This window comes from Sphingobacterium sp. N143 (assembly GCF_030325625.1).
GTDB lineage: Bacteria > Bacteroidota > Bacteroidia > Sphingobacteriales > Sphingobacteriaceae > Sphingobacterium.
On the sequence record NZ_JACAIS010000007.1, the window covers coordinates 57,672 to 173,014 of the forward strand.

The window sequence follows — 115,343 nt, forward strand, 5'->3', positions numbered from 1 at the left end:
AATGAAAAGATATCTCATATTTTATGGTTTACCATTTTTCTTCATGTTGCTAGGTGGATGTAAGAAAATGCTAGATATTGATTCTTCCCGTACAGTGAAAGAGGAGAATATGTGGAATGCCCTAGAGGATACCCGTGCTGGACTGATGGGAATATATGGTCTTACCAAAGCTGCACTGGATGACAATAATGCGTATTGGCTATATGGAGAAGTGCGGTCTGGTGATTTTGAAAGCCCCAATCGGCAAGACTTAAAGGCTATCATTAAAAATGATCTGAAAGCAAATTATGAGTCGCTGGGAGCGCTTTCCAACTGGCGGCGCTGGTATGCCGTCGTGAATGCGGCCAATATATTTATGGAACGCGCACCAGAGGTCAGAACGAAAGACCTGCGCTACACAGAAAATAACCTTATTGTGGATGTGGCCCAAGTCCGTTTCTTGAGGGCGTATGCGTACTTTAATATGGTCCGTATTTGGGGAGATGTGCCTTTGATCTTAAATTCCCATGACGGGAACTTTGAAAATAAGGGCAAGGAAGATCGATTAAAACTGTATGCCTGGATAGAAAAAGAAATGTTCGATGCCGCCCAATTGCTGCCATATTCCTATAGTACAGGAGATGAACAACAAATCGGCAATTATTATAATGAAGCCTCCTCTCGATGGAATGGAGCCTTGGTCAGGAAGCTTTCAGCCTATGCAATTTTAGCGCATCTGGCAGCTTGGCAAGCCAATTACGCTGATGCGGCTGCCTATTCTCAATTTGTCATGGATAATTATAGTAAGGGTGGTGCATATTATTTGTCGACATCTTTCTTGACAGATGCGAATGGATTTTTCTTTGAAAAAAGATCTGAACAGATGTTTTCATTTCCCTATATCTGGGCGCATGTGGAAGCATCATTTACAGGGCATATTGAAGAAATTACCCTTGCAGCCCCTGTGGTCAATAAATCTGTGCCGGATATATACATGCCTAAAGAGTCAATTTTGAAAACCTTCAATGAAAAAAAGGACCAACGGTTTAGCATCGACACACTTGGTAATCCGAATACGGAAGTGTATTTCCGAAACTTCAATGGCAAGTATCCCATTTTTAGTAAGATAAAATGTATCATGGGTGGTTCCGCAGATCCCACATTTCGCATATTTACGAGTGCGACCATCCTGACCCGATTGGAGGATATTGCCTTATTACGTGCTGAAGCACTTGCTGTATTGGGTGAAAAATCAACGGCAATTGAACTACTGAATGAGATCAGGGAAAGAAGAGGGCTTAAGGCATACAGTGAAACTGCCAATGGTGATTTGATAGATGCCATTTTTCTAGAACGGCAAAGAGAGCTGATGGGAGAAGGGCATCGTTGGTATGATATGATCCGTCGTGAGAAGATCAAACATGATAATCCAAAGCTTGCACAGCTGATTGCCAATGATGGAATTTATTGGCCCATTGCCCGGGAGATTCTTGCCCAAAATAAGTTGATCGAACAAAATCCGTATTGGAAGTAAAGGAACAGTAATTATGAGAAAGAACCAATTTGTACGTTGTATATATACAATTTTAACCTTGGTGCTGTTATACGCCTGCGCTAAAGATAAAGGCTATTATTCACCGATATCCCAAGAACCCGTTTATAAGGGAAACCTATACAGTTATCTCAAAAGCAAACCCGGCGTATACGATTCTTTGGTCAAGGTGATTGATAGGATCGGGCTGCAAAAGAAACTGGAGGATAGCACCGTCACACTTTTTGCATTGACCAATGCCAATTTCCAGCTGGCGATCCAAAACCTGAATAATACCTTGAGTGTTTCGGACAAACCAGCACAATACTTGAATTCGGTGAAATATGAAATACTGGATTCACTCATGTGCCAATATATCATTCAGGGCTGGATCGGAAGTGACTCCCTATTGAATCAGGACGGGCAAGATGTGCTGGGGATCCGGTATGGTTATCCGATGCACATCGGACTGAATAGACAGGCTTCTTCAGGATACCTCAATGGGGGACCGACCATTGTCGATTTTTCAGATACAAGAAGATCGGTGTTCAATCGCAATTGGGTGACGACGGAAACGAGTTCATTAAATATCCAGACAGATAATGCTATTGTTCATGTTTTAAATCCTGACCATGTATTTGGGTTTAACAAATTTGTCAGCCAGATCATCTATATACCACCGCCTGAAAATTTATTTAAAACAATGAAGGGGGTGGGCACTGCATCATTGGAGACTCCTGGCGGGCCAGATGGGGTGGAGGCTTCTAAGTATGTATTTGATGGTAATCCAGAGACTAAATTCTTTCTGTCCAATCCAGGACGGTTCTACCTGCAATGGGAGTTTCCTGTTGCGGTTGCAGCCAATAGTTATACGCTGAGGTCGGCAAATGATATTCAGGAACGTGACCCAACGGACTGGACCTTGCAGGGCTGGAATGAGGAAAAAAACGACTGGGATCTGCTGGATACCAAAAAAGATGAAGCTTTTGACGAACGGTTCCAATTGAGGGTGTTCTTTTTCAAGAATACCAAGCCATATAAAATCTATCGCTTTAATATTGCCCGGATGTATGGTGGCAATGATTTCCAATTGGCTGATTGGACAATGAACCGAGACCAATAAATTACTTTAAGAATGTAAAGACATGAAAATTGCTAAAGGATACAGCACATCAACTCGGCGGAACGGCTTTTTTACCTGGCTGGTCTTGCTATGTATGTGCTTAAACAGCTGTAAGAAATTGTATAATCTACCGGATGAAAAAGAGTTTCTGAGCGTGAACTTGACCTATGATAGTAAATCTTTTTATCCGATTTTAGGGCGTACGACACTGATGGGAACGATCAATACGGACCATTCCACCACACCGCTTCATTTTGAAATCATTAATCCACGCTACGGTGATGGCCGACCTTATGATGACCTCTTTCAGGTAAAACCTGTTTATCAGTGGATATCTCGCTATGATGGTACCGAGAAGAGTTTGGCAGAGATAGAAGCGAAGCGAAAGCTGGTGAACCGTCCTCTTTTTGAAGTCGATTCAACGGGCACCTTTATTTTATGGAACTCTTCGACCAATGAGCTGATCGAGCCTCGTTCGAAAGATAGCGTGGATCTGGTGCAAAATATCCGGTATTTTGATCTTAAAGTGTCGAATTCTGGAGGAAGTACCATTATCAAAGATTTTATGGTTCTGCCCTGGAGGGTACAGGATTACGAACCTTTTTCGGATAAAAATCCCTATGATGGTGAAGTTGCACCTGATCCCGCAGATCCCAATAATCCGAAAAAAAAGAGTTACATCTGGCCATCTCATATGAATGATGTGTACGGAGAATCATCCAATCAATTGCTGCAGACAAATGATGAGTTTAAAGATTTGGTCATTTATATCCGTCCTTTTAAGGGCGGGAATGGGCATAATTTGCGTTTCGTGTTTTTAGATAAAGATGGGAATACAATGAATCCCGACAACTTTAATGAAACAAACTGGAATGAGCTTGTACATGGTTTTAATATGAAGAAGACGGTGAGCTATGTGCAATATGATGTGGCCTATCCGATTCCATTGACAAACTATCTGACTAAATATACAAATGGCAGCAGTGCACAGGTAGACTTTGCATATTCCAGAAAAGGATTTGGGGGTGGCCTGATCACAGCACATTTCGGGTTGGACTTTAAAATCTTTACGAAGGGAGATTGGGAAGTTGTCTTCCATTTCCAAAGAGAAAATCCACGATTTGATAATGAATAAGAGCGAAAAGTTATGCAATTAAAGATATTTTATAATAGGTATATTCTCCTCGTATTGTGCGTGGTTTTAGCTGTGGAAGCTTTTGCGCAGACTGTTACCATGTCGGGGAAAGTAACCGATAGCAAGGGAAAACCGCTGGCGGGCGTAACCATACGGTACGGAAAAACGGCACGTGAAGTCACGTCCACAAGTTCGTCAGGTGCATTTAATGTGACAGCGGCAACCAGCGCTACTATCGTATTTAGATTGATAGGTTATGATGGTGTTACGATGGCCGCCCGTGCAGATCGCAATATCACTGTCCGGATGAAGGAACTGGATAATCAAATGGATGAGGTCGTGGTTCGGGGGTATGTCAATCGGCCAAGGGAGACCACCACAGGAGCGTCGACGAAGATCGGAGGACGGGAGATTCAGGATATCCCTGCTGCCAACGTCGAAAATTTACTTCAAGGGAAAGTCGCCGGTCTGAATGTTCAGGTAAATACCGGAGCTCCTGGATTTAGGGGATCGACACAGATCCGGGGACTTTCTACCATTAGTGTCACGGGTAGTGGGGATCAATCTTTTCTGACGCCAACATCACCATTATATGTGATTGATGGGGTTCCCATGGATGCGGATCGAGCCAATGAATTGGGATTGAGCCAACAGGGACCAGGCATTAGCCCCTTGTCCTTAATCCCGCCTGAAGATATTGAAAGTATAGAAGTGTTGAAAGATGCACAGGCAACTTCCTTATATGGCTCCTTGGCCGCATACGGTGTTATCATCATTAACACCAAAAGAGGAAACTCTGAGGTACCCCGCGTACGTTACACTGGAAATTTCTTTGTCAAGACACCCCCAAAATTGCGGGAAACCTTGGGTGGAAATCTTGAACGACGTCTTAAATTACTACAGATCTATGGCAATGCTTTGTCACAGGAGGATCTGGACCGGATTTCGCAAACTCCCATGTTGTCCGATAGCTTAAATGCTTATTATAATAACTCGACCAACTGGCAGGATTTATTTTATGCAACAACGTATAACCAGACCCATAACTTGGCAATCGATGGGGGAAATCAAAAATTAAATTATAAGGCGAATCTGAATTATTACAATGAAAATGGTATTATCAAAAATACGGGCTTTGACCGTTATATGGCCAATATGAGATTTGAATATTATCCAAATGAAAAATTCAAATTCACTGCCCAGGTCAATGCTTCTCTTGGATCGAAGAGCAAGGGAAATGGTCTGGGGATATTGCAGTCTGGGGTAGCCACCAATGGTACATTTTCATCGTTATTGCCTGGCCCCTCCTTCTATCTGGCTTCATCGGGGTACAGTTCGGCTTTACAGACCAAAAATGATAATTCATCCAAATCGATCAAACCGTTTATTGAAGCATCGTATGAATTTCTGCCGGGGTTGAGGGCGACGACGACTGTCAGTTATGAATCGACCTCCGATAATGAAAATACCTTTACACCTGCGGCGGCAAATGGTCAATTTGCCCAGGTGTATGCTTATTATGGTCGCTACAATTCTTTATATAACCGAAACTCCGTTAACTACAGTCATACGTTTAATGAAAAACATACTGTATTTTTCAATTTATTCAATGAAATCCGAACATTGGATAGACAGGCCAATGCAACATTGCAGGCGCGTACACCTAATGACCAATTTGAAGGACCATTGGGGTTTGACGGTTATTTCTCGAAAGGCGGCGGCTTATTGCGGCGTGGCTTTGGGAAAGAACGCGGTTTATCTTTTGCAGTCGCAGGGACTTACGATTATATGAAGAAATATGTGATCGATCTTTCCTATCGTATGGATGGCTCCTCACAAAATGGATTTGGGAACCTTTATACCAAGAATCCAGCAGTGGGTTTTCGGTGGAATGCCTACCATGAAGATTTCTTACGGGAGGTTGACTGGATCAACTTGCTTTCTATTCGAACCAGTTGGGGGGTAAACGTTATGCCAAATAGTACATTGGAGCGTGTTTATGGAAAATATGATATTGCGGGTGGATATAATGACAAGATCGGTATTGGTATTAATTATGAGCAGATCCCCAATCCTGATTTAAAACCTACGACAACAAGTCAATATAATCTGGGGCTGGATCTGGCTTTCTTTCAGAACCGCTTTGAGTTAACATATGATACGTACTATAAAAAAGTGGATAATATTCTCTTTGAAGAGAAGCTGTCTTCTTCTTTGGGTTTTGACAAGGTGAATAGTAATTCTGCTGCAATAGCTAATTATGGGCATGAACTGTCTGTGATGCTTAGGCCTTGGACAGAAGGGCGTTTTACGATGTCGGTTGGGATGAATGGAGCGTATAACCGGGATGTATTGCTCAAATTGCCTGAGCATTATGGTGGGCAGTTTGTGCGTTGGGAAAATAATGATAAATATAAGCAGCATGTTGTTTTTAGGGTGGGTACATCGACCATGTCCAACTATATGTTATTGAACCGTGGCGTATACAGTACGGATGCGGATGTTCCCGTGGATCCAGCCACCGGACGTCGGTATCGTATGGCCAATGGTACAGAATTTCAGGCTGGTGACCCCATTTTTGCGGACCTTGATGGTAATTATGTCCTGGATGAAAATGATTATGCAAGAACAGGTAATTCCCAGCCCTTGGTGACGGGGGGGATGCAGCTGAATTTCAATTACAAACATGAGACCCTGGGCACATTTGGTTTGAATTTATATGCTTCCTATACGGCAAAACGTACGATCTTAAATAACGCCCTTGCAGAGCGACTCCAATTGATGAGTGATCCCTACGGTGATAAAGCTGTGGTGCCCCTGGATGATATCAATATGTGGTTGAAGCCCGGTGATATCGCGAAATACCCTTATGCATATGATTTTAAACGTTACCCGAGTATTAATCCATTTCGAATGGATCAGGATCTCTGGGCGGAAGATGGATCTTACTTTAAGCTGAATAGCGTAACGCTCTCTTATATGTTTACCAAAGAAGCCATAAAAAGATATGGACTGGACCGGTTAAGGGTGTTTGTCTCAGCTGAGAATATTGCTACGTTTTCAAAATATAGCGGACCTAATCCAGAAAATGTAAGTAGCATGGGCAGGGATGCTTCTGGGGGATACCCTGTGCCCAGACAATATAATGTAGGTATTAATATTGATTTCTAATAGACTGCTGCCATGAAAATAAAAAGAAATTTTGGAAAAATCATCCTTGTATTGTGTCTATGTGTTTTAGTTACAGCTGGATGTAAGAAATTTTTGACGGTAGAACCGATTGATCGGCTCACCGGAAATAACTTTTACCAATCAAAGGAGGATGTCGAATCAAATATCGCCCGTATCTACAGTCAGTTTTTTGAAAAACTCAATGAATCGTGGGTAATAGGGGCTATTGGGGAAGCCCGGTCCGGTGAAATATTTCCGTCGCCCACCGCTTCGACAAACCGGATGATCCTAAGAGATTTAGGAACCAATAATATGAATGCGGTGTATAGAAACACGCTTCCGGGCGGACGTTCGGATGGTTATGCCATGTATCAGGTTTCTATCTGGGATACGTATTATAAAGTGATCCAAAGCTGTAATATCTTGATTGCTAAATTAGAGGAAGGTATCCCCGGATTGTCTGAATCAGACAAAAATCGCTACCAGGCTGAAGCTACTTTTATGCGCTGCTTAAGTTATTTTTGGATGGTACGTCTCTATGGTGATGTTGTATATTACACTGAAGCTTATTTCGCAAAACAATTGCCGCGAGAGGACATGGTTTCGGTCGTCAGTAAATGTATTACGGATCTGGAGTCAGTCAAAGATCTGATGCCCTGGACCTTTGCTGATGCCTCTCAGCGCGGTGCCCGAGCCAGCAGAGGGAGTATCATTGCCTTACTGATGCATATGAAGATGTGGAACGCTAATTTTGATCCAGGGAATTCGACGAAATATTATGAAAGTGTTGCTAACCTGGGAAAGGAGCTTCGAGCAAGCGGTGCTCATCGTCTTTATACCTTAACACCTGAAAATTGGGCTAAAGTTTCTAAAGGACGTACCGAGGAATCCTTGTTTGAATTTTATCGTACCATCAATTATGGAGATCAGAACAATGCTTATGCCCCCTTGTGGGATCATTTTCTTCGTTGGCCGTATAAATTTCCACGGTATAATCAGCAGTTCAGTATTGCCTATTATTCGTCAGTTTTTATGTCCCGTATCTATCCTCAGAATGGACCTGCCGATAAGCGGAAGGAATTGTGGTATGAGGACATGTATGCTGATGATGGCCGATTTGTGCTGAAGAAATTTGCAGCGAATGTGTTTGCTTCGGGTAATGAAGATTCCAATCCGGACAACACATTTATGATATTCCGATATGCTGATGCCCTCCTGTTGGAAGCGGAAGCTCTCGCCAATCTTGGGGGGGCACGGGAAGCAGAGGCGGTCGCCGTGCTCAATATCGTTCGGGATAGGGCTGAGGCCACACGCTATACTGGGGGCGGGGCTGAACTCAAAAACTTCATCTTTGAGGAACGCTGTCGGGAACTGATAGGCGAAGGGGTACGGTATTTTGATCTGATACGAACACGACGCATATTAAATCCACAATGGACAATGGCGCCAATGACCATCGACCAGTATAATCGTCGTGCATGGACCTGGCCACTGGATCCCTCAGCCAAAAATTTTAACGCAAAGATTGTATTGAATGATTACTGGACAAGTGGAAACTAATATAGGTGAATTATGAAAAGACTTAAAGATATAGGCTATGTTATTGCAGTTGTTGTGCTGCTGTATGGCATGGGATCATGTAAGAAAGATGAATATTACAAAGATGGCGGACTGGCACAGGCCAAATTTGATGGCTCAATCATGGATTACTTGGATTCAAAGCCAAGAGAATTTGACTCTATAGCACAAATCATCCGTTTAGCAGGGTTGGAAGGAGATTTTAAGACGAAAGAATTTACCTTTTTTGCCCCTAGGGATGAGAATGTCAAGAGCCTGATCGGTCTGGCAAGGGGGAATGCCCAACATGCAGCTTCAGGGGTCAATGCCGAGTTATATGTTTTGGGCCGGGATACGATTAAGACCTTGGCGGATGTCGATAGTATTATCTGGCGAAAATATTTATTACGCTACATGTTCAATGGCAAACGCAAGCTGATGGACTACCCGCAGATCGACTTTGATCTCCTGAATGTATACAAGGGGCAGAATTATACTTCCCTGGGAAATACGGTGTCCAATATTGGGGTTGTGTATAATGATGCCATCAATGATGCTGATAAAAACAATGTGACCCGGTTGAAATATATGGGGTATCGACAGCTTTATATTTCCTATATATTGGATATCAGCCGACCAACAGAATGGATATCCTGTCCTGTTGCCTCCTCTGATATACAGCCGGATAATGGTGTTGTCCATGTGATCGATTATACCAAGGCACAATTTGGCTATAGTCTATTTGAGATTGAGAATGACATTTTGGAAAGTAAACGTTAACAACCATTTGTAGATTAAATTATGAAAGTTATGTACAGCATGATGTGGAGGTATTTCGTTTTGTTGTTTGTTAGTGCTCTCCTGTTCGGATGCAATAAGGACAATAAAACTTTTTCGGCACCTTACGAGGACGGTGTGCCTCCATTGGATATAGAAATCAATCCAACCGATAAGATGCAACCAGAATCGGGGAAGACCGGAACAGAGACAATGATGCGGATAAAGGGATTGGACAAGTATAAGGACAAAGCAATCATTCGGTTTAACGGGGAGAAGGCGGAAGTTCTGGAGCTGACATCGGACCATGTAAAACTGAAAGTCCCACCGTACGCAAGTACTGGTGTGCTGTCCGTTACGATTGATGATGTCGTATTCTTTGGTCCTCAGTTTACCGTTTTGGGGAATGTATCGATCGATGCAACTTTCCAGGTGGGGGTAGGGACCAATGGTTTTGTCTCCGATGTGTTAACCTTGGAAGATGGTAAAAAGATCTTTGTCGGCGGATTTACGAATTATAATAACAAAGGATCGATACGTCCCATCAACCGTTTGGTAAGAACTTTTGCAGATGGAACCTATGATGCAAGTTTTCGTATCGGGGCCGGCGCAAATAATTCTTTGAGCAGTATTCTGCAATTGGGCAACCATTATTACCTGGCGGGCTCATTCTCGGGCTATGGTCAACGAAATGCTGACATTAGCAATTTGACACGTATCCATACAACAGGCGCTATTGACACCATGGGGATTAAACCTTTCCGTAGGCCTGGTCAGCCGGATACACTAAAGTATTACCCTACATTTAATGGTGGCTTTGATGGAAACGTTGGAAATATTTATGAATCCGATGGCAAGCTACTAGCGACAGGAAATTTTAGGTATTATATCCATCGTATTTATGGTAAACCCAATAAGCTGGAAACAAGAGATACGGTCATCTTAGATAGCACCGAAATCAGACATGTTGCCCGCTTGAACCTCGATGGCTCATTGGATAAATCTTTCCGGTTCGGGGCAAATGGCAAACCATTTACAGGAGGAAATGGTAGTGTAGGGACGGTGTATCACGATAGCGGGCCGCTTAAGGGAAAAATACTCGTATATGGTACTTTCAATCGATTTGATGGTCAAGCCAAAGGGTACATTACAAGACTAAATGCAGATGGAACGCTGGATCCTACGTTCAATGCTGGGGGAGCAGGAGCTGATTATACCGTTGCCGCGGTATCTTATAACCGCGTCACGAATAAATATGTCATTGTCGGTGCTTTCAGTAAGTATAATGGTGCACCGGCAGTCAAAATAGCTTTATTAAATGCGAATGGAACATTAGATCCTACTTTTCAGGCAAAAACATTTGACGGCGGAGAGCCTTACTCGGCCATGCAGTTGGACGATGGTCTAGTTGTTGTTGCCGGGGATTTTGTGCACTACAATAATATCGCCCGAAATGGTTTCATGATCTTACATGCATCTGGGGAACTGCATAGTGCGTATAATACGTCCGGCTACTTCTTTGGCTATATCAATAAGGCTGTACAAACGAAGACCGAGGATGGGAAACGTGCTTTATTGCTGATGGGCTCCTTTAGTCGATTTAACAATGAAGAAGTGCACAACCTGATTCGGATTAAATTGGAACAATAACCTAAATTTTAAACAGATGAAATTTCAAGATAATGTGCGAAATATAAATAGATGGTTGCTGTCGTTGCTATTCTGCTCGGCCATGATTTCCTGTCAGGATGAATTTGGTCGATTGCTACCAGAAAATACAGGCGAACAGGATACCGTAGATCTAGTGTATGGTAAACCGAAGGTATTACTGCTGATTGCCGATGGTGCCCGGGGAGAGTCGGTGCGAACAGCAAATATCAAGACCATGAATGGATTGTTGGACCATGCTATTTACTCATGGGTCTCGTTGAGTGAGGAGCATGATGATGCAGGAGCCACCGGTGCAGATTTAGCAAGTCTTATTACGGGTGTTGCTCAGCAAAAGCATTTGGTGGTCGGAGATAATTTTAGCAACAATAATTTTCAGACCTTTCCAATGGTGTATACCCGGATTGCGGCTGATATGAAAAACCCAGTATTTAAAATATATAGCAGTTCCAAAATGTTTGTTGACCATCTGGCACCTGCGGCTGCAGCCAAATTGGAAGCCTCGGATGAGGACGTGGTGCTCCGTGTCAAAGAAGGGCTAAAGCAGCCCGAGTTAACCATGCTGACTGCACATTTTACGGCGATTGATCAAGCCGGTAAGGCATCGAAATATGATAATAGCAGTGCTATGTACAAGGCGGCGATAGAGCATTTTGATAAACAGGTAGGGGAAATTAAAACAGCACTCGAGCAGCGGCCTACCTACAAAAAAGAAAATTGGTTGGTCATTATCACCTCGAGTAAGGGGGGACCTTTTGAGATTCCGCCCGCACAGAATGACAATACAATTTTTAGTAACCCTGCGGTCAATACCTTTACAATCTTCTATTCACCAAAATATAATTCCAGGTATATTAATAAACCATACCTGGGAAGTCGTTTCTCTGGTGATTTTTTACGGTTTAAGGGTGGGATCTTTGCCGAAATGACGGAAGGTGATTCTATTTTTGATCTAGGGGACAAGGATAAGGAATTTACCATTGAATTAAAGGTGAAAAAGAACAAGGGGCCTAATAATACATATAAATTTCCCAACTATCCGTCTTTTATTGGTAAGCGTGAAAAATGGGAATCTGGAGCACCTACAAACGGTTGGATTATGGCCTTTAAAGAAGATTATTGGATGTTCAATGGGCGCGGCCCGAATGGAAGCGGAGAGGTCAATGGACCAAAATTGAATAATGCGACATGGAATAATGTTACTGTGGTAGGCTCTGTTACCAGTGATGGCAAGCGGATTATTAAGACTTATACAAATGGTCTTCCTGGAAACGAAATTGATGTCAGCTCTTGGGGCCCAATCAGTAGTCCGGCTAAATTCAGGCTCGGGTTGGTCAATGGTGGCAGTAACTGGAATGAAGGTGATTATTATCTGGCCGACGTGCGATTTTGGAAAATTGCATTACCTGAGTCTGTCATCACCCAATATAACTGCCAGGTTGGAATTAATGAAGACCATCCCTATTATGAGAATATGGCTGCCAATTGGCCTGTTGTAGGGACGATCACCGACGGAATGCTGTATGATGAGGGGGCTTTGGGCAATACCTTGAAACTTGGTGATCCGGGATATGAAATCTCAAAACTCAATGATTTCCTCTGTGCCCCTTCTGTTGAGACGATCAGCACACTGGTTCCTAAAAATACAGATATCACGGCACAAATATTTAGCTGGCTGCAGATTGCAAGGCAGGAGGGCTGGCAACTGGATGGTCGGGTTTGGGTCGATAAATAATCTTAAATAAGACATCATGAAAAGACTTTTTTATTTTCTAACAATGATTTTGACCTATAGCCAATTTATGGCTTGTTCAAAAGATAATCTTGAAGAGTTTAACCTACAGGGAAACACAGCCGTCCAAGTGATAGCTGCCGGAGGTGGAAAGGATTTAGTCAAAACAAATGACTATGTCCAGATTCCCATGAAAGTAAAATTGAGCAGCCCTGCAACCAAAACTTTTGATGTGGAGCTGCAGTTGAATACTGACACCGTAACAAAGTTAATTGAATCTGGGGCATTAAAGGATGTTGTTGCCCTGCCCAATCAAGCTTTTTCTTTCCCAAATGTTGTTAAGTTTCAATATGGCGCTGATACAGCATCGTTTGTATTAACGATTTCCCGGACTGCGATTGAACGGGTGTATGGTGAAAAATTTGCGCTTTCCTATAAATTATCAAATCCTGGCAAGGGCAATCAATTGGGAAATCCAAATAGTGTAATCGTTACATTGGATTCCAAGGATCTCCTGTCGGAAGCTGATATTCATTATCTCTCCATAACGAATTCACCGGGGAGTATTATCTTGGCCAGCAATCACAACAACTACAATACGACCCCATCAGGAATTGAAATACCGCTGGGGGTTTCGTTAGCATCATTCCCCAGTAAATGGTTTTATGTTGAAGTGCGGGGCACGACCGATTCAATAGCGGGTTGGATCAATGAAAAAATATTACCTGAGCATACGGTAGGATTAAATGAACAGGAGTTTTCTCTTCCCTCACGGGTGCAGGTCCAAGGAAATAAATCCGCTGCTGATTTCAGTATCTCGATCCCATGGGATATTATTGCAAAAAATAAAGACCGGTTCCTTGCGATCACCGTGTATTTAAAAGATCCGACTTTACATGTGATTAATCTGCAGAAGAATTATACCACCATACTCATTGACTGTGCCAATGTTGTTGAATTTGATGTGACCGGGGAGGCAACATTGACCGTGAACAGAGATAATGATGGTGGTCCTGACGCCGGTGAAGGAAGTCTCAAGTTAGTGGATAACCAGACAAGTACCAAGTTTTTACAGGGTGGATTTACCGGGGATCTGCAATGTACATTGACCTTTACCAGAACACTTAAGATCGGGGCCTATACCCTGACTTCTGGAAATGATGAAATCGCACGTGATCCGAAAAGCTGGTTTCTTGAAGGCTCTTTGGACGGCACGAATTGGGTCATCATCGACAGTAGGACAGACGAAAGCTTTCCCAATCGTATTGAGACTAGAAGATTTAATGTACAAAAACCGGGAAGTTATAAGTTCTATCGGCTGAATATTACCGAGAATGTCGGAAACAGATTGTTTCAATGTTCGGAGTGGCGGATGATTGAGTTTTTGTAGGGCTGTGATTATGTTTTATTAACGATGAAATTTATCATGATGAAAATAGAAAAATGCATATATAGTTTCTTTGTACTAATTTTTGTACTGAGTTGTCATAAAGAGAAGGAAGTTATTGTTGAAAAGCCTCAGCTTCCCAATCCCAAATCAGCTTTTTCGGTCAAACAAGTGGCTAAAAACGACCCATTTACCTTTGCTTTCACGAATCAGTCCAAAGACTATAAGGAGGCGCGGTGGAGTTTTGGTGACGACAGCACGTCAACGGTGGTATCTCCTCAGCATACATTTTTAAATACAGGGAATTTCACTGTACAGCTGAAGGTGCTCAATGAAAATGGTGACTGGGCACAACGTGAGGAGGTCATTCCAATTGACGCTGAGAAATTGCTTCAATTCAACGCAACAAAAAATGGGACAGGAAAATTGATCTTAAGCTATGAGAGTGATGTTGCGATACAGGGGGCTATCTGGTCTGTGTTGAAAAAAGACACTTATGAACAGGTTTCGGATCAGGAAAAAGCCGATATATCGATCGGAGTGGGAAGCTTTGAAACGTATAAACTTGAAGTCTGGACACCCAAAGGATCCCAAATCACCGTCACCAAGCTCCTCACAGATTTGGGCATTGTAAAGGACTGGACAAATATGGATAACACATTTCGGATTTCACAGGATAACTCAAGCGGACCAGATGCAGGAGAAGGGTCAAAAAAACTTGTGGATAATGATTTGACAACTAAATTGTTCATTGGCGGGTATCAGCCGGGCCTTTCCTGGCAATTTGCCTTCTATCAACCACAGGTGATCAATGCCTATACGATTACGACAGGAAATGATGCTCCTGAAAGGGATCCCAAAGAATGGGAAATACAAGCCTCTGATGATGGAATATCTTGGGTAACCTTGAACAGCGTAAAGGATTACAGCTTTGGCAGTGCACCTGAGGACAGGAGAAAATCGATCACGTTTCGGTTTTCCAATTCAAAACCGTATGGCTATTATCGATATGTGGTTAAATCAGTCGCTTCGGGATCGAATTTTCAGATGAGTGAATTTAGACTATTGGAGTTACCTCGATAGCTAAGTATTGTGCTCTTGGAATTTCCACTTGTCGGAAGTCCGGGTGATTTTTTATGAAACAGCTCCGGTTGGCTTGGATCCCAAGCCAACCAGAGCTGTTTTTAATACAACGATCTGACTGCCGCTGTGAATGATTCATCAATGAGCTGCTTCCTTTGTAACCATCTTGTGAAAAACCAATCCATTCGCTAGTCGGATCAATTTTATTTTCTAAATTTACTAATACGTTTTAGCTTTTAAGCGTTTATAACGTTTCAATTATATTCATTATGTTTAATATCAGAAAACTAACAGGTAGTGCCATGTTGCTGTTTGCAGCCTATACCGGTGCAGCACAGCAATCTTCCCCAGTGGATTATGTAAATCCCCTGATCGGTACTGAATCCAAATATGAGCTGTCAAATGGGAATACCTATCCAGCAATTGCCCGACCTTGGGGTATGAATTTTTGGACACCACAGACCGGAAATATGGGTGATGGATGGGTATATACCTATACGGCGGATAAAATCAAGGGATTTAAACAGACGCATCAACCCAGTCCATGGAATAATGATTACGGCCAATTTTCACTGATGCCAATCACGGGTACGCCTCAGTTTGATCAGGAGAAACGCGCCAGCTGGTTTTCACACAAGGCGGAAATTGCAAAACCGTATTATTACAGTGTCTATCTGGCAGACCATGATGTGACCACAGAGCTTACTCCTTCCCAGCGAGCAGCAGTATTTCAGTTTACCTTTCCCAAAACGGACAGTGCCTATGTGATTATTGATGCCTTTGACAAGGGGTCATATATTAAAATACTCCCTGATGAACATAAAATTATTGGCTATTCAACAAAAAATAGTGGTGGGGTACCGGATAATTTTAAGAATTATTTTGTGATTACTTTTGATCATGCTTTCTCTTATAAAGCTGGTGTGAAAAATGGTCTTATAAAGAATGATGCGCTAGAAATTCAGGATAACCATGCCGGAGCCATCATTGGCTTTCCATCTTTGCAAAAGGGGGAGAAGGTGGTTGCGAAAATTGCATCTTCCTTTGTGAGTTTTGAACAGGCAGAACTGAACCTGAACGAGGTAAAATCGAAAAGTTTTGAGCAGGTGGTTCAGGAAGGTAAACAACAATGGAATGATGTATTGGGCCGTGTTCAGGTAGAAGATAACCATATCGACAAATTGCGTACGTTTTATTCCTGTCTTTACCGATCTGTATTGTTCCCGAGAGATTTTTCGGAGATCGACAGCCATGGAAACCGGATTCATTATAGTCCTTATAATGGGAAGGTCCTACCCGGAGAGATGTTTACAGATACTGGATTTTGGGATACTTTCCGGAGCTTGTTCCCGCTTTTGAACCTTTTGTACCCATCGATGAATGATCGCATGCAGGAAGGGTTGGTCAATGCGTATAAAGAAAGTGGATATTTACCGGAATGGGCATCGCCGGGGCATCGGGCTTCAATGATCGGTAATAATTCGGCATCCATCGTTGCAGATGCCTTAATTACAGGGCGCAAAGGGTATAATACGGATTTGCTTTGGGAGGCATTAAAACATGGTGCAAATAATGCCTATCCAAAACATTCATCCACAGGTCGCTTTGGTTATGAATATTATAACAAACTGGGGTATATTCCTGCAGACGTTAAGGTGGATCAGAATGTTGCCCGTTCATTGGAATATGCTTATAATGACTGGTGCATCTATGAGTTTGGTAAGGCATTGGGCAAACCCGCATCGGAAACAGCTATTTATGCACAACGAGCAATGAACTATAAAAATCTGTTTGATTCAAGCACCAGGTTGATGCGTGGCAAAAAGCAGAATGGTTCTTTTGTGCCCAATTTTGATCCCAGTGCCTGGTCCAGAGAATATACAGAAGGAAATGCCTGGCATTGGAGTTTCTGTGTATTTCATGATCCACAGGGATTGATTGATCTGATGGGCGGCAATACATCTTTTGTGTCAATGTTGGATACCGTGTTTGTTATACCAAGCTATGAAGGAATGAAGAGCCGTGGCATGATCCATGAGATGCGCGAGATGCAAGTCATGAACATGGGGCAGTATGCGCATGGTAATCAACCTATCCAACATATGCCTTATTTGTATAATTATGCGGCCGAACCCTGGAAGACTCAATATTGGGTCCGTAAGATTATGGATAAACTGTATCTCCCGACACCTGATGGTTATTGTGGAGACGAGGATAATGGGCAGACATCAGCCTGGTATGTGTTTTCGTCGCTGGGATTTTATCCGGTTTCGCCCGGATCAGGTGAATATGTGCTGGGCTCCCCTCAGTTTGATAAGGTAACCTTAAGGCTTGAAAATGGAAAAAATGTGCGTATTGATGCGCTTAACCAGGGCGCCGGACAGGTTTATGTGAATCAGTTGCTTTTGGACGGAAAATCTTATGATAAAAACTATATCCGGTACACTGATTTATTCAAAGGAGCTAATTTGCAATTTAAGATGAGCAACGAACCGAATAAGCAACGGGGAACAAAAAAAGAGGATGCCCCCTATTCGTTCAGCAATGAACGCCTCAAATAGGCTCTAGACCCGGTTAGCTGTCGTGAGACGGGAATTCTTTTTTTTGTATGCAAATTTTACGCGAACTAAGACCATGGCAACTAATTCTCTGCTGTCATGGTTTTTTTACATAATTCGAATCATCTTGGAAATTTAAAATTATATCTTTGTGATTCGGAATTTCAACATGTTAGGTAAAATATTTCATCTTTTAACACTCTGTGCATACCTCAATCTGTGGACCTATGACTCTTTTTCATCGGCTACGGGGCAAGTTATACATACAGGAGAGACTATTGTGGAATATTTTTTGGATGATGTGCTGGATTTAGACCCGATTCATCCTTCTCAAGAAGAGAAAGTGCTATTGCAAGATGATTATCGTATATTTTCTGTCAATAGTCAGGTTCTTTCTGTCTTTATTTTTATTTTTGGGATTGTATTTACTGCATGGTGCTTTTCCAAAGGAAAGACCCATCCTTTTTATCGATCCAAGACGCTCTGTCTTTTAGGGTATTATCGATATCTCGCCCGGTTTCGACCCTTCTAAGTACTTTAACTTTACTTTTCTACCTAAGAAGCCTGCAAAATAACAAGAAATGTTTTGTGCTTGTTCCTGACGTGTTGGTGGTGATAGCCTCCGCTCTTATTGAATAAGATCATGTGCTTCTATCTTGTATCTAGTTTACATTTTACATTTTTATCGTTTTATGAAGAAATTAATTGCACTGTGCCTCTTGGTGGGTACGGTAGGGACGCTGGCTTCATGCCGTTCTTCGAATGCTAGCGCCGAACACAAAGAAGAGATTAAGAACATTCCTGTTGTTTCATTGATGACGATGGATACAACCGTTTATAAGGATTATATTGCGGATATACAGGCGTTTAAAAATGTTGAGGTTCGTTCAAAATTAAATGGATTTTTAGACAAAATCTACGTCGATGAAGGGGCCTGGGTAAAAAAAGGACAAACGTTGTTCAAGTATAATAATGAAGAATACCGTTCTGAACTTGCCAAAGCCAAAGCGCAGTATGATAATTCCATTGCGGAAGCACAAAAAATCAAGCTGGAGATGGAACGAACCCAAAAACTAGTGGATAAAAACATTGTCAGTCCTTCGGAATATAACCTGCTAAAGATTCAGCTTAAGGCAGCAAACTCGAAGATTGAAGAATCCCGTGCTTTGGTCAACCAGGCACAGACAAGGCTTGATTATACAGTGATCCAAGCGCCATTTGATGGTCGGATAGACCGAATTTTATTAAAAGAGGGATCTTTATTGACAGAAGGAAGCTTAATTACAACGATTTCTGACCTGAGTAAGGTGAATGTATATTTTGATATTTCTGAGCGTGAATATCTGACCATGATGCAGGATAAATTGAATGGTAAAGAGACGCAGAAAACGGTAAAATTAATATTGGCAAATGGTGTGTTATATCCACATGAGGGTGTCGCACATATTGTCGAAAGTGAATTCGAAGCCAATACAGGTTCTATTGCCCTCCGTGCACAGTTTCCCAATACGGAACGTATTCTAAAACATGGTGCCACCGGAAAGATCGGGGTACCAATGGAGACTGGAGAACATCAATTTGTGCATCAAAAATCAGTATTTGAAATCCAGGATAAGACCTATGTCTATACGATGCAGGCAGATAGTACTGTTAAAATGACGCCTTTTGCTGCAGGGCCTCGTGTAGGACACTATTATATTGTAGAAGGTGGATTGGAACCAGATGTAAAGGTGGTTTATGAAGGAGTACAAAGTTTGCGTGATGGAATGAAGATTAACCCAAAAATGAGGAAGCTGTAGCGGAGGAAAGATTATGTTTGAAACATTTATAAAAAGGCCAATATTATCGTTGGTTATTTCAGTGTTCATTACGCTTCTGGGATTATTGGCGTTATTTACATTGCCTATTACACAATTCCCTGATATTGTACCGCCTTCAGTGGTTGTCAATGCCAATTACACCGGTGCAAATGCAGATGTAAGTACCAATGCCGTGGCCATTCCTTTGGAAAAAGCAATCAACGGTGTCCCAGGGATGACTTACATGAATTCGGTATCCACCAATAACGGAAGTACGGTGATTCAGGTTTTCTTTGAAGTGGGTACAGACCCGGATATTGCGGCAGTAAACGTACAGAATAGGGTGACCACTGTACTGGATGAATTGCCGGAAGAGGTCATCAAAGCTGGGGTGACCACTGAAAAAGAGGTAAACTCGATGTTAATGTATCTGAACGTTTATACAGACGATAAAACGGCTGATGAACGATTCATTTATAATTTTGCGGATATCAATATCCTGAAAGAACTCAAACGTATTGAGGGAGTTGGCCGGGCCCAGATCATGGGTATGCGTGACTATGCGATGCGGGTATGGGTAAAACCTGATCGTATGGCTGCTTATAATATTTCAGCTGAGGATGTTGTTGCAGCCCTGCGTAAACAGAATATTGAAGCCGCACCGGGACAGACAGGGATTAGTTCTGATAAAATGCGTAATATGCAGCAATATGTGTTGCGCTATCCGGGTAAGTTCACAGAAGTGGAGGAATATGCCAATGTGCCTATCAGGGCAAATTCCAATGGTTCCATTATCCGTATTAAAGATATCGCTGATGTTGAATTCGGATCTTTAGACTATGAAATGGTATCCAAGACAGATGGTCGTCCTTCGGCCTCCATTATGTTGAAACAATTGCCTGGATCCAATGCACAGGAAGTTATCCAGCGGGTAAAAGACCGGATGGCGGAATTGAAGGAAACATCATTCCCAGCAGGAATGACATATACGATGGGATATGATGTATCACGATTTTTGGATGCTTCTATTTCATCGGTCATTAAAACGTTGTTGGAGGCTTTCCTGTTAGTTTTTATTGTTGTATTTATCTTTTTGCAGGATTTTCGTGCCACAGTTATTCCAATTTTAGCGGTTCCGGTTTGTTTGATTGGAGCCTTGTTCTTTATGCAGATGTTGGGCTTTTCCATTAACTTGTTGACGCTATTTGCTTTGGTGCTGGCGATCGGAATTGTTGTAGATAACGGGATTGTGGTAGTGGAAGCTGTATATGCCAAAATGGAGGAAGAGCATCTGCAACCGATGGAAGCCACCCTTGAAGCCATGAAAGAGGTTGGTGGTGCTGTTGTGGCCATTACCTTGGTGATGTCAGCGGTATTTGTTCCGGTTGCCTTTCTTTCTGGTCCTGTCGGCATCTTCTACAGACAGTTTTCCCTTACACTTGCGGCGGCTATCGTTATTTCGGGTATCAATGCCCTGACATTGACTCCGGCATTATGTGCGCTATTTCTAAGATCACCACATGACCGTAAACCGTCCAATAACTTGCTGGACCGTTTCTTTAGAAAGTTCAACGCGATGTACGATAGAACAGCTTTTGGCTATAAGGGTATACTTGTAAAAACAAGTGCAAGACGTGGATTGACATTGCTGTTACTGGGTGGTTTTTTTGTGGCCACATGGGGGAGCAGCGCTATATTGCCTTCCGGTTTTATCCCTACGGAAGATCAGGGAATGATTTATGTTGCGGTGACGACCCCTCCGGGAGCAACCGTTGACCGTACCGAACGCATATTGGATCAGGTTGACTCTGTATCTCGCAAATTAGATGTCGTCGAAACTGTTTCGACCTTATCTGGATATAGTATTGTTACGGAAGTTTCCGGTGCTTCATACGGAATGGGGATGATCAATCTCAAACCATGGAAAGAGCGTGATCAGACGGTGGATGACGTCATCAAAGAATTACGGGAGAAAACAAAAGATTTTGCCGATGCACAGATTGATTTCTTCCCGCCACCAACAGTTCCTGGATTTGGTAACTCTTCGGGATTTGAATTACGTTTATTGGACCGCAGTGGGAATGAAGATCTCAATAAAACAGCCGAAGTGCTGCAGGGATTTATGGACGATATGGAGAAAAGTGCGGTCCTGCAGGATGTTAGTTCCAGCTTTGACGTAAACTTTCCGCAATACATGTTGAAAGTGGATTATGACATGGCTGCAAAGAAAGGAATATCGGTAGAAAATGCCATGAATACTTTACAGACCTTGATGGGTAGCCTTTATGCGACCAATTTTATCCGGTATGGGCAGATGTATAAGGTAATGGTACAGGCCGGGCCTGAATATCGCCAAAAGCCTGAAGATGTACTGCGGCTGTATGTAAAGAATGATGCTGGCGAAATGGTCCCTTACAATGCCTTTATTTCGATGGAACGTATGTATGGACCAGAACAGATTACCCGCTATAACATGTTTAGTTCGGCGATGATCACGGGACAATCCTCTCCAGGTTTCAGTTCTGGACAGGCCATTGAAGAAGTGGAAAAGATAGCATCCTCTTTACCTCAGGGGTATAGTATAGAATGGTCCGGTATGACCAGGGAACAAAAGATTTCGGGTAATCAGGCACTGTATATATTTGCACTCTGTCTATTGTTTGTTTATTTACTTTTATGTGCACAGTATGAGAGCTTCTTGCTGCCTTTACCTGTACTTCTCTGTCTTCCGGCGGGAATCTTTGGAGCTTTTATTTTCTTAAAAGTATTTGGGCTGGAAAACAATATCTACGCGCAGGTGGCATTAGTCATGCTCATTGGCTTATTGGGTAAGAACGCGATTCTTATCGTAGAATATGCCAATTTGAAATATAAACAAGGAATGGATATTGTCACGGCATCCATCGAGGGAGCTGTGGCCCGTCTTCGTCCTATTTTAATGACTTCTTTTGCTTTTATTGCCGGGCTGATTCCATTAATGATGGCGAGCGGTGCCGGTGCTTTAGGTAATCGGAGTATCGGTACAGCTGCGGTAGGGGGAATGCTCATCGGAACGATATTGGGTGTTATTGTTATTCCAGGGTTGGTCATCTTGTTTTCGAAAAAGGATAATAAAAAGCAAATTGTGAAACAGGCCTCATTGGTCATTGCCGCCCTTATTCTTTTTGGAAGCTGTTCGGTGCCTAAAAAAGCGGTTCAACCTGAAAAGATCGCCGTTCCGGCCGCATTCTCAGCAAGTGCGCTGAAAGATAGCATAAATGTTGGCAATCGGTCCTGGAAGGAGATCTTTAAGGATCCACTCTTGGTCGCCTTGATTGATTCCGCCTTGCAGAACAATATGGACATCCGTCAATCAATTTTACGATTGGAATCTGCTCAAGCTTATTTCAAACAGCGGAAAGCTGCATTGGGTCCCACGCTGGAGGCTGCTGTAGAGGGGGGAATACGTAAATATGGCCACTATACAGAATCTGGTATTGGTAATTACGATTCTAATTTCTCTGAAAACTTAAAAAGCGATGAGAAATTACCAGAACCATTTATTCCGGATTATTTCATTGGATTACGGTCTTCATGGGAAATTGATTTGTGGGGTAAATTAAAAAATCAAAAACAGGCGGCTTATTTTAGCTTATTGGCGGAACAAGAAGGGAAGCGTTTGCTGGAGACTGAGTTGGTATCCAATATTGCCACGGCTTATTACGAGTTAATGGCACTGGATCAGAAGATAAAGGTCTATGACCGGAATATAGAATTGCATAAAAATGCGCTTGAGGTGGTTGAGATAAAGAAAGATGCCGGTTATGCAACCGAACTTTCAGTACAACAATTTAAGGCGTTATTAGCTAACTCGAAATCCGCAAAGGAGCAGCTTATCCAGGAAACAGCGCTATGGGAACATCATATCAATGGCTTATTGGGACGGTTCTACCAACCGATTGAACGGGGTAATTATGTAGAGAATCTTAAGCTATACAATCCGATGAGTTTTGGTAGCCCGGATGACCTGGTTAATCAGCGTCCAGATATCAAAGCGGCTTACCTGAAGATGATATCATCCTCAAACAATCAGGAAGCCTCCCGTTTAGCCTTTTTACCATCGGTAGCCATTAGCCCATTTGTTGGATTGCAAAGCTTTAGTTTTAATAAACTATTCAGTTTGGACAAGTCCGTTACCTACAATTTGTTCGGTGGCATTACACTGCCGATCTTTAACCAACGGCAGCTAAAAACGCAATATGAAGTTGCAAAAGCCGACTATGGGATTGCTTTTATCGACTACGAAAAGTCAGTGGTGAATGCTTATAATGAAGTATCTAATGTCATCATGACACAGGAAGCGATCAGCAAACGTCGCAGCTTTGTCGACGAGAATGTCTTGGCATTGGACCTTTCCATAGAAGCCGCACAAGAATTGTTTATTGCCGGCCGGGTTACCTCCCTGGATGTGGTTACAGCACAGAAAGAATCGTTGGAGGCACAGATTGGCAAGGTAGAATTAGAAAAAGAGAGTACACTAAATCAAATTCTGCTGTACAAAGCCTTGGGTGGAGGCTGGAAATAAATAAGCCCATTAAATACAAGAAAACTATTTTTCATGCGATAAAGAATTAAATTGTTAATTCTTAAGCCCTTATCAGGGTTAGAAAAAGAGGCCGTCGGGAGATGTCCTCTTTTTTTTGTTATTTTTACGTAGTTTAGCCTTGACTGTATTGAACCGATCTTATTATGTGGCAACGCTTTTTCGTTTTTATTTTTTTATTTCATTTTTCTTTTGCGCTATCTGCCCAAAATCATTCGGATAGCACAAGGGTTTTACAACGACTGGAATATTTGATGGACAACCAGAAGATCTATGTCAAAAATCGGGAAGAGAAAATAGAAAAATTAAAACAGGAAGCAAAAATGCTGGAAGGTAAGCCGCTTCAGTTTTTCCAAAAAAATTATGAGATTTTTCAAAACTATAAAAAGTTTGATTCGGATGCTGCGTTGAGCTACATCAAACTGTGTCAGAATTTGGTTCCAGCACATCACGATTCTCTGCAGACCGTTATTCGCCTGGATCTGGCCTGGGTTTATTCGACAATCGGACGTTACATCGAAGCATCAGCGTTATTGGACAAGATTAGTGCGGAAGGGCTGGGAAGAGAGCTTTTAGCAAAATATTATGATACGTATAGTTCCTTCTATAGTCATTATGGGCAAAGTAACAATCGCCCTGAGTATTATCAGGCAAGTGAGCTTTATAGAGATTCACTCTTGACTGTCCTGCCTAAATCATCGCTCGAATATCGTACAGCTATCGCCATAAAAACCTTATTCAGTGGTGATCGTGAGCTGGCCAAAAAACAATTTCTGACATTATGGCAAGAGCACCAAGATGATATCGAGCAAAGAGCTCTTATCGCGTATTTTATGAGCTTGATCTATAAATATGAAAAGAATACCACCAGTCAATTGTATTACTTATCCATATCAGCGAGTGCAGATATTGAGATGGCAAATCGTGATAATGCATCTTTCCATGATTTGGCTATAACTTACTATGATCAACAGGATTTTGACCGGGCCTTTCAGTTCATTGAAAAGGCTATTGATGATGCTATGTTATGTAAAGTACGTTACCGAATCATTGAAGGAACATCATCTTATCCAATTATCAATGCGGCCTATCAACAGAAAATAAATAGTCAAAACAGGCAGCTGGTCTTCTTGGTGATTGTGGTCAGTCTTTTATTGGTTGGGGTATTTATTGGATTGATCGTGATATATAGGCAAGTGCAACATCTGCGTAAGATTAGGTCGGAGCTATCTGCGACAAACCAACAATTAAGGTCGTTGAATAATCAAATTAATCAGACCAATCTTAAGCTATCGGAATCCAACCATATTAAGGAAGAATATATTGCTCAATTTTTTGATATGTGTTCAAGTTATATCGATAAAATGGAAGATATCCGGAAGGCATTATTAAAAAAGGCTACCAATCAACAATGGGACACTCTTCGGGAGCAGCTGAAGTCAACCCAAATGGAGGAAAGAGAAGTTCAACAGTTATATATTAATTTTGATCGAATTTTTTTAAATCTCTATCCTACTTTTGTTGATGAATTTAACGCTCTTCTCCAAGAAGATGAGAAAATTTATCCTAAAAAAACGGAACTGCTAAATACGGAATTGCGCATTTTTGCGCTGATCCGTTTGGGGATTACTGACTCGGTTAAGATTGCCAGTTTCCTGAGGTATTCCCTCCGTACAGTTTATAATTATAGAACCAAAGTCCGGAATAAAGCTGCTGGACATCGAGAGGCTTTTGAGACTGCAGTATGTCAGATTGCGGTTATCGATCGACGCTAACAAGATCACAAAGCATTACTTAGGGCCTGATGACATTTTTCTAGGCCCTTTTTTTAGTACTTTTTACTGCATATTAAATCTAGTAACAATCTTTTTGTCAGTTTGTTATGTTTTTGTTTGAGTACTTTTTGAGTACCGGTGCTTTTTTTCCTGTCTGTACCCTATTAGTTTTGTTTAGCACGATGGAGCAGGGGAAACTCATCGTCATTTTGGAATAACCAAACGATTAAACAATAACCAATTTTTTATTCATATGATTTACTTTACTCGAAAAGTAACCCTCACAATGGGGTTAGCTTTCTTGTGTGCCTTGATGAATTTTGTGTTTGCACAGGATCGGATTCAGATCAGTGGACGGGTATTAGATGTTCATGATCAGCAGCCGCTCACTGGGGTAACCATTACACAGAAAGGAACCAGCAACGCAGTTTCCAGCAATGGGGAAGGCCGCTTTCAGATTGCTGTTGTACGCGGTAGTATCCTGCAATTTAGTTTTGTCGGATACGATAGCAAGGAACTACCGGCCAATAGTACGATGACTGTACAGCTCAGTCCCGCCAGCAATATGCTTGAAGATGTTGTTGTGATAGGCTATGGTGCCGTCAAACGAAAGGATGTCACAACCGCAATTTCATCGGTCTCTACGAAGGATCTGGAGCAGAGGCCAGTCACCAATTTTGGGCAGGCTATCCAAGGTAAAGCTGCAGGGGTGACCGTTATACAGCCAAGTGGTCAGCCAGGTGCTGCCCCGCAAATTCAAGTACGCGGAATAACGTCTTTTAACAGTAATACGACGCCCTTGTATGTTGTGGATGGCGTTCCGGTTGAGGATATTAAGTTTTTGTCGCCGAATGATATTACGGACATTCAGATCTTAAAAGATGCTTCATCTGCCGCTATTTATGGGTCCCGGGGGTCTAATGGTGTTATCCTGGTGACCACAAAGTCAGGAAAGTCCGGAGAAGCAAAGATTACCCTGGGAACGCAATGGACAGCGAATGTGGTAAATAATACGTTGAAGGTGCTAAATACAAGCCAATACAAAGATTTACAAGATGAGATCGGCATTGTGAGTTTGCCTGATGGACTGGCGGATCAGACAGATTGGTTTAAGGAAACGTATAAAACGGGAATCCAACAGAACCATCAGCTATCTATTTCTGATGGGAATGAAAAGCTGCGTTATTATCTTGGTGGGGGATACCTAAACGAAAAAGGAACCTTACAAGGTTCCTTTTTTAGAAGATATAATTTTCGTGCAAATATTGAAAACCAGGTTCGTAAGTGGCTGAAAGTAAATGCTAATATCAATTACAGCGATAACAATGACAATGGTATCACTTCTGGATTAGGTTCCAACAGGGGCGGTGTTGTGACATCTGTTATCACAACACCTACCTATGCACCGGTATGGGATCCTGTCCATCCTGATCGTTTCTATAATAATTTTTATGGTATCAATAATATCACCAGTCCGCTGGAGAACTTAGCCCGGACGAAAAACAATAATAACAGGGAAAACCGGCTTATAGCTACCGGAAGTGCGCTGATATCCTTTATGCCGAACCTCACCTTCAAATCATCTTTTTCGTTAGATCGGCGGTCAGGTGTGATGACCACATTCTTGGACCCCTGGACGACAGCTTGGGGCAGAAACCAATATGGGGAAGCATCTGATATCCGGAATACAAATACTGTATTAACCTGGGATAATGTGCTAACGTATACCAAGAACTTTGAAAAGCATCATATGGAATTGATGGGCGGTTCTTCCTGGACGGACTCTAAGTACTCCAAGAGTTATATCTATGGTTCAAATTATGCAAATGGTATTATCGAAACATTGAATGCAGCTAATAAAATCTCCTGGGATAGGACAGGGTCCATTGCCTCCGATTGGGGGATCATGTCCTATTTTGCACGTGCTATGTATAACTATGATGGAAAATACCTCTTCACAGCCAATATGCGTGCAGATGGTTCTTCAAAGTTGAGTCCAAAGCGCCGTTGGGGGTATTTTCCTTCGGTATCAGTAGGCTGGAGAGTCTCGTCTGAAGATTTTATGAAAGATGTAGATTGGATCAATGATCTGAAGATCCGTGGTGGATGGGGCCAAACGGGTAATCAATATGGTTTAGGTGACTATGCATACTTACAATTGAGTGGCATTCAGCGTCAGCAATGGTTTGTGTCGGGACAAGAGCAAGCGGTTCCGAATATTAATAAGCCAGTTATTTTAAGAGCAACAGATCTCACTTGGGAGACAACCAGTACAACCAGCATTGGATTTGACCTCACTATGTTGAGTAACCGTTTGACATTGACAATGGATTATTATAATAAGAATACAACCGATTTACTGATGAATGCCGCTTTGCCAGATGGTCAGCAGGCCAATCTCATTCAAAGAAATGGTGGAAAGCTAAATAATCACGGGGTTGAGTTTGCGATAAGTTCCAAAAACCTTCGTGGCAATTTTACCTGGAATACGGACTTTAACATGTCCTTTAACAGAAATAAATTGAAACAACTGGATTTGCAACAGGTTTATTATGATGCTAAGACGAATGACTATGTCAATGACTTTGTCGTGAAGAATGAGCCTGGAAGATCTCTTGGTGGATTTTTTGGGTATATTGCTGATGGGGTAGACCCTGAAACGGGCGAGTTGATATATCGTGATCTCAATGATGATGGGAAGATTTCTTCCAGTGATCGTACTTATATTGGCGATCCGCTTCCGAAGTTTGTGTATGGTATGACAAATAGTTTTTCATGGAAAAATTTTGACCTCAGTATATTCATCCAGGGAACTTACGGCAACGATGTCTTTAATGCCAGTCGTATGGAAACAGAAGGAATGTACGACGGTAGAAATCAGGATGCAAGGGTGTTAGATCGTTGGCGAATACCAGGACAAATTACCCACGTGCCTAAAGCCGGATTTGACATGAGAAACTCCACCTATTTTGTGGAAGATGGAAGCTATTTAAGGATGAAAAATATCTCCTTATCATACGCCATCGCTCCTGAGCGATTAAAACGGGTTGGTATACAAAAAATTCAACCTTACTTTTCTGTAAGTAATCTGTTTACGTTAACGAAATATTCCGGTATGGATCCGGAGGTGAATCAATATTCAGGTGGGGCTGATGCAAGAATCCAAGGAATTGACTGGGGGACCTATCCACAGAACCGTTCCTTTGTTTTGGGTTTAAATGTTGAATTTTAATTGGATATATAGCATGAGAAATATAAATATAAACACTGTTCTTCTAGGTATTGGACTACTGTTTTTTGTTTCCTGTTCATTAAATAGGGATCCGCTTTCAGATTACTCTGATGTAAGTCAGGGAAAGACCGAGGGGGGAGCACAGATTGTTTTCAAGAACAAGGCTGAGGTCGATAGTTATTTGGCGGGGATCTACCAACAGATGAAAGATAGACAAGAACATTGGTACCTTGATATGTTATTGATTGGAGATGCGCATGCGGATAATGCTTATGCGGGAACAACTGGTGCAGAGGTGGTACCTTTCGAAAATAATTCAATTGAAGGGTCTAATTCAGTGATTGACAGGGACTGGGGGCGTTATTTAGAAGATGTGGGCCGCGCTAACCGACTTATTATTTATGTGGATAGTGTAGCCGACAAATCTGTCAATGATACTGATATTAGACTGTATAAAGCACAAGCAAAGATATTCCGTGCCTTGGTCATGTTTGATATGGTACGTATTTACGGCTCCATTCCAGTGATTACGACCATCGCACCTGATATTACAGGTGATAACGTTGATGAAGTTTACCCTCAATATTTTCCAAAGCAGGCGACAGAAGAAGAGGTTTACAAACAGATTGAAAAAGACCTCTTGGACGGATTGGCCGACGCTCCTTCCAATAGCAATGCCAATAAAACAGTGTTCACGAAATCAGTTGCGCGGGCCATGCTCGCGAAGATCTATGCTGAAAAACCCCTTCGGGATTATGCTCAAGTCATCCAATATGTTGATGCATTGGCGGGGGATGGTTTTGATTTGAATCCAAACTACGCGGACTTATACGCTATGAATGCTTCAAATACTGATCTAGCACAAAGAAATACAAAAGAATCCATCCTTGAGGCACAATTTACTTCCGGTGGTGGCAATTGGGCAACCTGGATGTTTGGGCGGGATCTGTCAAATTATGACAACAACTTTACCTGGGCAAAATGGGTGACTCCCTCGCGGGATCTGATTCAAACGTATACTAATGAGGGCGACCAGATTCGCTTAGAGCAATCCATTGTCTATTATGCGACCACTTGGAGCAATTATTATCCTTCAAACCATTATCCATTTATGTTTAAATTAAGGTCTGCTTTTAATAGCATTGTCAAGTTACGCTATGCTGATATTTTATTGCTTAAAGCTGAAGCAATGATTCAGCAGGGTTCGGATCTTGCTGGTGCAGCAGATATCATCGATAAGATCCGTGCCCGTGTTAAGTTGCCTAAATTGGGGGCAGCTGTTCGTACAAACAAAGAAGCACTTTTGAACGCGTATTTAAAAGAACGTCGGTTGGAATTGGCCTTTGAGGGACAACGTTGGTTTGATCTTGTACGTTTGGATAAGGTGGAGCCGGTGATGAATGGTCTGCATGCGAAGGATACAGGAAGGAAGGCACAGGTTTATCCTTTTACGAAGAATTCCTATCGTTTACCAATACCCCAATCAAAAATTGACCAAAATCCTAATTTAGTTCAGAACCCAGGATATTAATTCTTTATGAAACGTAATAATAAAACTATGATATATACATTCTTGTTGTCCTGTTTAATTACGGCAACATCTTGTAACCGTGATAGCTATAGTCCTTCTGAGGACGATGGTATCAAAAAATCCGGTGATGTCACCATCGTGACGACTAATACGGTACGTGCATATGATTTAACCAAGCAATATGTGGACTTTAGTACGAAGTCTAATATGTCGCCTAATACAATTACCTTAAACCCGAATCAGAAGTTTCAAACGATGGATGGGTTTGGCGCTGCAATTACAGGGTCAACCTGTTATAATCTGATGAAAATGAGCCAGGAAGACCGTAGTCGATTTCTTACTGAAACATTTTCCGATGCGGAAGGTATGGGGATGAGTTATATTCGGATTGCCATCGGGTGTTCTGATTTTTCTTTGAGCGAATATACCTGTTGGGACAAGGAAGGAAAAAACAATTTCGGCTTACAGACTGAAGAGACTAAATACGTGATTCCTGTACTCAAGGAGATATTGGCCATCAACCCTAATGTCAAAATAATGGGCTCACCCTGGACGCCACCAAAATGGATGAAAGTGAATAATCTAAGCGATTTAAAACCTTACGATTCTTGGACCAGTGGGCAGCTGAACCCCAAGTATTATCAAGACTATGGCTGGTATTTTGTGCAATGGTTACAGGCTTTGAAAAAGGAAGGCATTGACGTCTACTCGATTACCGTGCAAAATGAGCCACTGAACAGGAAAAACTCCGCATCGATGTACATGTCCTGGCAGGAACAGCAAGCATTTATTAAGCAATCCCTTGGCCCGCAATTAAAAGCAGCCAATCTAAAAACCAAAATCTATGCTTTTGACCATAATTATAATTATGATGATATAGCTGACCAAGAAGATTATCCGGTAAAGATCTATCAGGATGCAGGAGCGGCATCTTTTATTGCAGGAGCGGCATATCACAATTATGGTGGCGATAAGGCTGAACTATTGGATATTCATGATCAGCGACCAGATAAGGAACTGGTCTTTACAGAGACCTCCATTGGAGAATGGAATGATGGGCGGAATCTAGAAAAGCGTTTGATGGACGACATGCGGGAAGTCGCTCTGGGGACAGTAAATAATTGGAGTAAGGGTGTCATCGTGTGGAATCTGATGTTGGATATGGAGAAAGGACCGAATCGGGAAGGTGGTTGTCAGACTTGCTATGGAGCGGTGGATATCAGTAAGGCGAATTACAAGAATATAACGCGCAATTCACATTACTATATTGTTGGGCATCTTTCTGCTGTGGTAAAACCTGGGGCGACACGTATTGGTGCTTCAGGATACTCCAATGCAGGGCTAACCTACGCTGCATTCCAAAATACAGATGGCACTTATGCTGTGGTCTTGTTGAATGAATCGGACGATAACCATAAGATTACATTGGCGGATGGCGAGCATCACTTCAGTTATGATGTCCCTGCTAAATCTGTCGTTTCATATCGTTGGGCAAATAAGAAATAAATTTATGAAAAGATATCTCATCCATACGTTATTAGGGGCTATCGCGATAGTCATGGTAAGTTCCTGTAAAGAAGATGAAAAGTATGTTTATCAGGTTGGCGATCCCAAAATTGAGTTGCAGTCAGATCTTTCCTCAGCACATTTTGGTGATAGTTTAGCCTTCCAAGTGTCTGTTTCAGATAAGGAGGTTGCTTTGTCTACGCTAAAAGCACAGCTATATTTTACAGATGAGCAAGTGACTGAGACGATCATTCGTACCAAAGGGAATGGTGAATATAAGGGAAAGATCTACGTTCCTTTTTTGAAAAATGTGCCGAATGGAAAGGCTACGCTCAAATTTATCCTGGAGAATATTAGCCAGAAGAAAAGCGAACAATCTTTAGATATTGACCTAAGTCGCCCTGATTTTCCTTATTTAACTTTGGTCACAGGCACCAAGTCTTATCGCATGATAAAAACAGCGGCGAATCAATATGCGGTCAAAGAATCATTTCCCTTCGCTGTCAAAGGGTATATTCAGGCACCAAAAGTTGGTGCGGAAGACAATGCAATGTCCTTCGGATGGGTAGATAATAAGGTAGATTTTGGTTCCACCGCCGAAATCCCCTTTTCGAATTCCGTATCAGGAGTATATAGCATTGCATTTAATACCCTCAGCTATGAAGCTTCTCCGTTTATAATTGCCTATGCGATGAATGGAACAGTCCTCAGCCGTCTTGATGATACTCATTTCAAAGCCGAATTAACTATTAGCAAAGGCAGTGCAGTTACAATAGATGGCATTGAAGATTTGCAGGACTGGTGGATTGACCCTGATTTTTTTATCACATCTGCTGATGGATCGATTTCTTTTAACGGAAGTACTGGCAAATATCGGGTTACTGCAGATCTTGGATTAAAATATTTTGCTGTTGAAGCAATGACAGGCAACGATCTTGCTACGCTACAGGAGGATGGCACTGGGGCAGTATGGATCATAGGAGAAGGGATCGGAAAACCAAAGGTATCGAACAATCAGGTCGGTTGGAATACAGATAAGGCACTCTGTATGGTTCCGCTGGGGAATAAAAAATATCAGGTGACAGTAAAAGCAGGGGAGTCCATCAATTCAGATAATATTAACTTTAAGTTTTTTCATCAGAAAGGCTGGGGTGGAGAGTTTGGCGGGACAGATATTAGCACTTCCAGTGATATTGTATTTATTGGCGATGGTGACAACGGGCGAGATTCTGGTAACCTGGGTATCAAAACGGATAAGCTGTTGGAAGCAGGTAAAACATATACTTTTACGTTGGACCTAACAGCAGGGAACAAGAAAGCTGTCCTAAAAATTGACACAAAGTAATTCACTTTTAATAGTTGAACCCCTGGTAAAGTTTTGCCAGGGGTATTTAATTCTTTCGGGGTAAATTCTATGCATTTACAGCTTTCATTTGTTATATTTGCCAGACTCGCGAAATGAAAGCTAAACAGTTCATATGGATTTTATTGCCTTTGATGCTCCTGCAGAGCTTCTCGACAGTATGGCTGTGGACTGTTTTCGAAATGAATAGAGATTATATCGCACGATACGAATGTATCAACCGGTATAACGATCAGGCATTGTCTTGCCGGGGACAATGTATCCTTATGAAAAAGATGCGTGAGCACGAAGAAAAGGAACAGAAAAACCTGGAAACACGTATTATCGATGTCGTTTTTATCAATAATTCACAAGACATCTTTTTTAATGTAGCTTCACTATTTGGTGAAGATGCTGTGGAATCCCTATTTCCAGCATATGAAGAAAACTATTCTTACAGACCCATTTTTACCATCTTCCACCCGCCTTTAGTTTAACATCCTTTTTAAGTAAGTAGCGTCATGTGTTAAAACAACTCGTCAATAGAGGCGTATATGGCTCATGATGGCTTCATCGTGGTTAACAAACAGTTTATCCCGATGCAAAGACTATTGGAACAGGCTACGGATTTCTAATGCGGGAAACATATTTTCCATTGGATTCTGATCTACCTGTTACACAGTCAATTAAGGTCGTATTTTATAAATCTCCATGTTTAAAATTTCTTTTTATCGCAATGGTAAACTGGATGTGTTAAACATGTTGAGCTCCATTTTCTGATGGAATAAAAAAAAATTTACAGATGAATGTGAACTTATTGCTACGAACAATACATGTTTATGTCTTTGTTATGTGTGTATGTTTTTGCTCATGTACCAAGGAAAAAACGGATTATGAAGGAGAAAGAGAGACTGTCGTTGAGGAAAAGGCCGAGTTTAAAGTTGTCGAAAGTATAGGCGTTTCCAATTATCTGATACATATAGAAGCACTGAACGGTACATTGTATCGTGGTTATAATGAGATACGTTTGCGCATCCTGAACAACCAGACGAAAAGCCCGGTCCAAGTTGCTGCTGTGACATTATTACCTATTCAGACGGCTCCGACCGGTGAGAAAAGTACCTGTCCGCATCAATATGTGCTTGATTATAAGCCTGATGGTGAATACTTTGCTGGCTATACTGTTTTTACAGCAGAAAGTGGTTCAACTGGAAATTGGGTGCTCAGTATCAGTTTTACAGTCGAAAACCAAACCTATTCCCTCATCAAAGAAATTCAAGTACAGCCACAGACCAACAAGAACCTTAATATGGCTTCGTTTATTGGAAGTGACAACGAGCAATATGTTATTGCATTAGTTGCACCACATAAACCCAATGTGAGTGAAAATAAGTTGGTTGCCGGTATTTATAAGGCGAACAAAAGGATTGATTTGCCTGCTAATGATCCATTGGGCCAATCTTTGTTTTTTTATACAGCGGTTGAGGGCTATACATTACAATTAGACCCTCGCATGCCTGAGCCTTCCATGGGAAATCACTCTTCTCCCAATAATAAGGACCTGACACAAGGGGGGGATGGACTATACCATGGTATTGTGAATTATACAATGACAGGAAATTGGACATTGAATTTCATCCTGTTGGACGATAAGGGAAAGACCATTCGGGGAACTGAGGTGCCAAAGGATTTCACACCGGGTGTGCAAGGGCATAAAAGTGAGTTATATATCGATATTTTATTCTAAGCTTATGAAGAAAATAAGTAGTGTGCTCTTTGTCCTCTCTCTTGGAATGGAGGTGTATGGACAGCATGCAGTTCATGCTGATACAACGAGGCGCCTGGAGGAAGTTCATGTAAATGCCCTGGTAAAAAAAAGGATCGAAAATGAGATGAAGATGGCGGTATCGGTAGATGAGTTCCTGGCATCTTCGGACAATATCAGTTTTATTAAACGTGGTGCCTATGCCTGGGAGCCTCTCCTCAATAATATGGGCAGTGAGCGATCTGCTATTACCATTGATGGCATGCATATTTTTGGTGCCTGCACAGATAAGATGGATCCGGTCACTTCCTATGTGGAAAGCAACAATCTTTCTGCTATTGATATTAGGTCTGGGCAGGAAGGAAGTATGCATGGAGCGACAGTTGCAGGGAGTATCGATCTAAAGAGAAAAAGCACGCCATTTGGCCTGCAGAAGAGAATTGGGGGGACTTATCAAAGTGGTTTTGAGTTTAATAATAAACAATTCTTTAACCTAGGAAATGTATACTATTCCGATGAGAAGTTTGTTGCTGATGGTAGCATTGCTTTTAGAAAAGCAGGTAACTATGCTGATGGAAATAACCATGAAGTAGTGCATTCCCAGTACAATAAATTCAATGCGTCATTGGGTTTGGCCTACAAAACGAGCCCACTTTCATCAGTCAGAGTAGATGCCATATTTGACCGGGCGAAAGATGTCGGTTTCCCGGCATTGCCAATGGACCTGTGGTTGTCCCGTGCTATTATTACGTCGGCTTCTTATAAACAATTATTTGAAGCGGGGCTGGTAAAAGCTTGGGATACCAAAGTTTATTTTAATGCTGTAGAGCATTATATGGATGATACGACACGGCCTGAAAATTTAGTCCATATGGACATGCCTGGCTGGAGTACAACCTATGGACTGATATCAAAAGCAAATGTAAAAAAAGGCAGGTACACAGCAGAGATACAATTAAACGCTTATGATAATTTATCTATCGCAGAAATGCGGATGTATCCACAGGATCGTTCCAAGCAGACGATGTTTGCCTATAGTTGGCCTTGGGTGACAACACGTGTTGCAAGTATTGCAACGAACAATTCTTGGGAGATTTCCGATAGAAGTAGGGTGAATCTTGGAGCTTCACTAGGTTGGAACTACAATTATTCCAAGTATGTGGAATTTAACTGGATTTTCTATCCCGGGGCACCACAGCAGAAGAGCCGATTACTGCCGGGGGCTCATGCCAGTTATGAACTGGGCATCAATAAGTTTGATTTTTCTGTCGGAACGGGATTTGGACATCGTGCTCCTTCTGTTTCTGAAGCATACGGTTATTACATCTATAATAGCTTTGACCGGTATGATTATATTGGGAACCCCGATATGGAAAATGAAATTTCATATGAGGCCAATGCAAGTGCCGTATTTAAGATGGAAAGGTTTAGTATAGCTACAAAGGCGAATTACTTCTACATCAAAAATTACATTATCGGCAGAATTTTGAGCTTGGGCAGCCCCATGAATTACCAATCCGTGGGTGTGAAAGGATATACGTCTTTAGATTATGCGACCCTTTTTAATATGGCTTTCGACGTAAAATATAAAGTGCTAAATAACCTGGATTGGAAGGCGGTGCTTACGTATGCCAGGGGACGTGACGACCATGGCGGAAATTTGCCTTTCATCCGCCCGTTAAGCTATCAGACCTCTTTAACTTACACGTATAAGAAGATGGGATTACATACTTCGCTACAGGGAGATTTTAGTCAAACACATTATAGCCCCGAATATGGCGAAGACCAGACCGGTGCATATAAGATATGGAATATCTCTGCAGACTATAAGTTCAATGTCGGAAAATTAGACCTCCTATTTCAGGCGGGTGCGGAGAACCTATTCAATGCCTATTATAGTACGTATGCCGATTGGGGTAACATTCCAAGAATGGGCAGAAATATCTTTACATCCTTAAAAATCAATTTTTAATCAATCACATTTAAATCATATACAAAATGAAAAAAATAAAAAACGATCTAACGTTATCTGCTGTATCAACGAAAAATAAGAATAGGATGAGCGTATGCTTCCCTTCATCCCGACTTTTGCGTCTGTTTCAGTTGATGCTGATTGCTCTAGTCATGGCTGCTTGTAGCAAAGACAATGATAAACCAGTGGCAAACAATATCAGTTTGCATTTTAACAATACATTTAAGAACAGCAGCATTGTTCTGGGGGAAGCGGACTCGCCTACGGCAACGGCAAATACATCCGCGAATGGACAAGTACATCACTTTTCTGAATTAAAGTATGTCATCAGTAATATTCGCCTTGTCAAAATAGATGGCACGGAGATTCCATATCATGTGAATGATTTAGACAAGGGAGCTACGGTGGTTAATCAGGCAAAACTTTCCACTTTGGACTACATGTTGGCGGACGTACCTGTAGGAGAATACAAACAGATAAAATTTGGATTTGGTATAAAACAGGGATTAAATACATTGGATCAGTTTAGATTCCCCATATTTTATGGGATCGCAGAAGCCAATGATACGGAGATGATGTGGCAGTGGGCGACCGGCTACCGCTTTGCTAAAATTGAGGGTTTTTATGAAAGCGATCAGAAAAAATTTACGATTCATACAGGAAGTACTTTAAATGGAAAGGCTGGACAGCCTGATACCTACGTACAGGGGGTAGATGCTTATCGCGATATCACCTTGGATTTAAATACGGCACTTGTGGTCGGTGGTAACAAGCCTGAAATAACGATTAAGGCGGATTTTGACAAGCTATTCAGTGGGAAAAATAAGATAACTATCGATGCGAAATATGCGACGGCGCCACAACAACATGAAGGTATGGAGGTGATGGTAGAGTATGTCAATAATATGGGCGGAGATGGTCAGGAAGATAGATCCGGAATGTTCTCTATACAAAAGATTGAAAATTAAAATAATCATACAATTGATCATCATGGAAGGCAGATGCCAACATGAGGATATAGCCTATCCATGATGATTTTATAATAATGGACATGATAAAGACAATAAGCGGGATTTTGTTTACATGGTTGCTGCTATCATCCTGTAGTAAGGAGGATAATTCTGTGTCGAATAACAATAAGAATTTTGAAATCCCCTTTTTTATACCGGCAGATTTTCCTGCGCTTAATCATGCTGTAAAAAGTAACAAACCAACGAAGTACGGTGTTGAATTGGGTGAAAAACTATTCCATGAGAAGAGATTCAGTGGTAATAACACGATTTCATGTGCAAGTTGTCACAATCCTTCCTTGGCTTTTTCTGATGGAAAGATGCAGGCAATAGGTATTGATGATCGGGTTGGATTGCGGAATACTCCCCCTTTACAGAACCTGGCATTTATGAAATTCTATAATTGGGATGGTAATATTCTTGAACTGGAAAAGCAACCATTGGTTCCCATCATCACGCATGAAGAAATGAATTCTTCCATTTTGGAGGTTATAAGTAAAATTAGAGATGATTCCGATTACAAAGATTTATTTAAGAAAGCATTTGGTGACAGCGACATAACACCTGACCGGATTTATAAAAGTCTTGTACAATATGAGTACACCTTGGTGTCAGCAAACAGTAAGTATGACAAAGTGAAAAGAAATGAAGGAGACAAGTTTACGGACGCGGAAGAACGGGGATATATGCTGTTTAAGCAAAAATGTGCCAGTTGTCACGCAACCGAATTGTTTACCGATCAGAGTTTTAGGAACATAGGATTTCCGCTCAACAAAAATATAGAGGAGGCCGGAAGGGCTCGTGTAACAGGAGTTTCCGGGGATTATATGGCATTTCGGGTTCCTTCGCTCAGAAATGCAGCATATACGGCACCCTATGGCAGTTTTGGTCAGTTTCCAACGCTACGATCTGTGCTGGATTATTTTGATAATGGGGTATTGGCAGCAGATAACCTTGATCCTATATTGCAGGCGAACGGTAACCGGATTCCATTATCTGAGCAGGAAAAAGAGGATATTATTTCTTTTATACATACTTTAAGCGACTCAACGTTTATAAGAAAATAGTCTGATCGTTTCTGTCCGATGCAAACAGGGAACAGCTATTTATAAAAAAGGTCAACGAGCTGCTTAGCTTCTTTAACATCATGGACGCGGAGGAGTTGAACTCCTCTTTCCAGTAATAGGGTATTCAGGGCCGTGGTCCCGTTGAGTGCTTCTTGTGCTTTAAGGCCAAGCTTTTTATAGATCATCGATTTACGGGAAATACCCCCTAAAATCGGTAATCCGAAATAGTGAAGCTCATTGACACGGTATAGCAATTCGTAATTTTGCTCGATTGTTTTTGCAAAACCAAATCCGGGGTCCAAGATGATATCTTTTACTCCCAAGTCTCTTAATTGCGCAATACGCTCTCCTAAAAAAGTTGCTACATCGGTGACAATATCGGAATATTCCGTTTTTTGTTGCATATTTTCAGGGGTGCCCCGCATATGCATTAAGATATAGGGTACTTGGTATTTAGCGATTGTTGCAAACATATCTTCATCCAAGGTACCTCCAGATACGTCATTGACAAGATGTACACCAGCGTCAATAGAAACAGCGGCGACATCTGCCCGGAAGGTGTCTATTGATAAAATCGCTTCAGGAAAAGATTCCCTAATGGCTGATATTGCTGGAAGAGCCCTATCCATTTCTTCCTGAGATGAAATCAACGGAGCGCCTGGACGTGAGGAGTAGGCCCCTATATCTATGATCTGAGCTCCTGCCTGTAATAAATCATGCGCTTTTTCCACAGCCTTTTCAACTGTAGTATTGTCTCCTCCATCATAGAATGAATCCGGGGTAACATTGAGTATGCCCATAATGATAGGCTTCTCAAATGTCATTAATTGTCCCTGGACATTAATGGAACGGGTCTTTGCTGTTTGGAATGTTTTCATTTGACCACCAGCACAGCATCTGCAACGATGCTGATATCTTTTTTGGACTGTGTTATCTGACTGATTTCTGCCTGGGTTTTCCCTAAGTCTTTTGCTGTGTGCTGTAGTGACGCGACAGCGATTTCTTTCTTCTTTGCAATACCTTCGACAATAACTGTCTTACCAACAATGTCCGAAGGCATAAAGAAACCATAATCTTTAAAGCGTACCATAATCGGCTCATCTCCATCACGCTGCAAAGTCATAAAACATCCCTTTTTCTTACAGACTTCAATAACTTTACCTTGGAATTTCCCGGTATATACATTTTTTCCCTTTAACTCTTTTTCCAGTTTAGCAATAGAAATAGCGTTGGTTGCGACAATCCCTTTTCCGTAATTTACACCCGGTTTTGCCGAAGGAATTTTCTTGATCTGGGCATGGGATTGGTTATTCATGATGAACACCAAAGCAAAAAATAAAATGATCTTCTTCATATTATTTTCTAATAAATTCAAATTTACCGCTGGGATCCAGTTTCATGATTGTAGACGACTTACCGTCGGTATGTGCCTGTCTACCGTATTCAACGATGTAATCTACTCCAGCTTTAATTTCATCTGCTATTGCGTCAAAGTCTGCAGCGGTAGGTTCCCCACTGATATTGGCTGAAGTTGAAATGATGGGTTTACGGAAACGCTGTAAAAGCTGTTCACAAAAGGGATGTTTAACAATTCGAATGCCAATGGATCCATCTTCCGCAATAGCATTTGGAGCAAGATTCTTGGCATTCGAATAGACAATTGTCAATGGGCGTTCAGTATATTCAATAAGTTGATAAGCGACATCAGGGATTTCGTTTACATAACTGGCCAATTGGTTGTCGTTATGTAGCAGAACGATCAGACTTTTGGATTTATCTCTTCCTTTTAACTGAAAGACTTTTTCCACCGCCTCTGGATTTGTCGCATCACAGCCTATACCCCAAATTGTATCTGTTGGGTATAGAATTAATCCACCTGCTTTTAGCGTTTCCAGGGCCTTATTTAAATCCTCACGGTTCACAAATGCGCTCATTGTATACTTTTTAAGTCTGAACTACGCTTAGACAGCCACATTATGTTCACGCAAAGCGTCATTCAACGATGTTTTCTTATCTGTAGATTCTTTACGTTGACCAATGATCAACGCACAAGGTACCTGATATTCTCCTGCGGCAAATTTTTTGGTATAAGAGCCAGGAATGACTACTGAACGAGCAGGAACATATCCTTTGTATTCAACAGGTTCAGGTCCAGTAACGTCTATAATTTTTGTCGATGCGGTCAATACTACATTGGCCCCTAATACCGCTTCTTGTTCGACACGGATTCCTTCGACTACAATGGCGCGTGATCCAATGAATACGTTATCTTCAATAATAACTGGTGCTGCTTGGACCGGTTCTAATACACCCCCAATACCGACGCCTCCACTTAAATGTACGTGCTTACCAATCTGGGCACAAGAACCAACAGTCGCCCATGTGTCAACCATAGTACCTTCATCCACATAAGCGCCGATGTTGACGTAAGAAGGCATCATGATAACACCTTTGGCTAAATATGCACCTAAGCGGGCAGAAGCGCCAGGAACAACACGTACACCAGTATGCTTATAATCTGTTTTTAACTTCATTTTATCATGATACACGAACGGACCTGCTGTCGTTTCACGCATATCATTGATAGGGAAATAGAGAATAACAGCTTTTTTAATCCAATCATTTACATGCCATCTGGTACCGATCATTTCTGCTACACGGATTTCACCGCTATCCAACTTCATGATTACAGTGCGAATAGCTTCTGCATATTCCTTATATTCTAATAATTGTCTATCTTCCCAAGCTTCCTCAATCAGTTTTTTAAGTGGCTCTACCATATTATTTGTTTGCTTATATGAATTTGTTTATTTTGATGTACAAACTTAGATAAAGTTGTATATAAAAGCAACTTTATTGCTCCCCCTTTGGCATCAAAGGCACATTTATAATGGAAATATGTTAATTTTTGGGGGATTGTCATGATAATTTGCTAATATAATTATTTTTGTATTATGGCTGCTACATCAGAGAAATTGAGAATTGACAAGTATTTATGGTCAATTAGATTATTTAAGACAAGAACTTTAGCGACGGAGGCATGTAAAGCTGGGCGGGTGAAGTTAAATGGTCAAAATATAAAACCTTCTTATGAAGTTAAGATTGGAGATGTATATCATATCCAAAAAGGAATAGAAAAAAAGGTCGTGAAAGTTATCGGGCTTTTAGAGCGTCGTGTGGATGCAAAGACCGCTGTCCAGTTCTATGAGGATCAGACTCCGGTAGAGGAAACTGTCGGATATAAGTCTATGTTTCATGCGCCTATACTTAAGCGTGACCGTGGCTCTGGGCGTCCTACGAAGAAAGATCGCCGTGAGATAGATGATTTAAAGGCTTCAGATTGGTGGGATAAAGAAGATGAGTAAGGCACAGGTTTTTTTAGTTATGTTGATTGGCATCTTCTCCACAACTTCTTGTCAACAACAACGTAAATCCGAATCGATGGAAGAGGAGCAATATGTCCTGGCGATTCATGGCGGGGCAGGCACAATCCTGAAAAAAAACATAACCGATTCCATGGAGCAGGCCTATAGGGCTGTCTTGGAGCAAGCCTTAATTGTTGGTTATGAGAAACTGAAACAAGGAGGCTCCAGTTTAGATGCTGTTGAGCAGGCTATTCATATTATGGAAGATTCACCACTTTTCAATGCTGGAAAAGGATCTGTATTCACCCATGCTGGAAAGAATGAAATGGATGCATCGGTTATGGACGGCAAAACTCTTGCAGCAGGTGCTGTGGCGGGGGTACGGACTATTAAACATCCAATTTCAGCAGCTCGGGCAGTGATGGAAAAATCCGAACATGTCATGATGGCTGGTCAGGGAGCTGAGCAATTTGCCAAGAAAGTAGGGCTGGAGCTGGTGGATCCCTCTTATTTCTGGACGCAATCACGTTGGGATGCACTGCAAAAAATTAAAAAAGAAGACCATGCTAAAACAGTACTGGACCATGACCAAAAACTGGGTTCGCGTTTAGGGATTGTCAATAAAGATCATAAGTTTGGAACGGTAGGCTGCGTTGCCTTGGATAATCAGGGTAATTTGGCCGCTGGTACCTCAACTGGAGGTATGACAAATAAGAAGTTTGGCCGTGTGGGGGATTCTCCTATCATCGGTGCAGGCACTTATGCCAACAATGCAACCTGCGCTGTTTCTTGCACGGGATGGGGGGAGTTTTATATTCGCAATGTAGCTGCTTATTCTGTTTCAGCTTTAATGGAATATAAAGGTGATAATCTTCAGCAAGCAAGCCATGCTGTGATTGATCGCATTGGAAAAATGGGCGGTGATGGAGGAATGATAGCGATGGATAAGTTCGGACATGTATCTATGCCATTTAACACAGCAGGGATGTACAGAGGGACAGTGACAAAAGAGGGGAAGATCAAGATAGCAATCTATAAATAGCTAACGCGAATTAAAAACCAGTTGAGTTTCCTATCGGCTCTGTCTTTCACAACAGCGTCTGCAGAAAACCCAACTGGTTTATTGTTTTAAATAACTTTATTTTAACGGCCTTAACCCATATGCTGCAAGCCAGGCTTAAAGATATTTTTCAATCTCATCAAATTGAATATCTCCATGTGATGCATCATAGAGATGGTCTTTGCCCTTAACGACAAGTAGCTGTGGGGATTGATGTTCGACATTCCATCGCTGTGCAATTTCATTGGATAGGGAGCGGTAGCGCAATAAATCCAATAAATAAATAGAGTAATCTTGATCTGAGGTACTGGACATACGCTCTAAACTGCGTTTGGCCATATTGCTGATTCCACAGGTGGTGCTATGTTTAAATATAGCCACAACTTTATCTGATTGATAAAGTTCTTGTAGCTGTTCTTCGGAATTTAATTCTATCCAGTTAATCATGTTATTCTTTTATAATTCTTTGAATTTTTTTTGTTCTACCTGTACAAAGGATGATATGGAGGAAAATATACAAGTTCTTTTAGCATTATTTGCTGCACTGAAAAAGCTGGGCAAACGTATTCCATCACCGATTTCCTTATACTTGCTGACTTCATAACTGACTTTTTCTGTTTTGTCAGTATATTCATATCGTGTTATTTCTCCTGTATTCTGGTCAATGTAAAGTAAGCCATCTAATTTTGAGCCAAAGATGGGGCTTGAGGATGTAATACTAGCAATGGTCAGCTTTTGGCCGCCGATGAATTGCTCTTCTTGATCTTTTAATTGAATGTTTTTTTGTTCTATTAATGTTGGCAAGAGCAGGAGATTTAAATCGGCGAAAAGCTGGCTCCTAATTGATTTCTTTAGCTCTTGTTCATCGTTTGTGATACTTCCGCCAATAAAAAGCTTATCTGGGCCATTATTTTTAAAATTAAATAAATAAGTGACTTGATTAGCACCACTGTATCCATCAAACCTACATTCACCTGTGGTTCGATTGAAGAGGAACTTGCGTTCTTCATTTGAAAGCTGTTCGGATGTTACATTTCCTTTTGCGGAATAAGCGAGGTATTGTAAGGAATCCCATTTATCTTGACCACCGACACTTCGCCAAATCTGCTCATTTACGTTATTGTCCTGAGCAATAATATGTCCGTGACAGACTAATGATAGCATAAATATCCAAATCACGTTCGATAATGTTCTCATAATCATTTAAAAAAAAATAAAAATCGATTAATAAGATATTTCAATATTTTATTAATCGATTTATTTAAAATAAAAAGTATTCGCAAGTTTTCATTTTTTGCTCCAAATACTTTTTTATGATTAAATATTAGACAAAATTGATACCAAACTAGAATTTTTTGGCAACAGCAGCCATTTGAATGGCCGTAATTGCGGCTTCTTCTCCTTTATTGCCGTGTTTTCCACCTGCACGATCCAACGCTTGTTGAAGATTGTCTGTCGTCAATACACCAAAAATAACAGGTTTGTTATATTTTAATCCAACATTTGAAATTCCATTAGCCACAGCGTTACAGATAAAATCAAAGTGTCTGGTTTCTCCTTGGATGACACATCCTAAACAAATGACGGCATCAAAATGCTGATTTCTCAAGACTAAATCAGCGCCGGAAGTTAATTCGAAACTACCTGGTACCTCAATGACCTGAATGTTTTCTTCTTTTGTACCATGTTTTTCTAAACCTGAGATTGCACCATTTAACAATGCTCCAGTAATTTCAGCATTCCATTGTGCAACGACGATTGCAAACTTGAATGGACTTCCATCTGCAACTTGAATATGCGAAAAGTCTGATAAATTTTTAATGCTACTTGCCATAATGGAACAAAGATAATGATTTTAGATGGTCACAAAAAAAGAGGCTATCAAATGGCCTCTTTTTTTATGCTTTTTGCTGTATGTTACAGATGTGCTTGAACCCTGCCTAAAAGGCCATCAATAGTGGATGCCTCTTGGCTTTCGGGGAAATCAGACTTAATCTTTTTATAAGCCGTTTCTGCACTTTTATAGTCGTTTTGAGCCTCATATACAAGTCCCAGTTTTTTTAAGAATAATGGGGTCGTATATGAATTACTTGATTTTTCAGCAGCCTGTTTATAGTAATCAGCAGCCTTTTTATAGTCCTTTAATTCTGAATAAGCATCGCCAGTCAGTCCGATAACCAATGGATCGAGGATCTGACTACCTGTGGGTGAATATTTCTCTAAAGCTTTTACGGCTTCATCAAATTTTCCTTGACGTAAATACAAGCCCCCTAAATAAGCATTGGCAACATTGGCAGATTTTGTGTTGGAGTATTCGTCTGCAATCTGTTTAAATCCAAGGAAAGCTCCATCGCCTGTGATCGCTTTATTTTGCAACGAATCAATTGTAACAAGTTGCTCCGCCTTATACATTCGATTGGATGCTTCTTCTGCTCTTGGTTGTAGGTAAATCTTCTGGTATCCAAAGTAAAGCAAGATCAATACAACGATCCCTCCTAAAATGAAAGCAACGCTCTTTTGGTTATCTTGGAAAAAAGATCCTTTTGAAGGTTTGAAACCTTGATTTGTATTATTTGTGTTTTTAGACATTACTAATCAGTAAAATATGGATTGCAAAAATACACTTTTCAGGCAAAATTGCAAGTGTTTTGCAAATTTTAAAGTGAATTAACTATTGTTCTCTGCTCCATTTGACAATTCGATTTCTTTGTCCAGCAGCTCATAGATCGAATTTTTGCTTTTAAATTCTGGTACAATAATCTTCATCTGGTAGACTACTTCATTTTTGTTTTGTGTCGCCAGCCGCTGTTTTAATTCTTCAATTTTCAGACTGACCATATTGTAATTATTTTCCCGGACTTTGGCGATCATAATTTTCTCATGATGTGTAGGGAGTGTATTTTCTAAATCATTTAATAATTCTTCATAAAGTTTTTCACCGGGTCTCAGGCCTGTGAACTTGATCTCGATATCTTCATTTGGTTTAAAGCCCGAAAGACGGATCATTTTGTTTGCAAGTTCCACTATTTTGACAGATTTACCCATGTCGAAGACAAATATTTCACCGCCCTGTCCCATTGCTCCGGCCTCAAGAACGAGCCGACATGCTTCCGGAATAGTCATAAAGTAACGGGTAATCTCGGGGTGTGTCACTGTAACGGGGCCACCTTTTTGGATTTGGTCCCTAAATCTAGGGATAACAGATCCGTTGGAGCCGAGCACATTCCCAAACCGAGTGGTAATAAATTTGGTATTGGCCTCAGTGTTTGATAAACTTTCCAAATGGTTATTAAGGGATTGTACGTAGATTTCAGCAATACGTTTGGTGGCTCCCATGATATTGGTTGGGTTGACGGCCTTATCGGTGGAAACAAAGACAAATTTCTCAACATGGAACTGGACGGCTAGATCGGCAAGATTTTTTGTGCCCAATACGTTCGTTTGTACCGCTTCCAGCGGGTGATTTTCCATCATTGGAACATGCTTATAAGCAGCTGCATGATAAACATAATGCGGTTTGAACGTTTCAAAAAGCAAATGCATCCTTTTTGTACTTCTGATATCAGCAATATAAGTGTGATACACCTGGTTCGGAAATTCGTCCTGTAGGTCAAGTTGTAAATTGTGCAATGGAGATTCTGCCTGATCACAAAGAATAATCATCTGCGGTTCATATTTCCCCAGTTGAGAGGCAATTTCACTTCCGATGGAGCCCGCTGCTCCGGTAACCAAAATGCGTTTGCCTTTGGTCTGACTAAGAATATGGTCATCATTGATTTTTATCGGATCACGTTCCAATAAATCTTCAATTTTTATTTTTTGAATCTGATTGGGATTGAGGTCCCCATTCATAATCTTTTTGACAGGCGGTAAGGTTAATATGCTGACATTTCGCTCCAGCGCAATATCTGTAATTTCATTTTTACGCTCTGAAGGAATATTATGAGAAGCGATAATAACTTCTTCAATATTGAGTGTGTTAATCAGGTGATAAAACTTTTGGGACGAATAGATTTTAGTTCCATCAATTACTTTATTGATTTTTTGTTCATTATCATCCAGGAATCCGATGATTGCATTTTTTGACCTGACGTCATGATCTAATGTTCTCTTAACAGCTATACCCAGGTCACCGGCCCCGTAGATGAGGGTTTTCTTTCTTGTCCCATTGACTTTTTTTGTATATAGAAAGAATATTTTGATGATCGTTCGATATACCGTCAGTATTAAGAAGGAGAAAAGTGCAAAGAAAATAATTAAAGCTGTAGGGATGTTCCGCTCAATTTCGTTTGCCTGAATGATGAGTTTAATGACCAGAAGTATAAAAACACTGAATATGATGGTCGATAATATTCTGATGGAATCTATCGCGCTTGTGTAACGGATGATCCCCGTGTACATCTTAAATAAATAAAAAGATAATGAGCAAACGCTTATAAAAAGAATGAAACGTATACTGAAGTCTATGTCAAGTAGAAAGTCAAAATTAAAATCATAATAGATGATATTAGCAAGGAGAAAGGCTATGGAAACGCTAAAAATGTCTAACAAAAAAATGATCCACCGGGGTACTATACTGACTTTACTGAGCATGGTATTATATCTGATTAATTTAGACAAATGTAGATAATTTTGTTTCATTACCATCGATTTTTCTATGTATTAATCTTTTCTCTTGGATAAAGCAATATGATCTTCGTTTGATAAGATTGATAATTTGTTGTAATTTTAGCTAACTGTCAATTTAATAAGATGAATGAGTTAGGTAAGCTTGCGAGTCAGGCCATGATCTCTCCGAAGGAGATGCTTTTTGAAAAGAAAAAGAATGCGAAAAGTTTATTTATTGGAATTCCCAAAGAGATCTCATTTCAGGAAAAGCGGATATGCTTAACGCCCTTGGCGGTTGCATTATTGGTTGAAAATGGTCATGAAGTACTGATTGAAACCGGGGCTGGACGTGGTGCCAACTTCTTGGACCATCACTATAGTGAACAAGGAGCACGCATTGTTTCTTCCAGGGAGGAGGTGTATCAGGCTGACTTAATCATTAAAGTTGGAAGCCCTACTGTTGCTGAGGTGAAATTGATGAAAGAAAGACAAGTCTTGTTGTCTTCGCAGCAGCCTTCTTTAATGAATGTAGAGGTGCTGAAAGCATTAATGAATAAGAAAATCACCGCTATATCTTATGAATACTTAAGGGATGAGGGGGGCTGTCTGGCGGTTGTCCGGGCAATGAGTGAAATTGTAGGGGCCACTGCAACTTTAATTGCTGGCGAATATTTAAGTAATGCTTTTGGAGGAAAAGGACTTATGCTTGGGGGGGTAACAGGGGTAGCTTCTACTGAAGTAGTCATTATAGGTGCCGGCACTGTTGGCGAGCAGGCTGCACGTACAGCCTTGGCCCTGGGGGCACAAGTAAAAGTGTTTGATAACTCCATTTATAAACTGAGACGATTGCAGAACAATCTTGGGAGCAGGGTATTTACTTCGGTCATCCAGCCCATCATTCTCAATAAGGCTGTCATCAGTTCGGATGTCGTTATTGGGGCGTTACGGGCTAGAAATGGGCGTTCTGCTTGCGTGATTTCTGAAGAAACAGTATCTAAAATGAAGCCTAATTCGGTGATCATCGATGTCAGTATAGACCAAGGAGGGAATTTCGAAACCTCTGAGGTGACAAGTCACGACAACCCTGTTTTCAGAAAGTTTGATGTTATTCACTATTGTGTTCCTAACATTGCCTCACGGGTCGCTCGTACTGCCACCTATGCGATGAGTAATATTTTTACCTCGATTTTACTGGACTTTGCCGAGCTGGGTGGATTGAAAAATGCGATCTGGAAAAGCCCCGGAATAAGAAGTTCAATTTATCTTTATCAGGGTAATCTGACTAATGTGGATATGGCATCGCGTTTTAATATGACCGCAAAAGATCTGGACCTACTAGTCGTTTCTTCTTTGTAATGAGGTTTACGGTGATACTATACTAACCATAACAATTATAACATAAATGAAAACATTTTTTATGATCCTATGCGCTATGATTTCACTGGCTAATGCCCAGGAAGTGATAAATCTGTATGTTGACACAATTCCGAATGCCACCGATAAAGAACAAGTGCTTTTGGAAAAAAATATACCTAAAATATTTGCCTATACTCCAGCGAAAGGTATCGACAAGAGGATTGGGGTACTTGTAATCCCGGGGGGGGGCTATTCTCACATTGCAATGGACCATGAAGGACACGCGGTAGCTAAGGAGCTGGTGAAAAATGGGTATTCAGCATTTGTATTGCAATATAGGCTGCCCTCGCCAAATATTATGCGTGAAAAGAGTATAGGGCCATTGCAAGATGCTCAACGGGCGCTACAGCTGATCCGTAACCTGCACCCCGACCTTACAAAAGTTGGTGTAATTGGATTTTCAGCAGGGGGGCATTTGGCTTCAACATTAATGACTAAGTTTAAGAAAGATTATATTGCAAATCCATCTCATATTTCGTTGAGACCCGATTTTGCAGGATTGATCTATCCGGTTATTTCTATGCAGGATGAGGTGACACATAAAGGGTCTAAGATCAATCTTATTGGGGATCAGCCATCGCAAGAACTGGTGAAGTTATTCTCTTCAGACTTACAGGTGTCTGCCGAAGTATGTCCTGTTTTCCTGGTACATGCCAAAGATGATACAGCGGTACCCATTGAAAATAGCTACCGAATGAAGGCCGCATTGGACGATGTCAGTGTTCCCAATACCCTGTACACATTTGAACAAGGAGGACATGGCTTTGGACTGATCAACAAAACTTCAGATCAAAAATGGTTCGATGCATTTTTAACCTGGTTGGATAAGTTAAATTAATGGAAAGAAATCCAGTTAGAAATGCTTAGCTCTACAGCTTGATCTTTCTGCGGAGTGATTTGCGAGGTTACGATACAATGCAAATCAATTTCATGATCAGTAATGACTATTTCAGCATAAAAGCCCCTGAATTTAACATCTTTTACAAAAAATGGTGATTGAACAGTGGGGTGTATAGAAATCCATTCCTGATGAATAGCAATTGGGGTTTCACTTGTTATACCTAAACGTCGTGCTTGTTCAGGCTGTAGAATATTGCTTTTTGCGAGCAATTGGGCGGTATAACTATGTGATGGCTGGCTGTATAATACGTGTGGAATGTTTTGATCCAAAATCTTGCCTGACTTCATCACAATAAGATTATCGGCCAATGCCAGAACTTCAGTCGGATCATGAGACACTAAAACAACGGTTAATCCGGTCTCTTTGACAATATCCTTGATATCTTGTTGAAGAGTATCACGAAAAGAAGCATCAACTTGATTAAATGGTTCGTCCATCAATAATACTTCTGGTTCATTAATTAAAGCCCGGGATATGGCTACACGCTGCTTTTCTCCGCCACTGATGTCAGCGACTCTTTTTTTCGCTAAATGGTCTATTCGTAATCGTTGTAATATCTCTGCTGTTTTATCCTGCTTGCGCTTAATGTCGGTATTTGGTAATTGCGAAGCAACATTATCCCAGACATTGGCATAGGTGTTTAAGTCGTCAAAGCCTTGTGATACGAGTTTCATGGCATCATGTCCCGGAATTAATTTGTCTTTACGGGTAGGAACTTGCCAGCCTTTATAGCGTACGGTTCCTTCGGTTGGCTCCAGGAGACCATAGATCAATCGAAGTAATGTGCTTTTTCCACTGCCCGATTCTCCAATTATTGCTGTGATTTTTCCCTCATGAATATCGAAGGATGCGTTTTCAACTGCATGCTGATCACTATCTTCATGAAAAGAGAAGCTTAGATTTTCCGAATGGATGGCGGCTAATCCAGGTACATGGATGTCTGAGGGAATATATTGACAAGAGGATGAATGGGCCATAGTAGAGTGTATAAATGAGGGCAGTTAACGGACAACTATTTTTCGTGTGTTCGGATCAATAATACTAATATGTATTTCTTTCGCTTCTTCTGGTAATAAATTGGGGATTTTTTCTGGCCATTCAACAAAACAGTAGGCTCCAGAATAGAAATATTCTTCATAGCCAAAGTCAAAAGCCTCTTGTTCATCCTTAATACGATAAAAATCAAAATGGTATATTGGACCGTTTAGAGAACTGTATTCATTGATAATGGAAAAGGTGGGGCTAGCGGTATTATCTTGCACCTTCAGCTGTTCACACAGCTGTTTGACAAAAGTTGTTTTTCCGGCTCCCATGGGACCATACAATAAAAAAATACGATCCTTGGGAAAACTCTTCAGAAGGGTTTGGGCTGTGGCGGGAAGATCTGCTAGCGTTTTTACGATAAATTCCATTTTACAAAAATACTATTTCGGTAAATATGTCGCAAAAGGGATGATCATTTCTTCCAATGATATTCCACCATGCTGAAATGTCCCATTAAAGTAATTGACAAACTGATTATAATTATTTGGATAAACAAAATATGAATCTTCTTTTGCAAATACATACGTTGAACTGACATGGAGCTTGGGCAGTTGAGCTTCATGGGGATTTTTGATCGTAAATACATCTTTCTCGATGTAATTGAGATTTCTTCCTTGTTTATATCTTAAATTTGTATTGGTATTTCTGTCGCCGACAATTTTACTGGGTTTTTTTACCCGAATGGTTCCATGGTCTGTTGTAATAATAACGCGGACTTTTTTTTGTGAAAGCCATCTCAATGCTTCTAATAGGGGGGAATGTTCAAACCAGGATAACGTCAATGATCGATATGCGGCTTCATCATTTGCAAGCTCACGAATCATCGAGCTATCGGTCCGTGCATGGGACAACATGTCGACAAAATTGTAAACCAATACATTGAGCTGATTATGCAATAAGTTGCCGAGATTGTCCAAAACATCTTTTCCTTGTTCCAAGGTAAGGATTTTGAAGTAGGAATGTTTGATCGGTTTGCGATAGAGTCTTTTTACTTGATCTTCCAAAAACTGGTCTTCGTACAAGTTTTTTCCACCTTCATCTTCATCGTTCTGCCATAGTTTAGGGAAGCGTTTCTCCATCTCTAATGGAGTTAGACCACTGAAAATGGCATTTCTGGCATACTGAGTTGCTGTAGGAAGAATGCTGAAGTAGTTTATTTCCTCTTCAAGCCTAAAGTAATCAGTGATCACTTCATTGATAATTTTCCATTGATCAAAGCGAAGGTTATCTATCAGAAAGAAAAATGTGGAAGTTTCTTCTTGCAGAACTGGGAAAACCTTCTTTTTAAATAGCTGGTGAGATAAAATAGGGGCTGTTTCGGGCCGATTGATCCACTGGATGTAATTATTCTCGATAAATTTTGAAAACTGCATATTGGCTTCTGATTTTTGCATGGTGAGTATTTCATGCATATTGCTGTTTTCAAGTTTTTCGAGTGACAACTCCCAGTATACCAGTTTTTTGTAAACCTCAGACCACTGGTTGAAATCCAGGTTTTCATTTAATATCATACCAAGATTGCGAAAATCCTGCTGGTAAGCCATTGAGGTCTTTTCATTGACAATCCGTTTGTTTTCGGTGAGTTTTTTTATTGTCATCAAAATCTGCTTTGGATTTACGGGCTTTATCAGATAGTCGTCGATTTTGGATCCGATAGCGTCTTCCATGACATGCTCCTCCTCATTCTTGGTAACAAGTACAATGGGGACAGTGGGATTGATAGATTTGATGATGGCGAGTGTTTCTAGTCCGGTTAGTCCCGGCATGTTTTCATCTAGAAAAATGAGGTGAAAAAAACCATTCTTAAAAGCTTCAACAGCATCATTTCCATTGTTGACAGTGTCAACTTTATACCCCTTGCTTTCTAAAAATAAAATGTGTGGTTTTAGAAAGTCAATTTCATCATCAGCCCAGAGAATATGTGTTTTTTGCATCTTGTTATTATATGTCTATTTAGCGAGGTCAATTTGTTACGTGAACTCAAAATTGTAACAAAGGAAGAATGTCCCTTCGTTGAATGGATTCGATATGGTACTAACTTAAGCAAATATCGTGCTTTAGATTTTATTTTTAACATTTCTTAACGGTGAACTAACTATCTTTGTTTTAAGTTTATACTAGTGATAACCATAAGTTTGTAATTAAAAACCTAGGTTTCATATTTATAGTGTTGAAAAGTAGCATTAATTATATCGCCACATTGAACAAAAATAAAATCATCAATGATCCCGTATATGGATTTGTAGCCATTCCGACAGGACTGGTTTTTGACCTTGTACAGCATTCCTATTTTCAACGACTCCGTTATATAAAACAAGTAAGCATGACGCATCTTGTTTACCCTGGTGCCTTACATACCCGGTTCCAGCATGCCATAGGTGCCATGCACCTGATGTCCATGGCTTTGGAAACTTTACGGAGTAAAGGTATTACGATCTCCGAAGAGGAAGAAGAAGCTGTTTTGGCTGCTATTCTGTTACATGATATTGGTCACGGTCCCTTTTCACACTCATTGGAACATAGTTTGATTGCTGGGGTATCCCATGAATTGCTTTCCTCCTTACTGATGGATCGTATGAACCAGGATCTGGGCGGACGGTTAAGTCTGGCGATAGATATCTTTAATAATAAATATGAAAGAAGGTTTCTTCATCAGCTAGTGTCGAGCCAGCTTGATGTTGATCGTATGGACTATCTGAATCGGGATAGTTTTTTTACTGGTGTTTCGGAGGGGGTAATTTCTTTTGACCGGATTATAAAAATGTTGAATGTGGTCAATGATGAGATCGTCGTAGAATATAAGGGACTTTATTCTGTGGAGAAATTTCTCATTGCACGCAGACTGATGTACTGGCAGGTGTATCTGCATAAAACGGTCATTGGGGCGGAGCAATTATTGATTAAAATACTCCAGCGGGCAAAGGATTTAACCGCGTCGGGGACCGCCCTATTTTGCACGCCAGCGTTTCATTGGTTTCTGAGTCAAGAGGTTGACCGAACAAATTTTTTGGATAACCCGTTGCATTTGGACTGGTTTACTCGTTTAGATGATACAGATATTATGTCTGCCATAAAAACATGGGAGAAACATGAGGATAAAATTTTGAGCCGGATGTGCCAACGGGTGATGAAGCGGGATTTATATCGTTCAGTTATGAGTAATAAACCTTTTTCAATGGAATATATTGATAAAGTGAAAAGCCGTGTACAGGCTTGTCTAGGGGTAGAAGAAAAAGATCTTCATTATTATGTGTTTACGCAAGAAATCCATAATCGTGCATATGACCCGACGAGTGATCAAATAAAGATACTATTGAAATCCGGTGAACTGGTTGATATTACTGAAGCGTCGGATCTTGGAAACTTAGAGGCCTTATCAAAAAATGTGTCCAAATACGCGTTATGTTATCCAAAGGAGGTTGGATATATTGCAAATCCTTCTGCCGGATAGTTATTTTTTAATAAAAAAACATAGATTTGTACCATGCAATTTACTGCTCAACAAATAGGGACATTATTAGAAGGAAGGATTGAGGGGAATCCAGAAGTTACTGTAGGTAACCTTGCCAAAATTGAGGAAGGTAAAAAAGGCGATCTTTCTTTTTTGTCAAATCCAAAATATGAGCATTTTATATATACTACGGATGCTTCAATTGTGATTGTGAATGAGGATTTACAATTGACTCAAGCAACCAAATCCACCTTAACCATCATTCGCGTAAAAAATGCGTACGCTGCATTTTCGACGATATTGAATATGTATAACGAGTTCCGTCTGGATAAAAGTGGACGTGAGGAACCTTGTTTTATTCATCCTGAGGCAACAATAGGAAAGGGGGGCTATATTGGAGCATTTACTTACGTGGGCAAAGGAGCCCAAATAGGTGATAATGTAAAGATATATCCACAGGTATTTATCGGCGATAAGGTATCGATAGATGATAACACCACACTTTATCCAGGCGTAAAGATTTATCATGACTGTAAGGTCGGTAAGAATGTTGTTATCCATGCAGGGGTTGTTATCGGTTCAGATGGGTTTGGATTTGCTCCGCAGGAGGATGGAACATATAAGAAGGTACCGCAGATTGGCTATGTGCAGATAGAGGATAATGTGGAGATTGGCGCCAATACGGTCATTGATAGGGCAACGATGGGGGCAACCATTATACGGGATGGTGTAAAATTGGATAACTTAATTCAGATTGCACACAATGTGGATGTAGGCAGAAATACTGTAATTGCTGCACAAACAGGGATTTCGGGGAGTTCAAAAATTGGCGAGCATGTTGTGTTGGGAGGACAGGTAGGTGTCGTTGGACATATTGCTGTCGCAAAAGGTTCTCAAATTCAGGCTCAATCGGGTGTGAACAGGTCTATTAAGGATGAAGGTAAAAAATGGGGCGGGACGCCGGTCATGCCTTATCAGCCACAATTGCGGTCCAATGTTATATTTGCACGTCTTCCGGAGCTGGAGAAACGGATTCAAGAGCTTGAAAAATTATTAGAAACAAAGTTGAAATAATCTTTTTTCATTGAAATAAACTATTCTTTAATTGTAGAAAACCATCATGGATATGAAGGGATACCTTTAACCTGATGATCGTTTTGTCAAAAGAAGTTTTGATTTAAAAATATGTTATTAGAAATGAATGTAAAACAGAGAACCATCAAAAACGAGGTTGAAATTTCGGGGGTAGGTCTTCATACAGGAAAAATTGTATCGATGAGGATCAAACCAGCTCCGGAAAATCACTGGTTTAAGTTCAGACGTATAGATTTGGAGGGTCAACCAGAAATCTTGGTTGACGCTGATAACGTTACAGACACTTCCAGGGGGACAACGATTACCCAAAATGGTGCAAGTGTAAGTACAATAGAGCATTTAATGGCGTCATTAATTGGCTTACAAATCGATAATGTGCTGATTGATATTGATGGTCCTGAAATTCCAATATTAGATGGAAGTGCAGCGATTTTTGTTAAATTGTTGGAAGAGGCGGGGTTTGAAGAGCAGGAGGCCGACAGGGATTATTATGAGATTGCCAATAATATTCATTATGCCGAACCGGACCGTAAAGTAGAGATCTTGGGAATGCCCATGGATGGCTATCGGTTAACCTGTATGATTGATTTTAATTCGCCTGTACTGGGAAGTCAACATGCTGCGATTACTTCTATTGAAGATTTTAAAGCGGAGATTGCTTCTTCGCGTACATTCTGTTTTTTACATGAATTGGAGATGCTGGTAGATCATGGTCTTATCAAAGGTGGAGATCTCAGCAATGCCATTGTTATTGTTGACAAGGAGACCTCGGCGGAAGAACTCCAAAAGCTGGCTCATCTTTTTCAGAAAGAAACGGTCGCAGTCGCTAAGGAAGGTATCCTGAACAATAATCAATTGCGCCATCAGAATGAACCTGCCCGTCATAAATTGTTGGATATGGTCGGTGATTTAGCGTTGGTGGGAAGGCCTCTGAAAGGACATATTATGGCCGCCCGGCCGGGTCATGCCGCAAATGTTGCTTTTGCAAAGAAGATCAAAGAGCAGATCAAAAAGGATAAAACACGCAAAAAAATTAAGGTCTACGATCCGAATATGCCGGCACTGTACGATACCGTGGAAATCATGAAAATCTTGCCACATCGCCAACCGATGCTCATGGTCGATAAGATTTTGGAGCTGACAGAAACCCATGTCGTTGGATTGAAGAATGTGACCATGAATGAGGATCTGTTTATGGGACATTTTCCTGGAGCGCCCCTGTTCCCTGGGGTATTGCAGGTTGAAGCCATGGCGCAGACAGGGGGGATTTTGGTTCTAAAAACTGTTCCTGATCCTGAAAATTGGCTGACGTTATTCCTCAAAATAGAGAATGCTCGTTTTAAAGCACAGGTGACTCCTGGGGATTCTGTTATTTTTAGATGTGATCTAATGGAACCGATCCGACGAGGTATTGCCAAGATGAAAGGTGTCGCCATGGTGGGAGAGAAAATTGTCTGCGAGGCAGAGCTTATGGCTCAAATTGTAAGAGTAAATAACAACTAAAGAAGTATAGATGATACAGCCATTAGCTTATATTCATCCAGAAGCAAAAATCGCTAAAAATGTGGTTATTGAGCCATTTGTAACAATTTACAAAGATGTAGTCATTGGTGAAGGAACCTGGATTGGTTCGAATGTGACTATTATGGATGGCGCTCGAATTGGAAAGAACTGTAAAATATATCCTGGTGCCGTAATTTCTGGAGAACCTCAAGATTTAAAATTTGATGGAGAGATTACGACTGCGGAAATTGGTGATAATACAACCATTCGTGAATGTGTGACCATTAATAGAGGTACCAAAGACCGCTATAAAACTGTCATTGGAAAAAATTGTCTTATTCAGGCATATAGCCATGTTGCTCATGACTGTGAGGTTGGTGATAATTGTGTTTTTTCAAATAATAGTACACTTGCTGGCCATATAACCGTAGGTGATTATGTTGTTTTGGCGGGTATGGTGGCGGTCCACCAATTTGTTAAAATTGGCTCACATGCTTTCGTAACGGGAGGTTCATTGGTGCGTAAGGATATTCCTCCTTTTGTGAAGGCGGCGCGCGAACCAATCTCTTATGCAGGCATTAACTCTGTTGGATTGCGCAGAAGAGGGTTTTCTGAGGAGCAGATTGCCGAAATTCAGAATCTTTACCGTATTCTATTTGTTCAGAATCGGAATTTGGCAAAAGCGATGGAGATCATTGAAGCCGAATATCAAGCTACAGAAATTCGCGATGAAATCCTGGACTTTATTAGAAATTCTGGAAGAGGGATCATGAAAGGTTTCAATAATAGAGCGATGTAATCGCATTACACATTCCTGTATATTGAAAATTACATTAAAAGATATTGGCCGAAGGTATAATAACGAGTGGATATTCAAACATATTGACTACAGTTTTGAATCTGGTAAAAGTTATGCTGTTCTTGGACAAAACGGTTCAGGAAAGTCGACCTTATTGAAAGTTCTTTCTGGAAGTTTGACCCCTTCGGCGGGTGAACTGATCTATACCAAGGGAAATCATGTTATTGCTGTGGATGAAATTTATCAACACCTCTCGATTGCTGCTCCCTATAGTGAGTTGATCGAAGAGTTTACCTTGCGGGAGTTGTTGGATTTCCATTTTAAGTTTAAGCACTATCTCCAGGGTTTTGATAAAGAAAGTGTTGTGCAATTGCTGGGATTGGAACATGCCTTGGACAAAGAATTGAAATTTTTCTCATCGGGTATGCGTCAAAGGGTAAAACTGATTTTGGCATGTTGCTCCGATACAAGCCTTGTTCTGCTCGACGAACCAACAAGTAATTTAGACCTTGCTGGGGAACAGTGGTACCTTAACTTAATTGAGCAAACAAAACGGGATTTTAGATCGTTCATTATTTGCTCTAACCAAAAAAAAGAATACGAATTTTGTAATGAAACTATTTCTATCGTAGACTATAAAAAGTAGCGAATGAAATTTTAATAACACAATTAGTTTTTGTATTTTTGACGACTCAATAATGAGATAACCGTTTAAAGTTCAATTCAAAAAAATGGCTAAGGCATCAGAGGTAAAATCAGGAAATATCTTAAGATTTAATGGAGAGTTAGTCTCTGTAGAGGAATATATACATCGTACACCAGGTAACTTGCGTGCATTTTATCAAGCAAGAATGCGTAACGTAAAAACTGGGAAATTAGTTGAATATCGTTTTAGAGTTGATGAGTCGGTAGAAATTGCTCGGGTTGAAACCAATGATTATCAATATTTATACGAAGATGGAGAGTTCTTTGTTGTCATGGACAATAATACATATGAGCAATTCAATATTCCTAAATTTTTGTTTGGGGATTCAGCACGATTTTTAAAGGAGGGAATGAGCGTCATTGTCGCTTTCGAGAGTGATGAGCCTATTATGGCGGAAGCTCCAAAAAGTGTTGAATTGGAGATTACGTATACAGAGCCGGCTGTGAAAGGAGATACTTCCACAAATGCCCTGAAAAAAGCAACAGTGGAAACAGGGGTTGAGATCATGGTACCCTTATTTATTAATCAAGGCGAAAAAGTAAAAGTTGATACGCAAACAGGTAATTATATCGAACGCGTAAAATAATATAAAGATTTAGGTTTAGGTTGATTATTCGGTCTTGATAGCGCTCGCTACAAGGCCGTTTTTTTTAGCATAGGATAGCATGCTTATCTCTGTTTGAAAAAAGTACAGACACTTGAGTCAAAAAATGGGGAGTAAAATTGCCGAAGACAACATGAATGCTTTAAAAACGGGATGATCTGTAAATAACATATAATTTATGTATGAAATCAAAAAAAGAATTAAGACAGGAATATAAGGTCAAAAGATGCCAACTAGCTGAGGAAGTGGAATTAGAACTTAACAAGAAATTATTACTGCAGTTTAAGGAAATAGATCTTTCGATGGTAAAATTTATGCATATCTTTCTTCCTATTGAAAAATATCATGAACCGGATACTTATTCTTTGATAAATTATATAAGAGCATCTTTCCCTGAAATAACCATCGTCGTTTCGCGATCTAATTTCGATGACTGTTCAATGCAACATTTTATTCTAGATGAACAAACTCGTTTTGAAACGAACCGCTGGGGTGTTCTTGAGCCAATAGCAGGTGTAGAAATTTCCCCTACTGCTATCGACTTGATCATCGTGCCGCTATTGGTTTTTGACCTTGAGGGGCATCGGGTTGGCTATGGGAAAGGGTTTTATGATCGGTTTTTCTCCACCTGTAAATCAACTGTACAGCGAGTTGGCTTGTCTTTTTTTGATCCAATAGCGGTTATTCTCGATAAAAATGAACATGATATCCGGTTAACGAAAGCGATTACTCCATATAATATGTATAGTTTTGATGTTAATTAAATTTATTTCTTAATTTTAGGACGATATTCATTTCAATGCTAGTATGGCAAAATTGTTTCTGATTCTTTTCTTTCTAATTACGGTTCCCTGCCGTTCCATTTTTGGAATGGATATGTTGGATCCGAATTCCTCTGTGGAAGAGCGAAATTTTTATGAAACAATTATACAGGAATCGCAAAAATATCAAATCTCTAGCTCTGCATTAACACATTATTTAACACCTTATTTTAACCAGGCGATCCGGAAAAATGATAATGCGTTGCTTGCAATTTATTATTGTTTATTAGCCAATCAGTCTTTCGATTCAGAGCGCGGAAGAAATATTTTTAGTGATAGATATTATCTAAAGGCTCTTGATTTAGAGGACAGTTATAATTACCAAAATGTTAAGACCTGGGTAAAGGTAGCCTATGGATATTATTTATATCGTTGCCTAAAGACTTCGGAAGCATTGCCCTTTATTTTGGAAGGAGAAAAAGGACTAGAAGATATTCCAAAGGATTTGGTATTGGATGTTACGCAGACTTATAAGAAGCTTGGTTATTTCTTTGGTACTTTAGGTGATTATGCATTAGGAATGAAGTATCTGGACCTGGTGCAGCAACAACCTCATATCTCGGGGCGTTTGAAAGCAGAAATTTTAGACAATCTGGGTGTTCTGACGTTAAAAAGTGGGGGAGATACGGTTCAGGCTATGAAAAATTTTGAACTCGCTCAAAATTTGGCCCTTTCAGAAAAGGACTCGCTTCGTTATGCTAAAACTTTAGGCAATCAAGCAGCAGTCTATGAGGGGATGGGGGATTATAAAAAAGCATTGGCTCTTTTAGATAGCGATCTTAAAATCTCAAAATCATTAGGAAATAACAGAAATACCATTCTTGCTTTAATGATGCGGATCCGGATGAATATTGCATTGAAAGAAAATGCGAAGGCCCGTCAAATGATCCGGGAAGCTGAGCATCTCTTGCAGGGATCTAATGATAAAAAAACAATACTCGAGCTTGAAACCCATAAATTAAATTTAGCTGTACAGAATCAGGAATTGGGAACGGAGCTGAATGCACGTAGAAGGATTGACCGGCTACAGGATTCACTACGGTTTTTGGATGGGGACCCCGTATTGTCCCAATTGAAATTTATGGCCGATAAACAGAAATTTGCTGATAAATTGTCATTGGCACAAGCTATAATTAAAAAGAAGCAAGCAGAAAAAAGATTATGGCTAATGTTGAGCTTATTTATATTGGTTTTATTCTTTTTTATCTATAATGCCTTGCGATACCGTGCCAGAAAACGTATCCGGGAATATGAATACCAATTGCTGAATTTGAAATATACCAAAGCAGAATTAGACCGGGAACTGACGAGTTCCAAAAGCCAGATTGAGGAATATATGGTCTATCTTCGGCGCAATAATGATCAGATAAATTTGCTTTCCGCTATGCTTAACGAACGAGGAAATACCGTGGGGAAAGACAGGGATGAGCTGAAAGCATTGTTGCAGTCACATCTTATCACAGATGAAAAATGGCATGAATTTAAGCTGCTGATTGTAAGGGAGTTTCCAAACCTGCTTCAAGATATCCAGATGAAATTTCCTGATCTCACTGAATCTAACCTGAGGGTAATTGTTTTGATAAAACTGGGGCTTAATAATAAAGAGGTGGCCAATGTTTTGGGAGTGACTCCTGATGCCATTAAGAAATCAATGCAACGTTTAAAAAAGAAATTAGGTGGGCAAGCGGGAGCCTTGATGGAATATATCTCCTATAAAGAACTTGTTTAAATCGCCGTATTATTTCAATAATAAAAGAAAGCGGTTCTAGGCTATTTTCAGAGGCCGGAACCGCTTTCTTTGTATGGGAGTTAGTCTAAAGGATTTTCTTTTAGATTTTTCTCCCAGGCCCAAGCTGAAGCCATCATTTCATCTATGCCTAAAGCGGCTTTCCAATGGAGCTGATTGGCCGATTTGGTGACATCACCATATACTTGAATGATATCGCCGTCCCGACGTGGGCCTACTTCATAGTTCAATTTCTGCCCCGAAGCTTTCTCAAAAGCTTTGATTGCCTCCAGAACTGAATAACCATTACCTGTTCCCACATTAAAAACATCATATTGCCCATTCGGGTTGCCTTGTTCCAATAATTTGATAGCAGCCACATGGGCTTTAGCTAAATCAACCACATGGATATAGTCGCGGATACAAGATCCATCCGGCGTATCATAATCATCCCCAAATACCGTTAACTTCTCTCTTTTACCAATGGCAGTTTGGGTAATAAAAGGAAGTAGATTTTGTGGTACACCATTCGGGAGTTCACCGATCAAAGCAGAAGCATGGGCACCGACTGGATTAAAATAACGTAATGCTATGATATTGTAATTGTTGTACGCTGATGCTGTTTCCTCAAGAATTTCTTCGGCAATCTGTTTGGTATTGCCATAAGGTGAAGTTGCTTTCTTTACAGGAGCTTTTTCATCTACTGGCAGGTGATCGGGTTCGCCATATACCGTGCAGCTTGAAGAAAAAACAAAATTTATTGGTCTGTTTCTATATGATTCTAATAGATTGATCAACGAAAAGAAGTTGTTATGATAATATTTTAATGGATTCTGAACCGATTCTCCAACAGCTTTGGATGCGGCAAAGTGAATAATTCCAGTAATATCTGTATTATTTTTTACAAACTCATCCACCTTGGCATTGTCACAAAGATCAAATTGATGGAATTCGGGTTTAATGCCAATGATTTTCTCTATCTGATCTAAAATTTTGATGTTCGAGTTGGAAAGATCGTCAATAATTACGGGTGTATATCCCGCTTGATGTAATTCGACAACGGTATGAGAACCAATATATCCTGTTCCTCCGGTGACTAATATTTTTTTGTTCATTATTTTTGATTATAGTAAGTAAAATCTTTATGGGACAAAGTTTCCAATGGAACCTTTCTGTAAAAATCAATTGTTTTCTTTAATCCAAGTTTTCGGTCGACTTGTGGCTGCCAGCCTAGTTTTGAAATGGCCAGCCCGATATCGGGTTTTCGTTGTTTAGGATCATCGAGCGGTAAGGGCTTATAGCTGATCTTACTGGTGCTTCCTGTTATTTCTATAATTTCCCTGGCAAGCTGTAAGAGTGAAATCTCATCTGGATTACCGATGTTGACCGGATGTACACAATCGGAATGCAAGAGCCGATAAATGCCTTCAATTTGATCATCAATATAACAAAATGATCTCGTTTGAGATCCATCGCCGAAAATAGAGATCTCTTCACCCCGTATGGCCTGGGCAATAAAAGTTGGAATAGCACGGCCATCATTGAGACGCATCCTGGAACCATAAGTGTTAAATATGCGTACGATGCGGGTGTCTAAGCCATGTGCGTTATGGTAAGCCATCGTGATTGCTTCCTGAAAACGTTTTGCCTCATCATATACGCCTCGCGGTCCCACAGGGTTGACATTTCCCCAATAATTTTCTGACTGAGGGGATACCAATGGATCGCCATAGACTTCAGATGTTGAGGCAACTAGTATGCGGGCTTTTTTTGCTCTTGCCAATCCCAGAAGATTATGTGTCCCCAATGAACCAACTTTCAGTGTCTGTATGGGTATTTTAAGATAATCAATGGGGCTAGCTGGTGAGGCAAAATGTAAAATATAATCCAGTTGTCCTGGGATATGGACAAATTTTGAAACATCATGATGATAGAAGTCAAAATTTTTCAATTTGAATAGATGGGCAATATTTTGGAGATCACCTGTAATCAGGTTGTCCATGCCAATTACTTCGTGTCCTTCAGTAATAAAACGATCGCAAAGGTGGGAGCCAAGGAAACCTGCTGCTCCTGTTATCAAAATCCGTTTACGATGTTTATTTTCCACTCAATGCTTCCTTTTAATGAAATGGGTTTAATATCTTTGACTAAGATAAACATTATTTTAAAAACATGCGTTTGCTTTATTCAGTTGGAATCTTTCTCTATGGCCTCTTATTGCGTATTTTGGCTCCTTTTCATGCCAAGGCAAGACTCATGGTAGCAGGACGTAAGGATTGGTATTCCCGGATGAAACAAACGGTTGATTCAACGCAAAAACATATTTGGTTCCACTTTGCGTCATTGGGAGAATTTGAACAGGGAAGGCCGGTTTTGGAGGCAGTGAAAAATAATTATTTGAACTATAAAATTATTGTAACATTTTATTCTCCCTCCGGTTATGAAATAAGGAAAAATACCAATTTGGCTGATTATGTTTTTTATCTTCCATACGACACGGCGAAGAATGCGCAACTGTTCGTGGATTTGATAAGACCTTCATTTGTGATATTTACAAAATATGAATATTGGTATTATTATTTTGAAGAACTTCATAAAAGGTCTATTCCATTGTTTCTGATTTCTGCAATCTTCCGGCCTGAGCAGATTTTCTTTCAGGCTTATGGTACTTTTTTTCTAAAGATTTTGAGTTATGTGACTTATTTTTTTGTCCAAAATGAAGAAAGCGTTCGCCTGTTGAAGGAATTTGGAATCCGTCATGCTGGCCTTGCTGGAGATACGCGTTTTGATCGGGTTGTGGATCTTCCCAAAAATAAGAAGATGATTCCCGAAATAGCGCAATTCATTGGTGATAACCCGACCCTGGTTGCAGGTAGCACCTGGCCTGAAGATGAACAAATGTTGCAAGAATTGATTCAGCACTATCCAGGCTATAAATTAATTCTGGCTCCGCATGAAATTGATGGACCACATTTGGAAGCTATTTTAAAGCTATGGCCAACTGCACTTCAATTTTCTAAAATGGCGGCGTATAATAATGCCATATTGGCCGAATCACAAATACTCGTTATTGATAATATTGGAATGTTATCTTCATTGTATGGTTATGGCCAGATGGCTTATATCGGCGGTGGTTTTGGCTCAGGGATTCATAATACGCTGGAAGCAGCCACCTATGGAATTCCGGTCTTATTTGGCCCGAATTTCAAGAAATTTCAAGAAGCTAAAGATCTTATACAACATGGTGCTGGTTTTTCTGTTGCTAATAGTCAAGGACTAAGAAAGGTCTTTGCGGATTTGCAAGACCGATCTCATTGTCAGGAGGTGGGCCAGGCTGCCCGTCAGTATGTGCTACAGAAAGCCGGTGCAACTGCAATCATTATGAAGTACCTAAAAAATAATAGTGCGAAAATTTAAAAAGGTGGTTAAAGAACCACCTTTTACTGAATCAACATCTCGAACTAATAATAGGTATACCTTCTAACACCAGTAATATGCCGTGACAAGCGCATAACTTGATGTGAATACCCATATTCATTGTCATACCATACATAAAGAACAACATGCTTGCCATCTGCGGAAACAATAGTAGCCGGAGCATCAACAACTGCCGCGGCAGTTGTACCGATGATATCCGAAGAAACAAGTTCATTGTCTCTTGAAAATTTAATCTGCTCGACGAGATCTCCGTGCAAAGATGCTTCTCTTAAGAACTCATTTATTTTATCGATCGTTGTTTTGGATCGGACTTCCACATTGAGAATGGCCAATGATCCATTTGGTACAGGAACACGAATGGCGTTTGATGTTAGCTTACCGGTCAGCGTGGGTAGGACTTTCGAAACGGCGCTGCCGGCACCGGTTTCTGTAATCACCATATTCAAAGCAGCAGCACGGCCCCGTCTTGATTTTTTGTGCATATTGTCGACAAGGTTCTGATCATTGGTATAGGAGTGGATGGTTTCTATATGTCCTTTTTCGATACCTATTTTTTCTTCAAGCACAGCCAAAACAGGCGAAATTGCATTGGTGGTACAGGAAGCCGCGGAAAAGATAGTGTGTTTTTGTAAATCAATGTTTTTCTCATTTACAGCATATACAATATTTGGCACACCTTTCCCGGGGGCCGTCAGTAAGACTTGAGCCGAACCTTTGGACTGCAGGTGCCGACCAAGTTCCTGTTTATCGCGAAATGCCCCAGTGTTGTCGATAATTAAAGCATCTTGTATCCCGTATTGTGTATAGTCAATATCTTCGGGCTGTTTGGCAGAAATGAGATGAACAGTAATACCATTGATAATAAGGGCTTGATTGACGAGATCAGCTTGGACTTCTCCATCAAACACGCCATGTATGGAATCATTTTTCAATAATGTAGCTCTTTTTTGTAAGGATTTGGCATCCATGGCATCCCGTGTTACAATGGCACGAAGACGGAGTTGCTGCCCTGTACCAGCTTTATTGATAAGTTCACGGGCCAGTAAGCGACCAATGCGGCCAAAGCCATAAAGGACAACATCACGCGGTTTCAATTCTTGCTGTTGATTGATCCCTTTTAATTCATTTGTAATAAAAATGGGCAGATCGTTTAGAGGAACGGCGTGCTTTTTGACCTGCAACGTAAGCTTGCCAATATCGATACGCGCAGGAGAGAGGGGGAGTTTTTCCAATATCTTTGCGACATGGAGTGTTTCAAATATACTCAACGGTTGTGCTGTGAGAACAGTACTTTCCTTAAGTAAACTGAGAATCGAACTAGATTTTACATCGATGAGTTGGCTCCGGAAAAAGACGAGTTCGACAGCATGGTTGTACCAAAGATTGCTAATGATTTGAATAAAGTTTGCAGCGGCATTTTGCTGGTCTTTGTAACTTTTGATCTCTCGGTCAAAAGAAGGTTTGTGTGACATAATATTTTATAATAGATTATGGTGCAAACATAGCACAAACCTTATTAAAATGGAGCTTATATTTTTGTTTTCATAATTTTACAAATAAAAACCGGTGTCGTATTACTGTTATTATAAAATATTGGGCTTAAAATTATCAATCTTCTATTATGAATAGCTCGGACATAATATGGTCGGCCATTAATTTTCCTACATCTGTTAAACGCAAGATATTGTTTTCCAAAATAAGCTTCTTCTCTTCTTGGAATGGGGCAGCATCTTTCAATAGACTATTTTTAACAGATTGTCCAAACCTGTGTTCAACCTGGTTTAAGTCCAGTCCCCACATTGTTCTGAGCGAAGTCATGATACCTTCATTGATCTGATCCAAGTTTGTTAAGTGCTCAACTTCTAAGGGAAGTTGATTCGAATTGATTGCTTTCATGTATTTCGCATTGTTGGAGATATTCCAGGATCTGGAAGTCCCATTAAATGAATGTGCTGAAGGGCCTATGCCTAGATAGTGTTTCCCTTTCCAGTAATTCGTGTTATGACGTGCATAACGTCCGTTTTTTGCAAAATTGGAAATTTCATACTGCTCATATCCTGCAGTTTTTAAGGTGTCCATAAGGAGATTCATCTGGTCTGCTGCCTGGTCCGTATCAATTGCTGGACTTAGTCCCTTTTTGATAAAATGATCTAATGCTGTTTTATTTTCTACAGTCATGGAGTAAGAGGAGATATGAGGAATGTCAAAATCAATGAGCTGTTGCATATTGTGCTGCCATTTTTCGTTGGTCAATTGTGGGTAACCATAGATAAGGTCGCAGGTAATCTGCTCAAAACCTGCATCTTGTACCCGCATGATGGAAGAGCATGCTTCTTGCTGATTGTGTGCTCTATTCATCCATCGTAAATCTTCCTCATAAAAAGACTGTATACCTATGCTGAATCTATTGATGGGGGTTGATCGTAATGCATTCACTTTTGATGCACTAAGGTCATCAGGATTTGCTTCCAGTGTAATTTCTGCTTCATAGCTAATATCAAAGTGTTTGGCTACAGTATCAATAATTTTCGATATTTCATCGGCCTCTAATAATGAAGGAGTGCCACCGCCAAAATAAATGGATTCTATTTTTCTATCCGCTAGATAAGGAGACCGTAGTTCAATTTCGCGCAATAGGGCGCTGACCATTTCTTTTTTGTACTGCAAGGAGGTGCTGAAATGGAAGTCACAATAATGACAGGCTTGTTTACAGAAAGGGATATGGATGTAAATCATGGATACAAATATACCAACACTATACCAACTTCGAGCCTTATTCGCCCTTTTTCCTCCTTACGTCCGCCTCTTGTTCGACATAGTATTGATCCTTGATCGACAATTGAGGCTACATAGTGGTAATACGTCGGTGAAATAAAGGCCATGGCTCAATGAAAGGTATAGGTTATCCCTAAGTTAAGCTTGAGTTATGCCCTGGTTAATACGGACTTTGACGGACTTCAACAGACTTTGACGGACTTTTGTTGACTTCCACTCAGCATTTATTCAATATAAGCAAGGTGTAACGATCTTGGGATAGGGGATAAATGGACTTGACAACAAGATAGTTATTTTTTATCTTGTTGTAAAGATCTGTTTCGTAAAAAATACCAATTTATAAAACCTAAGTCATCATGGATGAGCTAATTGAGAAATTTGTATCTAAAAAATTAAGAAAAAAAGGGGATGAATATCAACTGAGTGCAAATAGTATTTTGTCCGAGAAAGGCTTTGGAAAAATGAGCACTGTACAGTATTATCTTACGGACAAAACGGGCAAAAATAGCAGTCCTTCTAACAACAAATCATATTACGTAACAGATATTCTACTGACCTATCATGTGCAGAATGGACAGGTCTTGAAAGACTATATTGTATCCAAGAAAATTGACTTCCCTGAACCGGTCATAGGTAACATCGACTGGGAATAGCAACAGATTTATTTTAGATTAAAAAAGAATTGTATGAAAAACTCCCGTCGGGACTTTCTGAGAAATGTGATCGGTGCCTCTGGCCTTTTGATGCTTTCAAAGCATGGCCTTTCCCTGGACAATAGTGTTGAAGAAGCTTTTATCGATAGATTGTTACCTGCACCACGTGGTGGCGGGTTTATGATGAAAGATTATTGGATCTGGGATCCCACTGTGATTAGAGGAGAAGATGGAAAATATCATATGTTTGCTTCCCGATGGAGCAAGCAGTATGGTTTTGGCAACTGGGTTACGAACTCAGAAGTTGTACGTGCTATCTCAGATACGGCAGAAGGACCTTATGAATTTGTCGAGGTGGTACTACCTGCCCGTGGGAAGCAGTATTTTGATGGATGTACGACCCATAATCCCCGAATCGTGAAGAGTGGTGAATATTATGTGCTGTATTATTTTGGCAATAATTATCAAGAACCTAATCCAGGGTACTCGGAAAATGTATGGGAGTCTGGACTGGGGCAAAAAGCCTGGATGCACAAACGGATCGGGATGGCCTATTCCAAATCAATCGCTGGCCCATGGAAAAGAGTTGATCAACCGATTCTGAACCCACGGCTTGGAAAATGGGATGCTTCTATTACCTCCAACCCATCGCCGGTTGTTTTACCGGATGGGAAGGTTTATTTGATCTATAAATCTTCACCGGTGAACTATGATCCGCCACTGTTGTTGGGCGCAGCATGCGCAGAGTCGTTTTTGGGACCTTATCTCCGTTTATCTGACAAGCCGATATTCTCTTTTCATACAGATCAAAATCATGAAAATGATGTAGAAGATCCTTTTGTCTGGCATAATGGCCAGCATTTCGAGCTTATTATGAAGGACCGCTATGGGAAGATCTGCGGAGAAGAGGGCGGTGGTATACATGCTTATTCTAAAGACGGCGTAGACTGGCGTTTATCAAAGTTTGTGAAAGCTTATTCCAAAGTTATCCATTGGGATGATGGCAGTAAAAGTACCCAGGCTAACTTTGAAAGGCCTTTCTTGTTATTTGAAAATGGGAAACCTACTCATTTGTTTGCAGCAACTGGTGATGGAACGGCTCCTTATCAGTTTGAACGTACCTGGAATATGGTTATTCCATTGAAAGTATCATAGAGACCATTGATGTTATAACGGCTGGCTTTTGAATAAAAAAATAGCCTGGAAAAAGATGAAAACAAACTTTTCCAGGCTGCCTCCCCATTGGATTAACGTGTCCATTCGTTATCTGCAGATTCAACATCCGCAAGTCGAAGCGAGGGATCGATACTTACTTTTTTAGGCACCTTGGCCAATGGAATTGAATATTCAGGTTTCGTCCAGAACCAATCTGGGAGCACGGTACGTTTAACTCCTTTATAAATGTCGAAATGTTCTTCTGGTTTTTCGCCACGCATTTCTCGTAACGGGATATAGAACAATTCTTTACTGCCATCAACATATTCGACCAGAACATCCAATGGCATCGCAAAATTTGATCTATTGATCAGCTGAACCGTTGTGTCGTTTACATTGCCTATCGCATAATCGATCTGGCGGGTTGTATTTATAAATAGATTGAAGTACCATTTTAAATTAATTCCTGAGACTTCTTCGGCAACACGTTTGAAATCGTTTGGTGTCGGATGTTTGAATTTCCAGATATCATAAAACTTCAGGAATGTCTTTTCCAGATTTTCTTGCCCGATGATGTAGCCCAGTTGTTCGGCAAGGACAGCACCTTTACGGTATGCCTCATTGCTATAGGCATAGTTTGTATTATAGTAATCGGCAAGGAGGCTCATCGGTTCTTCTTTTCCTGAGAGAGCCAGTTTATAATATGCCCGGTATGCATCAATCTGTGGGTTTGATGCTATGGCACCGCGTTTTTCGAAAATACTTTGTATCGCTAATTCTTCTACATAGGAGGTGAATCCTTCATCAAACCATTCATCGACAGTTTCATTGATGCCGAATAATTGTTGATACCATGAGTGGGCGGATTCGTGGAATATAACTCCCACGAGGCTTTTTAAATTTCGCCCACCGGTAATCAGCGTGGCAGTACCGTACTCCATACCTCCGTCTCCACCTTGGATGATGGTATAAGTCGGCCAAGGATAGGTCCCAAATTTCGCACTACAAAAATCAAAGAACTCAGTAGAGAGACCCAATGCCGTTTTCCAGTTTGATACCACCTCTTTATCCGTCGGTAAGAATACTGTATAAACTTTTATGCCGTTTTTGCTTGACGCAGAGTCAACGACAAACTTTGGATCTGCGGCCCAAACGAAGTCATGGATATTTTGGGCTTTGTAATGCCAGGTCGCCTTGCCGTCTTGCGATTTGATTTTGGCTTTGGACTGATAGCCTTTTACTTCATCCGGGTTTTGAAGCACTCCTGATGCACCAATCACATAATTCTTATTGAGGTGAATGGTGACATCAAAATCCCCAAAAGGTGCGATAAATTCCCGACCGGTGTATTCATCCAGATGCCAACCAAATTCATCAAATTGAGCCATTTTTGGATACCATTGTGCCATAGAAAGTGCAACGCCTTCTGCTGAATTACGACCTGTCCTGCGGATCTGTTCGGGTACCTGAGCAGTCCACTCCATATCAAAATTGACGGTTTCACCATCTTGAATCGCTGTTGGTAAGGTCACCTCCAGTATTGTTCCGTCGATCTTAAATACTGTATTGATGCCATTCATGGACAGGCTTTTGATTTTCTGATAGCCAATTTGGTTGGGTTGTAGCTTTTCAATACGGCTCTGATATACAGGCTTTTCTTTTGTGCCGATATTTGAAACCATCCGCCTGTCGGGATCACTGATGTTCTTTAAACGATAATCCATCATCGATCCGGGTTGAAAGGCATTAAAATATAAATGAAAGTAGACTTTATTTAAAGACTGGCCTGAGTTGTTGCTATACTTTAATACCATTTTCCCATCATATTGATAAGCTTTTTCGTCCACGGTGACATCCATGGTATAGTTAACTCGCTGTTGCCAGAATCCTTTCCTTTGGGCCTTCACGTCCCTTCCCAAAAAATTTAATACACATGCAAGTGCAAAAAAGGATAATAATTTGATTTTCATGTTCCAAACTTACAAAATTGTCTCAAGAAATAGGGACGGAATAGATCTAAAGCTGTCAAATGTCATTAAATCTTGACGAAAGTCATTTTTTTAAGTACAATTGGCTTGGTTTTGGTTAGTGGATTTATCTCTTGAGTTAAATAATTTGGTTGTACTGTTTTATGGAAAATTTGTATTATAGACCTTCAGGGAAGGTTCCTTTTTTAGCCTTGATTGGCTCACTTGTGCTCGGTGTTCTTGGAGCTATTGTTTTAGCCATACTATATATTGCGCTACAATGGTTTATTCCTATTATCTATTTCAATGTATTTATTACGCTGGGTTTTGGCGCTGGTATATTTTTTATCCTCAATTTTTGTTTTAAGCGTTGGAAATTAAGAAATAAGGGGATGGCAGTACTGATTACTCTGATTATTGCATTATTGGGTTTCTATGCCCAATGGGCTTTGTTTGTCTCATTAATGTACAATGCTGAAGGGACGATGGGCGGTGACACTTGGGTAAAATCCTCTTTTAATTTAGAGGGATTTAAAGCGTTTTTTCTACATCCTTCTTTTATTTGGGAAGCCATTCAGGATCTTAATGAGGTAGGAACATTCTCCTTGAAAAAAAATCCGGTATCAGGGGGAATGCTTTGGGCGATATGGGGTATTGAGATGTTGATTATTGTCTTGACTCCGATCATATTGGCATTTCGGGGGATTACAATTTATCCTTTCTCTGAAAAGGATGAAACCTGGATGAATAAAAGGATACTGCCAGGAAGATTTAAATTTGTGGAAGATCAGGCAACTGTAACAAGCTTACTGGGAAATCATGACTTTGCTTACATTCATGAACACTTGCCTGAAGAAGAAGAACATCTTTCTTTTGCTACGGCAGAGGTTTATGAATCAGATACTGACGATCATCAGTATTTGACGATTTATAATCATCAATTTATAGAAAAAAAGGGGAAGGTTGAGGAAAAGAAGAATGAAATCATAGAATTTTTACGCATCAATAGAAACAGTCTATAGTGAAGGTAAATAATAGTATCCATGAAGCGGCTAAGAACTCGTTCTTAGCCGCTTCATGGATAGCTGGAAGACAATTAAAAAGATGATTTAACCAACCCCCCCCCTTTTGCGACCCAATCATTAATGGATGGGCTATAAATTTTAATATCCTTAATGCCATATTTAGCCAAAATAGAGGCTGCAATTGTCGCGCGGTCACCTGATTGGCAATGAAGGTATAATTTTCTCTCTCTATCGATTTTATCCAGGTTGTCGGCAATTGTTCCGACAAAAAGATGTGTAGCACCGGGCAGATGGCCGGCTGTAAATTCGGTCGTGTTACGCACATCGAGAATCTGGGCATTGGGATTGCCGACCGCACGGTTCATTTCGTCAAAATCGATAAGTTGTTGTCTCTCCAAAGGAATCCCAAGTTGCGAAACCATTTCAGGGGTGATATAGCCTACTACCTGATCTAATCCGATGCGCATGAGTTTACGGGTAATATCATCCAGTTCAGTCTCGTCCAGTATAAGAATGAATGGTTCTGTATAATTTAGTACCCAACCTGCCCAGGTATTAAAGGTTTTATTATTTTGGATATTGATGCTATTGGGAAGGTAACCTTTTGCAAAATCAAATTTATGTCGAGTATCAATGGTGGCGGTCCCAGCCTTATAGTGTTTGATAAACTCGTCTTTTGTAAGTTTGGTATACTGTGGGACGGCTGTTTGTAAAGGACGTGTTATTTTGTTGAGTTTTTTCATCATGGCAAAATAACGGGGTGGTTCAGGCTGTCCATCCAAAAGTTCTTGGACGAAAGCTTTTTCATTGTCTTTGTATTGAAGGGCCCAGTTTCGGATCCGTTCATAGCCTACAGTTGTACTTGGTACTGCGCCTAATGCTTTTCCACAAGCTGAGCCAGCACCGTGTGCTGGCCATACTTGAATGTGGTCAGGAAGTGCTAGAAACTGTTTGAGCGAACCGAACATCTGATGGGCACCAATTTCTTTTGTACCAATAAGACCTGCGGCATTCTCTAAAAGATCGGGTCTTCCTACATCTCCAACAAATACAAAATCGCCGGTAAAGATCATGACGGGCTCCATTGTAGCTGGGGTGTCAATCAAGGATAAACTGATACTTTCAGGAGTATGTCCGGGAGTATGTATCACATTGAAAATAAGATTTCCAACATGGATTTGATCTCCATCTTTTAGCCCAATGTGAGGAAATTCGTATTGCCAGTCCTGACCTCCTTCATCGGAAAGATAGCATTGTGCGCCTGTCAGTTCCGCTAACTCCAGTGTACCCGAAAGATAGTCAGCATGGATATGCGTTTCAGCAATATGTGTAATCTTGAGGTTGTTCTTATTTGCAATTGCCAAATAGGTGTCCACATCTCTCTTGGGATCAATAACGATAGCTACACCTTTGGCTTGACAGCCAATTAAATAACTTGAATGGGCTAAAGATGATTCGAAAATGTGTTGAAAGAACATAATATATGATTTTTAATGATTTACAAATTGAAAGATTTCGGATATAAGAATAAGCGTGCCTATACCGAGTAGAAAATACCCAAAGATACCTTTTAGCTTTATCGTGTCCAATCTTTCTTTCCATTTGGAGCCAATTTGAAGGCCAATTAAAGTAATCAAGGTAAAAAGGATTAGTATTGGCCAATTGATGTGTTCCATGAGCTGATAGTTGGCCACTAGGCCAAATGAAGCATTTAGTCCAATAATAAACAAAGATGTCGCAATAGCTTGTTTTAAAGGGATTCCTATAAGCAATACCAAAGCAGGAACAATAATGAAACCACCACCGGCGCCAACTAAACCAGTCATAATGCCCACCAGGAAGCCGACCAATGTTATTTTGGCAATTTGAACACTATTCATGATTACTGCTACGGTTTTAACCTGTTTTCGTTGCGTGACCATAGCGGAAGCAGAAATGATGATGACCGCGGAGAATAATAGCATGATGGTGTGATTTCTAGAAATTTCTACTCCTGCCAGGTTAAATTGTTCTGGTATTGCAGCTAGAAGATAACGTTTCGTAAGATAAACAGAAAAGAGAGAAGGAACCAAGAAAATTGCTGTGGTCTTTAGATTGATCTCATTTTTCTTTAGTGGCCTAATCGACCCGATTAGCGCCAAAATCCCGATCGAAAAAAGAGAATAGTCAAGCGCATACTGAGGTTCTATATGAAATAGGTAGACAAATATTGGGAGGGTCAGGATACTACCACCGCTTCCCATCAGACCCATTGATAGTCCTACTAATACAGCCAATATAAAACCGATGATAAATATTGATTCCATTCTTTTTTACTAATATTCAGTTATTTCTCCAACAGTATCCCGGAGGCTTCTCTCCTTGACATCCGCTGCATTAATGGGGTAGTTTGTTCCGGAGCAAACCATAGATCCAGGTTCCAAAAAGGGCAAAGAGCAAGACAATACCCAAGGTCCAGTATCCCGAGCCAATTAAGGTAAACATTGGCCCTGGGCAGGCTCCGGTCAATGCCCATCCAAGCCCGAAGATGATGCCACCAACTAAATAACGGGTAATGCTTTTATCTTTATCGTGAAATACGATTTGCATGCCATTACTGTCTTTAGCCTTCGTCCGTTTGATGACCTGAACGATGATAATGGCTGTTGTTAGGGCCGTGCCGATCATGCCATACATATGAAAGGAACGGAACTGAAACATTTCATAGATGCGGTACCAAGAGGCCGCCTCCGATTTATATAGGACAATGCCTAACAATATACCGATCATTATAAATTTTAGTGCTTTCATGTTAGGCAAAGATTAAAGGGAATAAAAAATGAACCATGATAATGCCGCCTAGAAAAAAACCGATAACGGCGATTAAAGAAGGAAGCTGGAAATTGCTGAGACCTGAAATTGCATGCCCTGATGAGCAACCTCCAGCATACCGCGTTCCAAAGCCGATAAAAAGCCCGCCGATGCTTAGGATCGAAAATTGAAACAAGGAACCATTAAAAACAAAAATTGATTCCGGAAGGTAGCCCTGGAGATGATCAATGATACCAAGTTGTTTTAGGTCTGTAATACTCTGTTCATTGATTTGTGCAGCCGAGCCATCGCTCAACAAGTAGTGTGCAATAAAACCGCCGATAACGGTCCCAAGGACGACTAACAGATTCCAGACCTGGGATTTCCAGTCAAATCGAAAAAAAGAGGCTGATTTTCCTGCACCTAATACCGTACACATGGTTCTTAGGTTGTTTGACATGCCAAAATCCTTTCCTTGCTTTAACAAGAGATACATGACGAATGCGATTAATGGACCTGAAATATACCAGGGCCAGGGTTGTTTGATGTATTCCAATAACATAACACTCTTCTTAAGTTATGTTGCAAAGGTACATACTGCAATTACAAAAGCCTGTAACAAATGTTACCGTGATGCGGGATAGTTACATATCGTAATATTCCACATTGGCAGCTTTTAATGCTTCCGTGAGTGCGGGTAGATCGTCTTCTTTCTGAAATAACTTGTTGCGCCAGGTGCGAAAAGCGGGACCTTTGTTTTGGTTTATAATGATTAAGTTGCCTCCAGACCGTTTAAGATTACGGATATGTGAAATGGTATTCAACGGGAATGTGATTTCTCGTTTTGCATGGTGAATATGGAGTGTGTTTTCGTCCAGTTGCCAGGTGGATGGTAGGGTAGACCACTTTATGGCCAGATATAAGGCTAATGGTACCATCAAAAGTGCGATAATAACCTTGAATATCTCCTGTATAGGAACTTTTGACATGCCAAGTCCGATCAGGAAGATGGAAATCAATAAGATAAACATATATTTCCCACGATGTAATGTTGAGAGCTGAAATGTTTGAGGATTATTCTTCATGCTTTTTGATTAACTTCCCTTTTGAATCAATATAGTAAAAATTTTCGAGGTCTTCGGTGACCAGTGCTAACCCATCTTCAAAAGCATGCGCATTTTGGAATTTAAAAGGGATAACCTCTTTTCCACTATAATTCAGATAGCCGTATTTATTGTCTTTAAAAGCCAATAATAACTTCTCGCCGGCAAAAGCTAAGAATTCTTGATTTGTAGGAAGTAGCCGTTTACCTGATTTATCAATGAGCTGATAAGTCATATTTTCGATGATCAAGGCATGATCGTCCTGGTATTCGGCAACTGTCTCATAGACTGCTGGGATCAGAACATGCCCTTTGAGGTCCAATACTCCAGTATGATCACCTTCATTATATAAAGCATAGTTTAAGTTCGGTATGGTAATGAAGTCATATTTTGCAGCAAGCAATTGCCTGCCAGTAGTGTCCAATAGACCATATTTTTGGTCTTTCATATAGACAAGAGGGGCTCCTTCGGTATCCAGGCTCAAGGCTTCATACTGACATGAAATGACTTCGTTTCCCTGTAGGTCGATCAGGCCAAACATTTGTGCGGCATCAGATACGATCGCATAATTGCCCACATAGGCATAAATAGCTGAATATTTTGCTGGAGTAAGCTTCTGGCCGAGACTGTCCTGAACACCAAAGTATGTTGAATTAGGATCCTGGTACCAGGATAACTGGTTGTTTAACGCCGAATCGGCAGTATTCTCTCCATTTTCTCCTTCTTCATAACCTTCAGGGATTTCGAATAGAGATTTATCAAAAGGGATTTCTTCTACTTTGGTTGCTTCAATTCCTAGCCCTTCAGTTCCAACATACAGTGCCGCTCCGGGTACTTTTTCCAGGTAGTCATATGTTCCCCAGTATAATTTAGGCAATTGGTCAGCATACCAAACTGTAATTTCATGTTGCTTATCCGTACTGCCGGGCAGATTAAAGATTGCTTTTTTGCAGGGTATACCAGCTATGATCTTTTTTTCATTTGGAAGAATACTGATTTCGAAATCCCCGGAATAGATATAATCTTCGGAAGTCTCTATAAGTTTGCCGGAAGCCATCTCAGTAGCGGTGTATGTTTTACTGCTCTCATCCAACAAATAAGATGTTTCTTCGGGAATATTACTGATCTGTATTGATTTACCAAAAAGCAAATTTTCAATGCGCATATAATCTTTACTGATATAAGTCTGCATTAAAGCTTCTCCACTTCCGGCCAAAATTTTGATGAACTCAGAAGCTGAAGTATCGGCGCCAGTTTCGGGATCGGCAAACTGATAAGAAATCTTGAACGTTTTTTGTTGAGCCTGACTTATTTTAGTCAACAGCAACATGATTACCAAGAAGAAAAAAAACCGTTTCATTGTAGGGAAATTTGAATTGCGAAAATATTGAAATTTGATTGATTTGTGAAATAATATTTTGTTATTTCAAGAAATTCATGCAGAAATTTTGATATGCTGATAGGAAAGCTGTATTTTGTCCAATGGGATTGTTCAAGTAGGGTAAAATTGCTGTTCTGCGATCCCTTATGAGGTAGAAAATATCATTTAAACGTCAAGAATAATGTGAATTTAGTGACATTCAATCGTTTAGTATATAGCATGAAACGATATTTTTGTATTTTACGAACCATATATTTACTGCTTAAAACGTTTATCTGTGGAATTGTTGCTTATAGAAGATGAGCCATCGGTCATATCTTTGATTGAAAGAGGGTTAAAGGAAGAAGGTTATAACATTAGTATTGCAATGGATGGTTACACTGGTCTAAAAATGGCTGGGTTAAATCACTATGACCTTATTTTATTGGACGTCATGCTTCCGGGGATGAATGGATTAGATGTGTGCAGAAATATCCGTATGGCAAATAATGAAGTTCCAATTATTATTCTAACGGCATTGAATCAAACGGAAGATATTGTTGAAGCATTTGATCGGGATGCGGATGATTATTTAACCAAGCCATTTCGTCTAGAAGAATTAAAAGCACGAATAAATCGGTATAACCGAAAGTCCAAGACAGTCATTGAGCAGAAAAATGTCCTCACATTTGATGATTTACAGTTAGATCGTGACAGTAAGTCTGTGCAACGTGGTGGATCGCCTATTATATTAACTGCTACAGAATTCCGTTTATTGGAATTTCTGATGTTGAATCGTAATAAAGTCTTGACAAGAATTGATATATTGGAAGAAGTCTGGGGGATGGATGTAGATTTAAGTACTAATGTCGTGGATGTATATGTCAACTATCTTCGGAAAAAGATCGATAAACAGTTTAGCCGTAAATTGATCCATACTGTTATCGGTATGGGCTATGTTATCCGTCATGAAAATTAGAACCAAAATTGTACTCTTATTTTCTGTCATCAGCACCTTATTGCTCGTCATATTTGCCTTATACGTTTCTTATTTTACTTATGATAGCCTTCAGACCAAATTTTTTCATCGATTAGAAGAAAATGCCATTATTGTTGGTGATCATATCGTAAGCCAGAAAGAGGAAAATAAGGAACTGTATATTCAAGTAAAACGGAAGTATCTCAAACAACTGTCAGAAGGTACAGATCATTTACTACGTATAGTTAAAGGTAGCGATAGTCTCCGCTTTAAACCTGATCTGCCCATGCCCATGGATTTTTATAAGGACGTTATTCGTGATGGAGCGGGAAGATATATGCATAAGGATACAGCATTTGTAGCTGTCTTCTTTGTGGATTCCATTCATCAGGACAATCTAATTGTTGTCTCGGAGGGAATCGATGAGTATGGGCATGACGAACAGCGGGTATTGGATCGAACCTTGGTCACGGGGGGATGCCTGGCTATCTTGCTGATTATTTTCATGTCCTTCTATTTTGCGGACCGTCTATTGAAACCGATCAAGGATATCAACCGGGATTTGGGCAAAGTGGATATTGCTAACCTAGATTATCGTTTATTCAGTAAATTCAGTAATGGGAAAGATGAGCTTGGTGTATTGATTGCTAATTTGAATTCTATGCTCAACCGTTTGGACATCTCAGTGCAGTCACAGCAGAGTTTTATTGGAAATGCTTCCCATTCATTGAAAACACCACTGACAATTATCGGTGGGGAGGCAGAGCTTGCACAGAATTTATTGCCTAAAGAACATGAAGCTTATTACTCGCTGGAGACCATTGCCAAATACGCTGACAAGATGGAGCTTATTATCAATAATCTGTTGCAGCTTTCCCGTATGGGATTTAAGGGTGAGGTGGATAATAAAGAAATTCTTCGAATTGACGAGTTGCTATACGAAATTTATCATGCTGAAAAGAATATTCATAAAGATTTTAAGCTCTCCTTTGACCTTGCTCAGATCCCGGAAGATAGTGATGAGTTGACTGTTTTGGCCAATCCGGATTTGTTCTTTATTGCATTCAGTAATATTATCTCCAATGCATTTAAATACGGCAATGGTGGACAGGTGCAAATTGCCATAAGCTGTGATGATAAGAGTATTACAATTCAGGTATTTGACAAAGGGATCGGAATTCCCAAAAAAGATCAACCTCATATTTTTACTTCTTTTTATCGTGCCTCCAATGTCGGGGATATTTATGGAAATGGTCTGGGGCTCGTTTTGGCCAAGAATATCTTCGATTTGCATGGTGCTGAACTATCTTTGCAATCGGCTGAAGGACAGGGCACTTTAGTTGTGGTTACATTACCTAAGATCGTCTTCTAATCTTATTTTAATCTCATACTTATCCCATTTTTAATTTGCCATGATATACTTGTATCCGAGACAGGTATATCATATGAAACCATCATGATTTATTCAAGCCATCGAGAATGAATAAATCTGATAGCCTCATCACTAAGAAAAGCAAGTTATACGGATGAACAAAACACTTTCACTTATTACAACCCTGGGGCTAGGCATTACAGCGTTACATGCACAGGAACAGACTTCAACAGATTCCATTCCAGCAGAAAGAAATAGCTTATTATCCAGAAGTAGTTTATTGTCAAAAGAACCCGCAAGGGCAAAATCATTTCAATTGGATGTTTTGCTGCGTGCAGGCCTGCAGGCGGACAACAGCGATGGCTCCGGTCAGGCAAAAGCTAATTTGGATGATGCCCGCATCTTGATGAGCGGCGATTACAATGATCAGCTTTCCTATAAAGTACGTTTTCGTCTGAACAGATCATTTGCACCAACGAGTCAGGACAATGGTTCCCGGGCATTGGATATGGCCTTCATCAAATATAAGTTCGGAAAAAACTTGAAGTGGTCTGTAACTGCAGGTAAGCAGAGCGCGATGGTAGGAAGTTATGAATTTGAAAATAATCCAATCTATGAGTATAAATTCACGGATTATGTTGATCGTATCCTGAACTTATTTGTGGTCGGGGGAACATTATCCTATGAAGTTAACCCTAATCATTCCCTACATGCGCAAGTGTATAATACCACGAACGATAGTTTTATGGATGTACATGCTAAAAATGGTTTCGCAGTAGGTGATCTGGAACGTTCGGCTGTACCCATGGGTGCTTACTTCACTTGGGTAGGAGCCTTTATGGATAAGAAGATCAATACCAAATGGTCCTATAATATCTCGCAGTTTGCCAAGGGGCACACCAATCATTCGGTCTCACTGGCAAACAAGTTTAAAACGCCAAAGCAGATGGTGTATTTAGATCTGCAATATTCTTATCTGGGTGTTGATCATGCTTTGATCGCATCATCGGCAATCAATGATTTTTATGGACGTACTGGGGCAGGACGTGTTTTGGCAAAGGATGTCAATTATGCTTCAGCCATTGTACGGTATGACCAGTTTTTAAGCCCCAAATGGGAAATAGCATTAAAAGGTGGTTATGAAACCGCTGGATCGAGAGATGATGATAAAGTGGGGAAGAGTTTCCGTCAGAACTGGACTTATTTTGCGGCGTTGCAACATAAGCCTTTTCATCATCAGGATTTGCGATTTTACCTGGGGTACGTAGGTAATACGGTAGACTATAAAGGGCACATGAATCTGGATAAAAGTCAATATAACCGCGTTGCCTTTGGCGCATATTTTACCATTCCGGTCCTGTAATAATTCCTTTAACAAAATAACAAATAATTATTTTTTATGCGTTTAACACCAAGAGAAACAGAAAAACTGCTATTGCATTTAGCAGGAGAATTGGCAGCAAAGCGACTAAAGCGTGGGGTGAAACTAAATTACCCTGAATGTATTGCCTATATCAGTGCCCAGATTATGGAGGAAGCAAGAGATGGTCGATCTGTTGCGGACTTAATGTCTTACGGTACGACTTTATTGAAAAGAAGCCAGGTCATGGAAGGGGTTCCTGAAATGATCCATGATGTGCAGATTGAGGTTACTTTTCCGGACGGTACCAAGTTGGTCACTGTTCATGATCCTATTCGTTAATAAATCTTAATAGTATGATTCCAGGAGAATACATTTTAAAAAAAGAAGAAATCAAAGCTAACGTGGGACGTAGAACCACGAGCCTTGTTGTAAAAAATGAAGGCGATAGACCGATTCAGGTGGGTTCGCACTATCATTTTTTTGAAGTAAACAAATTGCTTTCGTTTGACCGCGAGAAGGCATTTGGCATGCGCTTAAATATTCCTGCAAGTACAGCTGTACGGTTTGAACCAGGTGAACAGAAGTCTGTTGTGCTGGTTGAATTTGGTGGAAGTAAAGAAATTCACGGTTTCAATGGATTGACAAACGGAAAGTTAACTGACCAGCATGTCAAATCCAAAGCTGTTGAGAAAATGAAAAAATTAAAATTCAGACAATCTAAATAATATAGAATGGGAGGATGGAATAGACGCGAATGGATTAAGGTTGTAGGGCTCACGACATTGGGATCTACTGTTGGTCTACATGCGCTTGGTTTAGATAAACTAGGTTTAGATAAATCATCTGTTAAATATATTGATGGGGAACTTTATATCCCCAGAGAAAAATATGCTGCTCTTTTTGGCCCAACCACGGGTGATAAAGTGCGCTTGGCTGATACGGAGCTGTTTATAGAAATTGAAAAAGATTTCAACGTCTATGGCGAAGAAAATAAATTCGGTGGTGGTAAGACGATCCGTGATGGGATGGGACAATCTGCCCGTGCCCTGCGTGATGAGGATGTTCTGGACTTCTGTATCACCAATGTGATCATTATTGACCACTGGGGTATCGTGAAAGCTGATGTTGGTATTAAGGACGGTAAAATTGTCGGTATCGGAAAAGCAGGTAACCCTGACGTACAGGACGGTGTAACGAAAGGTATGGTCATCGGCGCTTCGACAGAAGTCCACGGGGGTGCAGGTTATGTCCTTACTGCCGGTGGTATTGATACACACATTCACTTTATATCACCACAGCAGATCGAGACGGCCTTGTATTCGGGTGTAACCACATTTATCGGTGGAGGTACCGGTCCAGCAGACGGTACACTGGCAACAACTGTTACATCGGGTAAATGGTATATCGAGCGTATGTTTGAAGCGTTTGAGAACTTACCGATCAACGTTGGGTTCTTCGGTAAAGGCAACGTCTCGACAACCAAGCCGATCGAGGAACAAATTGAAGCTGGTGCATTAGGGGTGAAAATCCACGAGGACTGGGGGGCTACGCCTGCAACGATTGATGCGGCTTTAAAAGTTGCAGATAAGTATGACGTTCAGGTAGCTATACACACGGATACCTTGAATGAAGCTGGTTTCTTGGAAGATACTGTTGCTGCAATAGATGGTCGTGTTATTCACACCTTCCATACGGAAGGAGCTGGTGGTGGTCACGCACCTGATATTATCAAAATAGCCATGTATCCTAACATTCTTCCTGCATCTACTAATCCGACAAAACCGTTTACGGTGAATACCGCTGAAGAGCATCTGGATATGTTGATGGTCTGCCATCACCTGGATAAAAACGTAAAAGAAGATGTTGCCTTTGCCGATTCACGTATCCGTCCACAGACGATCGCGGCTGAAGATATTCTTCAGGATATGGGGGTATTCTCCATTATGAGTTCGGATAGTCAGGCGATGGGACGTGTGGGTGAGGTGATCTCGCGTACATTCCAGACCGCACATAAAATGAAAATACAGCGTGGACCTTTGGCAGAGGATAAGGGTAAAGATAATGACAACTTCCGCGTAAAGCGTTATGTGTCCAAATTTACCATTAACCCTGCCAAAGCACATGGTGTTGATAAATATATCGGATCTATTGAAATCGGTAAATATGCCGATCTGATTTTGTGGAAACCAGAGTTGTTCGGGGTGAAGCCCGAGTTGATTATCAAAGGCGGTATGATTTTAGGTGCTAAAATGGGGGATGCCAATGCTTCTATTCCTACACCACAGCCGATTATCTACAGACCGATGTTCGGAAACTACGGTAAAGCGGTGTCAAAATTGTGTTTCAACTTCGTGTCCAAAATATCCATAGAGAATGGAAATATCCAGAAATTGAATTTATCACGTAAATGTTTACCAGTAGAAGGCTGTCGTACAGTAATGAAAAAAGATATGGTACATAATCACGCCACACCAAATATCGTGGTCAATCCTGAGACATATGAAGTAACTGTGGACGGAGTTTTAGCTACTTGTGAGCCATTAAAAGAGCTTCCAATGGCACAACGTTATTTCCTGTTCTAATTCAATCTATGATTTTAGCAAGAGACATTAAAGGCAATATTTGGGCGGATGGCAAGGAGCAGGATGCTGTGGAACTTGATTTTTTAGCGCTTGAATGGTTCGATACCGAGCGACGTGTCATTCGGGGATTCACTAGTCAGGGGCGGGAAATCGGATTTAAAAATCTGGGCGAGGACCCCTTGTTCGATGGTGATATCCTGTTTGAAACAGCGGAGCTCCGTGTTGTTGTCCGAATATTGCCCTGTCCTTGTTTGGTCGTACGGCCAAAAAATGTATTGGATATGGCAAGAATATGTTTGGAGATTGGCAATAAGCATATCCCTGTTTTTATCAACGCAGCTCATGAAATCATAGCGGCTTACGAAAATCCGCTATGGGAACAATTGCAGCGGGCTGGATTTACACCCACTAAAGAGTCTCGTGTAATCGAACGAACGCATACACTGCGCATACATCAGTATGCTGTCGTGCAAAATAAAATTAGCCTGGCAAAAGAAATGTAGGGAATATACTGTCTGAGGACACAATCCTATATATCGATATGCCGAGCCGATGCCATTAAAAATAAATAATTTAGAGATATGAATCCATTGTTGACATTGATGCAGATCAATGATTCCGTGTTTCCGATTGGAGGATTTACGCATTCCTATGGATTGGAAACTTATATTACCAAAGGTCTTGTACATGACTCAAAAACTGCCAAAGAGTATGCGCAGACTTTATTGGAACATAGCTTCTATTACAATGATGCAGCCTTTTTTCATAAGACATGGCAATTATGCGAAACAAAGGCAACCAAAAAAAAGGTAGCCGAGTTAGACGCCTTGATCACGGCTTTTAAAGCACCTTATGAAATTCGGGATGCCAGTAAAAAATTAGGCATACGCTTTCTAAAGCTGACCGAAAAATTGCAGCCGGTTAAGCGTTGTTCCGCTTATTTAAAAGCGATAAATGCCCAGGAACTGCATGGACACTACGCAATGGCTTTTGCCATGTTTGCACATGCACAGGGAATTAGTTATGCAGATGCACTGAGTGCTTTCTATTATAATTCGCTCAATGGCATTATGACCAATTGTGCAAAATTGGTTCCTATCAGTCAGATGGACGCACAACATATTCTGTTTAAACTGCAGCCATTGATCAATAAATTAGTTGCTGCACAGCCCACATTGGAAGAGGATTTAATCGGTAATTGCTGTATCGCGCAAGATATCCGTTGTATGCAACATGAAAAGCTATATACACGGATTTATATATCCTAGCAGTGGGAACATGGTCTAAACTTAAAAATTTATCTCTTTTAAGCGAGCTAAATCTTAACCTGGTAAATTTCATCCAAGCGATGTAAAAATTGGTAGTGGTGAAACCACCGGAGGCCGCATGAAAGCTTTAAAGGGAAAAACAAAATTATACGGATGAAAAAGACGTCAAAAAGAAACTATGTAAAAATTGGTGTTGCCGGACCTGTTGGATCAGGCAAGACTGCTTTGATCGAACGATTGACACGTTCGATGTCCGCAGATTATAGCATCTGTGTTGTTACAAATGATATTTATACACGTGAAGATGCGATGTATCTACAGCAAAATTCGGCATTGCCCGCAGAACGCATCATTGGTGTAGAGACCGGCGGATGTCCACATACCGCAATCCGTGAGGATGCATCGATGAATATTGAAGCTGTGGAAGAATTGGCTGACCGTTTTGAGGATGTGGAGCTGATTTTTGTTGAAAGTGGGGGGGATAATCTGACAGCAACGTTCAGCCCGGATTTGGCAGATTTAACCATTTTTGTGCTTGATGTTGCCGAAGGTGAAAAAATGCCACGTAAAGGCGGCCCTGGCATCACACGTTCAGACTTACTATTGATCAATAAAATTGATTTGGCACCCTATGTGCATGCGGATCTGGAAGTTATGCGTCAGGATACATTGCGGATGCGTGGAGAACGTCCTTTTATTTTTACGAATCTGATGACATTGGAAGGTTTGGAAGATGTAAAGAAATGGATCAGAGAATATGCTTTATTAGAACAAGTCGGCTAAAAACAAAGGGATATGGATAGTAAGATAGTAATAAATGTAGCCAAAGAGGATGGTAGAAGCAGGCTGAAAGAAAGCTACCATAATGCACCTTATAAATTGACCCATTATGGAGCAGCGAATCTCACTGACCATCTGGAAATGATTATCATGAGTGCATCACCTGGTATTATGGATACAGATCATCTTCATATTGATGTCCATGTAAAGGAAGAGGCTCAATTAAAGTTGTTTACGCAGTCTTTCAATAAATTGCATCCGATGAAAACTGGTGCTAGCCAGCATACTGATGTACAGGTTGCTGGGGGCGGTATATTACATTACATTCCGCATCCAGTTACACCTTTTAAAGACTCTATATTTAAGGCAACCAATCATATTCATCTGGCAGAAGATGCGGTTTTGATGTGGGGTGATATTATCAGTGTTGGGCGGATCTATATGAAAGAAGCATTTGAATTTGATCGTTTGCATACACAGACCAAGATTTTCAGATCCGGAAAGCTGGCCTTCATCGATAATCAGCTGTTGCAACCCAAGATGCAGCCCATTCAGAAAATGCTGTTTTTTGAAGGTTATACCCATCAGGCTACCTTTTTGTTCTCCGCTCTTTTTGCTCAAGAATTAAAAAACGAGCTTGATGAAATATTGACCGTAGAATACAACGACATCTCTTATGGATTTACCCAGGCTTCATCGGATGTTATTATGCTAAGAGCGCTGGGGTCTGATGGTGAACTGCTCTATGATTTTCTTCAGATGTTGGGGCAATTGTGCTGGGACTTTACGATGCATAAACTGTCGGTGTCGAAAGAAATTGAAGCCGTAGAAAATGAGGTAACTGAGCCTTTGCCAGTTGTGGCAGAAGTAGTAGTCGTGGAAGAGACAGTTATTGCTAAAAAGAAAAGCACAGCTAGTCCGCGTAACAAGAAAGTAAGCAAAAATAAACAGGGAGAAGAACTGAAATATGCGTAAACCGAAAGAGCCTGCCGAGATCCTTATTGAGTCCATTCCCAATTTTGAGCATGTTAAATTCAATCGTGAATCGGATATCTTGGATCTTTCCTACTTTGAAGTGAATAAGCGTGTTATCCATCGCAAAACGCGTAATGGTAATTCCGTAAAGATACATCGAGATGAGAGCACAGCACTACAGTCGGGACAATGTATTTATCATAGCGGTGATCTATTCATCCAGGTCAATATCTTACCTTGCCTTTGTGTACTGCTGGATAGCCAGGATCTTTCTGTAGTCGGCGAATTCTGTTTTGATGTGGGCAATCGTCATCTGCCTGTTTATCTGAAATCAGATGGGCGTTTTGCTGTTTCATATGATGGCAGGTTATATCAGGCGTTAAAAGAAAAATACAATGGTTCCATAACACTTGAAAATGCTATTTTGGAACCAGATGAACAAATTACTTACTCTCGGAGAGCTAAAAATTAAAAGAGATATGTCTGGTAAATCCCAGGTCAATTTTTGAATAAACTGGGGAAAATATGCATTTTTGTAGGTATGATATTTGGTGCGGAACTGCAAGCTTGGTATTTACAGCACAAACGTGATTTACCATGGCGCGAAACAAAAAATGCTTATAAAATCTGGCTTTCTGAAATTATCCTGCAACAGACCCGGGTTGAACAAGGGCTCCCTTATTATTTACGTTTTGTAGAACGTTTTAAAACTGTTGTTGATTTTGCGAATGCAAATGAAGATGATATTCTACATCTCTGGCAAGGACTGGGTTATTATTCCAGAGGAAGGAATATGCACAAGGCCGCAGGTATTGTCCGTGACCAGTATGATGGTGTTTTTCCTGTAGACTACAAAACTTTATTAACTCTTCCGGGGGTAGGAGAATATACAGCTGCGGCTATATCTTCCTTTGCCAATAATGAGGCTCAGGCGGTCTTGGATGGGAATGTGTTTCGGGTTCTCTCCCGATACTATGGTATAAATATTCCGATCAATTCTACGGAGGGGAAGAAGGTCTTTGCAACAATAGCCAAAGAGAATCTCGATCAGCAGCAGCCTGCACTGTATAATCAGGCAATTATGGATTTTGGGGCAATTCATTGCAAACCCAAGCAGCCATTGTGTGCGTCATGTATGTTTCGTGCCTCCTGTTATGCCCTGCTTCAAGGAGAGGTGGACCAATTACCCGTAAAACTTAAAGCCAAAGCAAGCAAGGACAGGTACTTCAATTATCTTATTCTGAAGGATGATAACCGTGTGCTGATGTCAAAACGGGGTGGGGGCGATGTGTGGCAAAATTTATACGAGTTTCCTTTAATAGAGTCTGATCGTACACTGAGCATACCTGAAATTCTTGAACATGAGCTGTTTGTTCAACATTTTGGACATACAGCAAATATCAACATTTTGCAAAAACAGACAAAGCATGTTTTGAGTCATCAGAATATCTATGCGACATTTTTTGAAGTGAGGTTAGCGGGCAGTCTAATTCAAAAAAAATCCAGTTGGGATTATGTATTTTTAAAAGATTTAGATAAATTAGCTAAACACAAGTTGATCTTTACTTTTTTGGAAAGATCAAATTTTTAACCATTTATGCTTTTAAATTATGTCAGGAGTTAACAAAGTCATTTTAGTGGGACATCTTGGAAAAGATCCCGAAATTCGCTATTTAGAAGGTAATGTATCTGTCGCCAGTTTTCCATTGGCAACTTCAGAAACTTATAATAAGGACGGGAAACGGGTTGAACAGACCGAGTGGCACAATATTGTGATGTGGCGTGGTTTGGCGGACGTGGCAGTGAAGTACCTCACAAAGGGTAAGTTGGTCTACATCGAGGGGCGTCTGCGTACGCGTACCTATGAGGATAAAGAAGGAATTAGACGGTATGCAACGGAAGTCGTCGCTGAAACTTTCACACTTTTGGGACGGAAATCGGATTTTGAACCTACTGGAGGCGCAAATGCAAATAATACTGCAAATACGCAAGCCCAGAAAACAGATGATAAGGAAGTAGAAGTCGATTTTACTGAAAATGACCAAGAAGATAACCCCTTGCCATTTTAAAACAATTTAGAAATATCTATACTATCTGAAGGATAGACAGCATAGCCAAAATTTCTTTTTAGCAGAAATTTTGGCTATGTTTGTTGTCATTATGTTGCAAGATAAAATTACGCAGTATACTGAAGAAATTAAGGCGTTTTCGCCATCTTCTTCAGCCGATGTAGAAAATTTCAGATTGAAGTTTTTAGTTTCCAAAGGGATCGTAAAGAATCTTTTTGATGAATTCAAAACCGTTACTCCTGAAGAGAAACGTACTTTGGGAAAAGTGTTGAATGACTTTAAACAATTGGCAGAAAATACATTCAAAGAAGGACAGGAGAAGTTTGGTGCGAATGAAAAACAAAAATCCCAGCAAATCGAAGGTGATTTAACACTGCCTGGAAATGGGTTTCAACTGGGATCTAGACATCCAATTTCATTAGTTCGTAAAGAAATTGTTGAAATCTTTAAGAAATTAGGGTTTATTGTTTCGGAAGGTCCAGAAATTGAGGACGACTGGCATAATTTTTCAGCTTTAAATTTTCCGCCTGAACATCCTGCTCGCGACATGCAAGATACGTTTTTTATTAAAAAACAAGAAGGTAATGATATTACGTTAAGAACACATACTTCTTCTGTGCAGGTTCGTTTGATGGAGGCGGGAAAGCCGCCATTCCGGGCTATTATGCCGGGACGGGTTTATAGAAATGAGGCTATCTCAGCACGTGCGCACTGCTTCTTTCATCAGGTAGAAGGCATATACGTGGATGAAAATGTTTCTTTTGCCGATTTGAAGCAGACATTATACCATTTTGTTCAGGAGATGTACGGAGAAGGTACAAAAGTACGTTTCAGGCCTTCTTATTTCCCGTTTACTGAACCTTCAGCTGAAATGGATATTTCCTGTACGATCTGTAAAGGTGCTGGATGTAATCTGTGTAAATATTCTGGTTGGGTAGAGATCCTGGGATGTGGCATGGTGGATCCTAATGTACTTGAAAATTGTGGTATCGACAGTAAAAAATATGCTGGCTTTGCCTTCGGTATGGGGATTGAACGTATTACGAACCTCAAATATGTGATTAAAGATTTACGTCTTTTCTCAGAAAATGATACACGTTTCTTAGCTCAATTTGAAACGGAATTAATATAACTCATGATTAGAAGGGCTGTTAAAATCATCACATTGCTTTCGGCTTTATTGGAACTTATATTGAAGAAGAGCCAATGCAATGTGATGTGTTGTAGTCTTGTCCCTTTCCTCGACATTTGTCATTAGTATTACCTGAAGCATATGGAACCAGATCATATCATTGAATCCATAAAAAGAACTGCACGGGAACTTTTTCGTCAAAATGGTTATCATAAGACCAGTGTAAATGCACTGGCAAAGAAGGCCAAGGTTGCTAAGGCTACTGTTTACAAGTATTTCGATAGTAAAGAGATGATTTTGCATGCTATTCTGATGGACTACCTTCGGGCGAGTTTGCAGGATATCCTAAAAACCGCAAAATACGAGGATGATATGGCTTCTTTCTTGGCATTTACTATTCTGCGCGTTAGTCGATTGACCTATACGGCCTGTAATGAACTGATTGGCTGGGAATTTATACGTGAATCTGCGAATGCTCAGGAATACCTCAAAACACTATCCGAGGACCTGGAATTTTTGCTTTTGAGTACATTTATCCAGAACGAGAAGATTAATGAAGCCATCAATGAAGAAAAATTGACGTTTCTGATAAAATCCAGTAAAAGTATCGTATTCTCGTTTGCCTTTACGGCTGTCACAGATGCCGATGTGCGTAAAAATTTTATTTCATTTCAAAAGGAGATCCTACCTTATTTGGTCCAGGCCACTGTTCAATAAGACCTGGCTTACTCTGGTCTCGCCTTCAATTTAATCAGCTTTTGATATCATCTTTTCATGATGATTTATTTTTGTCTATAAGAAGACACCTTCCTTTTACGCTAAGCGCTCAAAAAAAAATAGATTGACCATTCGGGTAAGAAACATTTTCTTAAGAAAATAAGGAGCGATGAAAAGTAGTTATAAAAATCGTATTTTTGCGAACTATGAGTAGAAGAATTCCACAAGAGAAGAAGTTCTTGAAAGATATTGCCATCATTGATATTGCCGAAGAGGGCAGAGGTGTTGGGAAAACTGAAGATTTGGTTTTGTTTGTAGAAAAAGCTGTGCCTGGTGATGTTGTTGACGTTGAGCTCCTGCGTAAGAAAAAGAATTTTGCTGAGGCTAAAGTTACCAGTCTGAAAGAAGCATCGGAATACCGTGTTGATCCTTTTTGTGAACACTTTGGCGTTTGTGGTGGTTGCAAATGGCAACATATGAGCTATGAATCCCAGTTGAAATTTAAGCAGCAATCTGTTGATAATGCGCTGTCGCGTATTGGAAAAGTGGATACTGCCTCCATGGAAGGTATTTTAGGGTCAGCTCAGACGGAGTATTATAGAAATAAATTAGAATATACTTTTTCCAACAAAAAATGGCTGACGTCTGTTGATGAAAATCTGCCTGAGTTGGAAATGAATGCATTAGGGTTCCATGTGCCCGGACGGTTTGACAAAATCCTAGATATAGATCATTGTTTTCTTCAAGAAAATCCTTCAAATGAGATTCGTAATGCTATTCGTGATTTTGCGATTCGTGAAGGAATGACTTTTTATGATCTTCGAGCACATTCAGGGGTATTACGAAATCTGATTATTCGGATATCATCAACTGGTGAGATGATGGTGATCGTGGTGTTTGCCTACCCTGAGGAAGGTCAAGTGGACTCATTGATGAATTTTGTCAAGGAGAAGTTCCCTCAAATTGCCTCTCTTCTTTATATCATAAATCAAAAACGGAATGATACCATCTTTGATCAGGATATACAGGTATATGCCGGTCGAGATTTTATTTATGAGGAAATGGAAGGACTTAAATATAAGGTTGGGCCAAAGTCATTTTATCAGACCAATTCGGCACAGGCTTATGAACTCTATAAAATCACACGTGACTTTGCGGATTTGAAGGGGGATGAGCTGGTATATGATTTATATACCGGAGCTGGTACTATTGCGAATTTCGTTGCGAAAAAGGTTAAAGAAGTGATTGGAGTCGAGTATGTTCCTTCAGCCATTGAAGATGCAAAAGTGAATTCCTCCCTCAATAATATCAATAATACCAAGTTTTATGCCGGAGATATGAAAGATGTTTTGACTCCAGCTTTCATTGCTGAACATGGTAAGCCAGATGTTGTTATAACAGATCCACCAAGAGCAGGGATGCATGCTGATGTTGTGGCACGTTTATTGGAAATGGAATCGCCTAAGGTTGTTTACGTTAGCTGCAATGCTGCAACACAAGCAAGAGATTTGGCTCTATTAGCTGATAAATATGTGGTGAAACGTATAAAACCGGTCGATATGTTTCCACATACACAACATGTTGAAAATGTTGTTCTATTGGAACTAAAGAAATAGCATAGTATTATGGAAGTAGAGGATTTATTTTCAGGTGCTTCAAAAGCGGAAGGATCACAGTCTACAGGGCCGAGCCCTTTGAAAAGCTTGCAGATCGATCTTGATTTTTATAGTGAATCAATTCGGGAAGTGGCTTTAGAAATTGTTGAAGAAGGGTATTCGGCTTTCCCCATTTTTGTAGCACATCAGCATGAAGTATCAGTTGGAGAAGTGATCTTGGATCGTAAAGAGTTGGAAACGAACTGGACAATTAATGCTTCGACGCTGGAAGAGTTTATACAAATGGATATCATACAAGAAAATCGTAAATCAGCGTTTATACAAAATTATAAACCAGCAAAAGATTATATGTGCTTATTTGTTGTGGTGGCTGAAGGTGCTAATTTTGTCTTTTATCCCTATAAGTAGTGACAGGTAACATTTAAACTTTTTTAACAATACAAATGTTAAACTATTACTACTTTAGCATAGTAGGTTAAGTCGTATTGGATAGAAAAAGTTCAAGAATCTACAGGGTGGCCTTTTTTGCAAGGGCGCTATTATTTCATTGCCTTGAGTGATGCAGAAGAATAGATTGTAGGGATAGGCATAATATGAATAAACAATTTGTTCCAATGAGAAGAATACGTATACATATAGGGGTGGTGGGAGTGTTTTTATTGTTGTTAAGTACGTTTAATGCAAGAGCGCAGCATATACAGAAGGTTTCTGGAATGGTTATGCAAAAAGGTACTGCCAATAGAATCGGTGATGTGGTGGTTCATAATTTGCGGACCAACAGGTCTGTGATGACAAACTCTTTTGGTGTTTTTACAATTGATGCTTCTGTAGGAGACTCTTTGTCTTTCACTAAAGTTGGTTTTTCACCTGTGAAGACTGCTTTGACGGATTTGGATGAATTTTACATCGAAATGCAGGAGGGGATCAAGCTTGAAACGGTTACTGTCGAGCGAAAATCAAAAGAGGCAGAGTTGAATGAAGCGATGGGGAATTATTCTAAAAAAGGGGTTTATAACGGTGGGAAGAATAAGTTCGGTACTTATTTAGGGAGCCCGGCTACTGCACTTTATAATCTTTTTGGAAGAGAAGCTAAGAATGCGAAACGCTTTGGTCGATTTATGGATAGAGAAAAGGAGGAGTTGCAGGTAGACCGTATATTTTCCAGGCAAGCAGTCAAGAATTTGACAAAATTAGATAGCGCAGACTTGGATGCCTTTATGGTGCGTTATCGCCCTTCGTTTGAGCTAGCTGAACATTGGGGGCAATATGATCTCATGCATTATGTACAACAATCTTTGGAAGATTTTAATGCGCAGGGCCGACCTAAGGAATCGCTGTTACCAGATATTGAAGTTAAAACGCAGGAAAAATAGTGAGTCTCTTTCAATACCCATAATTGCTCGGAGGAGCTATTGATTAATATTGCTGGATAGGGCATTGCTTCCATTTATTGTAGCCAGATAGCCTCATGTCGATGATGTTTTTAGTGTAATAGAACAAAAATGTAAATAACTTCAGGTTTTGGCACTTTGTTTGATTTCATTAAGGGATAATTATTAGTTAGAATATTAAAAGTCTTAGATAGCTTATGAAAATGAATAGAAAATTAGCTGTATTTGGTTTGACTGTTGCGACCTCAGCTATGTTATTTGGAAGTTGTTCTACAATCCAAAATACAAATAATACAACTAAAGGTGGTGTTATAGGTGGTGTTGCCGGTGGAGCTTTAGGAGCTCTAATTGGCGGAAAAGCCGGTAATACTGCTATAGGTACATTGGCCGGTGCTGCTATTGGCGGTGCAGCGGGTGTATTGATTGGTAAAAAGATGGACAAACAAGCTGCTGAAATTTCTAAAACAGTTGAAGGTGCTGAAGTTACCCAATCAGCAGAAGGTATCGTTGTAAAATTTGATTCTGGAATTTTATTCGATTTCAATAAGTCTGATTTAAAGGCCTCTGCTAAAGATAATATTGCAAACCTGGTAACGACTTTGAATAAAGAGCAAGGTACGGAGATTTTAGTTATTGGACACACGGATAATGTTGGTACTTTAGCTGCGAATGAAAAAGTATCTTTAGATCGTGCAAATGCAGTACGTGCTTTTGCTGTGTCTAAGGGATTGGCTTCTTCTCGTATCCAAACTGAAGGAAGAAATTTTGCTGAACCAATCGCGAGTAATGATACTGAAGCCGGTCGTGCCCAAAACCGCCGTGTGGAGATCGTTATTGTAGCGGGTGATCAAATGAAGAAAGAGGCCAAACAGGAAGCTGGTCAATAAACTGTGTTTTGCTGTATTGCCCACTTATTGCATTGTCTGGGTAACTCACATACAAAATAAAATGTGCCCTTAATAATGGAAAAGGCGTTGATAACTTCAACGCCTTTTCCGTTAAAATTTGACAAAGTATAAACTATATTTCTATCTGACAAACTGTCATTATATGGATTTTAATTTCTAACTTTGTAGTCTTTGAAATTATCATGGGGCTAAGATCAACCCTTAAAATGAAGAAGGATATTTTACTTATGATAGCTTCACTTCGATTAAAAATTATATTCTAATGAATATTGAGTTATGCTAGATTTAACACATACAACTAAGGAACATGACGAATCTCGTCAGGGGGAGGCATTGTTATTGGAACAAGATCCGACATTAAGCAATGGGCGCAAATTATATATTGAAAGTTACGGTTGCCAAATGAACTTCTCGGATAGTGAGATTGTTGCTTCTATTCTTCTAGATAAAGGTTTTGAAACGACCAAAAACTATCAGGAAGCTGATGTCGTCTTTATCAATACTTGTTCTATCCGTGAAAATGCTGAGCAGCGCGTGCGTAATCGACTGAAAGAGTTTGAGGCTGCAAAGGCAAAAAATCCTGGAATGATTGTAGGTGTGTTGGGATGTATGGCAGAGCGCTTAAAATCGAAGTTTCTGGAAGAGGAGAAACTAGTAGATGTGGTTGTGGGACCTGATGCCTATCGTGATTTACCAAACTTAATTGACAAGGTGGATGACGGAGCTAAGGCGGTCAATGTTTTACTGTCAAGAGAGGAGACTTACGCTGATATTAATCCTGTCCGATTAAATTCAAATGGTGTCACAGCTTTTATTTCTATCATGCGGGGATGCGATAACATGTGCTCCTTCTGTGTGGTTCCTTTTACCAGAGGACGCGAACGTAGCCGGGATCCACACTCTATTGTGAAGGAAGCTCAGGACTTATTCAATGCAGGATATAAGGAAGTAACCTTGCTGGGACAGAACGTAGACTCTTACAAACACACAGCCCCAGTTGCTGAAGGGGAGACCCCGGCAGAGACTGTGACATTTGCTAAGTTGCTGACAATGGTTGCTGAGGTGAGCCCACTTTTACGTGTTCGTTTTTCAACCTCCCATCCAAAAGATATTACTGACGAGGTTTTGTTTGCCATTGCTTCACATGAGAATATTTGTAATTATATTCATTTGCCTGTTCAGTCCGGGAATTCCAGAATATTGGAACTGATGAATCGTACATATGACCGTGAATGGTATATGGAACGTGTGGATGCGATCCGTCGAATTATTCCTGATTGTGCTATTTCTACCGACGTCATCACAGGCTTCTGTACAGAAACCGAAGAAGAGCATCAGGAGACTTTGTCGATGATGGATTTTGTTAAATATGATTTTGCATACATGTTTGCCTATTCTGAAAGGCCAGGTACATTAGCTGCGAAGCGTTATGAAGATGATATTGCTGAAGATATAAAAAAACGTCGTTTGACAGAAGTCATCAACAAACAGCGCGATCATAGCTTGTATCGTTATCAGAATTTTGTTGGAAAAGTGTGTAAAGTTCTTATTGAAGGTTTTTCTAAAAGATCTGAATCTGACTTTTGTGGTCGTAATGATCAAAACGCTTTAGTCGTGTTTCCGATAGATCCCTGTTACAAACAAGGCGATTATGTCAACGTACTTATTGAATCATGTACTTCTGCAACATTATTGGGTAAAATTGTCGATTAAAATTTAAAATAATTTATTTCCAACTGGAAATTTATGGATAATCAAGATATAAAAAATAGGTTTGGAATCATTGGTAATTCACCGTTGTTAAATCGGGCGATAGATATTGCTCGACAAGTGGCTCCAACTGATATTTCTGTATTAATACAAGGTGAAAGCGGTAGTGGTAAAGAAGTTTTTTCGCATATTATCCATCAATTGAGCTCCCGAAAACATGGGCCCTTTATTGCGGTCAATTGTGGAGCTATTCCGGAAGGTACGATTGATTCCGAACTATTTGGTCATGAGAAAGGTTCCTTCACAGGCGCTCATGAAGCACGCAAAGGGTATTTTGAGGTTGTTGATGGCGGAACGATTTTTTTAGATGAAGTGGGTGAGTTGCCACTGGGGACTCAAGCGAGATTACTGCGTGTATTGGAATCAGGAGAATATATCCGTGTAGGATCTTCCAAAGTACAAAAAACGAATGTACGCGTTGTTGCTGCGACAAATGTAAACATGTTTGAGGCAGTTCAAAAAGGAAAATTTCGAGAGGATCTGTATTACCGTTTGAACACGGTGCCTTTGCGTGTGCCTTCCTTACGTGAACGCCCAGAAGATATCAACTTGTTATTTCGTAAGTTTATTGTCGATTTTTCAGAAAAATATCGTTCACCAGGTGTACAATTGACAGAAGATGCACAAAATATGCTACGAAATTATAGTTGGCCTGGAAATGTACGTCAATTAAAGAATGTTGCCGAGCAGATTGCTGTTCTGGAAAAAGAACGGATTGTTGACGCCCCTACATTACAGAATTATTTGCCAAATGAATCACGTACAAGTTTGCCTGCGATTGTTTCTTCAAATAAGGGTGCAAAAGAAGATTTTTCTGAAAGAGACCTGTTGTACAAGGTCCTGTTTGACATGAAGAAGGACATGGTAGACCTGAAAAAGCTGGTTGTGGAGCTCATTCAAAAAGGAGTAGACTCAAACACGTTTGATCAGAATTCTCCATATATCAATCAATTGTATCAAGAAATCGAGCCTCAATTGAAATCCGAATCTGAAGGATATGACGGTACGCCAACATTAACTATCCATTCACCGAATAATTCGGCTAATGTATTGAAAGGATCAGTTGCACAGGATGATTATTTGCAAGATGCCCAAGAGGTGGAGGAATCATTGTCTCTTGTTGACAAGGAATCAGATCTGATCAAAAAAGCTTTGAAAAAACATCGCGGTAAGCGTAAAGCTGCAGCTCAGGAGTTGGGAATTTCTGAAAGGACTTTGTATAGAAAAATTAAAGACTTAAATTTAGATTAAGGTTTTAGCAAATGTTGTCAAAAAGAATTTTATATATCCTTCTCACGACGATCTTTCTATTTATATTGAATGGTTGTGGGGTGAAGTATGGTTTTACCGGGGGGTCTATTCCAGAAGGAATGAAGACAGTCAACATTCAGTATTTTGAAAATATTGCACCGTTGGTTTACCCTACCCTTAGTCAAAATTTTACAGAAGCTTTAAAAGAGCGTATTCGAAATCAATCTCGGTTGAGTCAGGTCAATCAGGATGGAGATGCTACTTTTGAAGGTTTTATTACAGATTATACCATCAGCCCGGCGGCAGTTGAAGCAGGTACAGACCGTGCTGCAATGAATAGATTGACTATTACAGTCAAAGTCTCCTATCATAATAAGCTTAATCCTAAGGATGACTTTGAACAGCCTTTTACCCGGTTTAAGGAATTTGCTGGAAATCTGCAAAGCGCACAAGAAGAGACTTTGGGTAAAGAGATTATTCTGATGCTAACGGAGGATATATATAATAAGGCATTTGCTAATTGGTAATTTTATTTATAAGATGAATCTTAACATGCCATTATCCAATAACGAGCTTTTCTTTCAAGCAATCCATTATCCTGAATCTGTCGAGCAGGACATAATATTGGCATTGATTGAAAAATATCCTTATGTGCAAAGCCTACGATTTGCATATGAACGCAAAATTTTTGGAGAAGGGGGGGGCGTCCAGGACTTGTCGTCTGCGTTGCTTTATGCTTCCTCACCCAATTGGTTATATGAATTTGTACATAATAAGCCGGCGGATACCAAATCATTAGCGAGTGAAACCATATTATCTACTGAAGAAGTTGATGCCGCTACAATAATCATGACAGATGAGTCCGAGCATGATGTCGAACATGTGGCAGTGGACAATCTAGAAGAGGAAATTATTGATGTAGAAGTTACAGCAACTGATGCAATTCCACCAACACATAAAGATTTAGACGAACTTGATCAATTGATTCAGGCAGGTGTGGCGCAGGATTATTTCCGTACCAAAGAATCGAAAAAAGAGGTTAATGTTGTTGAAGAAGCCCAGATTGTTGAGCCAGTCGGTTCAGAAGCAATGATGGATTCATCTATAAACCGTCAAGAGCGGGTTACAGTGTATGACGATGATACCATGCCCTATAGTTTTTTATGGTGGTTGCATAAGACACGCCTTGAGTATGCAGAGACTTATCAACCTTATGTAAAGTCTCCAATAGGTCCGATGACACCATCCAGCGATGATATTGCAAAGATTCATGAAAGGTTAGATAGTCAATTGCTGGACCAACAGATACGGGAGAATATCTTTCATTTACAATCACCTGAAGCGAAGTTAAGTGATGAAGTGAAAACGACGATCGCATTTCAGATTCCTCGTAAGACGGATGAAGTGATCGAGAAATTTATTCGGGAGGAGCCTATGATTCAACCTTTGCAGGCTGAAAAATTAGACTTGGAGAATAAAGCCCGAAAAAGCTCTGAGGATCAGTATTCACTTGTTACGGAAACGCTGGCAAAAATATATGCTGAACAGGGTTTATATCCTAAAGCAATAGATGTTTACAAAAAATTAGTTTTGAAATATCCGGAAAAAAATGCTTACTTTGCGGCACATATCATAGAGTTAGAAAAGAAATTAAATTAATTATATAAAGAGATGCAAGGATTATTAATTGGTCTTATCATATTAGCTAGTATTATTTTAGCATTTTTGGTTTTAATCCAAAACCCAAAAGGAGGAGGTTTGTCTTCTGGTTTTTCTGGAGGAACGAATCTTATGGGTGTAAAACGTACAGGTGATTTTTTGGAGAAAGGTACCTGGATTATGGTGATTGCCATTATGGTATTCAGTTTAGGGGTAAATATTATAGGAACATCACCTAGCAGTACGTCGAAAGGTGGACTGGGAGGGCAAATTGAAGCTCCTGTACAGCAAGGTCCATTGAATTTAGGTAATCCGGCTCAAAAACCTGCGGGTTCTGCAACGGGACAAGAACAAGCAACTCCTCAATCGGAAGGAAATGCCCCAGCAGCAACTAAACCGGCTGAAGAGGCTAAGAAATAGTTTCTATCTACAAATAAAAAAAGCTTCGTCTACAAAAGACGAAGCTTTTTTTATTTTATGAGTTTTTGTTGTTAGGCTATGAAAGGATTGGGAATGTGATCGGATCTATTTTGTAAGACTGTCAGATGAATGGTGACAGTGTGACAGCAAAACAAATTATTATAGGTCGAGATGTTAAGTTTTCAGTGAAAAATTGTCCTATACGCTGTCTTATTTACAATTGGCATAAAAGATGATACGTCTATAACGATTATAACATAAAAATAAAATTCAATAACAGATAAAAAGTAAATTAATTATGGCATTAAGTATCAAACCTATCGGAGACAGAGTAGTAGTAGAAGCTGCTCCAGCAGAAGAAAAAACAGCTTCAGGGTTGTATATCCCCGATACAGCAAAAGAAAAACCATCTCAAGGTACAGTAGTTGCTGTAGGTACAGGTAAAGTTGACGAGCCGTTAACTGTAAAAGTTGGTGATAAAGTATTATACGGAAAATACGCGGGTACTGAAATTACTTACGAAGGAAAAGAGTACTTAATTATGCGTGAGTCTGATATTTATGCTGTTATCTAGGAGATTAAAAGTTAAAGGTAAAAATTAAAATTTAAAAGATCTACGGAGTGAGCCATAAGCGTGTAACGCCAAAATCTCGATATCCAATTTAAGATCTCAATACTCAATACTAAAAAAATGGCAAAACAAGTAAAATATAACGTTGAGGCTCGTGAGGCCCTTAAAAAAGGTGTAGACACTTTAGCAAATGCAGTTAAAGTAACATTGGGTCCTAAAGGACGTAACGTAATTATTGAAAAGAAATTTGGTGCACCAGTAATTACTAAAGATGGTGTTTCAGTTGCGAAAGAAATCGAATTGAAAGATGCTTTAGAAAATATGGGTGCTCAAATGGTAAAAGAAGTTGCTTCCAAAACCGCTGACCAAGCAGGTGATGGTACGACTACCGCTACTGTATTGGCGCAAGCTATTGTTGCTCCAGGTATTAAATCTGTAGCTGCTGGAGCCAATCCAATGGATTTGAAACGTGGTATTGATAAAGCTGTTGCGACTGTTGTTGCTAACTTGAAAACGCAATCCCAAGTAGTTGGTCAAGATAATAACAAAATCAAACAAGTTGCGACAATCTCTGCTAATAATGATGAAATAATCGGTTCTTTGATTGCTGAAGCAATGCAAAAAGTTGGTAACGATGGTGTTATCACTGTAGAAGAAGCAAAAGGTACCGAGACAGAAGTAAAAACGGTTGAAGGTATGCAATTTGACCGTGGTTACTTATCACCATATTTTGTGACAAATTCTGACAAAATGGAAGCAGAGTTGGATAGCCCTTACATTTTGATTTATGACAAGAAAATCAGTAACATGAAGGAATTGTTACCGATTTTGGAAAAACAAGTTCAAACGGGTAAACCATTGTTGATCATTGCGGAAGACCTAGACGGTGAAGCTCTTGCAACATTAGTTGTTAATAAAATCCGTGGTTCATTGAAAGTTGCTGCTGTGAAAGCTCCAGGTTTTGGTGACCGTCGTAAAGCTATGTTGGAAGATATCGCTATCTTGACAGGTGGTACTGTAATTTCTGAAGAAAGAGGTTTCAAATTGGAAAATGCAGAATTGTCTTATTTGGGGCAAGCTGAGAAGGTTCAGGTTGACAAAGATAATACAACAATCATCAATGGTTCTGGTAATGTTGATGACATTAAAGCTCGTGTTGCACAAATTCGTTCACAAATCGAAACGACTACTTCTGACTACGATCGTGAAAAATTACAAGAGCGTTTGGCTAAATTGTCAGGTGGTGTAGCCGTATTATATGTCGGTGCTACTACTGAAGTAGAAATGAAAGAGAAAAAGGACCGTGTGGATGATGCATTACATGCAACTCGTGCTGCGGTTGAAGAAGGTATCGTTGCTGGTGGTGGTGTTGCTTTCATCCGTGCTACAGATGCTTTGTCTGATCTTAAAGGTGAAAACGAAGATGAGCAAATTGGTATTGACATCATCAAACGTGCAATCGAAGAGCCTTTGCGTCAAATCTGTAACAACGCCGGTATCGAAGGTGCAGTTATCGTTCAAAAAGTAAAAGAAGGAACGGCTGACTTTGGTTACAATGCTCGTGCTGACCGTTATGAGAATTTAATTTCTGCGGGTGTAATCGATCCGACTAAGGTATCACGTGTTGCGTTGGAAAATGCGGCTTCAGTTGCTTCAATGTTACTAACAACTGAATGTGTATTGGCTGACGAAGCTGAAGAAAACCCTGTAGGTGCTGGTGCTCCTCCAATGGGTGGTGGTATGGGTGGAATGATGTAAGATCATTCATTCATTTATATAAAAAAGGCACGTTTGGATTTACGAACGTGCCTTTTTTATGATTTATCCAATTTTATTCTGTTTGCCTAGCTCTGAATATGCATACTGTGCTTAATCGGTCTTCTATTTTAAAGCTATAGATTCTAATATCCCTTAGCTGTGTCGTCGCCACGGGGATCAGCTCCAGTTTGTATCTTACCATTAGGAAGTATGAGAATGTTTTCTACACGCCCAATTGTACCTCTGGGATGTATTATATAACCATCTTTTGTCAGTTTATCACGAAGTAGTGGCGATATGGCATCTTTTTCAACGTCTATACGATCTGGAAGCCACTGATGATGAAATCTTGGCGAGCTTACCGCAGATTGTGCATTTTGTCCAAAATCAATAACATTGAGGATGGCTTGGAAAACAGAGGTTATGATCGTTGACCCACCTGGAGTCCCTACAATCATAAATAATTTATTGTTTTTTTCGAGGATGGTAGGTGTCATTGAGCTCAGCATCCTTTTGCCAGGCTGAATCTCATTTGCCTTTTCGCCAGTTAGTCCATACATATTGGGAACACCGGTCTTTACGGAGAAATCGTCCATTTCATTGTTCAGGAGAAAACCTGCACCATCAACAATTACTCCTGAACCATAGGAATCATTGAGTGTGGTCGTGATGGATACGGCATTCCCTTCCTCATCAACAATATTGAAGTGTGTTGTTTGTTCGCTTTCGTACCCTGGGATTACATCAGCCTGTACATCTTTGCTCAATGTGGCTTTATGGAAATTAAATGGATTGAGTTTGGACGCATTTGCACTTGAATCAATAAGAGATTGTACAGGTATTTTAACAAAATCAGGATCGCCGAGGTATTTAGCTCTGTTGGCATAGACATGGCGTTCGGCCTCAACGATAACACGGACTGTTGAGTCTGATTGGAAGCCCCAGCGCTGGAGAGGGAATTGTTCGACAGACTTTAGTAAAGCCAGCAAGGAAGTTCCTCCACTCGAGGGGGGCGGCATTGAAATAACTTTATATCCTCTATAGGTGGAATTGATCGGGGTGCGCCAAAGGGCCCGGTAATCTGTTAAATCTTGATTCTGAATAATTCCCTTCCCTTTGTTCATTTCAGCAACGATCAGATCAGCAGTTTTACCCTTATAGAAACCATCCCGTCCATCTGTTGCAATTCTTTCGAGTGTGTGTGCCAGTTCCTCCTGAATAAATAGATCGCTTGGTTGCCATGGAGTATCTTTAATAATGGCGGCTCCTGAAGGATTCAGTTTAACAAAGCGTTCTTTGTGGCTCTCGAATTCGTTGGCCTGTCGTTGACTGATTTTAAATCCTTTTCTGGCAAGCTCAATAGCCGGAACTACGAGTTCTTTCCATGGTAATTTCCCATATTTCTGATGTGCTTCCCACATACCTGCGACAGAACCGGGGATACCAGATGCTAACTGACTGTATAAGCTCAAATCAGGAATAACATTGCCATGGGAATCGAGATACATATCTCTAGATGCCTTTAATGGTGCTTTCTCCCGGAAATCCAATGCATTGTATTCACCTTTATGATTGCGGTAGAGCATAAATCCGCCGCCACCGATATTACCGGCATTAGGATATACAACCGCTAGTGCAAACTGTACAGCGACAGCTGCATCTATAGCATTGCCACCACGTTTCAAGATTTTCACACCAACTGCTGACGCTAGCGGATGTGCAGTAACCACAGCAGCTTTGTTAAAGGTACTGGGCTGATCGGCTGAATTTAGCTGCCTCTGCTTTGTTGAACATGATGCGAACAGCAAGCCTGTCATCAGACAATAAATAAGTAATTTATTCATAGTATTCAGTTGATACTCCTATACAGGTCCCCAAGGAATTCAGTATGAGCCAATGCCACACTAACCGTGTGGACTACTTTAATTTTTCATTATTTTTATGACGGTCGGCATCCCGAATTGATTTCTTTTGCAGGTTCTTTTCCAAGGCTTCCGTTAGATCGATTCCTGTTTGGTTTGCTAGGCACATTAAGACAAACAACACATCGGCCATTTCATCTGCTAAGTTTACTTCTTTGTCAGATTTTTTGAAAGATTGCTCGCCATATTGCCTGGCCATGATTCTGGCAACTTCACCAACTTCTTCCATCAATATGGCTGTATTGGTTAGTTCGTTGAAATAACGTACTCCAGTGCTATTGATCCATTTGTCAATGACCTGTTGTGCTTCCTTAATTGTCATCTTATTCAGTATAAAAAATTAAAAGTTGTCTCTATCTTTGCTGTCCATAATGATGGTGACCGGGCCATCATTTAATAGGTTGATTTTCATGTCAGCCCCAAATATGCCGATTTGAACCTGTTTTTGTAGCAGCTGACCCAGTAATTTAACCATCTCCTCATACAATGGCTTAGCTTTATCGGGTTTTGCAGCTCTGATAAATGAAGGCCTATTTCCCTTTTTTGTCTGCGCAAACAACGTGAATTGTGATATGAGCAGGATATTCCCGTCAATATCCTGTATGGATTTATTCATTAATCCCTTTTCGTCTTCAAAAATACGAAGGTTCAGAAACTTTTGCCCCAACCATTTTAGATCTTCATTCGTGTCAGCTTCTTCTATTCCTAATAAAATCAATAGTCCATTGAGTATCTGGCCTGTAATCTGTCCATCTACTGTACAAGAAGCATGCTTTACTCGTTGTATAACTGCGCGCATAACATAAAAAGTATAAAACCAAAGGTAAAGATTCTGATCGTCAAACACGATGTTATGTGAAATTATCCTATATATAAAGCGTCTCTTTCTCCGGTTTGAGAAAGAAACGTTTCTATTAAAAAGCTGTTTTAGAATTTGAAATTCAAGCCCAATAAAAAATTTGTTGGCGCCTGTGGGAAATAGAAATTATAATATTTCCTGGCATCACCTTCCATCCATCCAAAGGTATAGCCGTTTGCCTCGTATTTTTCGTTTAAAATATTGTTCACTTGTAAACTTGCACTGATGTTTTTTATGCCAAGGGCGGTAAAGCTATAATTTGCTAAAAAATTGTTGACAAAATAGGCGGAAATGCTTCTTTCTTTTGCTGAGGAATTGTCCAGGTATTGTCTGCTGACAAATTTCGAAAGTATAGAAAAAGTCAAAGGCGCTATTGGACGGTAAGAGAAATTGCTGGAGATAATTGTACTTGGAGATAGGGCAATAGTTGTCTTTGGATAGAAGGTTTTGGTATCGCCGATGACTTCTTCAAAGTCGTTGATTTTATTTTGGCTGAAACTGGCCGTGGCAAGCCAGCTGAATTGCTTATTAATGTTCCATGCTCCATCAAACTCCAATCCGATTCTATAGCTATCTTTTACGTTTTGTCGAATTGGGGAACCGGTATCACTAATTTCTCCTGTTGGAATTAATTGATCTTTGTAAAGCATACCATAACCATTGATTCCGATATTAAATTTTTCATTGGCAATCCGGTATCCGACTTCAATATCTTGCATTTTCTCAGGAGTTGGATCCGGCAATTTACTGTTTTTCTCTATGAAATCTTTGCGGACAGGCTCCTTTTGTGCAAATGCATAAGAGGCATAGATATTGGACTTGTCATTCAATAGATATGTCGCACCAATCTTGGGGTTTACAAAATTGAACTTTGGATGGTAATTGTAATTTTTTACCTTATCGTCATCACCATACATACGATAATCCACATTTCGGTATTGAATGTCGGCCATGAATATCCATTTATCCAATTTATAATCCACTTTTAGAAAATTGCTAAAATCATTTTTTTGGGATTTTCCAAAGTAATATTTATCGTCAAGAAAACCTGTAGAAGCATATTCGGCCCATATTACTTGTCCATAGTGTTTGCCCTTATACTGATTGTAAGCTCCGCCCCAGGTTATTTCAAATTGTTCGTTTGGCTTGTAATTCAGTGCATACGTCATACCATAGAAATAATTATCCAGCCATCTTCTTCTGACTAGATCGGTTTGTTGTATGGTATCTTGCCCAATGATGACATCAGGTAAACCGTATTTGCTTAACATATCTCCAGGTCTCATTTCTTCATAATAGCCATAACCTCTCGTGTAATGAAGGGCTGTATTGAGTGTTAATTTATCGCTCAGGATATTCGTATAATGAAGTTGATGGTGTTTTTGCGTATAATTATCGGTTTGGTTCTGATATGTATACAGATTATAGTTGCGACCTGCATTCATAAATCGATCTCTCTCGGCTCCGGATACACCAAGGCCATTATCAGCGTAATCATCCATCCGAGACCGATCGCCGCTGATTAATGGTTCGGGGACACCATTCCAAGCCTGATATGTTTTTTCCTTTCCCCAGAATACGATGGCCTTTAAGATATGTTTCTTGCCATAATATCCACCGTCAATATAGAAGGATTGTAGATCTGAAGCCCCTCTTTCAATGTAACCTTCGCTACTAATACGGGATAATCTGGCATTGAAGGCAAATTTGTCATTAATTAAGCCTGTTCCTAGTTTTACTGTGTTTTTCCAAGTATTATAAGAGCCAAATGAATTGTTGAGTTCGGCATAAGGTTTCTCGGATAAGGTATTGGACTGAATATTCAGGGAAGCACCAAATGAACCTGCTCCATTGGTGGAGGTTCCTATACCACGTTGTACCTGAATACTTTCTGTGGACGAGGCAAAATCTGGAAGATTGACAAAAAATGATCCCATGCTCTCAGCGTCATTTAAGGGAATTCCATTAAGAGTTACATTAATCCGTTGATTGTCGGAGCCTCTGATAGTCATACCAGTATACCCGATGCCAGCTCCTGCATCGGAGTTTACCTGTACCGATGGTGTTTGATTTAAAAGATAGGGGATATCCTGGCCAAGATTATTTCGCGTAATTTCTTCCTTTGATATGTTCTTAAATGTTGTAGGTGCATTTCTTTTTGCGCGGGTGGAGAGTACAAGGACTTCTTCAGTACGAATGTTTTTTGGCTCTAGCTGTACAGTTAATGTGGTGTTATTTTCAATAGTTACGCTTTTGCTCCAGGTTTCATATCCTATGAATGAAATCTGGACCGTGTGTTTTCCCGCAGTGATATTATAGAGTTTGATTACTCCATCCTTATCCGATTGGGCAGTAAAAGCTGCTTGTCGATCTAATGAAACCGAGACATTTTGTAAGGGTTGTTGGTTGCTCCTGTCTACAGTTTTAATAGTTAAATTGTGCTGGGCTACAGCAATTTGACTTGAAATGGTAGCTAAAACGCTACAAATCAAAAATTTGATCATGGTGATGTGTTTTGTTTAAGTTAAACAAACCATAGCCAGGGGTTACTATGATTGCTCCATTTAACTAACCTCTCCCTACGCCAGCATTATCTGGATCAGGTGTACAGAACTTAATCTGTTGGGTGTAATCTCAGCCTTTATTTGTGTTCCTGACAAAAAAGGCACCCCTATTCGATGTTGCGAATATATAAATTAAAATTGATATGCTGTATAAAGATATAATTTGTGACAAGGAAGGTATAGTACAAAAAAACTTAAAATTTCTTTTGAATTTAAACTTTTTCGTTATATGTTGCTTTTGGTGTTTATAATTCTTTTTAGGTACCTTGGCATAGATTTTTCTACTGCTGATATGTATTCATACAGGTCAAAAATTTTTTAGTAGAATTTATGATTATCATTTAAATGAGAGTGAGGATATAAAATGTTAAAATATTTAAGCGCGAATTATATTCTACCGATTACATCCATGCCAATAAAAGATGGGATCATTGCGGTAGATGAAGAGGGGGTAATTCAAGGTATCTATGATCCTACTTCATTTACGCCAACTGATAAAATCAATATTGAGAAATACGAAGGGGTGATCATTCCTGGTTTTATCAATGCGCACTGCCATATCGAACTATCCCACATGAAAGGGGCTGTACCTACAGGCACTGGGCTTCCAAGTTTTTTGAGTAAGGTCATGACCTCACGGGCTGCATCAATGAAAAAGATGGATGATGCCATGGCAAGAGCCGATAAGGAAATGTACGAAAATGGTATTGTGGCTGTAGGTGATCATGCAAACACGGATAATTCTTCTAAATTGAAAGAAGACTCGAAGATATTATACCATACGTTTGTCGAAGTCATCGGAATTGAGCCTGATGAAGCAGATTTTAAATTAAAGGAGGCAAAATTGTTGACTCAAGAATTTAGAAATGGCCATGTTTCCATGACACCGCATGCTCCATATTCCTGTTCAAAAGTCCTTTTTAAGAAATTCAAAAAACTAGTATCTGATACAAATATTATAAGCATTCACAACCAAGAAAGTGAAGAAGAAAATAAATTGTTCAGATACAAAATGGGGGCGTTTCTCAACTTTTATGAAAGTATTGGCAAGAGTGCTGATTCCATTAAAGCTCAAGCCCGAAATTCAATTCAATCCTATTTGCCCTATTTACCGTATCCGAATAAGCTGATATTAGTCCATAATACGTATACTTCCCTAAAGGATTTAGATTTTGTGGAGCGGATGGACCGGGATGTGGTCTGGTGTTTATGCCCTAAAGCAAATTTATATATTGAAGGGACATTGCCTAAAATTCAAAATTTTGTAAATGCTGGACAACCTTTAGTTATTGGAACAGATAGTTTAGCGTCAAACGATACACTTTCTATCTTAGAAGAGCTTAAAGTTTTACATAAACATTTTGAGGATCTGGATTTTTTACAAACGATTCAATGGGCGACTATTAACGGGGCTGTGGCGTTGAATATTCAAGATGAATTTGGATCGTTGGAAATTGGTAAGAAGCCAGGAGTTGTTTTGCTTCAGGGGATGGAACACATGCGATTAACTGATCATGTTAAAGTCAAACGCTTGATATAGTATTTAATTCCAATAAAACTTCTGTACTTTTGCTCTTATGAAACATTTGAATATTTCAATAAGAGGTAAAGTACAAGGAGTCTTTTTTCGACTGACGGCCAAAGCGGTTGCCAATCAGGTCGGTGTGAAGGGCTTTGTGCTCAATCAAAAGGATGGATCTGTTTACATCGAGGCCGAGGGCGACGATTTTGCGCTTGATTCATTGTTGGATTTCTGCCAGGAAGGTCCGGAAGATGCAAATGTTGAAGCTGTTGAAGTGAAGGAAGGCGAGCTAAAGGGCTTTTCTAATTTTGAAGTGATTAAAAGAGTCCAATCCTAAACTTTTCCGTTTTGTCAGTACTAAAGAAATTCGCCGGACAGACCATGATCTATGGGATGAGCACGATTATAGCACGTTTGCTTTACTTCGTGATGACACCCCTGTATGTTAATAAGTATCCCCCAGCTTCCTATGGTGTTGTAACCCAAATGTACGCATGGGCTTCTATGATCAATGCAATACTTGCATTTGGAATGGAGACTACATTTTTCAGGTATCTCCAAAAGGTCGAGGAAAAGGACAAACCCAAAGTCTTTAGCAATAGTTTTATTGTTATTGCTGTTTTAGCTGTGTTATTTTTTGTAACTGCGTTTATTTTTGCTGGTACCATTGGTACTTGGCTAAAAAAAGGAGAATATAGTGCGGATTTTGAACGATATGTGAAATATTTTGCTTTGATATTGGCAATGGATGCTCTGGCCGTGGTTCCTTTTGCAAAATTAAGATCAGAGGGAAGACCTATTCAATTTGGAGTGATCAAATTGGCGAATATCGGCATTATGGTCTCTCTAAATCTATTCTTTATTATGCTGGTCCCTTATCTGATTAATCAAGGGGGAACTTTTGGGGCGTGGTGTTCAGGTTGGTACCGTGATGAATGGATCGGTTATATTTTTATTTCCAATATCGTTGCTAGCGCTGTTACCCTATTATTGCTTTTACCTCAAATGAAGGGATTTTCTTTCAGGCCTGAGAAGCAATTGATCTTAAAAATGCTATCCTATAGCACACCAATCTTAATAGCCAATATTTCCTATATTATTAATGAAAACTTAGATAAGATCGTGCTTCCAATGTATTTACCAAAGGATGTCGGTGATCAAGATCTAGGCATATATGGAGCCGTAGGAAAATTGGCGATGTTCCTGAGTATTTTTGTCCAGGCTTTTCGATTAGGTGCTGAACCATTTTTCTTTTCGTATTCAAAAAACGCCAATGCAAAGAAAACCTATGCGATCATCATGGAGTACTTTGTTATTGTGATGATGTTGGTGATGCTGGGCATAACAGCAAATATAGATTGGTTAAAATATTTTATAAAAGGTAAGGATGAGGTGACACGGGAGTTATATTGGTCGGGTCTTTTTATTGTTCCTTTATTATTATTCAACTATGTCTTACTGGGGATCTATATGAATTTGTCCGTATGGTATAAGCTATCAGATCAAACCCGTTATGCGCTATATATCTCACTTGTAGGGGCAGGAATAACTATAGTAGCCAACTATTATCTGATTCCTAAATATAGTTATGTAGGCGCGGCAATTGTTACCTTCCTGGCTTATTTCTCAATGGTGGTGCTATCTTATATCTGGGGACAAAAAAATTATCCTATTCCATATAAACTGGGCAAAATATTGCTGTATATTGTGACGGGCATATTGTTCTCCTATCTTTCCTATTTTGTATTCCAACATAATGTTTTCATCGGTAACGGTTTGCTGATGGTTTATATAGTGGGGATATTTCTGATGGAACGAAATCAACTCAAGCAATTTATAAGAAAGAGAGCTTAAACGAAAAGGCCGTGCTGATGTAATTAAATTCAGCACGGCCTTTTTGTTTATAGATTCTGTTATTAAGCTTAAACTATTTCAGCTTCAGCTGTGAAATTATGTTCAATCTCGTGAAGTACCTCAAGTATTTCTGTTTGGCTTTGCAGACTAACCAATTTCATCCGATGCTCTTTAAAATTAGGAATTCCTTTAAAGTAATTTGCGTAATGTCTTCGCATTTCGAAAATTCCTAGTTTGTCACCCTTCCATTCAATGGATTTGTTCAGGTGTGTCCTACAGACCTCGACACGTTCAGCAATAGTAGGTCCTTCTAATCGCTGCCCAGTTTTGAAAAAATGTTTTATTTCTCTAAAGATCCAAGGATATCCAATTGCCGCACGGCCAATCATAATTCCATCCACTTCAAATTCTTGTCGCCACGCAGCGGCTTTTTCAACAGAGTCTACATCTCCATTGCCAAAAATCGGAATCTGAATGCGCGGATTACGTTTTATATCACGGATCATGGACCAGTCTGCCTGCCCTTTGTATAATTGGGCACGTGTACGTCCATGTATGGCAAGAGCCTTAATACCTACATCCTGTAATCTTTCTGCGACTTCGTACACATTTTTAGTATTGTCGTCCCAACCAAGACGGGTCTTCACTGTGACTGGCAGATCTGTTGCATCTACAACAGCTTTGGTCATCGCTACCATTTTATCAATGTCCTGTAGCAAGGATGAACCAGCTCCTTTACAGACCACTTTTTTAACTGGACAGCCATAATTGATGTCGATTAAATCGGGACCAGCCTTGGTACAGATTTCAGTCGACTGGCGCATACTTTCAATGTCACCACCAAAGATCTGGATACCAATAGGTCGTTCATATTCAAAAATATCTAGCTTCTGAACTGATTTGGCAGCATCCCGAATAAGTCCTTCCGAAGAGATAAATTCAGTATACATTAAATCAACACCATTCTGTTTGCATACATAGCGAAACGGAGGATCGCTTACATCCTCCATCGGAGCTAGTAACAAAGGGAATTCACCCAAATCAATATTTTCACCAATCTTAACCGACATCTTCGATAAATTTTTTACAAAGGTACAAAATTTGACATTAGTATCCAGATTGTGGGATCAGACTTGATAATGATCCATTGCTTTTATGTTCTTATAATTGTTTTACAAAATCCTTGATTGCTTGTCCAGGATTGTTTGTTTTCATAAAATTTTCACCGATTAAAAAGCCTTGGAAACCAGCTTTTCTCAGCGCTTTGATGGTTGAAGGATCGGATATGCCGCTTTCAGATACTTTGATGTATTCCGATGGAATCTTATCCAAAAGATCATACGAGTGTTGTAGATCGACGGTGAAATCCTTTAGATTCCTATTGTTGACACCAATGGCATCAATATCATCGAAAAGATTGTCCAACAGTTCCTGCTCATTATGGACTTCAAGTAATACATTGAGCCCGATCTGATGTGCGTAAGCGGCAAATTCCTGCACTTCTTCCTTTTTGAGGCAGGCCGCTATTAAAAGGATGACATCGGCACCATAAGCCTTGGCTTCGGTAATCTGATACTTGTCGACAATGAATTCTTTTCTTAAGATCGGGATATTGAGGACTTTACGTGCTTTGGATAGATCTTCTAAATTTCCTTTAAAAAATTCTCCATCAGTAAGGACAGAGACGGCTGAAGCGCCGGCTTCTTCGTATGCCTTTACAACATCTTCTACTGCTGATGTACTGTTGATATTTCCTTTTGATGGTGATGCTCTTTTATATTCAGCAATAATGCCCGTTTTTTCAGGATCTAGAATAGATTCTCTCAAGGAGAGACAGGCTACGCCGAAATAGGGATAGTTCAATAGCTCTTCGAATGGGACTAAAGCTTTGGCTTTTTCTACTTCTATTTTTTTTCGTTCAATGATTTTATCGAGTATTGTCATTTGTAGTAGTAAGATATTAGTATTGAGATTTTAGTACTTTAAGCCTTCGGCTGACATATTTTCTCTATTTTAATTTTTTAGTATTGCAGTTTAAGTATTGAGATTTTGGTGCTTCAAGCCTTAGGCGGACACGAGATCTCTATTACGCTTACACGCTTTTCATTGCTGTGTTCCTGATACATGAATGATCATATTACACGACTCAACGAGGCGTAAGCTTGATAAGTAAGGTCTAAATACTCCCATCTCAATACTCTATACTAAAATAACCAGTTTTCAATTAATTTTTTTCCATTTGTTGTCAATACCGATTCGGGGTGAAACTGCATGCCCCGTACGTCATATTCGTTATGTGTCAAGGCCATGATGATACCATTTTCGTCGAGTGCTGTTACTTTGAGACAAGCAGGCAAGGTATCCTTGTTTACAGCCCATGAATGGTAACGCCCTATTTTGGAATCTTTTGGAAAGTCTTTAAATAGTTTTTCTGATTCATCAGTAACTGTAATGGTTGTCGCCACACCATGCAAGGGTTTTTCCATATTGAATAGTGTTCCACCGAAAACTTCAGCGATAGCTTGCTGGCCCAAACAGATTCCCAATATACTTTTATGTGCTGCATATGTACGGATGACATCAAGCAAAAGCCCTGCTTCTTCAGGAATACCAGGACCCGGAGAAAGAAGTATTTTGTCGAAAGCATCAATATCTTCCAATTTAAACTTATCGTTTCTCAATACAACATAATCTTGTTCTAATTCCTGTAATAAATGGACCAAGTTGTAGGTGAATGAGTCGTAATTATCAATAACGACTATTTTATTTTTGCTCATAACCTTTTGTTATAAAATCTGGATTAATATAGTTTTCGATCTCCTGAAATATCGTCTGGATAAACTCAGTGGGCAAATTGAATTTTTTTGCCAATAAAGCGTAATTGCTAGTTAAATTCCGAATGACGTTCTGTTCACCGTCTTGTCCTCCTCTGAGTGTCTTGCCTTTGTTGATATAGGTCTTCCGTAATGCCAACAACTCAACGATGCGACTGTCGATGGTGTCAATTGAAGCGTTGATATGTTGACTGCTGACACAGTATTCCAATGGTCTGATCATAATGTTTCTGCTAATTGTAATGCTTTTCGCAAAGCCGCTATTTTGTTATTTACTTCCTGAAGTTCCATTTCAGGATCAGAGTCCAGTACAATGCCGCCACCGGCCTGATAATGTAAGGTGTTTTGTTTGCTCAAGAAGGAGCGGATCATGATAGCATGATTGAAATCACCATTAAAGCCCATAAAACCGATCGCCCCTGAATAAAAGGAACGCTGTAGGCCTTCATAACGGTCGATCAATGTCAAGGCCATATGTTTTGGTGCGCCTGAAAGTGTACCAGCAGGATAGGTATCGCCCACAATGTCAAATGGGTTGATATTGTCTTTCAATGTGCCTG

101 protein-coding genes (1 of these 101 only partly in view) are annotated in these 115,343 nt (G+C 40.2%); 69 read left to right on the forward strand and 32 right to left on the reverse strand.

All coding sequences use genetic code 11. The features are described 5' to 3' along the window. Position 1: 1 nt before the first annotated feature. The 24 genes from HX021_RS14020 (at position 2) to HX021_RS14135 (ending at position 39,282) form a co-directional block, all read left to right on the forward strand. Positions 2–1,513 carry a RagB/SusD family nutrient uptake outer membrane protein gene (locus HX021_RS14020; RefSeq protein ID WP_286591037.1) on the forward strand — a complete coding sequence of 504 codons (1,512 nt, stop codon included), beginning with the start codon at positions 2–4 and terminating at the stop codon, positions 1,511–1,513. Between the two features lie 13 nt (positions 1,514–1,526). Then, positions 1,527–2,633 (forward strand): fasciclin domain-containing protein, encoded by a 1,107-nt coding sequence (locus HX021_RS14025; RefSeq protein WP_286591038.1) that lies wholly within the window; start codon positions 1,527–1,529, stop codon positions 2,631–2,633. Positions 2,634–2,655: 22 nt separating this feature from the next. Then, a complete protein-coding gene (locus tag HX021_RS14030) occupies positions 2,656–3,768 on the forward strand; it encodes a DUF5007 domain-containing protein (RefSeq protein ID WP_286591039.1) in 1,113 nt (370 codons plus the stop codon). Positions 3,769–3,780: 12 nt separating this feature from the next. After that, positions 3,781–6,939 (forward strand): SusC/RagA family TonB-linked outer membrane protein, encoded by a 3,159-nt coding sequence (locus HX021_RS14035; protein ID WP_286591040.1) that lies wholly within the window; start codon positions 3,781–3,783, stop codon positions 6,937–6,939. Positions 6,940–6,951: 12 nt separating this feature from the next. Next, the gene (locus tag HX021_RS14040; protein ID WP_286591041.1) at positions 6,952–8,499 is read left to right on the forward strand and encodes a RagB/SusD family nutrient uptake outer membrane protein; all 1,548 of its coding nucleotides are present in this window, start codon (positions 6,952–6,954) and stop codon (positions 8,497–8,499) included. Positions 8,500–8,511: 12 nt separating this feature from the next. Next, on the forward strand, positions 8,512–9,276 hold the full coding sequence (locus HX021_RS14045) for a fasciclin domain-containing protein (protein ID WP_286591042.1): 765 nt from the start codon (positions 8,512–8,514) through the stop codon (positions 9,274–9,276). 21 nt (positions 9,277–9,297) lie between these two features. Beyond that, entirely contained in the window at positions 9,298–10,923 is a 1,626-nt protein-coding gene (locus HX021_RS14050; protein ID WP_286591044.1) for a DUF5008 domain-containing protein, read from the forward strand. Positions 10,924–10,939: 16 nt separating this feature from the next. Next, entirely contained in the window at positions 10,940–12,676 is a 1,737-nt protein-coding gene (locus HX021_RS14055) for a DUF4983 domain-containing protein (RefSeq protein WP_286591045.1), read from the forward strand. A 16-nt stretch (positions 12,677–12,692) separates the two neighbouring features. Continuing rightward, a complete protein-coding gene (locus tag HX021_RS14060) occupies positions 12,693–14,063 on the forward strand; it encodes a discoidin domain-containing protein (RefSeq protein WP_286591046.1) in 1,371 nt (456 codons plus the stop codon). Between the two features lie 36 nt (positions 14,064–14,099). Beyond that, entirely contained in the window at positions 14,100–15,143 is a 1,044-nt protein-coding gene (locus HX021_RS14065) for a PKD domain-containing protein (protein WP_286591047.1), read from the forward strand. 269 nt (positions 15,144–15,412) lie between these two features. Next, positions 15,413–17,704 (forward strand): GH92 family glycosyl hydrolase, encoded by a 2,292-nt coding sequence (locus HX021_RS14070; protein ID WP_502959006.1) that lies wholly within the window; start codon positions 15,413–15,415, stop codon positions 17,702–17,704. Between the two features lie 166 nt (positions 17,705–17,870). Then, complete coding sequence (locus HX021_RS14075) at positions 17,871–18,233, forward strand: hypothetical protein (RefSeq protein ID WP_286591049.1); 363 nt, start codon at positions 17,871–17,873, stop codon at positions 18,231–18,233. A gap of 160 nt (positions 18,234–18,393) precedes the next feature. Then, positions 18,394–19,500, forward strand: coding sequence for an efflux RND transporter periplasmic adaptor subunit (locus HX021_RS14080; protein WP_286591051.1), 1,107 nt, complete (start codon positions 18,394–18,396; stop codon positions 19,498–19,500). 13 nt (positions 19,501–19,513) lie between these two features. Further along, a complete protein-coding gene (locus HX021_RS14085) occupies positions 19,514–24,064 on the forward strand; it encodes an efflux RND transporter permease subunit (RefSeq protein ID WP_286591052.1) in 4,551 nt (1,516 codons plus the stop codon). A gap of 164 nt (positions 24,065–24,228) precedes the next feature. Continuing rightward, positions 24,229–25,857: a SusR family glycan utilization regulator gene (susR, locus tag HX021_RS14090; protein WP_286591053.1), complete on the forward strand. Its 1,629-nt coding sequence runs from the start codon at positions 24,229–24,231 to the stop codon at positions 25,855–25,857. A gap of 286 nt (positions 25,858–26,143) precedes the next feature. Then, positions 26,144–29,089: a SusC/RagA family TonB-linked outer membrane protein gene (locus HX021_RS14095; RefSeq protein WP_286591054.1), complete on the forward strand. Its 2,946-nt coding sequence runs from the start codon at positions 26,144–26,146 to the stop codon at positions 29,087–29,089. Between the two features lie 13 nt (positions 29,090–29,102). Continuing rightward, complete coding sequence (locus HX021_RS14100) at positions 29,103–30,620, forward strand: RagB/SusD family nutrient uptake outer membrane protein (protein ID WP_286591055.1); 1,518 nt, start codon at positions 29,103–29,105, stop codon at positions 30,618–30,620. Between the two features lie 27 nt (positions 30,621–30,647). Then, positions 30,648–32,126, forward strand: coding sequence for an endo-1,6-beta-glucanase (locus HX021_RS14105; protein WP_286591056.1), 1,479 nt, complete (start codon positions 30,648–30,650; stop codon positions 32,124–32,126). A 4-nt stretch (positions 32,127–32,130) separates the two neighbouring features. Further along, positions 32,131–33,471: a DUF5125 domain-containing protein gene (locus tag HX021_RS14110; RefSeq protein WP_286591057.1), complete on the forward strand. Its 1,341-nt coding sequence runs from the start codon at positions 32,131–32,133 to the stop codon at positions 33,469–33,471. A gap of 113 nt (positions 33,472–33,584) precedes the next feature. After that, entirely contained in the window at positions 33,585–33,965 is a 381-nt protein-coding gene (locus tag HX021_RS14115) for a hypothetical protein (RefSeq protein WP_286591059.1), read from the forward strand. Between the two features lie 305 nt (positions 33,966–34,270). Beyond that, on the forward strand, positions 34,271–35,215 hold the full coding sequence (locus tag HX021_RS14120) for a hypothetical protein (protein ID WP_286591060.1): 945 nt from the start codon (positions 34,271–34,273) through the stop codon (positions 35,213–35,215). Between the two features lie 4 nt (positions 35,216–35,219). Then, entirely contained in the window at positions 35,220–37,205 is a 1,986-nt protein-coding gene (locus tag HX021_RS14125) for a TonB-dependent receptor plug domain-containing protein (RefSeq protein ID WP_286591061.1), read from the forward strand. Between the two features lie 26 nt (positions 37,206–37,231). Next, positions 37,232–38,173, forward strand: a complete 942-nt coding sequence (locus HX021_RS14130; protein WP_286591062.1) for an MbnP family protein — start codon at positions 37,232–37,234, stop codon at positions 38,171–38,173. An 83-nt stretch (positions 38,174–38,256) separates the two neighbouring features. After that, on the forward strand, positions 38,257–39,282 hold the full coding sequence (locus HX021_RS14135; protein ID WP_286591063.1) for a cytochrome-c peroxidase: 1,026 nt from the start codon (positions 38,257–38,259) through the stop codon (positions 39,280–39,282). 35 nt (positions 39,283–39,317) lie between these two features. On the opposite strand, the gene folP is transcribed toward HX021_RS14135, so the two are convergent. The 4 genes from folP to HX021_RS14155 are packed head-to-tail and all read right to left on the reverse strand — an operon-like array spanning position 39,318 to position 42,062. Then, a complete protein-coding gene (folP, locus tag HX021_RS14140) occupies positions 39,318–40,160 on the reverse strand; it encodes a dihydropteroate synthase (RefSeq protein WP_286591064.1) in 843 nt (280 codons plus the stop codon). Further along, positions 40,157–40,636: a DUF4920 domain-containing protein gene (locus HX021_RS14145; RefSeq protein WP_286591065.1), complete on the reverse strand. Its 480-nt coding sequence runs from the start codon at positions 40,634–40,636 to the stop codon at positions 40,157–40,159. Before HX021_RS14145 ends, folP begins: the two co-directional genes overlap by 4 nt. Position 40,637: 1 nt before the next feature. Next, positions 40,638–41,216, reverse strand: a complete 579-nt coding sequence (locus HX021_RS14150) for an L-threonylcarbamoyladenylate synthase (RefSeq protein WP_286591066.1) — start codon at positions 41,214–41,216, stop codon at positions 40,638–40,640. Between the two features lie 27 nt (positions 41,217–41,243). Further along, positions 41,244–42,062: a 2,3,4,5-tetrahydropyridine-2,6-dicarboxylate N-succinyltransferase gene (locus tag HX021_RS14155; protein WP_286591067.1), complete on the reverse strand. Its 819-nt coding sequence runs from the start codon at positions 42,060–42,062 to the stop codon at positions 41,244–41,246. Between the two features lie 174 nt (positions 42,063–42,236). Here HX021_RS14155 and HX021_RS14160 point away from each other — a divergent pair, with 174 nt between their 5' ends. Both HX021_RS14160 and HX021_RS14165 read left to right on the forward strand, forming a co-directional pair. After that, complete coding sequence (locus HX021_RS14160) at positions 42,237–42,647, forward strand: RNA-binding S4 domain-containing protein (protein WP_286591068.1); 411 nt, start codon at positions 42,237–42,239, stop codon at positions 42,645–42,647. Next, the gene (locus tag HX021_RS14165) at positions 42,640–43,689 is read left to right on the forward strand and encodes an isoaspartyl peptidase/L-asparaginase family protein (RefSeq protein ID WP_286591069.1); all 1,050 of its coding nucleotides are present in this window, start codon (positions 42,640–42,642) and stop codon (positions 43,687–43,689) included. Before HX021_RS14160 ends, HX021_RS14165 begins: the two co-directional genes overlap by 8 nt. A gap of 135 nt (positions 43,690–43,824) precedes the next feature. On the opposite strand, the gene ytxJ is transcribed toward HX021_RS14165, so the two are convergent. The 5 genes from ytxJ to HX021_RS14190 form a co-directional block, all read right to left on the reverse strand. Next, positions 43,825–44,154, reverse strand: coding sequence for a bacillithiol system redox-active protein YtxJ (gene ytxJ, locus HX021_RS14170; protein WP_286591070.1), 330 nt, complete (start codon positions 44,152–44,154; stop codon positions 43,825–43,827). 9 nt (positions 44,155–44,163) lie between these two features. Next, positions 44,164–44,904 carry a hypothetical protein gene (locus HX021_RS14175; RefSeq protein WP_286591071.1) on the reverse strand — a complete coding sequence of 247 codons (741 nt, stop codon included), beginning with the start codon at positions 44,902–44,904 and terminating at the stop codon, positions 44,164–44,166. Positions 44,905–45,052: 148 nt separating this feature from the next. Beyond that, the gene (gene ribH / locus HX021_RS14180) at positions 45,053–45,541 is read right to left on the reverse strand and encodes a 6,7-dimethyl-8-ribityllumazine synthase (protein WP_286591072.1); all 489 of its coding nucleotides are present in this window, start codon (positions 45,539–45,541) and stop codon (positions 45,053–45,055) included. 83 nt (positions 45,542–45,624) lie between these two features. Next, the gene (locus HX021_RS14185; RefSeq protein WP_286591073.1) at positions 45,625–46,296 is read right to left on the reverse strand and encodes a tetratricopeptide repeat protein; all 672 of its coding nucleotides are present in this window, start codon (positions 46,294–46,296) and stop codon (positions 45,625–45,627) included. A gap of 78 nt (positions 46,297–46,374) precedes the next feature. Continuing rightward, positions 46,375–48,300 (reverse strand): nucleoside-diphosphate sugar epimerase/dehydratase, encoded by a 1,926-nt coding sequence (locus HX021_RS14190; protein ID WP_286591310.1) that lies wholly within the window; start codon positions 48,298–48,300, stop codon positions 46,375–46,377. Positions 48,301–48,459: 159 nt separating this feature from the next. On the opposite strand from HX021_RS14190, the gene HX021_RS14195 reads away from it, so the two are divergent. Both HX021_RS14195 and HX021_RS14200 read left to right on the forward strand, forming a co-directional pair. Next, positions 48,460–49,671, forward strand: coding sequence for an alanine dehydrogenase (locus HX021_RS14195; protein WP_286591074.1), 1,212 nt, complete (start codon positions 48,460–48,462; stop codon positions 49,669–49,671). Between the two features lie 46 nt (positions 49,672–49,717). Continuing rightward, entirely contained in the window at positions 49,718–50,569 is an 852-nt protein-coding gene (locus HX021_RS14200; protein WP_286591075.1) for an alpha/beta hydrolase, read from the forward strand. Here HX021_RS14200 and HX021_RS14205 read toward each other — a convergent pair. Genes HX021_RS14205 through porX form a run of 3 tightly spaced genes read right to left on the reverse strand, consistent with a single transcriptional unit; the run spans position 50,566 to position 53,610 of the window. After that, on the reverse strand, positions 50,566–51,609 hold the full coding sequence (locus tag HX021_RS14205; RefSeq protein ID WP_286591077.1) for an ABC transporter ATP-binding protein: 1,044 nt from the start codon (positions 51,607–51,609) through the stop codon (positions 50,566–50,568). The genes HX021_RS14200 and HX021_RS14205 overlap by 4 nt on opposite strands. A 24-nt stretch (positions 51,610–51,633) precedes the next feature. After that, complete coding sequence (gene tsaE, locus HX021_RS14210) at positions 51,634–52,044, reverse strand: tRNA (adenosine(37)-N6)-threonylcarbamoyltransferase complex ATPase subunit type 1 TsaE (protein ID WP_286591078.1); 411 nt, start codon at positions 52,042–52,044, stop codon at positions 51,634–51,636. A gap of 12 nt (positions 52,045–52,056) precedes the next feature. Next, the gene (porX, locus tag HX021_RS14215) at positions 52,057–53,610 is read right to left on the reverse strand and encodes a T9SS response regulator signal transducer PorX (RefSeq protein ID WP_286591079.1); all 1,554 of its coding nucleotides are present in this window, start codon (positions 53,608–53,610) and stop codon (positions 52,057–52,059) included. Positions 53,611–53,846: 236 nt separating this feature from the next. Here porX and HX021_RS14220 point away from each other — a divergent pair, with 236 nt between their 5' ends. The 8 genes from HX021_RS14220 to HX021_RS14255 all read left to right on the forward strand — a co-directional run bounded on the left by HX021_RS14220 (position 53,847) and on the right by HX021_RS14255 (position 62,384). Then, the gene (locus HX021_RS14220; RefSeq protein ID WP_286591081.1) at positions 53,847–55,127 is read left to right on the forward strand and encodes an HD domain-containing protein; all 1,281 of its coding nucleotides are present in this window, start codon (positions 53,847–53,849) and stop codon (positions 55,125–55,127) included. A 33-nt stretch (positions 55,128–55,160) separates the two neighbouring features. Then, the gene (lpxD, locus tag HX021_RS14225; RefSeq protein WP_286591082.1) at positions 55,161–56,201 is read left to right on the forward strand and encodes a UDP-3-O-(3-hydroxymyristoyl)glucosamine N-acyltransferase; all 1,041 of its coding nucleotides are present in this window, start codon (positions 55,161–55,163) and stop codon (positions 56,199–56,201) included. A 123-nt stretch (positions 56,202–56,324) separates the two neighbouring features. Continuing rightward, positions 56,325–57,725 carry a bifunctional UDP-3-O-[3-hydroxymyristoyl] N-acetylglucosamine deacetylase/3-hydroxyacyl-ACP dehydratase gene (locus tag HX021_RS14230; protein WP_286591083.1) on the forward strand — a complete coding sequence of 467 codons (1,401 nt, stop codon included), beginning with the start codon at positions 56,325–56,327 and terminating at the stop codon, positions 57,723–57,725. Between the two features lie 10 nt (positions 57,726–57,735). Further along, complete coding sequence (gene lpxA / locus HX021_RS14235) at positions 57,736–58,524, forward strand: acyl-ACP--UDP-N-acetylglucosamine O-acyltransferase (protein ID WP_286591084.1); 789 nt, start codon at positions 57,736–57,738, stop codon at positions 58,522–58,524. A 22-nt stretch (positions 58,525–58,546) separates the two neighbouring features. Then, complete coding sequence (locus HX021_RS14240) at positions 58,547–59,170, forward strand: ABC transporter ATP-binding protein (RefSeq protein ID WP_286591085.1); 624 nt, start codon at positions 58,547–58,549, stop codon at positions 59,168–59,170. Between the two features lie 85 nt (positions 59,171–59,255). Beyond that, positions 59,256–59,816 (forward strand): elongation factor P, encoded by a 561-nt coding sequence (gene efp, locus HX021_RS14245; RefSeq protein WP_286591086.1) that lies wholly within the window; start codon positions 59,256–59,258, stop codon positions 59,814–59,816. A gap of 200 nt (positions 59,817–60,016) precedes the next feature. After that, positions 60,017–60,598 (forward strand): 5-formyltetrahydrofolate cyclo-ligase, encoded by a 582-nt coding sequence (locus tag HX021_RS14250; RefSeq protein ID WP_286591087.1) that lies wholly within the window; start codon positions 60,017–60,019, stop codon positions 60,596–60,598. Between the two features lie 43 nt (positions 60,599–60,641). Further along, positions 60,642–62,384: a transcriptional regulator gene (locus HX021_RS14255; RefSeq protein WP_286591088.1), complete on the forward strand. Its 1,743-nt coding sequence runs from the start codon at positions 60,642–60,644 to the stop codon at positions 62,382–62,384. A gap of 80 nt (positions 62,385–62,464) precedes the next feature. On the opposite strand, the gene galE is transcribed toward HX021_RS14255, so the two are convergent. Next, a complete protein-coding gene (galE, locus tag HX021_RS14260; protein WP_286591089.1) occupies positions 62,465–63,496 on the reverse strand; it encodes a UDP-glucose 4-epimerase GalE in 1,032 nt (343 codons plus the stop codon). After that, complete coding sequence (locus tag HX021_RS14265) at positions 63,496–64,488, reverse strand: UDP-glucuronic acid decarboxylase family protein (protein ID WP_286591091.1); 993 nt, start codon at positions 64,486–64,488, stop codon at positions 63,496–63,498. The genes galE and HX021_RS14265 overlap by 1 nt, the downstream gene beginning before the upstream one ends. Before the next feature lie 65 nt (positions 64,489–64,553). Here HX021_RS14265 and HX021_RS14270 point away from each other — a divergent pair, with 65 nt between their 5' ends. After that, the gene (locus tag HX021_RS14270; RefSeq protein ID WP_286591093.1) at positions 64,554–65,798 is read left to right on the forward strand and encodes a 3-deoxy-D-manno-octulosonic acid transferase; all 1,245 of its coding nucleotides are present in this window, start codon (positions 64,554–64,556) and stop codon (positions 65,796–65,798) included. A 44-nt stretch (positions 65,799–65,842) separates the two neighbouring features. On the opposite strand, the gene HX021_RS14275 is transcribed toward HX021_RS14270, so the two are convergent. Both HX021_RS14275 and hemW read right to left on the reverse strand, forming a co-directional pair. Then, on the reverse strand, positions 65,843–67,291 hold the full coding sequence (locus tag HX021_RS14275; protein ID WP_286591094.1) for a glyceraldehyde-3-phosphate dehydrogenase: 1,449 nt from the start codon (positions 67,289–67,291) through the stop codon (positions 65,843–65,845). Positions 67,292–67,427: 136 nt separating this feature from the next. Beyond that, positions 67,428–68,555 (reverse strand): radical SAM family heme chaperone HemW, encoded by a 1,128-nt coding sequence (gene hemW, locus HX021_RS14280; RefSeq protein ID WP_286591095.1) that lies wholly within the window; start codon positions 68,553–68,555, stop codon positions 67,428–67,430. A 395-nt stretch (positions 68,556–68,950) separates the two neighbouring features. Here hemW and HX021_RS14285 point away from each other — a divergent pair, with 395 nt between their 5' ends. Together HX021_RS14285 and HX021_RS14290 are read left to right on the forward strand one after the other, a co-directional pair. Continuing rightward, a complete protein-coding gene (locus HX021_RS14285; protein ID WP_286591096.1) occupies positions 68,951–69,247 on the forward strand; it encodes a hypothetical protein in 297 nt (98 codons plus the stop codon). Between the two features lie 33 nt (positions 69,248–69,280). Next, positions 69,281–70,402 carry a glycoside hydrolase family protein gene (locus tag HX021_RS14290; RefSeq protein WP_286591097.1) on the forward strand — a complete coding sequence of 374 codons (1,122 nt, stop codon included), beginning with the start codon at positions 69,281–69,283 and terminating at the stop codon, positions 70,400–70,402. Between the two features lie 92 nt (positions 70,403–70,494). On the opposite strand, the gene HX021_RS14295 is transcribed toward HX021_RS14290, so the two are convergent. Further along, the gene (locus HX021_RS14295; protein WP_286591098.1) at positions 70,495–72,372 is read right to left on the reverse strand and encodes a M1 family metallopeptidase; all 1,878 of its coding nucleotides are present in this window, start codon (positions 72,370–72,372) and stop codon (positions 70,495–70,497) included. Between the two features lie 161 nt (positions 72,373–72,533). On the opposite strand from HX021_RS14295, the gene HX021_RS14300 reads away from it, so the two are divergent. After that, a complete protein-coding gene (locus HX021_RS14300; protein ID WP_286591099.1) occupies positions 72,534–73,391 on the forward strand; it encodes a hypothetical protein in 858 nt (285 codons plus the stop codon). Between the two features lie 74 nt (positions 73,392–73,465). On the opposite strand, the gene HX021_RS14305 is transcribed toward HX021_RS14300, so the two are convergent. The 6 genes from HX021_RS14305 to HX021_RS14330 form a co-directional block, all read right to left on the reverse strand. Next, complete coding sequence (locus HX021_RS14305; RefSeq protein ID WP_286591100.1) at positions 73,466–74,872, reverse strand: MBL fold metallo-hydrolase; 1,407 nt, start codon at positions 74,870–74,872, stop codon at positions 73,466–73,468. A 12-nt stretch (positions 74,873–74,884) separates the two neighbouring features. After that, the gene (locus HX021_RS14310; RefSeq protein WP_286591101.1) at positions 74,885–75,700 is read right to left on the reverse strand and encodes a sulfite exporter TauE/SafE family protein; all 816 of its coding nucleotides are present in this window, start codon (positions 75,698–75,700) and stop codon (positions 74,885–74,887) included. A gap of 70 nt (positions 75,701–75,770) precedes the next feature. Continuing rightward, the gene (locus HX021_RS14315) at positions 75,771–76,184 is read right to left on the reverse strand and encodes a DUF6691 family protein (RefSeq protein WP_286591102.1); all 414 of its coding nucleotides are present in this window, start codon (positions 76,182–76,184) and stop codon (positions 75,771–75,773) included. A gap of 1 nt (position 76,185) precedes the next feature. Continuing rightward, positions 76,186–76,746, reverse strand: a complete 561-nt coding sequence (locus tag HX021_RS14320; RefSeq protein ID WP_286591103.1) for a YeeE/YedE family protein — start codon at positions 76,744–76,746, stop codon at positions 76,186–76,188. An 82-nt stretch (positions 76,747–76,828) separates the two neighbouring features. Further along, complete coding sequence (locus HX021_RS14325) at positions 76,829–77,269, reverse strand: hypothetical protein (protein WP_286591104.1); 441 nt, start codon at positions 77,267–77,269, stop codon at positions 76,829–76,831. Continuing rightward, positions 77,259–78,647: a WG repeat-containing protein gene (locus HX021_RS14330; protein WP_286591105.1), complete on the reverse strand. Its 1,389-nt coding sequence runs from the start codon at positions 78,645–78,647 to the stop codon at positions 77,259–77,261. Before HX021_RS14330 ends, HX021_RS14325 begins: the two co-directional genes overlap by 11 nt. Before the next feature lie 298 nt (positions 78,648–78,945). On the opposite strand from HX021_RS14330, the gene HX021_RS14335 reads away from it, so the two are divergent. From HX021_RS14335 to groL, 26 genes are all read left to right on the forward strand, one after another. After that, positions 78,946–79,626, forward strand: a complete 681-nt coding sequence (locus tag HX021_RS14335; RefSeq protein WP_286591106.1) for a response regulator transcription factor — start codon at positions 78,946–78,948, stop codon at positions 79,624–79,626. Further along, complete coding sequence (locus HX021_RS14340) at positions 79,616–80,998, forward strand: HAMP domain-containing sensor histidine kinase (protein WP_286591107.1); 1,383 nt, start codon at positions 79,616–79,618, stop codon at positions 80,996–80,998. The genes HX021_RS14335 and HX021_RS14340 overlap by 11 nt, the downstream gene beginning before the upstream one ends. A 154-nt stretch (positions 80,999–81,152) precedes the next feature. Next, positions 81,153–82,361 carry a porin gene (locus tag HX021_RS14345; RefSeq protein WP_286591109.1) on the forward strand — a complete coding sequence of 403 codons (1,209 nt, stop codon included), beginning with the start codon at positions 81,153–81,155 and terminating at the stop codon, positions 82,359–82,361. Positions 82,362–82,397: 36 nt separating this feature from the next. After that, positions 82,398–82,700 carry an urease subunit gamma gene (gene ureA / locus HX021_RS14350; protein ID WP_046674789.1) on the forward strand — a complete coding sequence of 101 codons (303 nt, stop codon included), beginning with the start codon at positions 82,398–82,400 and terminating at the stop codon, positions 82,698–82,700. 14 nt (positions 82,701–82,714) lie between these two features. Further along, positions 82,715–83,086 (forward strand): urease subunit beta, encoded by a 372-nt coding sequence (ureB, locus tag HX021_RS14355; protein WP_286591115.1) that lies wholly within the window; start codon positions 82,715–82,717, stop codon positions 83,084–83,086. 6 nt (positions 83,087–83,092) lie between these two features. Further along, a complete protein-coding gene (gene ureC / locus HX021_RS14360; RefSeq protein WP_286591116.1) occupies positions 83,093–84,943 on the forward strand; it encodes an urease subunit alpha in 1,851 nt (616 codons plus the stop codon). A gap of 8 nt (positions 84,944–84,951) precedes the next feature. Beyond that, on the forward strand, positions 84,952–85,446 hold the full coding sequence (locus tag HX021_RS14365; protein ID WP_286591117.1) for an urease accessory protein UreE: 495 nt from the start codon (positions 84,952–84,954) through the stop codon (positions 85,444–85,446). Between the two features lie 78 nt (positions 85,447–85,524). Next, positions 85,525–86,211: an urease accessory protein UreF gene (locus HX021_RS14370; protein WP_286591118.1), complete on the forward strand. Its 687-nt coding sequence runs from the start codon at positions 85,525–85,527 to the stop codon at positions 86,209–86,211. A gap of 153 nt (positions 86,212–86,364) precedes the next feature. Continuing rightward, the gene (gene ureG / locus HX021_RS14375) at positions 86,365–86,994 is read left to right on the forward strand and encodes an urease accessory protein UreG (protein WP_286591119.1); all 630 of its coding nucleotides are present in this window, start codon (positions 86,365–86,367) and stop codon (positions 86,992–86,994) included. A 12-nt stretch (positions 86,995–87,006) separates the two neighbouring features. Further along, on the forward strand, positions 87,007–87,966 hold the full coding sequence (locus HX021_RS14380) for an urease accessory protein UreD (RefSeq protein WP_286591120.1): 960 nt from the start codon (positions 87,007–87,009) through the stop codon (positions 87,964–87,966). Continuing rightward, positions 87,959–88,438, forward strand: a complete 480-nt coding sequence (locus HX021_RS14385) for an urease accessory protein UreE (protein WP_286591122.1) — start codon at positions 87,959–87,961, stop codon at positions 88,436–88,438. Before HX021_RS14380 ends, HX021_RS14385 begins: the two co-directional genes overlap by 8 nt. 69 nt (positions 88,439–88,507) lie before the next feature. Continuing rightward, the gene (gene mutY / locus HX021_RS14390; protein ID WP_286591123.1) at positions 88,508–89,557 is read left to right on the forward strand and encodes an A/G-specific adenine glycosylase; all 1,050 of its coding nucleotides are present in this window, start codon (positions 88,508–88,510) and stop codon (positions 89,555–89,557) included. Between the two features lie 19 nt (positions 89,558–89,576). After that, positions 89,577–90,035 (forward strand): single-stranded DNA-binding protein, encoded by a 459-nt coding sequence (locus HX021_RS14395; RefSeq protein ID WP_286591124.1) that lies wholly within the window; start codon positions 89,577–89,579, stop codon positions 90,033–90,035. Positions 90,036–90,126: 91 nt separating this feature from the next. After that, positions 90,127–91,167 carry a phenylalanine--tRNA ligase subunit alpha gene (gene pheS, locus HX021_RS14400; protein WP_286591311.1) on the forward strand — a complete coding sequence of 347 codons (1,041 nt, stop codon included), beginning with the start codon at positions 90,127–90,129 and terminating at the stop codon, positions 91,165–91,167. A gap of 141 nt (positions 91,168–91,308) precedes the next feature. Next, complete coding sequence (locus HX021_RS14405) at positions 91,309–91,884, forward strand: TetR/AcrR family transcriptional regulator (protein WP_286591125.1); 576 nt, start codon at positions 91,309–91,311, stop codon at positions 91,882–91,884. Positions 91,885–92,090: 206 nt separating this feature from the next. Continuing rightward, the gene (rlmD, locus tag HX021_RS14410) at positions 92,091–93,500 is read left to right on the forward strand and encodes a 23S rRNA (uracil(1939)-C(5))-methyltransferase RlmD (RefSeq protein ID WP_286591126.1); all 1,410 of its coding nucleotides are present in this window, start codon (positions 92,091–92,093) and stop codon (positions 93,498–93,500) included. 9 nt (positions 93,501–93,509) lie between these two features. Continuing rightward, the gene (locus HX021_RS14415; RefSeq protein ID WP_286591127.1) at positions 93,510–93,908 is read left to right on the forward strand and encodes a hypothetical protein; all 399 of its coding nucleotides are present in this window, start codon (positions 93,510–93,512) and stop codon (positions 93,906–93,908) included. 206 nt (positions 93,909–94,114) lie between these two features. After that, positions 94,115–94,873 (forward strand): hypothetical protein, encoded by a 759-nt coding sequence (locus HX021_RS14420; protein ID WP_286591129.1) that lies wholly within the window; start codon positions 94,115–94,117, stop codon positions 94,871–94,873. A gap of 215 nt (positions 94,874–95,088) precedes the next feature. Next, a complete protein-coding gene (locus HX021_RS14425; RefSeq protein WP_286591130.1) occupies positions 95,089–95,778 on the forward strand; it encodes a YiaD family glycine zipper/OmpA-like lipoprotein in 690 nt (229 codons plus the stop codon). 297 nt (positions 95,779–96,075) lie between these two features. After that, positions 96,076–97,512 (forward strand): tRNA (N6-isopentenyl adenosine(37)-C2)-methylthiotransferase MiaB, encoded by a 1,437-nt coding sequence (gene miaB / locus HX021_RS14430; protein WP_286591131.1) that lies wholly within the window; start codon positions 96,076–96,078, stop codon positions 97,510–97,512. Between the two features lie 33 nt (positions 97,513–97,545). Then, on the forward strand, positions 97,546–98,820 hold the full coding sequence (locus HX021_RS14435) for a sigma-54 interaction domain-containing protein (RefSeq protein ID WP_286591132.1): 1,275 nt from the start codon (positions 97,546–97,548) through the stop codon (positions 98,818–98,820). A gap of 11 nt (positions 98,821–98,831) precedes the next feature. Further along, entirely contained in the window at positions 98,832–99,347 is a 516-nt protein-coding gene (locus tag HX021_RS14440) for an LptE family protein (RefSeq protein WP_286591133.1), read from the forward strand. A 13-nt stretch (positions 99,348–99,360) separates the two neighbouring features. Continuing rightward, positions 99,361–100,479, forward strand: a complete 1,119-nt coding sequence (locus HX021_RS14445) for a hypothetical protein (protein ID WP_286591134.1) — start codon at positions 99,361–99,363, stop codon at positions 100,477–100,479. 12 nt (positions 100,480–100,491) lie between these two features. Further along, positions 100,492–100,899 (forward strand): preprotein translocase subunit SecG, encoded by a 408-nt coding sequence (gene secG, locus HX021_RS14450; RefSeq protein WP_286591135.1) that lies wholly within the window; start codon positions 100,492–100,494, stop codon positions 100,897–100,899. A 298-nt stretch (positions 100,900–101,197) separates the two neighbouring features. Then, on the forward strand, positions 101,198–101,473 hold the full coding sequence (locus tag HX021_RS14455; RefSeq protein ID WP_028070710.1) for a co-chaperone GroES: 276 nt from the start codon (positions 101,198–101,200) through the stop codon (positions 101,471–101,473). Between the two features lie 117 nt (positions 101,474–101,590). Further along, positions 101,591–103,228 carry a chaperonin GroEL gene (groL, locus tag HX021_RS14460; RefSeq protein ID WP_286591136.1) on the forward strand — a complete coding sequence of 546 codons (1,638 nt, stop codon included), beginning with the start codon at positions 101,591–101,593 and terminating at the stop codon, positions 103,226–103,228. 143 nt (positions 103,229–103,371) lie between these two features. Here the strand turns inward: groL and ggt are convergent, their stop codons facing one another. The 4 genes from ggt to HX021_RS14480 all read right to left on the reverse strand — a co-directional run bounded on the left by ggt (position 103,372) and on the right by HX021_RS14480 (position 108,513). Next, the gene (gene ggt, locus HX021_RS14465; RefSeq protein ID WP_286591137.1) at positions 103,372–105,072 is read right to left on the reverse strand and encodes a gamma-glutamyltransferase; all 1,701 of its coding nucleotides are present in this window, start codon (positions 105,070–105,072) and stop codon (positions 103,372–103,374) included. Between the two features lie 73 nt (positions 105,073–105,145). After that, positions 105,146–105,472: a nucleotide pyrophosphohydrolase gene (locus HX021_RS14470; protein ID WP_286591138.1), complete on the reverse strand. Its 327-nt coding sequence runs from the start codon at positions 105,470–105,472 to the stop codon at positions 105,146–105,148. Between the two features lie 18 nt (positions 105,473–105,490). Continuing rightward, positions 105,491–105,949, reverse strand: coding sequence for a D-aminoacyl-tRNA deacylase (dtd, locus tag HX021_RS14475; protein WP_286591139.1), 459 nt, complete (start codon positions 105,947–105,949; stop codon positions 105,491–105,493). A gap of 128 nt (positions 105,950–106,077) precedes the next feature. Then, positions 106,078–108,513 (reverse strand): TonB-dependent receptor, encoded by a 2,436-nt coding sequence (locus tag HX021_RS14480; protein WP_286591140.1) that lies wholly within the window; start codon positions 108,511–108,513, stop codon positions 106,078–106,080. 424 nt (positions 108,514–108,937) lie between these two features. Here HX021_RS14480 and HX021_RS14485 point away from each other — a divergent pair, with 424 nt between their 5' ends. From HX021_RS14485 to HX021_RS14495, 3 genes are read left to right on the forward strand one after another with little or no spacing between them, the layout of a single operon-like run. Next, positions 108,938–110,113: an amidohydrolase family protein gene (locus tag HX021_RS14485; RefSeq protein ID WP_286591141.1), complete on the forward strand. Its 1,176-nt coding sequence runs from the start codon at positions 108,938–108,940 to the stop codon at positions 110,111–110,113. Positions 110,114–110,150: 37 nt separating this feature from the next. Beyond that, entirely contained in the window at positions 110,151–110,432 is a 282-nt protein-coding gene (locus HX021_RS14490; RefSeq protein ID WP_286591142.1) for an acylphosphatase, read from the forward strand. 44 nt (positions 110,433–110,476) lie between these two features. Next, a complete protein-coding gene (locus HX021_RS14495) occupies positions 110,477–111,949 on the forward strand; it encodes a lipopolysaccharide biosynthesis protein (protein WP_286591312.1) in 1,473 nt (490 codons plus the stop codon). 68 nt (positions 111,950–112,017) lie between these two features. On the opposite strand, the gene dusB is transcribed toward HX021_RS14495, so the two are convergent. The 5 genes from dusB to HX021_RS14520 all read right to left on the reverse strand — a co-directional run. Next, a complete protein-coding gene (gene dusB / locus HX021_RS14500; protein WP_286591143.1) occupies positions 112,018–113,019 on the reverse strand; it encodes a tRNA dihydrouridine synthase DusB in 1,002 nt (333 codons plus the stop codon). Between the two features lie 91 nt (positions 113,020–113,110). Next, positions 113,111–113,893, reverse strand: coding sequence for an indole-3-glycerol phosphate synthase TrpC (gene trpC / locus HX021_RS14505; RefSeq protein WP_286591144.1), 783 nt, complete (start codon positions 113,891–113,893; stop codon positions 113,111–113,113). Between the two features lie 260 nt (positions 113,894–114,153). Next, a complete protein-coding gene (locus tag HX021_RS14510) occupies positions 114,154–114,726 on the reverse strand; it encodes an anthranilate synthase component II (protein WP_286591145.1) in 573 nt (190 codons plus the stop codon). Then, positions 114,713–115,006: a chorismate mutase family protein gene (locus HX021_RS14515; RefSeq protein WP_286591147.1), complete on the reverse strand. Its 294-nt coding sequence runs from the start codon at positions 115,004–115,006 to the stop codon at positions 114,713–114,715. The genes HX021_RS14510 and HX021_RS14515 overlap by 14 nt, the downstream gene beginning before the upstream one ends. Next, a protein-coding gene (locus HX021_RS14520) for an anthranilate synthase component I family protein (protein ID WP_286591148.1) crosses the window boundary here: on the reverse strand, positions 115,003–115,343 show its final stretch. Its footprint extends 1,063 nt past the window's final position; the window shows 341 of its 1,404 coding nt (coding positions 1,064–1,404); its start codon lies off the right edge, out of view; its stop codon occupies positions 115,003–115,005. Before HX021_RS14520 ends, HX021_RS14515 begins: the two co-directional genes overlap by 4 nt.

Bases quoted from the DNA above. Each gene is read 5' to 3' on its own strand.
- HX021_RS14020 (WP_286591037.1), top strand. From the start codon at position 2: ATGAAAAGATATCTCATATTTTATGGTTTACCATTTTTCTTCATGTTG.
- HX021_RS14025 (WP_286591038.1), top strand. From the start codon at position 1,527: ATGAGAAAGAACCAATTTGTACGTTGTATATATACAATTTTAACCTTG.
- HX021_RS14030 (WP_286591039.1), top strand. From the start codon at position 2,656: ATGAAAATTGCTAAAGGATACAGCACATCAACTCGGCGGAACGGCTTT.
- HX021_RS14035 (WP_286591040.1), top strand. From the start codon at position 3,781: ATGCAATTAAAGATATTTTATAATAGGTATATTCTCCTCGTATTGTGC.
- HX021_RS14040 (WP_286591041.1), top strand. From the start codon at position 6,952: ATGAAAATAAAAAGAAATTTTGGAAAAATCATCCTTGTATTGTGTCTA.
- HX021_RS14045 (WP_286591042.1), top strand. From the start codon at position 8,512: ATGAAAAGACTTAAAGATATAGGCTATGTTATTGCAGTTGTTGTGCTG.
- HX021_RS14050 (WP_286591044.1), top strand. From the start codon at position 9,298: ATGAAAGTTATGTACAGCATGATGTGGAGGTATTTCGTTTTGTTGTTT.
- HX021_RS14055 (WP_286591045.1), top strand. From the start codon at position 10,940: ATGAAATTTCAAGATAATGTGCGAAATATAAATAGATGGTTGCTGTCG.
- HX021_RS14060 (WP_286591046.1), top strand. From the start codon at position 12,693: ATGAAAAGACTTTTTTATTTTCTAACAATGATTTTGACCTATAGCCAA.
- HX021_RS14065 (WP_286591047.1), top strand. From the start codon at position 14,100: ATGATGAAAATAGAAAAATGCATATATAGTTTCTTTGTACTAATTTTT.
- HX021_RS14070 (WP_502959006.1), top strand. From the start codon at position 15,413: ATGTTTAATATCAGAAAACTAACAGGTAGTGCCATGTTGCTGTTTGCA.
- HX021_RS14075 (WP_286591049.1), top strand. From the start codon at position 17,871: ATGTTAGGTAAAATATTTCATCTTTTAACACTCTGTGCATACCTCAAT.
- HX021_RS14080 (WP_286591051.1), top strand. From the start codon at position 18,394: ATGAAGAAATTAATTGCACTGTGCCTCTTGGTGGGTACGGTAGGGACG.
- HX021_RS14085 (WP_286591052.1), top strand. From the start codon at position 19,514: ATGTTTGAAACATTTATAAAAAGGCCAATATTATCGTTGGTTATTTCA.
- susR (WP_286591053.1), top strand. From the start codon at position 24,229: ATGTGGCAACGCTTTTTCGTTTTTATTTTTTTATTTCATTTTTCTTTT.
- HX021_RS14095 (WP_286591054.1), top strand. From the start codon at position 26,144: ATGGGGTTAGCTTTCTTGTGTGCCTTGATGAATTTTGTGTTTGCACAG.
- HX021_RS14100 (WP_286591055.1), top strand. From the start codon at position 29,103: ATGAGAAATATAAATATAAACACTGTTCTTCTAGGTATTGGACTACTG.
- HX021_RS14105 (WP_286591056.1), top strand. From the start codon at position 30,648: ATGATATATACATTCTTGTTGTCCTGTTTAATTACGGCAACATCTTGT.
- HX021_RS14110 (WP_286591057.1), top strand. From the start codon at position 32,131: ATGAAAAGATATCTCATCCATACGTTATTAGGGGCTATCGCGATAGTC.
- HX021_RS14115 (WP_286591059.1), top strand. From the start codon at position 33,585: ATGAAAGCTAAACAGTTCATATGGATTTTATTGCCTTTGATGCTCCTG.
- HX021_RS14120 (WP_286591060.1), top strand. From the start codon at position 34,271: ATGAATGTGAACTTATTGCTACGAACAATACATGTTTATGTCTTTGTT.
- HX021_RS14125 (WP_286591061.1), top strand. From the start codon at position 35,220: ATGAAGAAAATAAGTAGTGTGCTCTTTGTCCTCTCTCTTGGAATGGAG.
- HX021_RS14130 (WP_286591062.1), top strand. From the start codon at position 37,232: ATGAAAAAAATAAAAAACGATCTAACGTTATCTGCTGTATCAACGAAA.
- HX021_RS14135 (WP_286591063.1), top strand. From the start codon at position 38,257: ATGATAAAGACAATAAGCGGGATTTTGTTTACATGGTTGCTGCTATCA.
- folP (WP_286591064.1), bottom strand. From the start codon at position 40,160: ATGAAAACATTCCAAACAGCAAAGACCCGTTCCATTAATGTCCAGGGA.
- HX021_RS14145 (WP_286591065.1), bottom strand. From the start codon at position 40,636: ATGAAGAAGATCATTTTATTTTTTGCTTTGGTGTTCATCATGAATAAC.
- HX021_RS14150 (WP_286591066.1), bottom strand. From the start codon at position 41,216: ATGAGCGCATTTGTGAACCGTGAGGATTTAAATAAGGCCCTGGAAACG.
- HX021_RS14155 (WP_286591067.1), bottom strand. From the start codon at position 42,062: ATGGTAGAGCCACTTAAAAAACTGATTGAGGAAGCTTGGGAAGATAGA.
- HX021_RS14160 (WP_286591068.1), top strand. From the start codon at position 42,237: ATGGCTGCTACATCAGAGAAATTGAGAATTGACAAGTATTTATGGTCA.
- HX021_RS14165 (WP_286591069.1), top strand. From the start codon at position 42,640: ATGAGTAAGGCACAGGTTTTTTTAGTTATGTTGATTGGCATCTTCTCC.
- ytxJ (WP_286591070.1), bottom strand. From the start codon at position 44,154: ATGATTAACTGGATAGAATTAAATTCCGAAGAACAGCTACAAGAACTT.
- HX021_RS14175 (WP_286591071.1), bottom strand. From the start codon at position 44,904: ATGAGAACATTATCGAACGTGATTTGGATATTTATGCTATCATTAGTC.
- ribH (WP_286591072.1), bottom strand. From the start codon at position 45,541: ATGGCAAGTAGCATTAAAAATTTATCAGACTTTTCGCATATTCAAGTT.
- HX021_RS14185 (WP_286591073.1), bottom strand. From the start codon at position 46,296: ATGTCTAAAAACACAAATAATACAAATCAAGGTTTCAAACCTTCAAAA.
- HX021_RS14190 (WP_286591310.1), bottom strand. From the start codon at position 48,300: ATGCTCAGTAAAGTCAGTATAGTACCCCGGTGGATCATTTTTTTGTTA.
- HX021_RS14195 (WP_286591074.1), top strand. From the start codon at position 48,460: ATGAATGAGTTAGGTAAGCTTGCGAGTCAGGCCATGATCTCTCCGAAG.
- HX021_RS14200 (WP_286591075.1), top strand. From the start codon at position 49,718: ATGAAAACATTTTTTATGATCCTATGCGCTATGATTTCACTGGCTAAT.
- HX021_RS14205 (WP_286591077.1), bottom strand. From the start codon at position 51,609: ATGGCCCATTCATCCTCTTGTCAATATATTCCCTCAGACATCCATGTA.
- tsaE (WP_286591078.1), bottom strand. From the start codon at position 52,044: ATGGAATTTATCGTAAAAACGCTAGCAGATCTTCCCGCCACAGCCCAA.
- porX (WP_286591079.1), bottom strand. From the start codon at position 53,610: ATGCAAAAAACACATATTCTCTGGGCTGATGATGAAATTGACTTTCTA.
- lpxD (WP_286591082.1), top strand. From the start codon at position 55,161: ATGCAATTTACTGCTCAACAAATAGGGACATTATTAGAAGGAAGGATT.
- HX021_RS14230 (WP_286591083.1), top strand. From the start codon at position 56,325: ATGAATGTAAAACAGAGAACCATCAAAAACGAGGTTGAAATTTCGGGG.
- lpxA (WP_286591084.1), top strand. From the start codon at position 57,736: ATGATACAGCCATTAGCTTATATTCATCCAGAAGCAAAAATCGCTAAA.
- efp (WP_286591086.1), top strand. From the start codon at position 59,256: ATGGCTAAGGCATCAGAGGTAAAATCAGGAAATATCTTAAGATTTAAT.
- HX021_RS14250 (WP_286591087.1), top strand. From the start codon at position 60,017: ATGAAATCAAAAAAAGAATTAAGACAGGAATATAAGGTCAAAAGATGC.
- HX021_RS14255 (WP_286591088.1), top strand. From the start codon at position 60,642: ATGGCAAAATTGTTTCTGATTCTTTTCTTTCTAATTACGGTTCCCTGC.
- galE (WP_286591089.1), bottom strand. From the start codon at position 63,496: ATGAACAAAAAAATATTAGTCACCGGAGGAACAGGATATATTGGTTCT.
- HX021_RS14270 (WP_286591093.1), top strand. From the start codon at position 64,554: ATGCGTTTGCTTTATTCAGTTGGAATCTTTCTCTATGGCCTCTTATTG.
- HX021_RS14275 (WP_286591094.1), bottom strand. From the start codon at position 67,291: ATGTCACACAAACCTTCTTTTGACCGAGAGATCAAAAGTTACAAAGAC.
- hemW (WP_286591095.1), bottom strand. From the start codon at position 68,555: ATGATTTACATCCATATCCCTTTCTGTAAACAAGCCTGTCATTATTGT.
- HX021_RS14285 (WP_286591096.1), top strand. From the start codon at position 68,951: ATGGATGAGCTAATTGAGAAATTTGTATCTAAAAAATTAAGAAAAAAA.
- HX021_RS14290 (WP_286591097.1), top strand. From the start codon at position 69,281: ATGAAAAACTCCCGTCGGGACTTTCTGAGAAATGTGATCGGTGCCTCT.
- HX021_RS14295 (WP_286591098.1), bottom strand. From the start codon at position 72,372: ATGAAAATCAAATTATTATCCTTTTTTGCACTTGCATGTGTATTAAAT.
- HX021_RS14300 (WP_286591099.1), top strand. From the start codon at position 72,534: ATGGAAAATTTGTATTATAGACCTTCAGGGAAGGTTCCTTTTTTAGCC.
- HX021_RS14305 (WP_286591100.1), bottom strand. From the start codon at position 74,872: ATGTTCTTTCAACACATTTTCGAATCATCTTTAGCCCATTCAAGTTAT.
- HX021_RS14310 (WP_286591101.1), bottom strand. From the start codon at position 75,700: ATGGAATCAATATTTATCATCGGTTTTATATTGGCTGTATTAGTAGGA.
- HX021_RS14315 (WP_286591102.1), bottom strand. From the start codon at position 76,184: ATGAAAGCACTAAAATTTATAATGATCGGTATATTGTTAGGCATTGTC.
- HX021_RS14320 (WP_286591103.1), bottom strand. From the start codon at position 76,746: ATGTTATTGGAATACATCAAACAACCCTGGCCCTGGTATATTTCAGGT.
- HX021_RS14325 (WP_286591104.1), bottom strand. From the start codon at position 77,269: ATGAAGAATAATCCTCAAACATTTCAGCTCTCAACATTACATCGTGGG.
- HX021_RS14330 (WP_286591105.1), bottom strand. From the start codon at position 78,647: ATGAAACGGTTTTTTTTCTTCTTGGTAATCATGTTGCTGTTGACTAAA.
- HX021_RS14340 (WP_286591107.1), top strand. From the start codon at position 79,616: ATGAAAATTAGAACCAAAATTGTACTCTTATTTTCTGTCATCAGCACC.
- HX021_RS14345 (WP_286591109.1), top strand. From the start codon at position 81,153: ATGAACAAAACACTTTCACTTATTACAACCCTGGGGCTAGGCATTACA.
- ureA (WP_046674789.1), top strand. From the start codon at position 82,398: ATGCGTTTAACACCAAGAGAAACAGAAAAACTGCTATTGCATTTAGCA.
- ureB (WP_286591115.1), top strand. From the start codon at position 82,715: ATGATTCCAGGAGAATACATTTTAAAAAAAGAAGAAATCAAAGCTAAC.
- ureC (WP_286591116.1), top strand. From the start codon at position 83,093: ATGGGAGGATGGAATAGACGCGAATGGATTAAGGTTGTAGGGCTCACG.
- HX021_RS14365 (WP_286591117.1), top strand. From the start codon at position 84,952: ATGATTTTAGCAAGAGACATTAAAGGCAATATTTGGGCGGATGGCAAG.
- HX021_RS14370 (WP_286591118.1), top strand. From the start codon at position 85,525: ATGAATCCATTGTTGACATTGATGCAGATCAATGATTCCGTGTTTCCG.
- ureG (WP_286591119.1), top strand. From the start codon at position 86,365: ATGAAAAAGACGTCAAAAAGAAACTATGTAAAAATTGGTGTTGCCGGA.
- HX021_RS14380 (WP_286591120.1), top strand. From the start codon at position 87,007: ATGGATAGTAAGATAGTAATAAATGTAGCCAAAGAGGATGGTAGAAGC.
- HX021_RS14385 (WP_286591122.1), top strand. From the start codon at position 87,959: ATGCGTAAACCGAAAGAGCCTGCCGAGATCCTTATTGAGTCCATTCCC.
- mutY (WP_286591123.1), top strand. From the start codon at position 88,508: ATGATATTTGGTGCGGAACTGCAAGCTTGGTATTTACAGCACAAACGT.
- HX021_RS14395 (WP_286591124.1), top strand. From the start codon at position 89,577: ATGTCAGGAGTTAACAAAGTCATTTTAGTGGGACATCTTGGAAAAGAT.
- pheS (WP_286591311.1), top strand. From the start codon at position 90,127: ATGTTGCAAGATAAAATTACGCAGTATACTGAAGAAATTAAGGCGTTT.
- HX021_RS14405 (WP_286591125.1), top strand. From the start codon at position 91,309: ATGGAACCAGATCATATCATTGAATCCATAAAAAGAACTGCACGGGAA.
- rlmD (WP_286591126.1), top strand. From the start codon at position 92,091: ATGAGTAGAAGAATTCCACAAGAGAAGAAGTTCTTGAAAGATATTGCC.
- HX021_RS14415 (WP_286591127.1), top strand. From the start codon at position 93,510: ATGGAAGTAGAGGATTTATTTTCAGGTGCTTCAAAAGCGGAAGGATCA.
- HX021_RS14420 (WP_286591129.1), top strand. From the start codon at position 94,115: ATGAGAAGAATACGTATACATATAGGGGTGGTGGGAGTGTTTTTATTG.
- HX021_RS14425 (WP_286591130.1), top strand. From the start codon at position 95,089: ATGAAAATGAATAGAAAATTAGCTGTATTTGGTTTGACTGTTGCGACC.
- miaB (WP_286591131.1), top strand. From the start codon at position 96,076: ATGCTAGATTTAACACATACAACTAAGGAACATGACGAATCTCGTCAG.
- HX021_RS14435 (WP_286591132.1), top strand. From the start codon at position 97,546: ATGGATAATCAAGATATAAAAAATAGGTTTGGAATCATTGGTAATTCA.
- HX021_RS14440 (WP_286591133.1), top strand. From the start codon at position 98,832: ATGTTGTCAAAAAGAATTTTATATATCCTTCTCACGACGATCTTTCTA.
- HX021_RS14445 (WP_286591134.1), top strand. From the start codon at position 99,361: ATGAATCTTAACATGCCATTATCCAATAACGAGCTTTTCTTTCAAGCA.
- secG (WP_286591135.1), top strand. From the start codon at position 100,492: ATGCAAGGATTATTAATTGGTCTTATCATATTAGCTAGTATTATTTTA.
- HX021_RS14455 (WP_028070710.1), top strand. From the start codon at position 101,198: ATGGCATTAAGTATCAAACCTATCGGAGACAGAGTAGTAGTAGAAGCT.
- groL (WP_286591136.1), top strand. From the start codon at position 101,591: ATGGCAAAACAAGTAAAATATAACGTTGAGGCTCGTGAGGCCCTTAAA.
- ggt (WP_286591137.1), bottom strand. From the start codon at position 105,072: ATGAATAAATTACTTATTTATTGTCTGATGACAGGCTTGCTGTTCGCA.
- HX021_RS14470 (WP_286591138.1), bottom strand. From the start codon at position 105,472: ATGACAATTAAGGAAGCACAACAGGTCATTGACAAATGGATCAATAGC.
- dtd (WP_286591139.1), bottom strand. From the start codon at position 105,949: ATGCGCGCAGTTATACAACGAGTAAAGCATGCTTCTTGTACAGTAGAT.
- HX021_RS14480 (WP_286591140.1), bottom strand. From the start codon at position 108,513: ATGATCAAATTTTTGATTTGTAGCGTTTTAGCTACCATTTCAAGTCAA.
- HX021_RS14485 (WP_286591141.1), top strand. From the start codon at position 108,938: ATGTTAAAATATTTAAGCGCGAATTATATTCTACCGATTACATCCATG.
- HX021_RS14490 (WP_286591142.1), top strand. From the start codon at position 110,151: ATGAAACATTTGAATATTTCAATAAGAGGTAAAGTACAAGGAGTCTTT.
- HX021_RS14495 (WP_286591312.1), top strand. From the start codon at position 110,477: ATGATCTATGGGATGAGCACGATTATAGCACGTTTGCTTTACTTCGTG.
- dusB (WP_286591143.1), bottom strand. From the start codon at position 113,019: ATGTCGGTTAAGATTGGTGAAAATATTGATTTGGGTGAATTCCCTTTG.
- trpC (WP_286591144.1), bottom strand. From the start codon at position 113,893: ATGACAATACTCGATAAAATCATTGAACGAAAAAAAATAGAAGTAGAA.
- HX021_RS14510 (WP_286591145.1), bottom strand. From the start codon at position 114,726: ATGAGCAAAAATAAAATAGTCGTTATTGATAATTACGACTCATTCACC.
- HX021_RS14515 (WP_286591147.1), bottom strand. From the start codon at position 115,006: ATGATCAGACCATTGGAATACTGTGTCAGCAGTCAACATATCAACGCT.